The 112,614-nt window shown below is 65.8% G+C and carries 111 protein-coding genes, 1 tRNA gene and 2 riboswitches (1 of these 114 only partly in view); of the genes, 24 read left to right on the top strand and 88 right to left on the bottom strand.

All coding sequences use genetic code 11. From position 1 onward, the window contains the following. Together AB1411_09245 and AB1411_09240 are read right to left on the bottom strand one after the other, a co-directional pair. On the bottom strand, positions 1-69 hold the start of the coding sequence (locus AB1411_09245) for a PQQ-dependent sugar dehydrogenase (protein MEW6543785.1). It extends 1,110 nt beyond the left edge of the window; 69 of the gene's 1,179 nt are visible here — the first part of the coding sequence; it begins with the start codon at positions 67-69; its stop codon lies off the left edge, out of view. After that, positions 66-443, bottom strand: coding sequence for a hypothetical protein (locus AB1411_09240; protein ID MEW6543784.1), 378 nt, complete (start codon positions 441-443; stop codon positions 66-68). Before AB1411_09240 ends, AB1411_09245 begins: the two co-directional genes overlap by 4 nt. A gap of 269 nt (positions 444-712) precedes the next feature. On the opposite strand from AB1411_09240, the gene AB1411_09235 reads away from it, so the two are divergent. Then, positions 713-1,546, top strand: coding sequence for a YkgJ family cysteine cluster protein (locus AB1411_09235; protein ID MEW6543783.1), 834 nt, complete (start codon positions 713-715; stop codon positions 1,544-1,546). Between the two features lie 31 nt (positions 1,547-1,577). Continuing rightward, a complete protein-coding gene (gene thrH, locus AB1411_09230; GenBank protein MEW6543782.1) occupies positions 1,578-2,198 on the top strand; it encodes a bifunctional phosphoserine phosphatase/homoserine phosphotransferase ThrH in 621 nt (206 codons plus the stop codon). A 298-nt stretch (positions 2,199-2,496) separates the two neighbouring features. Here thrH and AB1411_09225 read toward each other — a convergent pair whose 3' ends face one another. The 7 genes from AB1411_09225 to AB1411_09195 all read right to left on the bottom strand — a co-directional run bounded on the left by AB1411_09225 (position 2,497) and on the right by AB1411_09195 (position 9,837). Further along, a complete protein-coding gene (locus AB1411_09225; protein MEW6543781.1) occupies positions 2,497-4,299 on the bottom strand; it encodes an alginate export family protein in 1,803 nt (600 codons plus the stop codon). Positions 4,300-4,505: 206 nt separating this feature from the next. Next, positions 4,506-4,934, bottom strand: coding sequence for a helix-hairpin-helix domain-containing protein (locus AB1411_09220; GenBank protein MEW6543780.1), 429 nt, complete (start codon positions 4,932-4,934; stop codon positions 4,506-4,508). A 111-nt stretch (positions 4,935-5,045) separates the two neighbouring features. Continuing rightward, positions 5,046-6,788, bottom strand: a complete 1,743-nt coding sequence (locus tag AB1411_09215) for an alginate export family protein (protein ID MEW6543779.1) — start codon at positions 6,786-6,788, stop codon at positions 5,046-5,048. A gap of 344 nt (positions 6,789-7,132) precedes the next feature. Continuing rightward, entirely contained in the window at positions 7,133-7,429 is a 297-nt protein-coding gene (locus AB1411_09210) for a hypothetical protein (GenBank protein MEW6543778.1), read from the bottom strand. 18 nt (positions 7,430-7,447) lie between these two features. Continuing rightward, positions 7,448-7,738: a twin-arginine translocase TatA/TatE family subunit gene (tatA, locus tag AB1411_09205; protein ID MEW6543777.1), complete on the bottom strand. Its 291-nt coding sequence runs from the start codon at positions 7,736-7,738 to the stop codon at positions 7,448-7,450. A 142-nt stretch (positions 7,739-7,880) separates the two neighbouring features. Further along, positions 7,881-8,159, bottom strand: a complete 279-nt coding sequence (gene tatA, locus AB1411_09200) for a twin-arginine translocase TatA/TatE family subunit (GenBank protein ID MEW6543776.1) — start codon at positions 8,157-8,159, stop codon at positions 7,881-7,883. A 202-nt stretch (positions 8,160-8,361) separates the two neighbouring features. Continuing rightward, positions 8,362-9,837, bottom strand: coding sequence for a class I SAM-dependent methyltransferase (locus AB1411_09195; protein ID MEW6543775.1), 1,476 nt, complete (start codon positions 9,835-9,837; stop codon positions 8,362-8,364). Positions 9,838-9,984: 147 nt separating this feature from the next. Between AB1411_09195 and AB1411_09190 the strand changes: the two genes are divergently transcribed. The 5 genes from AB1411_09190 (at position 9,985) to AB1411_09170 (ending at position 14,017) form a co-directional block, all read left to right on the top strand. Further along, positions 9,985-10,563, top strand: coding sequence for a hypothetical protein (locus tag AB1411_09190; GenBank protein ID MEW6543774.1), 579 nt, complete (start codon positions 9,985-9,987; stop codon positions 10,561-10,563). Positions 10,564-10,705: 142 nt separating this feature from the next. Next, the gene (locus AB1411_09185; GenBank protein MEW6543773.1) at positions 10,706-11,506 is read left to right on the top strand and encodes a glycosyltransferase family 2 protein; all 801 of its coding nucleotides are present in this window, start codon (positions 10,706-10,708) and stop codon (positions 11,504-11,506) included. A 22-nt stretch (positions 11,507-11,528) separates the two neighbouring features. Further along, positions 11,529-11,900 (top strand): four helix bundle protein, encoded by a 372-nt coding sequence (locus AB1411_09180; protein ID MEW6543772.1) that lies wholly within the window; start codon positions 11,529-11,531, stop codon positions 11,898-11,900. Positions 11,901-11,923: 23 nt separating this feature from the next. Further along, entirely contained in the window at positions 11,924-12,208 is a 285-nt protein-coding gene (locus AB1411_09175) for a lipid-A-disaccharide synthase N-terminal domain-containing protein (GenBank protein MEW6543771.1), read from the top strand. 3 nt (positions 12,209-12,211) lie between these two features. Next, positions 12,212-14,017: a glycosyltransferase family 39 protein gene (locus AB1411_09170; GenBank protein ID MEW6543770.1), complete on the top strand. Its 1,806-nt coding sequence runs from the start codon at positions 12,212-12,214 to the stop codon at positions 14,015-14,017. Between the two features lie 43 nt (positions 14,018-14,060). Here the strand turns inward: AB1411_09170 and AB1411_09165 are convergent, their stop codons facing one another. From AB1411_09165 to AB1411_09040, 26 genes are all read right to left on the bottom strand, one after another. After that, positions 14,061-15,719: an ABC transporter ATP-binding protein gene (locus AB1411_09165; GenBank protein ID MEW6543769.1), complete on the bottom strand. Its 1,659-nt coding sequence runs from the start codon at positions 15,717-15,719 to the stop codon at positions 14,061-14,063. After that, positions 15,716-16,138, bottom strand: a complete 423-nt coding sequence (locus tag AB1411_09160; protein MEW6543768.1) for a universal stress protein — start codon at positions 16,136-16,138, stop codon at positions 15,716-15,718. The genes AB1411_09165 and AB1411_09160 overlap by 4 nt, the downstream gene beginning before the upstream one ends. 19 nt (positions 16,139-16,157) lie before the next feature. After that, entirely contained in the window at positions 16,158-17,354 is a 1,197-nt protein-coding gene (locus AB1411_09155; protein MEW6543767.1) for a cation:proton antiporter, read from the bottom strand. Continuing rightward, complete coding sequence (locus tag AB1411_09150) at positions 17,345-18,154, bottom strand: hypothetical protein (protein ID MEW6543766.1); 810 nt, start codon at positions 18,152-18,154, stop codon at positions 17,345-17,347. Before AB1411_09150 ends, AB1411_09155 begins: the two co-directional genes overlap by 10 nt. Next, a complete protein-coding gene (locus tag AB1411_09145) occupies positions 18,147-18,602 on the bottom strand; it encodes a hypothetical protein (GenBank protein MEW6543765.1) in 456 nt (151 codons plus the stop codon). Before AB1411_09145 ends, AB1411_09150 begins: the two co-directional genes overlap by 8 nt. A gap of 20 nt (positions 18,603-18,622) precedes the next feature. Further along, positions 18,623-20,416 carry a dynamin family protein gene (locus tag AB1411_09140; protein MEW6543764.1) on the bottom strand — a complete coding sequence of 598 codons (1,794 nt, stop codon included), beginning with the start codon at positions 20,414-20,416 and terminating at the stop codon, positions 18,623-18,625. Positions 20,417-20,457: 41 nt separating this feature from the next. Next, a riboswitch (Fluoride riboswitch) is annotated at positions 20,458-20,533 on the bottom strand. 31 nt (positions 20,534-20,564) lie between these two features. Continuing rightward, positions 20,565-20,900 carry a hypothetical protein gene (locus tag AB1411_09135; GenBank protein ID MEW6543763.1) on the bottom strand — a complete coding sequence of 112 codons (336 nt, stop codon included), beginning with the start codon at positions 20,898-20,900 and terminating at the stop codon, positions 20,565-20,567. Between the two features lie 150 nt (positions 20,901-21,050). Further along, positions 21,051-21,125: riboswitch (Fluoride riboswitch) on the bottom strand. Between the two features lie 64 nt (positions 21,126-21,189). Next, complete coding sequence (locus AB1411_09130) at positions 21,190-22,281, bottom strand: phosphatase PAP2 family protein (GenBank protein MEW6543762.1); 1,092 nt, start codon at positions 22,279-22,281, stop codon at positions 21,190-21,192. A gap of 48 nt (positions 22,282-22,329) precedes the next feature. Then, positions 22,330-23,478: a hypothetical protein gene (locus AB1411_09125; protein MEW6543761.1), complete on the bottom strand. Its 1,149-nt coding sequence runs from the start codon at positions 23,476-23,478 to the stop codon at positions 22,330-22,332. A 42-nt stretch (positions 23,479-23,520) separates the two neighbouring features. Further along, on the bottom strand, positions 23,521-25,764 hold the full coding sequence (locus AB1411_09120) for a M1 family aminopeptidase (protein ID MEW6543760.1): 2,244 nt from the start codon (positions 25,762-25,764) through the stop codon (positions 23,521-23,523). Positions 25,765-25,787: 23 nt separating this feature from the next. Continuing rightward, positions 25,788-26,576, bottom strand: a complete 789-nt coding sequence (locus AB1411_09115) for a response regulator (GenBank protein ID MEW6543759.1) — start codon at positions 26,574-26,576, stop codon at positions 25,788-25,790. 33 nt (positions 26,577-26,609) lie between these two features. Next, entirely contained in the window at positions 26,610-27,551 is a 942-nt protein-coding gene (gene ftsY, locus AB1411_09110; GenBank protein ID MEW6543758.1) for a signal recognition particle-docking protein FtsY, read from the bottom strand. Further along, a complete protein-coding gene (gene ybeY / locus AB1411_09105; GenBank protein ID MEW6543757.1) occupies positions 27,548-28,081 on the bottom strand; it encodes an rRNA maturation RNase YbeY in 534 nt (177 codons plus the stop codon). Before ybeY ends, ftsY begins: the two co-directional genes overlap by 4 nt. Continuing rightward, a complete protein-coding gene (locus tag AB1411_09100; GenBank protein ID MEW6543756.1) occupies positions 28,081-29,148 on the bottom strand; it encodes a PhoH family protein in 1,068 nt (355 codons plus the stop codon). The genes ybeY and AB1411_09100 overlap by 1 nt, the downstream gene beginning before the upstream one ends. 79 nt (positions 29,149-29,227) lie before the next feature. Next, entirely contained in the window at positions 29,228-30,157 is a 930-nt protein-coding gene (locus AB1411_09095; protein ID MEW6543755.1) for a putative Ig domain-containing protein, read from the bottom strand. A 101-nt stretch (positions 30,158-30,258) separates the two neighbouring features. Next, on the bottom strand, positions 30,259-34,248 hold the full coding sequence (locus tag AB1411_09090; protein ID MEW6543754.1) for a hypothetical protein: 3,990 nt from the start codon (positions 34,246-34,248) through the stop codon (positions 30,259-30,261). Between the two features lie 25 nt (positions 34,249-34,273). Next, the gene (locus AB1411_09085) at positions 34,274-34,636 is read right to left on the bottom strand and encodes a hypothetical protein (GenBank protein ID MEW6543753.1); all 363 of its coding nucleotides are present in this window, start codon (positions 34,634-34,636) and stop codon (positions 34,274-34,276) included. A gap of 19 nt (positions 34,637-34,655) precedes the next feature. Beyond that, the gene (locus tag AB1411_09080) at positions 34,656-35,252 is read right to left on the bottom strand and encodes a PilX N-terminal domain-containing pilus assembly protein (protein ID MEW6543752.1); all 597 of its coding nucleotides are present in this window, start codon (positions 35,250-35,252) and stop codon (positions 34,656-34,658) included. 2 nt (positions 35,253-35,254) lie between these two features. Continuing rightward, positions 35,255-36,349, bottom strand: coding sequence for a PilW family protein (locus tag AB1411_09075; protein MEW6543751.1), 1,095 nt, complete (start codon positions 36,347-36,349; stop codon positions 35,255-35,257). 69 nt (positions 36,350-36,418) lie between these two features. After that, positions 36,419-36,970 (bottom strand): type IV pilus modification protein PilV, encoded by a 552-nt coding sequence (gene pilV, locus AB1411_09070; protein ID MEW6543750.1) that lies wholly within the window; start codon positions 36,968-36,970, stop codon positions 36,419-36,421. A gap of 9 nt (positions 36,971-36,979) precedes the next feature. Further along, on the bottom strand, positions 36,980-37,477 hold the full coding sequence (locus tag AB1411_09065) for a GspH/FimT family pseudopilin (GenBank protein ID MEW6543749.1): 498 nt from the start codon (positions 37,475-37,477) through the stop codon (positions 36,980-36,982). Positions 37,478-37,691: 214 nt separating this feature from the next. Beyond that, positions 37,692-39,146 (bottom strand): hypothetical protein, encoded by a 1,455-nt coding sequence (locus AB1411_09060; GenBank protein ID MEW6543748.1) that lies wholly within the window; start codon positions 39,144-39,146, stop codon positions 37,692-37,694. Between the two features lie 16 nt (positions 39,147-39,162). Further along, on the bottom strand, positions 39,163-39,903 hold the full coding sequence (locus AB1411_09055; GenBank protein MEW6543747.1) for a hypothetical protein: 741 nt from the start codon (positions 39,901-39,903) through the stop codon (positions 39,163-39,165). A gap of 10 nt (positions 39,904-39,913) precedes the next feature. Then, positions 39,914-40,411: a choice-of-anchor X domain-containing protein gene (locus AB1411_09050; GenBank protein ID MEW6543746.1), complete on the bottom strand. Its 498-nt coding sequence runs from the start codon at positions 40,409-40,411 to the stop codon at positions 39,914-39,916. An 8-nt stretch (positions 40,412-40,419) separates the two neighbouring features. Then, entirely contained in the window at positions 40,420-40,854 is a 435-nt protein-coding gene (locus AB1411_09045) for a GspH/FimT family protein (protein ID MEW6543745.1), read from the bottom strand. Between the two features lie 313 nt (positions 40,855-41,167). Further along, a complete protein-coding gene (locus tag AB1411_09040) occupies positions 41,168-41,965 on the bottom strand; it encodes an A24 family peptidase (protein ID MEW6543744.1) in 798 nt (265 codons plus the stop codon). Between the two features lie 180 nt (positions 41,966-42,145). Here AB1411_09040 and AB1411_09035 point away from each other — a divergent pair, with 180 nt between their 5' ends. Next, entirely contained in the window at positions 42,146-42,430 is a 285-nt protein-coding gene (locus tag AB1411_09035) for a LuxR C-terminal-related transcriptional regulator (GenBank protein MEW6543743.1), read from the top strand. Between the two features lie 18 nt (positions 42,431-42,448). Here AB1411_09035 and rlmB read toward each other — a convergent pair whose 3' ends face one another. From rlmB to alaC, 12 genes are all read right to left on the bottom strand, one after another. Further along, positions 42,449-43,207: a 23S rRNA (guanosine(2251)-2'-O)-methyltransferase RlmB gene (gene rlmB / locus AB1411_09030; protein MEW6543742.1), complete on the bottom strand. Its 759-nt coding sequence runs from the start codon at positions 43,205-43,207 to the stop codon at positions 42,449-42,451. After that, complete coding sequence (gene cysS, locus AB1411_09025; GenBank protein ID MEW6543741.1) at positions 43,182-44,678, bottom strand: cysteine--tRNA ligase; 1,497 nt, start codon at positions 44,676-44,678, stop codon at positions 43,182-43,184. The genes rlmB and cysS overlap by 26 nt, the downstream gene beginning before the upstream one ends. Before the next feature lie 22 nt (positions 44,679-44,700). Beyond that, positions 44,701-45,516: a 5'/3'-nucleotidase SurE gene (gene surE / locus AB1411_09020; GenBank protein ID MEW6543740.1), complete on the bottom strand. Its 816-nt coding sequence runs from the start codon at positions 45,514-45,516 to the stop codon at positions 44,701-44,703. A gap of 163 nt (positions 45,517-45,679) precedes the next feature. Beyond that, positions 45,680-45,756 (bottom strand) — tRNA-Pro (locus tag AB1411_09015). Between the two features lie 21 nt (positions 45,757-45,777). Continuing rightward, entirely contained in the window at positions 45,778-46,128 is a 351-nt protein-coding gene (locus AB1411_09010; protein MEW6543739.1) for a MerR family transcriptional regulator, read from the bottom strand. A 42-nt stretch (positions 46,129-46,170) separates the two neighbouring features. Next, positions 46,171-46,446, bottom strand: coding sequence for an integration host factor subunit alpha (locus tag AB1411_09005; protein ID MEW6543738.1), 276 nt, complete (start codon positions 46,444-46,446; stop codon positions 46,171-46,173). Between the two features lie 165 nt (positions 46,447-46,611). Continuing rightward, a complete protein-coding gene (cimA, locus tag AB1411_09000) occupies positions 46,612-48,180 on the bottom strand; it encodes a citramalate synthase (GenBank protein MEW6543737.1) in 1,569 nt (522 codons plus the stop codon). Positions 48,181-48,202: 22 nt separating this feature from the next. Continuing rightward, positions 48,203-49,426 carry an aspartate kinase gene (locus AB1411_08995; protein MEW6543736.1) on the bottom strand — a complete coding sequence of 408 codons (1,224 nt, stop codon included), beginning with the start codon at positions 49,424-49,426 and terminating at the stop codon, positions 48,203-48,205. 30 nt (positions 49,427-49,456) lie between these two features. After that, on the bottom strand, positions 49,457-50,701 hold the full coding sequence (locus tag AB1411_08990) for a phosphoglycerate mutase (protein ID MEW6543735.1): 1,245 nt from the start codon (positions 50,699-50,701) through the stop codon (positions 49,457-49,459). A 43-nt stretch (positions 50,702-50,744) separates the two neighbouring features. After that, positions 50,745-51,803: a threonine synthase gene (gene thrC, locus AB1411_08985; GenBank protein ID MEW6543734.1), complete on the bottom strand. Its 1,059-nt coding sequence runs from the start codon at positions 51,801-51,803 to the stop codon at positions 50,745-50,747. A gap of 54 nt (positions 51,804-51,857) precedes the next feature. After that, on the bottom strand, positions 51,858-53,183 hold the full coding sequence (locus AB1411_08980) for a homoserine dehydrogenase (protein MEW6543733.1): 1,326 nt from the start codon (positions 53,181-53,183) through the stop codon (positions 51,858-51,860). Continuing rightward, positions 53,180-54,367: an alanine transaminase gene (gene alaC / locus AB1411_08975; protein MEW6543732.1), complete on the bottom strand. Its 1,188-nt coding sequence runs from the start codon at positions 54,365-54,367 to the stop codon at positions 53,180-53,182. The genes AB1411_08980 and alaC overlap by 4 nt, the downstream gene beginning before the upstream one ends. A 283-nt stretch (positions 54,368-54,650) precedes the next feature. On the opposite strand from alaC, the gene AB1411_08970 reads away from it, so the two are divergent. The 7 genes from AB1411_08970 (at position 54,651) to mutS (ending at position 61,617) form a co-directional block, all read left to right on the top strand. Continuing rightward, a complete protein-coding gene (locus AB1411_08970; protein MEW6543731.1) occupies positions 54,651-55,364 on the top strand; it encodes a pyridoxine 5'-phosphate synthase in 714 nt (237 codons plus the stop codon). After that, on the top strand, positions 55,361-55,747 hold the full coding sequence (acpS, locus tag AB1411_08965) for a holo-ACP synthase (GenBank protein ID MEW6543730.1): 387 nt from the start codon (positions 55,361-55,363) through the stop codon (positions 55,745-55,747). Before AB1411_08970 ends, acpS begins: the two co-directional genes overlap by 4 nt. Before the next feature lie 78 nt (positions 55,748-55,825). After that, complete coding sequence (locus AB1411_08960; protein MEW6543729.1) at positions 55,826-57,406, top strand: NAD(P)H-hydrate dehydratase; 1,581 nt, start codon at positions 55,826-55,828, stop codon at positions 57,404-57,406. 9 nt (positions 57,407-57,415) lie between these two features. Continuing rightward, positions 57,416-58,027, top strand: a complete 612-nt coding sequence (tsaE, locus tag AB1411_08955; protein MEW6543728.1) for a tRNA (adenosine(37)-N6)-threonylcarbamoyltransferase complex ATPase subunit type 1 TsaE — start codon at positions 57,416-57,418, stop codon at positions 58,025-58,027. After that, positions 58,024-58,605: an HIT domain-containing protein gene (locus tag AB1411_08950; GenBank protein ID MEW6543727.1), complete on the top strand. Its 582-nt coding sequence runs from the start codon at positions 58,024-58,026 to the stop codon at positions 58,603-58,605. Before tsaE ends, AB1411_08950 begins: the two co-directional genes overlap by 4 nt. Then, complete coding sequence (locus tag AB1411_08945) at positions 58,602-58,946, top strand: LapA family protein (protein MEW6543726.1); 345 nt, start codon at positions 58,602-58,604, stop codon at positions 58,944-58,946. Before AB1411_08950 ends, AB1411_08945 begins: the two co-directional genes overlap by 4 nt. After that, entirely contained in the window at positions 58,939-61,617 is a 2,679-nt protein-coding gene (gene mutS / locus AB1411_08940) for a DNA mismatch repair protein MutS (protein MEW6543725.1), read from the top strand. Before AB1411_08945 ends, mutS begins: the two co-directional genes overlap by 8 nt. 57 nt (positions 61,618-61,674) lie before the next feature. Here mutS and AB1411_08935 read toward each other — a convergent pair whose 3' ends face one another. From AB1411_08935 to AB1411_08865, 15 genes are all read right to left on the bottom strand, one after another. Beyond that, complete coding sequence (locus AB1411_08935) at positions 61,675-62,328, bottom strand: hypothetical protein (protein ID MEW6543724.1); 654 nt, start codon at positions 62,326-62,328, stop codon at positions 61,675-61,677. 61 nt (positions 62,329-62,389) lie between these two features. Continuing rightward, positions 62,390-62,881 (bottom strand): hypothetical protein, encoded by a 492-nt coding sequence (locus AB1411_08930; GenBank protein MEW6543723.1) that lies wholly within the window; start codon positions 62,879-62,881, stop codon positions 62,390-62,392. 301 nt (positions 62,882-63,182) lie between these two features. Beyond that, positions 63,183-64,436, bottom strand: a complete 1,254-nt coding sequence (locus AB1411_08925; GenBank protein MEW6543722.1) for a pitrilysin family protein — start codon at positions 64,434-64,436, stop codon at positions 63,183-63,185. A 9-nt stretch (positions 64,437-64,445) separates the two neighbouring features. Further along, positions 64,446-66,545: a polyribonucleotide nucleotidyltransferase gene (gene pnp, locus AB1411_08920; protein ID MEW6543721.1), complete on the bottom strand. Its 2,100-nt coding sequence runs from the start codon at positions 66,543-66,545 to the stop codon at positions 64,446-64,448. Between the two features lie 249 nt (positions 66,546-66,794). Further along, positions 66,795-67,064 (bottom strand): 30S ribosomal protein S15, encoded by a 270-nt coding sequence (rpsO, locus tag AB1411_08915; GenBank protein MEW6543720.1) that lies wholly within the window; start codon positions 67,062-67,064, stop codon positions 66,795-66,797. Between the two features lie 29 nt (positions 67,065-67,093). Continuing rightward, positions 67,094-68,104, bottom strand: a complete 1,011-nt coding sequence (truB, locus tag AB1411_08910; protein MEW6543719.1) for a tRNA pseudouridine(55) synthase TruB — start codon at positions 68,102-68,104, stop codon at positions 67,094-67,096. 16 nt (positions 68,105-68,120) lie between these two features. Continuing rightward, positions 68,121-68,522, bottom strand: coding sequence for a 30S ribosome-binding factor RbfA (gene rbfA, locus AB1411_08905; protein MEW6543718.1), 402 nt, complete (start codon positions 68,520-68,522; stop codon positions 68,121-68,123). 89 nt (positions 68,523-68,611) lie between these two features. Further along, a complete protein-coding gene (locus tag AB1411_08900; GenBank protein ID MEW6543717.1) occupies positions 68,612-68,893 on the bottom strand; it encodes a DUF503 domain-containing protein in 282 nt (93 codons plus the stop codon). A gap of 40 nt (positions 68,894-68,933) precedes the next feature. Continuing rightward, entirely contained in the window at positions 68,934-71,591 is a 2,658-nt protein-coding gene (gene infB / locus AB1411_08895; protein MEW6543716.1) for a translation initiation factor IF-2, read from the bottom strand. A gap of 12 nt (positions 71,592-71,603) precedes the next feature. Further along, the gene (gene nusA / locus AB1411_08890; GenBank protein ID MEW6543715.1) at positions 71,604-72,815 is read right to left on the bottom strand and encodes a transcription termination factor NusA; all 1,212 of its coding nucleotides are present in this window, start codon (positions 72,813-72,815) and stop codon (positions 71,604-71,606) included. Between the two features lie 97 nt (positions 72,816-72,912). Continuing rightward, entirely contained in the window at positions 72,913-73,425 is a 513-nt protein-coding gene (rimP, locus tag AB1411_08885) for a ribosome maturation factor RimP (GenBank protein ID MEW6543714.1), read from the bottom strand. A gap of 143 nt (positions 73,426-73,568) precedes the next feature. Further along, the gene (dat, locus tag AB1411_08880) at positions 73,569-74,417 is read right to left on the bottom strand and encodes a D-amino-acid transaminase (GenBank protein ID MEW6543713.1); all 849 of its coding nucleotides are present in this window, start codon (positions 74,415-74,417) and stop codon (positions 73,569-73,571) included. Continuing rightward, complete coding sequence (locus tag AB1411_08875) at positions 74,417-74,788, bottom strand: protease inhibitor I42 family protein (protein ID MEW6543712.1); 372 nt, start codon at positions 74,786-74,788, stop codon at positions 74,417-74,419. The genes dat and AB1411_08875 overlap by 1 nt, the downstream gene beginning before the upstream one ends. A gap of 45 nt (positions 74,789-74,833) precedes the next feature. After that, the gene (locus AB1411_08870) at positions 74,834-75,151 is read right to left on the bottom strand and encodes a Rieske 2Fe-2S domain-containing protein (protein MEW6543711.1); all 318 of its coding nucleotides are present in this window, start codon (positions 75,149-75,151) and stop codon (positions 74,834-74,836) included. Between the two features lie 96 nt (positions 75,152-75,247). Next, the gene (locus AB1411_08865; protein ID MEW6543710.1) at positions 75,248-75,715 is read right to left on the bottom strand and encodes a DUF192 domain-containing protein; all 468 of its coding nucleotides are present in this window, start codon (positions 75,713-75,715) and stop codon (positions 75,248-75,250) included. A 230-nt stretch (positions 75,716-75,945) separates the two neighbouring features. On the opposite strand from AB1411_08865, the gene AB1411_08860 reads away from it, so the two are divergent. Then, the gene (locus tag AB1411_08860; GenBank protein MEW6543709.1) at positions 75,946-76,293 is read left to right on the top strand and encodes a 4Fe-4S dicluster domain-containing protein; all 348 of its coding nucleotides are present in this window, start codon (positions 75,946-75,948) and stop codon (positions 76,291-76,293) included. A 220-nt stretch (positions 76,294-76,513) separates the two neighbouring features. After that, on the top strand, positions 76,514-76,846 hold the full coding sequence (locus AB1411_08855) for a hypothetical protein (protein ID MEW6543708.1): 333 nt from the start codon (positions 76,514-76,516) through the stop codon (positions 76,844-76,846). 57 nt (positions 76,847-76,903) lie between these two features. On the opposite strand, the gene AB1411_08850 is transcribed toward AB1411_08855, so the two are convergent. From AB1411_08850 to AB1411_08840, 3 genes are all read right to left on the bottom strand, one after another. Then, positions 76,904-77,386 carry a hypothetical protein gene (locus AB1411_08850; GenBank protein MEW6543707.1) on the bottom strand — a complete coding sequence of 161 codons (483 nt, stop codon included), beginning with the start codon at positions 77,384-77,386 and terminating at the stop codon, positions 76,904-76,906. Between the two features lie 268 nt (positions 77,387-77,654). Continuing rightward, a complete protein-coding gene (locus tag AB1411_08845) occupies positions 77,655-79,229 on the bottom strand; it encodes a fused MFS/spermidine synthase (protein ID MEW6543706.1) in 1,575 nt (524 codons plus the stop codon). Between the two features lie 67 nt (positions 79,230-79,296). After that, complete coding sequence (locus AB1411_08840; protein MEW6543705.1) at positions 79,297-79,707, bottom strand: CBS domain-containing protein; 411 nt, start codon at positions 79,705-79,707, stop codon at positions 79,297-79,299. 244 nt (positions 79,708-79,951) lie between these two features. Between AB1411_08840 and AB1411_08835 the strand changes: the two genes are divergently transcribed. Then, positions 79,952-81,277 (top strand): UDP-glucose/GDP-mannose dehydrogenase family protein, encoded by a 1,326-nt coding sequence (locus AB1411_08835; GenBank protein ID MEW6543704.1) that lies wholly within the window; start codon positions 79,952-79,954, stop codon positions 81,275-81,277. 7 nt (positions 81,278-81,284) lie between these two features. On the opposite strand, the gene AB1411_08830 is transcribed toward AB1411_08835, so the two are convergent. From AB1411_08830 to AB1411_08815, 4 genes are all read right to left on the bottom strand, one after another. Next, a complete protein-coding gene (locus tag AB1411_08830; GenBank protein MEW6543703.1) occupies positions 81,285-82,004 on the bottom strand; it encodes a HEAT repeat domain-containing protein in 720 nt (239 codons plus the stop codon). A 24-nt stretch (positions 82,005-82,028) separates the two neighbouring features. After that, positions 82,029-82,808: a HEAT repeat domain-containing protein gene (locus tag AB1411_08825; protein ID MEW6543702.1), complete on the bottom strand. Its 780-nt coding sequence runs from the start codon at positions 82,806-82,808 to the stop codon at positions 82,029-82,031. Beyond that, positions 82,801-83,907 (bottom strand): HEAT repeat domain-containing protein, encoded by a 1,107-nt coding sequence (locus AB1411_08820; protein MEW6543701.1) that lies wholly within the window; start codon positions 83,905-83,907, stop codon positions 82,801-82,803. Before AB1411_08820 ends, AB1411_08825 begins: the two co-directional genes overlap by 8 nt. Before the next feature lie 121 nt (positions 83,908-84,028). Further along, positions 84,029-85,114 (bottom strand): HEAT repeat domain-containing protein, encoded by a 1,086-nt coding sequence (locus AB1411_08815; protein ID MEW6543700.1) that lies wholly within the window; start codon positions 85,112-85,114, stop codon positions 84,029-84,031. A 358-nt stretch (positions 85,115-85,472) separates the two neighbouring features. Here AB1411_08815 and AB1411_08810 point away from each other — a divergent pair, with 358 nt between their 5' ends. Further along, positions 85,473-86,738, top strand: coding sequence for a hypothetical protein (locus AB1411_08810; GenBank protein MEW6543699.1), 1,266 nt, complete (start codon positions 85,473-85,475; stop codon positions 86,736-86,738). Between the two features lie 22 nt (positions 86,739-86,760). Here AB1411_08810 and AB1411_08805 read toward each other — a convergent pair whose 3' ends face one another. The 3 genes from AB1411_08805 to AB1411_08795 are packed head-to-tail and all read right to left on the bottom strand — an operon-like array spanning position 86,761 to position 89,586. After that, the gene (locus tag AB1411_08805) at positions 86,761-88,128 is read right to left on the bottom strand and encodes a HEAT repeat domain-containing protein (protein MEW6543698.1); all 1,368 of its coding nucleotides are present in this window, start codon (positions 88,126-88,128) and stop codon (positions 86,761-86,763) included. Positions 88,129-88,163: 35 nt separating this feature from the next. Continuing rightward, positions 88,164-88,610, bottom strand: coding sequence for a hypothetical protein (locus AB1411_08800; protein ID MEW6543697.1), 447 nt, complete (start codon positions 88,608-88,610; stop codon positions 88,164-88,166). 10 nt (positions 88,611-88,620) lie between these two features. Next, entirely contained in the window at positions 88,621-89,586 is a 966-nt protein-coding gene (locus tag AB1411_08795; protein ID MEW6543696.1) for an alkaline phosphatase family protein, read from the bottom strand. Between the two features lie 107 nt (positions 89,587-89,693). Here AB1411_08795 and AB1411_08790 point away from each other — a divergent pair, with 107 nt between their 5' ends. Beyond that, complete coding sequence (locus tag AB1411_08790; GenBank protein MEW6543695.1) at positions 89,694-91,031, top strand: hypothetical protein; 1,338 nt, start codon at positions 89,694-89,696, stop codon at positions 91,029-91,031. Between the two features lie 16 nt (positions 91,032-91,047). Here AB1411_08790 and AB1411_08785 read toward each other — a convergent pair whose 3' ends face one another. From AB1411_08785 to AB1411_08770, 4 genes are all read right to left on the bottom strand, one after another. Then, positions 91,048-91,758, bottom strand: a complete 711-nt coding sequence (locus tag AB1411_08785) for a DUF429 domain-containing protein (GenBank protein MEW6543694.1) — start codon at positions 91,756-91,758, stop codon at positions 91,048-91,050. A 43-nt stretch (positions 91,759-91,801) separates the two neighbouring features. Further along, the gene (locus tag AB1411_08780; protein ID MEW6543693.1) at positions 91,802-92,086 is read right to left on the bottom strand and encodes a hypothetical protein; all 285 of its coding nucleotides are present in this window, start codon (positions 92,084-92,086) and stop codon (positions 91,802-91,804) included. Between the two features lie 80 nt (positions 92,087-92,166). Beyond that, positions 92,167-94,851, bottom strand: a complete 2,685-nt coding sequence (polA, locus tag AB1411_08775) for a DNA polymerase I (GenBank protein ID MEW6543692.1) — start codon at positions 94,849-94,851, stop codon at positions 92,167-92,169. A gap of 2 nt (positions 94,852-94,853) precedes the next feature. Beyond that, a complete protein-coding gene (locus AB1411_08770) occupies positions 94,854-95,267 on the bottom strand; it encodes a hypothetical protein (GenBank protein ID MEW6543691.1) in 414 nt (137 codons plus the stop codon). A gap of 90 nt (positions 95,268-95,357) precedes the next feature. Between AB1411_08770 and hutH the strand changes: the two genes are divergently transcribed. Genes hutH through hutU form a run of 3 tightly spaced genes read left to right on the top strand, consistent with a single transcriptional unit; the run spans position 95,358 to position 98,930 of the window. Continuing rightward, a complete protein-coding gene (gene hutH / locus AB1411_08765) occupies positions 95,358-96,881 on the top strand; it encodes a histidine ammonia-lyase (protein MEW6543690.1) in 1,524 nt (507 codons plus the stop codon). Positions 96,882-96,931: 50 nt separating this feature from the next. Continuing rightward, entirely contained in the window at positions 96,932-97,261 is a 330-nt protein-coding gene (locus tag AB1411_08760) for a hypothetical protein (protein MEW6543689.1), read from the top strand. Position 97,262: 1 nt separating this feature from the next. Then, positions 97,263-98,930, top strand: a complete 1,668-nt coding sequence (hutU, locus tag AB1411_08755; GenBank protein MEW6543688.1) for a urocanate hydratase — start codon at positions 97,263-97,265, stop codon at positions 98,928-98,930. A 134-nt stretch (positions 98,931-99,064) separates the two neighbouring features. Here hutU and rhaD read toward each other — a convergent pair whose 3' ends face one another. Beyond that, positions 99,065-101,128 (bottom strand): bifunctional rhamnulose-1-phosphate aldolase/short-chain dehydrogenase, encoded by a 2,064-nt coding sequence (rhaD, locus tag AB1411_08750; GenBank protein ID MEW6543687.1) that lies wholly within the window; start codon positions 101,126-101,128, stop codon positions 99,065-99,067. Positions 101,129-101,310: 182 nt separating this feature from the next. On the opposite strand from rhaD, the gene AB1411_08745 reads away from it, so the two are divergent. Then, complete coding sequence (locus AB1411_08745; protein MEW6543686.1) at positions 101,311-101,730, top strand: hypothetical protein; 420 nt, start codon at positions 101,311-101,313, stop codon at positions 101,728-101,730. A gap of 90 nt (positions 101,731-101,820) precedes the next feature. On the opposite strand, the gene nth is transcribed toward AB1411_08745, so the two are convergent. The 11 genes from nth to AB1411_08690 form a co-directional block, all read right to left on the bottom strand. Continuing rightward, positions 101,821-102,477: an endonuclease III gene (gene nth / locus AB1411_08740; GenBank protein MEW6543685.1), complete on the bottom strand. Its 657-nt coding sequence runs from the start codon at positions 102,475-102,477 to the stop codon at positions 101,821-101,823. 65 nt (positions 102,478-102,542) lie between these two features. Then, positions 102,543-102,737: a 30S ribosomal protein S21 gene (gene rpsU, locus AB1411_08735; protein ID MEW6543684.1), complete on the bottom strand. Its 195-nt coding sequence runs from the start codon at positions 102,735-102,737 to the stop codon at positions 102,543-102,545. Between the two features lie 48 nt (positions 102,738-102,785). Then, entirely contained in the window at positions 102,786-104,348 is a 1,563-nt protein-coding gene (gene ftcD, locus AB1411_08730; protein ID MEW6543683.1) for a glutamate formimidoyltransferase, read from the bottom strand. Positions 104,349-104,418: 70 nt separating this feature from the next. Further along, positions 104,419-105,612 carry an imidazolonepropionase gene (gene hutI, locus AB1411_08725; protein MEW6543682.1) on the bottom strand — a complete coding sequence of 398 codons (1,194 nt, stop codon included), beginning with the start codon at positions 105,610-105,612 and terminating at the stop codon, positions 104,419-104,421. Between the two features lie 274 nt (positions 105,613-105,886). Beyond that, the gene (locus AB1411_08720) at positions 105,887-106,228 is read right to left on the bottom strand and encodes a hypothetical protein (protein ID MEW6543681.1); all 342 of its coding nucleotides are present in this window, start codon (positions 106,226-106,228) and stop codon (positions 105,887-105,889) included. 69 nt (positions 106,229-106,297) lie between these two features. Then, positions 106,298-106,639 carry a hypothetical protein gene (locus AB1411_08715; GenBank protein ID MEW6543680.1) on the bottom strand — a complete coding sequence of 114 codons (342 nt, stop codon included), beginning with the start codon at positions 106,637-106,639 and terminating at the stop codon, positions 106,298-106,300. 477 nt (positions 106,640-107,116) lie between these two features. After that, complete coding sequence (locus tag AB1411_08710) at positions 107,117-107,365, bottom strand: sulfurtransferase TusA family protein (protein MEW6543679.1); 249 nt, start codon at positions 107,363-107,365, stop codon at positions 107,117-107,119. 80 nt (positions 107,366-107,445) lie between these two features. Next, entirely contained in the window at positions 107,446-107,976 is a 531-nt protein-coding gene (locus AB1411_08705) for a DsrE/DsrF/DrsH-like family protein (protein ID MEW6543678.1), read from the bottom strand. A gap of 104 nt (positions 107,977-108,080) precedes the next feature. Beyond that, the gene (locus tag AB1411_08700; GenBank protein ID MEW6543677.1) at positions 108,081-110,096 is read right to left on the bottom strand and encodes a cation:proton antiporter; all 2,016 of its coding nucleotides are present in this window, start codon (positions 110,094-110,096) and stop codon (positions 108,081-108,083) included. Positions 110,097-110,328: 232 nt separating this feature from the next. Next, positions 110,329-111,957, bottom strand: a complete 1,629-nt coding sequence (locus AB1411_08695) for a capsule assembly Wzi family protein (protein ID MEW6543676.1) — start codon at positions 111,955-111,957, stop codon at positions 110,329-110,331. Positions 111,958-112,218: 261 nt separating this feature from the next. Continuing rightward, positions 112,219-112,434, bottom strand: a complete 216-nt coding sequence (locus AB1411_08690) for a hypothetical protein (GenBank protein MEW6543675.1) — start codon at positions 112,432-112,434, stop codon at positions 112,219-112,221. Between the last annotated feature and the right edge of the window lie 180 nt (positions 112,435-112,614).

The raw sequence follows: 112,614 nt of genomic DNA, 5'->3' as shown, positions 1-112,614 counted from the left end.
GAGACCCGCCGCCAGGCCAATGAGGATCGCCTTGCCGAACGGGCCGCCGCGCCGGCTCAGCCCGGTCACGAGCCGGCTTCCCCGTCGCGCGCCTCAATAAACTCGATCAGCGCCCGGTAGGCGAGCTCCCTGATCCTGGCCTTGGAGCCGGCCTGACCGCCCACGTTGGCTTCCAGCCAGACGCGATCCCGGACGAAGGACTGTGCGTCGTTGCAGATCGTCCACATCTCGTGCAGGAACCCTTCGGGCAGACCCACTTGCACCCCTTCCGATTCGATCCGGTCGTCCAGGATCGCGAGCAGGTCGCCGAGAGCCTGATCGGGTCTGTAGGCGGGCGAGTCGAAGCCGAACGGCCGGTTGGCCTGCACTTCCTGGCGGGCCTGCTCAACCAGGTCCTGCATGTAGGCCTTGAGGAGCCCGAGCAGATGGCCCGACACACGCATGGAGGCAATCTTAGCCCATTCGTTGCCTCCTGCCTACTGCCTGCTGTCCGCGCCTGCTGGTTGCTTGACCGTCCGCCGGGTCTCCCCTATGATGGGCCACGGACGGCAGAGCATTGATGGGTGAAGGGTGATCGGTGGCGAGTGACGTCTAAAACAGGCTCGTGGCGCGGGGCGAAGAGGCGGACCCAATCCTCTAGCCTCTGGCCCCTTGCCCCTAGCCTGAGCAACGCCTTTACCGATCACCCGTCACCTATCACCGGCAGACCACCATGACAGAAGGAAAAACGACCGAACGGTACGACGTGTCGCTGAACACGCCGGCCGGGCCCGTCACGGCCTCGATCGACGTCTCCACCGGCTTCGTGCCCGTGACCGACCTGGTCGCCCCGCTGCGCCGCCTGAGCGAACAGGCCATGGAACTGGAGGAGCGCGAGGCCCTGGCCGCCGGTCAGCCGGTGTCCTGCAAGAAGGGGTGCGCGGCCTGCTGCCGCATGTTGGTCCCGGTCTCGGCCCCGGAGGCCTTCGCCCTGCGGGAGACGGTCGCCCGCCTGCCGGAAGCCGGGCGCCAGGCCACGTTGCGGCGGGTGGCCGAGACACGAGCCGGGCTCGAGCGAGCCGGCCTGCTCGCCCACCTGACCGAGATCGCCGAGACCGACCGGCAGTTGAGGGACGAAGAGATGGAATCCACCAACCGGCGGTACTACGCCCTGCGGCTGCCCTGCCCCTTCCTGGAGCAGGAGGTCTGCTCCATTTACGAGGACCGCCCGGCCGCCTGCCGCGAGCTGTTGGTGACGACGCCGCCGGAGCTCTGCCAGGACGTCGTCGCCAATCCCGTCCGGTGGCTGCCGGTCCCGGTGCGGATGAGCACGGTGCTGGGGCTCGTCTGGTCGCACCTGGTCGGCGGACCGGTCCGGTTCATCCCGCTTCCGCTGGCCCTCGACTGGGCGGAGCGGCACGCGGCCGAGAACCGCGCCGCGTGGAAGGCCGGCGATCTGCTGGACCAGGCCTTGGACAAGGTCTGGCGGTACCTCAGCCGGGAAATCGCCAGCCGTCAGAATACGGCGAGAGGCGCGGGGCAAGAGGCAAGGGGCGGGAAAACGTGAGGGGAAACGGTTGACAAACCAAGAGGGGAGAATGAACCGACCGGTGTTGGCCTGTCTCGATCTGGAAGGGGTCCTGGTCCCGGAAATCTGGATCAACGTCGCCGAGAAGACCGGGATCGGCGACCTGCGCCTGACCACCAGGGACATTCCCGACTACGACGCATTGATGAAGCGCCGGCTGGGCATCCTGAACCGGCACCAACTCAAGCTGGCCGACATCCAGGCGGTCATTGCCACGATGGGACCGCTGGAGGGGGCGGCGGAGTTTCTGCACTGGCTGCGGGAGCGCTGCCAGGTCATCATCCTCTCGGACACGTTCTACGAGTTCGCCCTGCCCCTCATGAGGCAGCTCGGCTACCCGACGATCTTCTGCAACCGTCTGGAAGTGGATCGGGAGGGACGGATCGTGAACTACCACCTGCGCCTGCCGGACCAGAAGCGGCAGTCGGTCGCCGCGCTGAAGGGGCTGCGGTTCCGGGTCGTCGCGGCCGGCGACTCCTACAACGACACCTCCATGCTGGCCGAGGCCGACGCGGGGATCTTCTTCCGCCCGCCGAGCGCGATCAGCAAGGAGTTTCCGCAGTTCCCGGTGACGCAGACCTACGAGGAGCTCCGGCAGGAGTTCTGCAAGGCAGGCGGCCTACGGCCGTAAACGAGTGCGGCTTGAGGCAAAAGGCTAGAGGGAGAATGTTACCGCTGCTGGTGACTGCAATACCACCACATGCCCAGCACGAATAGGAGAGCCATAATGGCTAGGATGAGCAAGGTTTCCACGCTGTCAGCCTAGCACAACGGTTGGGAGAAGGCGAGGGGGCGGTCTTCGGAACAGGCTAGGGGCGAGGGCTGGAGGCGCTGAGCAAGAAGCGAGGACTTCGTCTCTCCAGCCCCCATGCCTCTTGCTTCGCGCCCCGCACCTCTACTACTCATCACTCGTCACCCGTCACCTCTTCTTAGAAGTTCATCCAGAGCTGCATGATGCCCCAGTCCTGGTCCGCGTAGGTCCCCAGGTTGTTCTTCACGTACTGCCCCGCGAAGAAGTGCCCGTAGGTGACGGTGAAGGAGACCTTCCCGTCCGCGAACATGCGCGTCCAGGCGAAGTCCGTCTCGTTCCCGACGTGGCTGGTGGTGTTGTCGGACCGGGAGTAGACCAGGGGTCCCTGCGCGCCGCGGTACCAGTTGTCCCGCGCGTTGGCCAGGAAGTGCGCCTGCCCCCAGAACTCGATGTGGTCCCGCTCGCTGGGGCGAGCCTGGATGTTCACCTGCGGCTGGATCGAGTTCCGCCAGGCGTGGTTCAGCATGTAGCCCGCGTGGATGTAGTTCGTCGGGAAGAAGTTCTCGAACGTGTTGGCCGTCTTGCACCGATAGCCGGCCGAGGCGGTGGTGCCGTTCGCGCAGTTGGCGTTCCCGTCGCCGGAGGCGTAGTCGAACCCGACGGCCACGCGCGGCTTCCACTTGTGCTCGTAGAACGTATAGCCCAGCCAGTTCCTGGTCGCCCAGGCGTTGATCGTCAGGTTCCGGTCGTTGCTCCCGCCGATCCCGGAGGCCATCCGGCCGGTTTGCCAGGCCGTCTCGTTGATGAAGTCCCAGTTGCCCTTCCGCATCTCGGTCCGGTTGCCGAACATGTGCCGGGTCTGGGCCGCGTGCTTGGGCGTCCCGATCCCGTTCCCCGCGTTGGCCGAGGCGGGCAGGTCGTTCAGGTACAGGACGTAGTAGGGCTCGAACAGGAAGCCCGGCACGGCCTTGATCTGGTTGTACAGGATGAACCAGTTGGCGTCGCCGCCCCCGTCCGGCGTGCCGTTCCGCGCAGCGGCCCCGCAAGGGGTGCCCGCCGCCGTGGCGCTGCCGGCCGCGCCGCCGGTCGTACAGTTCACGTTCGCCGCCAGGCTCCCGACCGGCGCGCCCTGATAGAGGTCCGTCTCCGAGCTCCGGAACCACCCCAGGTAGGTGTCCATCTTCTTGGTCGAATACTGGAACATGATCCCGTCGTGCGAGTAGCCGGTGTTGGCCCAGTCGAAGTGGCCGAAGAGGGAGTGGTTGCCGAACACGACATACTGCCGGCCCGCCTTCATGCTGAGGCCCTGGATGTCGCCCAGGTTGCGGATGAGCACGTAGCCGGCCCGGACGCCCAGCCGGCAGTTGGACTGGCCCCCGGCAGCGGACACGCCGCAGTTGTGGTTCAACGGGTCCCCGCCGTTCCCCGCGTTGTTCGGGTTGCCGTTGCCGCCCCAGACGGCCGAGTCAATCATCTCGAAGTAGAAGTTCACGTCCGGGGACAGGTCATAGCCGAGGCCCAGCCTCGTCCACTGTTGGACGTAGAAGTCGCTCGCGCCCTTCCCCTGGTTGGCCCGGTTGGCCGTGCCGGTGGTCGTGTTGAAGCTGTTGCAGACCCCGCCGGCCGGGGCTCCGCCGCCGAAGCAGACCCCGTTCCGCCACTCGGGCCGGACCCGGAGGTCCGCGCGGATCCAGAGCTTCTTGACGTCGAAATTCCGGCCGATGACCGGATCGTAGACCTCGTAGGCCTCCTTCTGGGGCATGGACCGGGGGATGTGCGGCAGGTTCGTGATCCGCTCGCCCGGCGGCAGCTCGTACCCGGCCCGGGCCGGCGAGGCGACCAACAGGCCGACGAAGGGCAGGACCGACACGAACGTCAGGGCTAGGCCGCGGAGCAGGTTTCCGATCCGGCCGTTCTCGGCGTCGAACCCTGTGAAGAGCAAGAACAAATCTTCAAGATACGCAAGACACTCCAAGAGCATGGCAATTCCTTCTCGTTCGTCTCCCACCGAGTTGCAGGGTGAATCCTGAAGAACCGGCAGGCGGGATGAAGGCCAAAAGAATCCCCGCCGAGAACGGCTTCCCGTCCTCGGCGGGGATTTTCTCTTCAGGCTTGAGGCAAGCGGCTAGAGGCTAGGGGCTGAGGACTTCTTCCCTCTCGCCCCTCGCCCCGCGCCTCTCGCCCGTTTTATGGCGCCGTGTAGCTCCCGTACTTCGGCACCTTCTCGCAGGTTTCCTTCGGCTCGCCGTTGTTCTGCTTGCAGAGGTAGAAAAGCGCCCCCTGCCCAGACAAGCGGGCTTCCTTGTGCAGCCTCGCCTTGGCATAGGCCGTGGCCATCTCCAGTTGATGGATCGCGTTCTTGTCCGCGCTCGCGCCCTTCGCCTTGGCCAGCGCGTCCTGGTACAGGCCGGCGGCCTTGTCTATCTGCCGCACGTCCGCGCCGCCCAGCTTGGTCAGATCCACCGTATAGCGCTTCCCCACGGCGGGGAAGTCGGTCAACTCCTTCACCGCCTGAGCGGTCAGCGACAGGGCTTCGCTGACCTGCGCGCTCGCCTGGGGCGGCTGGCTCAGCGCCACCGCCGCGGCCGCCACAGCCAGAAACATCATTTTTTTCATGGTTCGTCTCCTTCTTCGTGATGGGTGATGGGTGATGGGTGATCGGTTCCGGCGTCGGAATGCGCGCCTGCCCTCTTGCCCATCACACATCACTTGTCACCGATCACCGATTTAGAAGTTCATCCAGAGCTGCACGAAGCCCCAGCTCTGATCGGAGTGGGTGCCCAGGTTCTTGGCGATGTACGAGCCGGTGAACAGGTGGCCGTACGTGGCCTGGAAGGCGACCTTGCCGTCCGCAAACATGCGCGTCCAGGTGAAGTCCGTCTCGTCGCCGATGTGCGTGGCGTCGTTGTTGTTCGCCGACCAGACGTAGATGCCCTGCGCGCCCCGGTACCAGTTGTCCCGCGCGCTGGCCAGCCGCAGGTGCGAGTACCAGAACTCGAAGTGGTCCCGCTCCGTCGGCCGCATCTGATAGTTGAACTGCGGGCTCCACATGTTCCTCCAGGCGATGATGTCCATGTAGCCCATGTGGATGTGGTTCGTCGGGAAGAAGTTCTCGAACGTGTTCGCGGTCTTACACTGCCGGCCCGCCGTGGGCGAAGTCCCGCCGGCCCCCGCGCAGTTGGCGTTCCCGTCGCCCGAGGCATAGTCGAAGCCGACCGCGATCCGGGGCTTCCACTTGGACTCGTAGAAGGTGTAGCCCAACCAGTTCCTGGTCGCCCAGGCGTTGATGGTCAGGTCCCGCGCTTGCGGGTTGGCGGCCACCGAGCCGGACGACATGCTGCCGGTCTGCCAGGCCGTCTCGTTGATGAAGTCCCAGTTGCCCTTCCGGATTTCCAAGCGGTTCCCGATCATGGACCGGATCTGGTTGGCGTGCTTGGGAGTGCCGACGCCCTGGGCGTTGTTGTTGAACGTGTTCATGTTGTTCATGTACAGGACGTAGTAGGGCTCGATCAGCATGCCCGGCACGGACTTGATCTGGTTGTAGAAGATGAACATGTCCGCGTCGGCCGAGCCGTCCGTCGTGCCGGCCCGCGCAGCGGCGCCGCAAGCGGTCCCCGCCGCCGTGCCGCTACCGACCGCGCCGCCCGTCGTACAGTTCACGTTCGCCGCCAAGCTCCCGACCGGCGCACCCTGGTAGATGTCCGTCTCCGCGTTCCGGAACCACCCCAAGTAGGAGTCGAAGTTCTTGGTGGAATACTGGAACATGATCCCGTCGTGCGAATAGCCGGTGTTCGCCCAGTCGAAGTGGCCGAACAGGGAGTGGTTGCCGAAGATCACGTACTGCCGTCCGGCCTTCATGCTCAGGCCCTGGATGTCGCCCAGGTTCCGGATCAACACGTAGGCGGCCCGGACGCCCAGCCGGCAGTTGGACTGGCCGCCGGTAGCGGACACGCCGCAGTTGTGGTTCAGCGGGTCCCCGCCGTTCCCCGCGTTGTTGGGGTTGCCGTTGGCACCCCACGTCGCGGAGTCAATGATCTCGAAGTAGAAGTTCACGTCCGGCGAGAGGTCGTACCCGATGCCTAGGCGCACCCACTGTTGGACGTAGAAGTCGTTGGCGCCCTTGCCCGAGTTGGCCCGCTGCACCGAAGCGGTGTTACAGGCCCCGCCGGCCGGCGCGCCGCCGCCGAAGCAGACGCCGTTCCGGAACTCCGGCCTCACGCGCAGGTCCGCGCGCAGCCACAGGTTCTTGACGTCGAAGTTCCGGCCGATGACCGGGTCGTAGATCTCGTAGGACTCCTTCTGCGGCATGGACCGCGGGATATGGGGAAGATTGGTAATGCGTTCGCCGGGGGGTAGCTGGTACCCGGCCAGGACCGGCGAGGCGAGAAGCTGGAACCCGGCGACCACGAGGGCCGCGGCCAGCGCGATCGGGTGGAAGACCCACCCTTTCCACTTCCTGATGCTGCTCATAGCGTTCCTCCTGTGAGTTGGGCGTCCGGCCGGGGCCGCTTGCCCGCCGCCGTATGCTCCCTCCGTGCATGTCGAATGCTTCGGGAATGACCCGCTCTCACACTATGAAGCGGCTCTGTCAAGTCCACCCCCACCTTCCCCTTCCCCCTTCGAGGGGGAGGGTCCGGGGGAGGGGGTACATCGGAAGCCTGTTGTGCCGCAGGCTCCCCGAATCGTCAGGCTTGAGGCGATGGGCTCGCGACAAGAGGTCGCTCGACCTTGCCCATTGGCTTGCCTATGGCCTCGTGCCTCTAGCCCATAGCCTATTGCGCGTCCGTCACCCCCTTTCTTTTTCGTCAGTTTACTCATTTTCCAAGCAACGCCCCGATGACAGCAAGTAACACCATGAACTGAATCCCGACCAGCCATCTGAACTGAGTCGAAACCTTCTGGTCCAAGGAGTCAATGCGGCCACTCAGGCGATGGTCCGATGCGTCAATCCGCGCGGCCAATTCTTCACGAGAGCGGTCCACCTTCTGATCCAGGAAGGTCAACCGTTGTTCCAGGCTCTGCAAGCCTTCCCGGATGTCAGCATACCCCCGTGAGTGCTCTTCAACTTTCCCCTCGAGATAGGCGACCCTCTCTTCAAGCGTAGCCGGCATGAGGTTTTTCGGTCCCGCCTAGCTATTTGCCGTCCGCTGCTCGACTCCCTGGTCGGGTTTGGAGACCTTGTCAATTTCCTCTTCCGCTTCCTTGACCGAGGCCTGGAAGTCCTGCTCGACCATCTTGACCTCCTGCTGGATCAAGTTGATCTCCGGCTCCACGGACTTCCGCAGGTCATCCGCCGTTTCTTTGAGCCCCTTGACCGCCTTGCCGACCTGCCGTCCGACCTCCGGGAGCTGCCTCGGCCCGAACAGGAGAAACGCGATAATCAGGATGACCAGAACCTCGCCGGCTCCAAGACCAAACATCTTTTTTCAGGCGAGGGGCTCGAGGCGAGGGGCTAGAGGAGACGCCCACACCGAACCCGCGTCCTCCCGAGCCTCTCTCCCCCCACTCCAACGCCACCTCCCAAATCCTTCTCTCGTACCGCTCGCCTCGGGCCCCGCGCCCCTAGCCTTGCTTCTGCTGCGCGTTCGCCGGCGCCGGCTGGGCCGGCTGCCCGGGCGCCGACTCGGCCAACTGCTGCGGCGGGGCCGGTTGGGCCGCCTGCTCCTGCGGGGCGGGCGCCGCCGTCACGTCCACCGGCTCCGGCTCGTGGACGGCCTTCTTGAACCCCTTGATCGCCTTGCCCAATCCCTCCCCGAGCTGCGGGATCTTGCCCGCGCCGAAGATAATGAGCACGATGATCAAAATCAGCAGGAGCTCCATCCATCCGAACGAGCCGAACATGCCACCCTCTGGTCGTCACGAAGGATTTTTTCGTCCCTACCGCAAGTTACCCGGCTCGCGGAGAAACCTGTCACCCCGTCGGCGGTGTGAGGGTACAAAAAAATCGCGAAACATGTCAAGAAAATTTGAGGACTCCGCCAAAATAGCCGCCGGCGGGCCAACCGCCTGGAGCCTCGGCCCCCTCCCCCTCCACGCCCTTTTCCTATGTGTTCTTCATCTTAACAGGGGCGAAAGAGAAGTGGTAATAGTCCACGGGCTGCTGGGGAAATCGGAGGGCGGCCTTGACCAGGTCCGGCTCGTACCCCAGGCCTTCCAGGCCCGGCATGGCCGCCAGGAGCTCTTCCTCGCTGAGATAGGCAACCGTGTCCGGCACCCCGTCCCGCTTCAACGACTGCAGCAAGCCTTCCAGGAGCTCCCGCTCCTCCCGGGGCGTCTCCTGGGCGAGCGGGAACTCGATCTTCCGCTCGTAGGGGCTCCGGTAGTGCTCGTTCAGCACCCGGATCGTCTTCACGACGAGCCGGTCCCGCTCCCAGGGCTTGAGGGTCCCCGCCGAGGGATAGGTCGCCAGCAGATCCATCAGGGTCAGCACGTTGGTGCCCAGGCTCCGCCCGACGAACTCGTTCTGGGCTTCGATCGTCACGTCGGCCAGCCCCAGGTGCCCGGCCACGGCCTCCACGAGCGCAAAGTTCACCATGAAGCTGTATTGCCCCCCGAAGAGCCCGTAACAGGGCTTCTCCGGATCGTTCAGCACCTTCAGGTCCCGGGTGCCCGCGTCGAAGCTGCTGAACCCCGCGGCATCGGGAGCCAGGAGACGCACGGCCTCCTTGACGGTCCCGAAGGCGCCCAGGTTCACCGGCACCAGGACCTGCTCGTCAATCTTCTTGAGGAATTCCGTGATCGTCTTCCGGTAGGGGACCGACTTCCATTCCGTCTTGTGATATTCCCGCTCCCAGATGATGTCCTCGAGGAAGGGGGGGAACGCGCGCAGCGCCTGGACGTCCTTCTCTTCGAAGGCCCGGATGAAGCCGGACCAGTCGGCGATGGCCGCGTGCTTGGCTTCGCTCAGGTTGGGCCGGAGGTGCTCCTCTTCGATCTCCGTGCCCTTTCGGAGCATCAGCTTGGTGGGCAGCTCGTTCCACAGCTCGTTGCAGAAGATGCGATCCACCGTCCCGCTCCGGACGGAAGCGAGGTTGTCCGCGCCGGCGCAGAGGGTCTCGACGCGCTCCAGATGGGGCGCCAGATCCGGATGGGTCCGGGCCGCTTCCATGATGGCCGGCTGGCTGTCCACCAGGACGTACCGGATCCGGGGATAGACTGTCCCTTCCTTGTCCAGGGTCTTGAGGTGCGTGAGGAAACAGGCGGCCAGGTTGCCGTTCCCGCAGCCCCATTCCATGACCGTGAGGGGTGGCGCGTGACGCGTGACAGGTGAAGGGTGACGGCTCTCCTCACGCGTCACGTGTAACGCATCACGCTTCACGACCCTTTCGAAATAGTCGGCGGCCAGCGCGTGCGCGAGCCGGTAATCGGCCGTGCCGAACGTCTGGTAGTAGTCGCGGACGCGCCCGCCCAGCAGGCCGTAGAAGATCTGGCCGACGTGCGCCTGCCACTCGTCCACCGGCTTGAATTCGCCGATGAGCTGGGGCAGGGCGTCGGGATTTTTTTTGCTGTGCGTCGCCATCGGCCTCCTGCCCGTGGGGGCGCGATTCTAGCAAACCCTCGGAAGTCCCCGCAACCGCCCGTGAGACCGTGACGAGTGACGGGTGGTCGGCGACGGGCGCCGATTGACAGCCCAGGGTCCGCCTGTGTATCTGTAAATAAACTGCGCATGAACCCACGCATTGTCCGGCCCGTCCTCTTTGCTTGTCAGCTCGCCTGCCTGGCCGCCGCCGCGCCGGGGCAGGCCGACGATCCCCCGCTCACCCGGGACGTGCCAATCGAGCAGTTCCAAAGCCAGCCGAGAGACAAGCCCTACGACTACAACGCCCCGCCCGAAGGGCTGTTCCGCACGATCCAGATGGCGAAGGGCTTCGAAGAGGAGATGGGCTTTCATCGGAGCTTCGAGATCGTGCCGGTCAACCCAGGCGACGTCTTCCGGTCGGACGATCCGGCGGTCTACGTCGTGTTCAGCGTCTATCCCCACTACCAGTCGTTCCAGGTCTCCGGTCTCTGCTACCCCGAGGCGGTGCCCGACCTGGACCCGGCCAAGGTGATCGCCCAGGACGCCATGCACCTGACCCTGGAGGACGACACCGGCTACATCAGGCTCCAGGCCCCGTCCGGCGGCTGGAAACCGGGCCGATACAAGGTGGAGATCCACGTGGGATTCCAGGTGAACCAGTTGAGCCTCATGGGCACCATGCGGTTTTCCGTGGCTCAGTCCGCCCCCGTGACGCGTGACAAGTGACGCGTCACTCAGGCTAGGGGCACGGGGCGCGAGGCTAGAGGTTTTCGATCCGTCCCCTCGCCCCGGGCCTCTCGCCACGAGCCTGTTTTACTCGTGACTCGTTTGACCCCTCTCCAGACTCTCCTGTAGAATGCCGCTCATCATGACCGCACCGACCCGCCCGTGGGTGTCCGTCGTCATCCCCATCAAGGACGAGCGGGACAATCTGCCCCCCCTGACCGAAGGGCTTCTCAAGGTGCTCGGCTCGCGCGAAGAGTCCAGCCGCGCGCCGTTCGAAATCCTGTACGTGGACGACGGCAGCACCGACGGCAGCGGACCGCTCCTCGACGCGCTCGCCCGGCAGCACCGGGAGGTCAACGTCCTGCACTTCGACCGCAACTACGGCCAGACCTCGGCCTTCGACGCCGGGTTCCGGCACGCCGCCGGCGGGTTGATCGTCACGATGGACGGCGACCTGCAGTTCGATCCGGCGGACATTCCCAGCCTGCTCCCCCTGGCCGCCCAGTACGACCTGGTCTGCGGCTGGCGGAAGCACCGTCACGACAGTTGGGTGCGGAGGCTCTCGTCCCGTGTGGCGTACCTCGTCCGCGGCCTCGTGACGGGGGACCGGGTGCACGACACGGGCTGCTCCCTGAAGGTCTTCCGGCGGGCCGTGATCGAGCGGCTCCCCCTGTTCGAGGGCATGCATCGTTTCTTTCCCGCCCTGGCGCAGATGCACGGGTTCACGGTCGCCGAGGTGCCCGTGCACCACTTCCCCCGCGCGCACGGCCGCTCCAAGTACGGGATCGGGAACCGGCTCTTCAAGAGCCTCTACGACCTCGTCGCGGTGCGGTGGATGCAGGGCCGAATTTTACGTTATCGCTTCGCTCCAGGCGAGGGGCAAGAGGCAAGGGGCGAGGGACGCCTCAAAGGGGAAGGCACGGGGCGGGAGGTGCGGGGCTAGAGGGACAAGGCCTTCCGGCAAGATGGGTAAGAAGGGGTTCAAAGATTTGGCCGTCTGGCAGAAGGCAAAGGACCTCGCTGTGCTGATTTATCGAGCATCCGATGAAGATTTCAAGGATCTGGACTTCGGCCTTAGAGACCAGATACGGCGCAGCGCGGTAAGCGTAGCCAGTAACATTGCCGAAGGGGACGAACGCAGCACCGACAAAGAATCGATTCGATATTTCTGCATTGCGAAAGGCTCAGTCGCCGAGTTGCGCACGCAGCTCCAAATCACGCATGAATCGGGGCGCCTCAGCAAGGCAATGTATGAGACGCTTGAAAAAGAATATGAGACCCTGGGCAAAAGGATTGGCCGGCTCATCCAAGCGAGGCGAAACTCCTCTCGCCTCTAGCCCCTCGCCTCTCGCCTATTTTTATGACCACCATTGAAGCCATCTGGCTCGGCGTCGGCTTCTTCGGCCAGGGCCTGTTTTTCATGCGCTGGGTCGTCCAGTGGATCGCCTCGGAGCGGAGCGCGGAGAGCCGGGTGCCGCTGGCCTTCTGGTACATGAGCCTGATCGGCGGGCTCATCACCCTGGCCTACGCCATCTACCGGAGGGATCCGGTCTTCATCGCCGGCCAGAGCGTCGGCGCCGTCGTGTATCTCCGCAACCTCATGCTGATCCGCCGCGGCAACGACGGCGTGACGCGTGAAGGGTGACGCGTGACAGGTGCAGGCGCCACGGAGACGGTCTCGTCACCCATCACCCATCACCCATCACCCGTTCTTCTTCTGCTACTGGCCTGCCTCCTGTTCTTCCTCGGCCTCGGCTCGCTCGGCCTGACCGACCGGGACGAAGGGCGGAACGCCGAAGCCGCCCGGGAGATGGTCGAGACCGGGGACTGGATCAGCCCGACCTTCAACTACGAACCCCGCTTCGCGAAACCGGCCTTCGTCTACTGGCTGATGGGGGCCTCCTACAAGCTCCTGGGCGTGAGCGAGTTCACGGCCCGCCTGCCCTCCGCCCTGAGCGGGATCGCGCTCGTCCTGCTCCAGTACGGATTTCTGACCCGGGTGCGCGGCCCGGTCTTCGGGCTCATGGGCGGGCTGATGCTGCTGCTGAACGTGGAGATCCTGGCGATCGGGCACATGGCGCTGACGGACGGCGTGTTGATCCTCTGGACGACTCTGTCGCTGTTCGGCTTCTGGCTGGGCCTGCACGGGGAAGGGGCGCAGCGCCATTTTCTCTGGCTCTTCTACGCGGGGATGGGGCTCGGCACGCTCACGAAGGGGCCGATCGGCCTGGCCGTCCCTCTGCTGGCCGTCGTCCCCTACCTGACGCTCGTGCGCCGGTGGAAGGAATTCGGGCGCCGCGGCTTTCCGCTGGCGGGCACGCTGCTGTTCCTGAGCCTGGCCCTCCCCTGGTACCTCGCCATGCTGGCCATCCACGGCGCCCGCTACACCGCGTCGGCCCAGGCCGACACGGTCAGCCGGTTCCTGGGCGCCATGGAGGGGCACGGGGGCACGGTCTTCTTCTATGTTCCCGTGCTCTTGCTCGGTTTCTTTCCGTGGAGTGGGCTGCTGCCGTTCGCCCTGTACGACGCGTTCAAAAGCTGGCGCGAGGCTAGAGGCGCGAGGCGCGAGGGGGAAAGTAAGATTTCCCCTCGCCCCTCGCCCCTTGCCTCTAGCCCGCCAGCTCCGCAGGAGCTGGAGCTCTTCGCCGCCCTCTGGCTGGCGGCCGGGTTCCTGTTCTTCAGCCTGTCCGCGACGCGGCTGCCCCATTACCTTGGCCCGCTCTTCCCGGCCGCCGCGATCCTGTGCGCCTCCTACTGGAACCGCTGCCTGACCGATCCGGCCACGCGCGGCGTCCGGGCCTCCATTCACCTGATGACCGGCCTGGGCTATCTGCTGGGGTTCGTCCTGGCGGCGGCGCCGGCCCTCTACTCCTCGTTCATCGAGCAGGTCGCCAAGGAATTCCCGATCGCTCCCCAGGTTGATCCGGGGATGGGGCCGCCGGCGGCGGGCTTCATCTTCCTGCTCGGATCGGCCGGCGTGGCCTACTACGGCCTGTCGGAGCAGCGGCGACCCGCCGCTTTCTGGATGGCGGGCGCCACCCTGGCCCTGGTCCTGCTCATGACCCTGCTGGTCACCCTGCCGCGCGTGAACCGGTATTTCATCGCCCCGCCCCAGGAGCTGGCCTATGCGGCGGGGCTGAACCTCGAGTCCGGCGACCGGCTGATCGCCTACGGCGTCACCCGCCCCTCGCTGACCTTCTACGCCAAACGGAGGATCGTCTTCGTTCCCGCCGGCCAGGAGGACCAGTTGCGCCGGCACCTCGCCCAACCGGGCCGGACGATGATCCTGCTCCCCTCCCGCATGAAGCCGAACCTGCCGGCGGAGGCGGCCGGCTTTCCCGTGATCCTGGAACGGTTCGGCTACAGCCTCCTGGCCAACGAGCCGATGGTCAAGGGTCTGCCGGCGACCCCACCCGTGCCCAAGCTCGGGCCCCACGGTCCGCTCGGCCCCTGATCGGCTCGCCCCCGGCGCATGCTCCCGCCAGGAATCATGCGGGCTAGTCGAGCAGGATGCGCCGGTCCACCATGGGGAGCAGGACGGGATCGTTCGAGACGAAGATCACGGACCAGGGCTCTTCCTTCGCGCACAGCCGCCGGAGGATCGTCTCCTGCTTCGCCGGGAGCATGCTGTGCAGGGTGCCGTCGAAGATCAGCACCTGCGGGCGGATGACGATCGCCCGCGCGACGAGCAGACGCAGAATCTGGCTGACCGTGAACGTCCTCCCGTGTCCCGTCACCGGCGTCCGAAGCCCCATCGGGAGCGCGTCCACCTCCTCGTCCAGCTCCGCGAACCGCAGCGCCCACCGGACGTCGTGATAGGAGACCTCCGGGCGTCCGAGCGAGACGTTCTCTTCGAGCGTCCCGTCCAGCAGCGACGGATGCGAGTCCAGCACCAGCCCCCGGCAGGCGTTGAGCGACTCCCTGCTCCACAGGCGGAGGTCCACGTCGTTGTACCGGACGACGCCCGCGGTCGGCACGTACAGGCCGGCCAGCACCTGGGCCAGCGCCGTCTTGCTCGTGCTCGTGCCGGTCAGGATCGCGACTTTCTCTCCGGGCATCACGTCCAGGTTGACCCCCGAAAACAGCGGCGGGCCGCCGGGCTCGCCGAACGCGAGGTCCTTGCCGGCGATCCGGACCCCCTGCTGTTCCAGCTCGTCCTTCGAGGCCGTCCACCGGCCCGTTTCCAGCTTCTTGGGGAGCGACAGGAGGCCGGCCATCTCCTCGAACGAGGCGAACACGTAGTAGAGCGCGTACATCCGGCGCGCGAGGATGTCCATGTTGATCAACAGGTTGCCGACGACCACTTCGGCCGCGGCAAACTGCCCCACGGTCAACTCGCCCGCCGCGACCAGCCAGCCCGCCATCGCCACGAGCCCGCTGTGGCCGAAGGCCTGCCAGATGGCGGCGCCTTTATATTGCCGTCCGGTCAGGATGTCGGACCGGGTTTTTCTCGTCATCACGTAGGCCCGCGCGAGCTCGTCCGTCTTGCCCATCAGCAGCGGGCCGCTGGCGGCGGCCTTCAGGTGGGGCAGATTGTGGGCGATGTTCTGCAGCCAGTTGAACAGGCGATAATGGCAGTGGGACACGTCGAGGGTGATCAGCAATCCGCCGCGCCCGAGCAGGGTCAGCAGCACCGCGAACCCCGTCAGGAGCACCGCGTTGTACAGGACGAAATAGGGGTGATACAGCACCAGCATCGTCATCCCGATGCTGCCGACGACCGTCACGTTGAGCAGATCGGCCAGCAGGGCCAGCAACGCCCTGGGCATCAGCTCCGCCTCCAGAAAATAGTTCGCGTGGTGCGGCAGGAAATGCTCTTCGTCCAGGCGGAACATGGCTTCGGTGAACGAGAGGGAAATCCTGGCGTAGAGCCGCTGGATCAGGATCTCCACCGCGCGGGCCTGGAGCACGCGGAAGGCGGCGATCACGAGCAGCATGGCGAGCATGACCGAGGCCAGCGTGACGATCATGACCGGCTGCACCGCGAAGGAGAACGTGCTGACCAGTTCCTGCACGGTGAGCGGCACGATCAGCGAGAACAGCCCGATCGCGACCGCGTACGCGAAGATGATGGCGAGAATCTTCCATTCGAGCCTCAGGAACAGCCGCAGCCGGCGGGCGGTCATCCTGAGCAGGTCGGCGCGATCGTTCGTCACTTCACGACCATGACGGTGCAGGGCGAGAGCCGCGCCAGATTCTGGGACGTGCTGCCCCAGATCCGGCCGAAGATCTTGGAGTGGCCCATGAAGCCGATGACCAGCAGGTCGAACCCGTGGTCCTTGGCGAAGGTCACGATCGCCTCCACCTCGTGGCCGGGCACGACATGGGGATGGAGCTTCACGCCGTGCGCCTCCGCGATCAGCGCGGCTTCGATGCCGACCCGGCGGAAATAGTCGGCCGACTCCTGCTTCGCCTCCACCACCTCCCCCACCGTGGCCGCATAGTGCGGGAGATGCTCTTCGACCGAAATGGAGTGCAGATCCGCTTCGTAGTGCCTGGCCAAGTCGGCGGCCGCGTGGACCGCCTTCTTCGCCCCCTCCGAGCCGTCGTTCGCAACCAGGATCTTACGGAACATGCGCAGGCCCTCCTTCCCGTCAATCGGCGCCGACCCGCTCCTCGGCGCTCCTGACCGGCGCGCGATCCGTCGCCCGCCTGGCGAGTTGCTCCTCCGCCGGGGCGCCGCCGGGATCGAACCACCGTTCGGCGATCAGCGTCGGGACGATCGCGCTCAGAATCACGACCGCGACCAGGACCGCGTACTGCTCCTGCGTGATCAGGCTGTGGCTGACCCCATAGAGCGCCGAGATCGTGCCGAAGGTCAACCCCGTGGACATGAGCAGGGTCGTATAGCCGGCCTCGCGCCGGCCGAACCGGAACCCGTACGCGAGCGGCCAGACCCCGATGAACTTGGTGGCCATCTTCACGGCCAGCAGCACCCCGATCAGGGCGGCCCCGGCCAAGGCCGCCTTGAGACTCACCAGCGCGCCCGCCTTGAGGAAATAGAACGGGGTGAGGACCGCGAACGCGATCACCCGCATACGTTGAGCCAGGGTCCGGTTCGCCAGGAACAGCGGCGCCAGCACCATGCCGACCAGGTAGGCCGGGAGCACCGCTTCGCTCTGCGCCGCCGTCGCCAGCGCGCCGAGGGCGAAGAGCACCACGAGGATGAACTTCGTCTCCGGCTCGCTGATGCGGGACCCGACCAGGTCGAAAAACCAGGCCGCAACCGCCGGCAGCTTCCACAGGGTCGCGGCCGTGACGAGCGCGAACGCCACCAGCCACCAGTCGTAGCGGGCGAAGATCAGGCCGAGCGCCAGCACCGTTCCCAAATCCGTGATGAAGCAGGCGGCCAGGATCACCCGTCCCAGGTCGGTGTCGTTGTACCCCCGCTCCACCATGACCGCGTAGACGACGGCGACCGAGGTCGTGGAGAGGGCGATGCCGGCGATCTGCGCCGCCGGCAGCGACCAGCCGGCGACCCAGTAGGCATAGGCCATGGCGCCCAGGAACGGGGCGAGAAACGAGGCCGCGCCGATTCCGACCGTTTCCCTCCATTTGCTCCGGAGCACCGCCAGGTCTATCTCGGCGCCGGCCAGAAAGGTCAGGAGCACGCTGCCGACCGCGGCGAGAAAGTCGATCCACGGCGTCGGGTGCAGCCCGATCAGGTTCCCCCCGGCGATCCCGACGCAAATCTCCGCCAGCGCGACCGACATCCCGACCCGGACCGAGATCAGGGTCGCGAGCAGCGCCATTCCGACCCAGAGCGCCGCCACTTGCCAGGTCAATTCCATCTCGGGCTTCTCTCTTCGACTCGTGCCATCTCGATGGATGCGTGCAGAGCATGGATTCTGTTATCCAGAAGCAGAAGATCCAGGCTGGTTCCCCCGCCGACCCGATACTTCGGCGAGCCGGCCATCCGGCAGAGGCGGGTGATCAGCCGGGGATTCCCCTCGGCTCGCCGAGCCAACTCCCGAACGAAGGCCTCGCGATCGGGCAAGGCGAGCCCCGTCGCGTCGAGCGTCTGTTCGATCAGCCGCCTCGACTGGAGCGGCGTCAGCGGCGCGATCTCGACCCGTTCAAAGTGCCAGCCCACCCACCAGAGCCTGCCGGTCGCGCCGGGATCGAGCGATCGCGCTGCCGCAATGATGGGGACCCGTCCCATGTCCACCATACTCTCCAGAAACCGCTCGACCGGACCGTGCACCGGCACGACGTGATCCAGGAACAGCGCATACCGTCCGGTGAGAAGATGCGGAACGACCAGCCGCCTCAGCTTCCCCCTGGTCCAGAGTCGAAGGGCTCCGGGCCTCTTAGCGCGGAAACCGGGAGCTTCCTGCGCAATGGCTTCGGCGATCCCGGCCAGCAGCTCCTTCAAGGCCCCGACCCGCTCGCAATAGACCGGCCTGGGCATCCCCGGTTCGCGCTGGATACGAGCTGTGACCGTTTGCAGGACCGCCGTCTTGCCGATGCCTTCGGGGCCGACCAACAGCGCGGATTTGCCGTGACTCAGCAGCCTGACCAGAAGCGCCACGATCCGGTCCCGCCCGATGAGCCGCTCCGCCCCGGTCGTCTCCGGCCGTGAATCAGCCACGCTTTGGGACCTCGCCAGACGACGACCGCTCCTGATCGCCCGGCAACACGATATCCTGAAGCTCCGAGAGCAGGCAGGCGAGCGTTCCGATCCTGGGATCGAGCACGGGACCGAGGGCCGGATCAACGGACCCGTACCGCCCGAGGCTCTTGCTGTCGCTCTCTTGCAGGGCAACCCAGAGCTGCGGGAGCCCTTTCAGGATGTCCCTGGTCGCATAGCGGACCTCCCTCGGCAGCATCAGGCGATCGCGGACCACGCGGACCAACGCGTAGACGGCTTCCACCCTCGTGTGCAGCGCGCCGGCCATGTCCGGGGTCAGGTCGTTCCGGATTTCGAACGTCAGCCCCTGCTCCTCCGGATGGGCCATCCGCCACTCGACGGCCTTCATCTTCTCTTCGATCATCGTGATCACGACCCCCAGGAACGATCGTTGGCCGTCGGTCAGCATGCGAAGGACCTCTCAATCACTCATAGCGGGTTTCCGTCGGCATCGGCCCGATGTCCCGGCATAAGGGTCGAAAGCAACCGCTCCAAGCTTTGACGGTCTCTCGCCAGCCTTTCCAGGTCCGTTGCCTGCTCCGCCTCCCGATCGGCCTGACGGGTCAACACCGTCCGGATCGCCGTTCGGATCGTCTCGACCGCGGAGTCCAACTGCGTCACGATCCGTTCCTGAAACAGGCGGAACGCGTCCTGAGCGTTCTGCACCAAGGCCCAGCGCAGATCCTCGATGTTGCGCGCGACGAGATAGTCCAGCTCCTCCCGCAACCGCCTGTCGAGCCGCGCGGCCTGAAGCGACTGAGGCAAGAACCCGACCAGCCACGAGGAGGCCTCCTCGCCGAACGAGGTCACCCACCGCTGCGTGGCGATTCGAGCCTCCCTGTGAGCCTCCAAGCGATCCAGCACGACCCCTTCCAGACAGGGCACTTCGAACAGGTCCGCCGCGGTCTGTCGGACGCGATGGAGCAGCCCCTCGATCTCGCGGCAGTGAGCCTCCTCGATGGATCGGACCATGGCCTGCGCCTCAGCCGTCAGTTCCCCTTCCGCCCCCTTGAACACCCGCTCCACCTCCTCGGCCAGCGCGGTCTTGATCAGCCGGTGCAGTCGCTTCGGCCCCAGACCCCGACCGGCCCGTTCGCGTGTCCGCTCGACGTAAGACGTCAGGCCCTCGCGCAGCCGCCTCGCCAGTTCCTCGGCCCGCCTGTCCACCTGCTCCAGTACCCGCCGGCGATCCCCGGCGACCCGGTCGCGGAGGTACGTCCGTTCCAGGGTCATCCTGGTCAGGTGCGCGTCGAACCGCTCCGATCGCCGTTCCAGCTCGCGGCGCGGGAGCTCCGCCGCCTTTTGCCTCAGATCGAAGGCAAACAGGGCCTCCCGGATCAACCGCGCCCCCTTGCGCCTGGTCGCCTCTTCCAACACCGTGCGTTTGCCGGTCAACAGGAACTCTTTCAGATAGGTGCTCAGCTCGCCGATTCCGCTCTGCCGTCGGATGGCCTCGTCACGGGTCGCCTGGCCTTGCAACGCCATTTGAGCGGAGATGAAGAACAGCACCTCCTCTTGCGAGAACCCGGCCTGCTCGTGCAGGACCCTGCGCAGGAATGTCACGAGTTCCTGCCGATCGGCTGGAGAGAGCCGGTCCGCCTTGTTGACCACAAACACGGTCTTGGCCGCCGCCTCTTTGACCGATCTGAGAAACTCGACTTCCACCTCCGTAATGGGCGGATCGGGCGACAGGACGAAGATCGCCGCGTCGCACGCCGGCAGGACGGCTTTTGCCGTCCTCGTGTTCTGGAGCACCGTGGAGCCGATCCCGGGCGTGTCAACGATCTCGACCCCGTCTGCGAGGAGTGAACCTGGATGCTCGACTTCGACCTGCGCGACCCCAAGCCGGTTGCCTGGATTCCCCTGCTCAGTTGCATAGTGCGCCAGGACCTGGGACAGCGTCTCCACGGAGCCGGTCACGCGCTTACACCAGCCGTGAGCCAGCGTGACCCGAACCAGCCGTTCCGATCCGCGCCGCAGGAACGTCGGGAGCGCGGTGAGCGGGAGCACGCCCGTCGGAAGGATCGGCTCTCCGAGCAAGGCGTTGAGCAGGCTGCTCTTGCCCCGCTTGAACTGCCCAAGTACGGCCAGTCTCAAGCGCGCCTCATCCAGACGCACGCGGAGTTCCTCGGCCCTGCCTGCGATTCCGGAGAAGCTCGGGCCCATCGCCTCCAGCACTTGGCTGAGCTTTGCAAGGTGCGCGATCAGGTCCCCTCCGGTCATGGGCCCCCTCCTTCAGAACAAAAAAACTCCTACCGCGCGACACGCTGGTAGGAGTCATCAGCCGGCGGCCCGTTCCCGGCCCCGGCGGTTCAGGTGAACCCCATCACCCGATCAGAGTCGTGGTGCGACCGATTCCAACGCGACGCGGCTAGCCGCCCAGGCTTGACGCCTTGTCGTACTGGTCCTTCAACAGCTTGAGCATGGCTCCCACGCTGTCGCGCATCTCGTTGAACGTCCACTTCGAACCGTCGGGAGTCCCCTCGACTTTGACGACCTCCCGCAGAATGTTGTCCCTGGTCTGAACCAGATCCAGAACCGCCGCGGCCGCCTTGGGGTTGGCTTTCAACTTCCCGATCAGGCTATCCGCTTTGCCGACGATCTGGTCCACCTGCCTGCGGAACTCCTTCGGGTCCTTGGGAAGCGGTTCGACGGAAAACGCATCCGATCCCGCGAACGCGATCCCGGTGCCAACCGGATAGGGCAATCCGCCAAGCGGCACCGCCGAACAGCTCCACATGACCAAGGCAACTAGACCAACCGACTCCGCCCTCCCTTTCATGGGACCCCCTTCGCTGGATGATTGGTCGCGTCTTCCTTCGTCTGCTCCAAAATAAAAAAAACTCCTACCGGCGCCACGCCAGTAGGAGTCATCAGCCGATCGCCCGCACGGGCCTCGGCAGTTGGGGTGAACTCCATCACCCGTCGCTGTCCTGTCGTCGCTTTGTATACACCGGAACCAAGGCCCTGTCAACCACGCGGCCCTGCGGTCCGATTCAGAGGAGCGGAAGCAGGCCCTTCACGCCCTGGATGGAGAGGACGGCCAAAAGAAGGAGGAGAAGGAGCGCCCCCTCGAACGGGAGCGAGCGGGAGACGCTTCTGGCCGTTCCCGATGACGCAGGGTCGGTCCGCATCCGGTCCCGCACGAGCCAACGGGCCAGGCCCGCCAGCACGGCCAGGGCCGTCGCCAGCAGCGAGGCCGTGGTCAGCGCCAGCCCGATGCCGATTGCGATGTTGGCCTCGGGCAGCGAGAGGAACCGTCTTCCGGGCCGACAGGCCTCGTAGAGCCGGCTTCCCATTCCAATAGCGATTGCGAGCAGCCCTCCCGCGACCAGGCCCTGGTTCGTCGCTTCATCCGGCGAGGCCCGCGTGACAGTCCAGACCAGGGCGAAGGCGCCGACCACGTAGGGGGTGGCGGCGAGCAGGGCCTCGTCCAAGGAACGGCGCCAGTCCCGCAACGGGCGCGCGACCACGTAGCCGACGAGGCAGCCGAGCAGGGTCCCGGCGAGGACATCGGAGGGGAAGTGCGAGCCGCGGACCACCCGGCTCACCGCCACCCCGGCGGCCAGCCCGTAGGCCAGCCAGGCCGTAGCGGGCAGGCGCCGGGCTATCACCGAGGCCACCGCGAACGCGGCCGCCGCATGGCCGGAGGGGAACGAGTCGAATCCGCTCTCCCAGGAGGGGCTGATCTGGAATTCGCCCGCGTGGGTCATGCGCGGCCTGGGCCTCCCGATCGAATGCTTCACCCCTTGCACCAGCAAAGCCGCGATGCCGTGGGCGATCAACCCCTGGAGGCCGGCCTGCGCGACCGCAGACCGCTTGAGCAGGAACCCCGCGGCCAGCATGAGCGCGCTGAGCCCCGCCAAGACGGCCCCGCTACCGAGCCACCCGGCCCAGTCTCCTGCCTGTTCCAGCCAGGCCAGGTGGACCGACCTCATGAACCGGATCAGGGGCAGGTCGAGCTGGAGGAGCCCCCAGAACGCGCCGGCCAGGGCGAGGCAGCAGAGGGCGAGCGGCACGAGGCGAATGATGGATGACGGGTGATGGGTGATCGGTGATGGGTGATCGGTAAAGCGTGGGAACGGCATGAGATCGGTTTTCACCCTTCACCTGTCACTCATCACTTGTCACGCCTTTTATGGAATCCAGTCCGCGATGAAGATGTTGAACTCGCCGCGGGTCTTCGCGTGACGGTCGGAGATCCAGACCAGCTTCTTCCCGTCCGGGGAGAACATGGGAAAGCTGTTGAACCCGCCCTCGACCGTCACCTGCTCCAGTCCCGTCCCGTCGTCGTTGATGAGATAGAGGTGGAAGGAGGGCGGGCCGTCCGAGGGACGGTGATGGACGCTCGACGAGAAGATGATCCGGCGTCCGTCCGGATGGAAGAAGGGGGCGAAGTTGGACGCCCCGTTGGCCGTCACCTGCCGCTTCCCCGTGCCGTCCGCTTGCATGACGAAGATTTCCAGGTTGCCGGGCTCCACGAGCCGCTGGGCGAGCAGCGCCTTGTACTGCTCGATCTCCGCCGGCCCGCGCGGATGGGACGCCCGATAGACGATCCGTCTGCCGTCCGGCGAGAAGAAGGCTCCGCCGTCGTAGCCCAGCTCGTCGGTGAGCCGGCGTACGTGGGTGCCGTCCAGGTTCATCGCGTAGAGATCCAGGTCGCCGTCCCGGATCGAGGTGAAGACGATCGTCTTTCCGTCCGGCGAGATGGTGGCCTCCGCGTCGTAGCCGGCCGTGGTCGTCAGCCGCTGCATCTGCTGACCGTCCACCTTGACGGAAAAGATGTCGTAGTCGTCCAGCGCCCAGCGGTACCGGCCCTCGATCTTGGGCTTCGGGGGGCAGGCGGGGCTCACCAGATGGGTGGAGGAGTAGAGCACGCGCCTGTCTCCGGGGAAGAAGTAGCCGCAGGTCGTCGCGCCCAGACCCGTGCTCACCTGCCGGATCGTTCCGCTCTCCAGATCCATCACGTACATCTGGTAGCAGCCCAGGGCCTTTCCGCCGTCGGCCTTCGACGGCGCCCCGGCTTCCTGGCTCCAGTCGTTGGTGGACTGGAAGATGAGCTTGGTTCCGCCGAAGGAAAAATAGGCCTCGGCGTTCTTGTTCCCGAAGGTGAGCTGGCGGACGTTGGCCAGGTGACGCTCCGCCGGCTCCGCGGCCAGCGACCGGTGAAGTGATGGGTGATGGGTGATGGGTGATCGGTGAAGGAGGATGCCAAGATCATCCAGAGCCGGCGAAAGCAATACCGTCAAAAGCCCAACCAATCCGATTGTCAACGTCCGTGCCATAGTCTGTCCGCTCCTCGTCTTTCGTTTTCTACCGATCACCCATCACCGCTCACCCTTCACCGCCTCGAACCGCACCTCCAATTCATCGGCCGCAGGGGGAAAGTCCCCCCGCGCGACGATCGTCCCATCCCGAAAGACCAGGTAGCTCTGCCAGCCATAAAAGAAGAGCAGCCGGGCGACCTTGGCAGCCGCCTGAGGAGTCAACCCGTAGAATAGGGACACGACCCCCTCCGGCCGGTCCGGACGACGGCAGGTGACCAACAGGGCCATCCCGGACCCCTCATAGGTCTTGCCCTCCACGGTGAACCGGTCCGGCGCCAGACGGACCAGGTCGCCGCACCCGCGCACGGCCCAGGCAGCCGCCCGGTTCAACCCAGGCCCGCCCAGGACCAGGGCCGAGCCGGTTTCCGGCGCCGGCGTCTCCCTGGTCACGAGTTGCATGTCCTTTTCGCGCGAGGCGACCTGCTCGCCCAGCTCACGATAGGGCGCCCGCTCCGTCTCCGCCCCTCCCTCCGGAACGATCAGGGCCCGTTGCCGGTCCGTGACAAAGAGGTTCAACATCGGCGGGATCCGTTCCCGCGGGAGGCGCCGGAACAGGTCGAAGTCCGGATCGAGCCGAAGGCCGACCGGCCGGGCCGGCAGGGTCACGCTGAGCATCCGTTCGGGACCGTCCATTTCCAAATCCACGGTCTGACTCAGGCCATCCGCCATCGTCACGGAAACGGGAAGGCGGAGCCGGTAGGGCCGGCCCTGCTGCACGACCCTGGCCGTGACGGCGAACGGGCCGCCGGCTGATCCGGCCGATTCGGCCGGCTGCACCCGTGCCTCGACGAGCGCAAGGGACGGGGCACCAGCCTCCTCCACCCATTGTCGGAAGAACCACCGGAGGTCTTTGCCGCCTGCGGCCGAGAAGATTCGCTCCAGGTCGCGCCACGTCGCGTAGGCGCCTCCGCGTTCCGTCACCAGCCGGCGGAGCCCGCTCCAGAAGGCCTGCTCCCCCACCTCGCGCCGGAGCTGGTGGAAGACCATTGCGGCCTTCTGGTAGCCGATGGCGTTGTCCCTCTGGTCGGTCTTGTGCCGGAAGCGCGCGACCGGATAGTCCTCGTCGGGGCGGACGTAGACGGCATAGCCCAGCAGCATCATCCGACGCTGCTCCCGCGCCTGCTCCTGCTTCCCGGTGAGCTCGTCGTAGTAATAGTTGGCCAGGTAGGTGGTCAGCCCTTCGACCCAGTTCCCCTCCTCCACGTCGTTCAAAACCCAGTTGCCGATCCAGGAATGGACGATCTCGTGGCCCAGGGCAAAAGGCTGGACGTAGTGCCGCTTCACGACGCCGCTACCGAGTAGGGTGAAAGACGGAATCCCGAGCCCGCTGGCGAAGAAATTCTCCACCACCGCGAACTTCGGGAACGGATAGGGGCCGAGCAGCTCAGCATAGGCGTCCAGGTACCGCGCCGAGGCCTCCAGATACTCCTGCGCTAGGTGCGCATCCTCCGGAAACAGATACGTGGCGATCTCGATCCGGCTGCCGGCCCGGTCCCGCCATTCCCGTTCGGCCTTTACGAACCGGTTCGCCACCAGCGTCAGCGCCTCGGTGGGAGCGGTCACGGCCCACTCCGCCGTCACGGTCTGTTTCACGCCGCCCGATGTCTGCCGCCTGGTCTGCCGGCCGTGGGTGACCGCCTCCCACCCCTCGGGCGTGGTAACCTGCAGCTCGTAGGTAGCCAGCGAGCGGGGCGGGGCCGGATACCAGTAGGTCTCTCCGCTCAGATAGACACCCTCGTTGCCGATGTGGCCGGCCGTCTCGCTCGGCGTGACGAACCGCAGATGGCGCGGCTCGCGGGGCGGATCGTTGACCGGCCCCTCGTAGTTCCATTCCAGCACGACCACCTGACCCGCCGTCACATCCCCCAGCTTGACGGCGACCCGTTGGATCGGCTCTTGGGCCGGCCCGCTCCCGCCCTGCGACGGCTGGACCGTGAACGGCACGGGCCGCACGTCCTGGCCGCGCCGCTCGGACAGGCGCGTGACCCGCAGTGACGGATGGAGCGAGAAGACCACCGGCTCGGATAGGCTGCCCACGACCTTGAGGGCGAGTCGGTCGGAGGCGATGAGCCGGTGCTCGGCGGGAATCAACTCGACTGCGAGCCGATGGTGAAGCAGCTCCACCGCCTGTCCGCCGGCGGCGCCCGCCTCGGGACTAGGCGTCGAGATGAACGAGATGAAGAAGAGCAGAAGACTCAGGGACCAGGTCTGCCGCGCCTGCGTGAACCGCCGGTCGAATCCCATGCCCCCGACGCACCCCGGCCCGATCAGCGCCCCGTCAGCGCCAGCCCGACCTGGATCACCAGCTCCAGCCGCTCCAGATCCACCGGCTTACCGATGACATCCACCGATCCGAGCTCCAGGGTTTGTTGCAGCAATTTTTCGTCCTGGCTGGCCGTCAGGGCCACCACTCCGCCCGCATATTGCTTGGCGCGGAGCTGGCGCAGCACTTCCACCCCGTTCATGCCCGGCATGTACATGTCGAGGATGACGATGTGGGGCGTCTCCTGACCGACCTGGGCCAGCGCCTCCACGCCGTTCTGCGCCGTGCGGACCCGGTATCCCCTGAGGGTCAGGAACTTCGTCAGCAGGCTCCGGATCATTTCCTCGTCGTCCACGACGAGCACGAGAGGGGTCTGGGAACCGCCCGAAGGCGCCTGGAGATCCCCGGACCGAGCGGCTGCGGCCGGTTGGGACGATTGCTGCAGGGCCCGCTCCATCGCGTCCACCAACACGGTGAGCGAATGGCCCTTCTTGAGAAAGTCCGTGACCCCGAGCGCACGGGCCTGCTGCTCCAGCGCCTCGGTGCCGCCGCCCGTCAACATCATGACTGCGGCCAGCGGATCCAGGTTCCGGATCTGCTTGAGCACCGCGATCCCGTCCATCTCCGGCATGTGCAGATCCAACAAGGTGATGCCGGGCCGGTGTTCCCGAAACAGCGCGACGGCTTCCCGCCCGTCCATCGCCACCGTGACCTCGTGGCCGTGCCGGGTCAGCACGTTCCGCAGCAGATCGCAGATCATCCGCTCGTCGTCCACGACCAGGATTTTGGCCATAGCCGCTCCTTATGGACTCTTTTCCCCGTTCAGTCAAGCCACGGGCGAAGAAGGATCCCGCGCAAAGAGCGCTTCGACGAATTCCTTGGCGCGGAAGTCCTGGAGATCTTCCACCGCCTCGCCCACCCCGATCAGGCGGATCGGAATCTTGAACTCCTCGGCGATCGCGACGACGATCCCGCCGCGGGCCGTGCCGTCCAGCTTGGTGAGCGCGATCCCGGTCACGCCGACCGCCTCGTGGAACTGCCTGGCCTGGGCGAGCGCGTTCTGCCCGGCGGTCGCATCGAGCACCAGGAGCGCCTCGTGCGGCGCCCCGGGGAGCTCGCGGGCCAGGATCCGTTTCACCTTCTTCAACTCGTCCATCAAATTGATCTTGGTGTGGAGGCGTCCCGCCGTATCGATCAGCACCGCGTCGGCTGCCCTGGCCCTGGCCGCGGCCAACCCGTCATAGACCACTGCGGCTGGATCGGCCCCCTGTTTGTGCCGGACGACCTCCGCCCCGATGCGCCCGGCCCAGATTTCCAACTGCTCGATGGCCGCCGCACGGAAGGTATCGCCGGCCACCAGCAGCGGGGTCCTCCCACCCTGCCGCAATCGCTGCGCCAGCTTCGCCACGGTGGTCGTCTTGCCCACCCCGTTGATCCCGACGGCAAGGATGACGAAGGGCCGAGGCCCCCGGTCCACCAGCCGCTCGATCGGCTCCCCTTCGCACCGACTGAGCCGGTCGAGGATGGCCTCTTGCAGGACCTTCAGCACCCGATCGCCGTCCGCCGGGCCGCGGCCCTTGACCTCCTCCCGCACCTGCTCCATCAGCCGTTGGACTGTCCGGATCCCCAGGTCGGCTTGGATCAATGCCGCTTCCAGTTCTTCCAGAACCGAGGGATCGGGCCCCCGGCCGATCAGACGATCAAGCCTGCTCCGGACCGTGCTCCTGGTCTTGGCCAGTCCCTGCGTCAGTCGCTGGACCCAATTCATCTGTTTCTCGCAAGCGCGCTATCGCGATCGGCCTCGAAGAGCTTCGGCAACGGCGTCAGGGAGCGGAGAATCGCCAACTCCTTCCCGCGCATGCGCCGGGCCTCCCGTTCTCCCCGTTCGTGGTCATATCCGAGAAGATGCAGAATCCCGTGAACCAGGAGCTGAAGCATCTCCCGATCGAGGGGATGGCCGGCCTGCCTGGCTTGGCTGGCCGCCCGGTGGAGCGAAATCACCACGTCGCCTAACAGATCCGGCGCGGGGCGCGGGGCACGAGGCCCCCCCCTCCCTAGTCCTCCCCCTCGAAGGGGGGCGGGGTAGGTGAGGGTCATCGGAAACGCCAGCACGTCGGTGGGATAATCACGCCCGCGGTACAGGCGGTTCAAGCGCCGCATGCGGCGGTCGCCGATGAACAGCAGGCCGAGTTCGGCTCCCGGCGCGCCCGCCTCTTCGAGGATGCGGTGGACGACCTGCTGCAGCGCATGGGATCGGAACCGGACGCAGCGGAGCGCGCTCCACACCCACAGCTTCATCAGTGGGGCTGGCCCCGATGGCCCTCATCTCCTCCGCCGGCCGACCCGGGCCGAGTCGTTCTGGGACGAAGCCTTCTCCCGGGCCATCCGGCTCGGCCGACGGCCTGCTTCTCTCCGTGGCGCCCCTGCTGGTGCCGGTCGTATGCCTTGATGATCTCCTGGACCAGGCGATGGCGGACCACGTCCCGCTCGTCGAAATAGACGAACTGGATCCCCGGAATCTCCCGCAGGATCTCCCGGGCCTCGATCAGCCCCGACACGCGATCGGACGGGAGGTCAACCTGGGTGATGTCCCCGGTGACCACGGCCTTGGAATTGAACCCGAGGCGGGTCAGGAACATCTTCATCTGCTCCGCGGTCGCGTTCTGCGCCTCATCCAGGATCACGAACGAGTCGTTGAGCGTCCGGCCGCGCATGAACGCCAGCGGCGCGATCTCGATTTCGCCCCGCTCGATCAGCCGGTTGGTCCGCTCCACGTCCATCATGTCGTAGAGCGCGTCATAGAGCGGCCGGAGATAGGGGTTGACCTTCGCGTACATGTCCCCCGGCAGGAAGCCCAGCTTTTCGCCCGCTTCCACCGCAGGACGGGCCAGGATGATGCGGCTCACCTCTTTCTTCGTCAGCGCCGCAACCGCCATCGCCATGGCCAGGTAGGTCTTGCCGGTCCCAGCCGGACCGATCCCGATGACGATGTCGAACTTCTGAATCGCCTCGATATACGTCTTCTGGGCGGCGGACTTCGGAACGACGAAGCGTCTCTTGGTGGCGATCGGAACGGTGCTGAGGAGGAGATCCCTGAGGGGAACGTCCGCTCCGTTGCGAGCGGCTTTCAGCGCGACCGCCACGTCCTCCGCCTTGAGCTCATACCCCTCGGCGGTCAACGCGGCAAGCTCGACCAGAAGGCGCTCGGCCCTCCGCACGGCATCCGGCGGCCCGTCGAGCGCGACCTCGTCCCCGCGAGCCGACACCCGCACCCCGAGATCTTCCTCGATCATCTTGAGGTGCAGGTCGCGAGACCCGAACAGGCTTGCGGTGTTCGTCCCCTCTCGAAACTTGATCTTGCGCACGTCGTCGGGGGCAGCTCCCCGGTTGAAATCGTGGGCATTCTAACAGACCGTCGGAGAAGCCAGCAAGGGCGCGGGAGGGTCAGGAACCAGACGTCAGGTCCAGGTCAAACTCCTGAAACGCGTAGCCGCTCCGGCTGTCGCGAACCGCCACGCGGACCCGATGGCGGCCCTTCGTCTCGGCCGGGAGGCGCCATTCCAGCCGGCCGGTCTTGCTATCCATCGTCATGCCCGGAGGGCCAACTTCGAGGACGTAGGTCAGCGGGTCCCCTTCCCGATCAGCGGCGACTATGCGGTACTCGAACCGCCCCTGCTCGACGGCGGCGGGCGGAGTCGAGGTGATCACCGGATCGTTGTTCAGGATTTTCACCGGCGGGGATCGGAACGGCTTGCCCGGGCCGGCCTCGTCGTGAGGCGTGACTTCCACCGCGATCGCGTCCTCCCGCTCGAAGCCGGACGTCTCCAGCGAGGGGCTTTCCCCCTCCTGCATCGGCTGGTCGTTCCTCAACCAACGGAACGTGTACCGCACCGGATCCTGGTCGGCATCCCGGCCTTCCGCCTCGACCTGGATCCGGTCTCCGAGCCTCGGCTCGCCCGGCTGGATGGTCAGGTGCGTCACTTCGGGAGGAGTATTGGGAAAGGGCAGGGCCTCGGTCCGGTACGGGGCCCCTTCCCCGAAGCTGTCCGACGGCACCACCTCTACCGACAAGAGATCCCCGCGCTTGAGCATGGAGGGCATCAGGGCCGGCCGCGTCGCTCCGGCGATCGGGAAGTTGTTGGCCAGCCACTGGAGACGGTAGGTCACCGGCTCTCCATCCGGATCGTCCCCCTCCACGAGCACCTGGACCAACTCCCCGGGAAGGATCGGATTCGGCGAGATGACGGCGGAGCGGACGATCGGCGGACGGTTCCCTTGCGCACGAGGGCCGGACGATGCTGCCGGAGACGGAGCGTTGGCCTGGCCGGGCGGCGAGGATTCCGAAGAGCAGCCGAACGCGACGGCGGCTGCCATGAAGGCGAGAGGCCAGAGGCGGACGGAGAGGCGCGGGGTACGGGGCACGGGGCAAGAGGGATCCGCCCCTAGCCCCGAGCCTCTTGCCCCGAGCCCTGTCGTCAGTTCCGCTGGTCCATCCATGAGACGTACCGGCTCCAGGAAGCCAGGGCCGGGCTTGCGGAAACCTGGGTCACGACCCCGGTGCTCGACTGACCGATCAGCGTCACCCGCCCGGCGCTGCCGGACCCGCTTCCCGAGCCGGCCGCTCCGGACCCCTGGGCGCCGATATGGACGGCCATCTGGGAGGCCAGCCCGACTCCCAGCGACATGGACCGTTTCACGTTGGTGTTGCTGCCCACCTGCTCGGTTCCGATCACCGATTCCTTGTAGGCGCTGCCGGTCTGATAGAACAGCGCGTAGAGCATCCCGTTCCCCGACGCGCTGCAGATGTCGTTGTTGGGAATGAACGTGGGGAAGAAAATGGTGCCGCCCACGATGATCGGGGTGCTGACGTCACGCTCTCCCGCCGTCGGGAGCGTGGTATACCAGCCGTCCATACTACCGATCTTGCCTTGAAGCGTCGTGGTGGTGTCCGTCCCCAGAAGCGTGGTCACGCCCGTGATCCCCGACACCTGGTCGGTCCCGGTCGCACAGACGACACAGACCGTCACGCTCGAGACGTTCAGCAGATTGTTCTTCTGGCAATTGGTCTGGCTGGACTGGGTGCAGCCTCCGGTCACGACCGGGTCCTTGACCCCGAAGAAATATTGGGTGTCCGTATTGGTCTTGTCGTTCGTCCCGTAGAACCGCCCGGTGCCGAAGAAAACCCAGATGTGGTTCGTGTCGTCCGCCGACACGGTCGGCGCCGCGGTGACCGGGCCCACCTTGGTCGTCCCCGTGGGCGGGAAAGTGGCGAGCAGGACCGTGGGAATCCGACTGGTCCCCGAGGCGACCCCCCACGTGGCCGGGTCCACGTTGCCGCTGTTGGTCGTCAGCCGGTACATCTTTCCGGCCCACGTCGGGTTGCTCCCGTTGTTGATGACGTTGCCGGCGTAGACCGTGTCGGCCCGGTAGTCCAGGTCGGCGTCGAGCGAGATCGCGTCTCCCATGAACGAAGTGGCGTCGCCGGTGGAAAACGACGACACCAGGCTCAGGCCCGTTGATGCGCTTATCGGTCCCGTCTTGAGGTCGATCACGAAAACCTTGCTCGTCTGGGCGCTGCTCCCGTCATAGCCGGTCATGCCGGACCCGATGACCGCCAGCCACTTCGCGCTCGTATTGTCGGTCTTCCCGCTGGTCGACGGATTCACGCGCACCACTGCCGGATAGCTGGTGGAGAGGCCGATGTCAGACTGGCTGAAGCTCCAGAGCAGCACAGGGTCCTTCTCCGGGTTCGTGATGTCCAACACGAAGTAGGCCGTGTAGAAGGTCCGCGTCTCGGACCCGCTGCCGAAGTCCGCGGTGACCGTCATCGGGGGTCCGCCGGTGCTCGCGGTGCAGGCACCGCAGCTCCCCCCCATACGCATGCCGCCGATCAGGATCGTCCCCCACCCGTTCGGATGATCGGCATCCACCGCGAAGATGCGGGCATCCGTGACCTTGGGCTTCAGATCGACGTAGTACACATGCGTATAGTCGGTCTGCGTGAGCCACTTGAGGTGCGGCAACGCCTGATGGGGGATGAAGCCCCACAGCTCCTGGCCCAGCAGGGCCCCGCTCGAGTTGTCGTTGGCGTTGCGGGTGAAGAAGCCGTGCTCGGTCACGCTGGTCGTGCTGGCGTCGTCTCCGCGGTGGTAAAAACCGGCGTTGAACGCGTGCAGCATCCCGTCGTTGGCGCCCACGTAGGCGACCATCCGGCGGTTCCGGTACTGCACGTAGTAATCCGTGTAGCTGGTATCGCCGTAGATGATGTCGAAGCGCTCCTTGGGGGCGCCGACGACCGTCGGCGTCGAGTTCATCACGTCGCCCAGCTTCCACACCTTCAGCACGCTCCCCCCGTTGTCGTCGGTGACGGTCAGTTGCCGGTCGCGCAGACCGCTGACCTGCTCGCCCCTGATGAAATTGATGATGTTGTCGGCGGTGAAGGGCGAGGACCCAGCTCTGAGATAGGGGGAGAGGGTAGACGAATTGGTAGTCGTAAAGGCGATCTGCTCGCCGGCGTCCACGATGCCGTCGTTGTCGCTGTCCACCCAGGTCAGGATCTTCCGGTCTGCGGCGTTCGTGAGGGCCAACCGCCTGCCGGCCTCCCAGAGAGACTTGACCTCCTTGAGCCCGACGGTCTCGAAGGGGGTCGTCGTGTCGGCCTTCCCGTCCCCGTCGGTGTCTCGATATCGGTCCACCTTGACGTCGCCGGTTGCCGTGTCGAACCGCGTCCTGACGATGTAATCGTTCGTCAGGATCAGCTTGCCGTCCGCGTTGGTGTCCTCTCTGAGGTTTCCGAACGAGTCCAGGAACAGCCCCTGGACGAATCCGGTCCACTTCACCTCGTTCAGCCCTTCGAACGTGCTGGGGTAGAAGAAAGCCTGGTACAGGGAGCCGTCGCCGGTCGAGGAGGTGGCCAAGACCGAGATCGCCGTGCCCGACGCGCTCCGCTGGAGGATGCTGGTGATGGCCGCCATCAAACGATCCTTGAGCTTGTCGGCGTCATCGGACTCGAAGTAGGTATCGGGCACGCCGTCCGCCCCGGCGGCGCCGGTATTGTTGTTGACCCGGTCATACTCCTCGGTCAGGTCCGGGAGGTTGTTGCCGTTCCGGTCCTCGAATCCCCCGGCCTTGGCCGCCATCTGGAGAATCTCGGAGCCGCTCCCGAAGGCGAAGAACGTATAGATCGTCAGGTTCTGGTTTCCTGACAAGTCCTGACCGGCCCCGAGGACTGGAATGGTGGCCTGACGCAAATCCGTCGTGTGGGCGAAGTAGGCGACGTCGTCCAGGTAGTGGGTCCCGTTCGAGCCGTAGTCGGTCCTGTGGCCGGAGCAGCCGGCGCCGGTACAGTGGGTCCCGTGCACGGCATGGGCGTAGTCCTTGAGCGAGTCCGGAACGTTCAGGTCCTGGGTCGGCTCCCCGTCCGTGAAAATGATCACGAAGCTCTTGCAGCAGGTCACGTACTGGGATGTGCTGGCCCATTCCGGCTGCTGGAAATAGTAGGGGTCCCGGTTCGTCACGTTGTACGAATAGTCGGAATTGGTAAAGGCGGGCTGGATCTGAGCATAGTAGCGGGTCCCCTCGTACAGGGACTCGGCGAGCGGCGTCCAGGTTGACGGAGTGGTGCTCTCGATCGCCGTGATCATGCTCGTGACGTTGCCGCCCACGTCGCTGAGCACCTTGCCGCCGTCCCCCGACGACTTGAACTCCATGAGACCGAAGCGGGCCTTGGTGCCCACCTGCTGGATGATGCCGGAGGCGTTCTCAAAGAGATCCACCCGGATCTGCCAGTTGGTCTCTACGTAGGTCCCTCCGTCGTCGCAACTCGAGCCGCTCGGCTGCGTGCTGTCGTTGTCCACGCAAAAGCTGCCCTTGAGGGAATTGATGCTGCCCATCAGGTGGAAATAGACGTTTCCTGAAGACGGAATATAGGAGGACGGCATACGGCCGCTCGCCTGGGCGACCGTAATCGAACCGGTCTGGTCCTGACAGCAGGCGTCGAAGCTGTTCTGTCCGATCAACTGCCGGCAGTTGCCCTGGGCGTCGCGCCCGCCGACCGAGCAGATCCCGCCCATCATCACCCACTTGACGATGTCGATCCGGCGCATCGTCGCATAATTGAGCAGATTGCCGGACCAGAGGTAGGGGGAGGTGGTGCAGGTGCTCAGCGAAGAGGGATTGGCGGTCGGGTCCGGGATGAACTTGTTACTTCCATAATCATAACACTCGTAGGGGTCGAACAGCCCGTAATAGACCTTGCTCGTGTCGAAAGCCGTCTCATAGGCCCTGGTGTTCATGCTCCCGGAGTTGTCCAAGAGGAGCAGGATGTTCGGGGGGACGGCATTGCTGATGAACGGCGGAGAGGAGGTGTAGTCGGCCAGCGCCTGCGCGCCGGCGTCGGTTGGCCCTGCCAAGCTCCCCGGCAACACCAACAACAAACCGACAAGAGCGAGCATGTGGCGTGTCATGGTACGAGCCCTCCTCTCCCGCACGTCACCTCGGCAGGAGCAGAATGATCTGATCAATACTGTCCCGCTTCACGTGAAACTTCACGTCGGAACCGGGCGTCAGGTCCTTCAATTCTCTCGGCTTTCCCTCGTCGTCTCTGATCACCACCTCGGAGGACAGGGAGTACTCCCGGGCGTTGATTCTGATCGTCGTCTTCCCCACGGCCGTGACCTGTCCGGTCTGAAAGGTCAACGTCGTGGCCGTGCCCGTGGTCTGGGCGAACCCTCCGCTCCCAATCACCAGCGCCGTGCCGGCCACGAGGAAGATCAGGGTGATCCAGAGCAGGCCTCCCAGCCAGCCGTCGCCTCCCCGTCGCTCGTCTCTTGCCCTCAGAGCCCGCCGTTCCATGGTGGCGCCTCCTACGTTCCTAGAGTTTTCGCTGGCACGATTCTCCGGTGGTCATACAGGCATAGACCGCCGTGATCCGGCTCCTGGTGCCGGTCGCAGCATTGGCCGCCGAGCAATCAATGCGATACATGATGTCCACCCCGCCCCCGGCCGCCCCGCCCGCGATGCCCTCATACCCGCCAAACATCTGCAAGGAGCCGCCGGCCCGGGGCGTCGCGTAGAGCCGGTCGATGTCGCCGTTGACCGTGAAGTTGTCCACCTGCATGGTGAGGTTCGGGCTGCTATCGGCCGCGTCGGGATTGTTGTCGCTCGCTCCCTTGATCTCCGCATCCAAGACGGAGAAGTTGCCGGCAGGCACCGGGCCCGCGGGGGTGGCGTTATCCAGAAGCGTGTTGGGCAAATTGCCCGCATCAATCGTCTGCTGGATGATCTTGACGGCGGTCCCCAGACAGGCTTCCGCAGCGCCCGTGCCCGCCTCCCCGGTCCGCCCATGACCGGCCATCCGGCTCCCGATCCCCGTCACGGTGATGGAGGCGATCCCGATCAACGTCATAATCAGCAGGAGCAGGACAACCGTAACCAGCGCGACGCCTTTTTCTCCGCCCCCCCCGTCCATGCTCACAGCCCTACGTTCCTGACCTGGACCGTGCGGGTGAGGAGCCGTCGGCGGAACGGCTGGTACGACGTCAAATTGAAGCCAGAATCTTGGGCGGGATTGTGGTCCTCCGCCACGAAATTCGCCGGCGCGGAGAAGATCACCCGAGGGTCGCTCGTCTCCAGCCGGGCCTGTCTGGCTACGATGCTGACCCGGACCAGCCTGATCGTGTCGGGGTTGGTCACCGTCACGGTTGAGAGGGTGCCGTTCGGAATGAAATCCGTCGCGTCGAAGGTGTTCGACAGATTCTGGTCGTCCACGATCCCGTCCGGCACGGTCCCGTTGCACCCGTCGCAGGCGTAGGCAAACTGCATGTCCTCGATCCCGTCCGCGATCGGGACCATGTTGGCGGCGCTGACGCCCGAGGCCGGATAGGCGGAGGTGGTGGCGTACACGCCTCGGAGGAGGCACGGCGCCGGTCCCCCGCAGACCGTGTTGTCGGCCCGTTCGATCGCGTACCGAATGCACCGCAGCCAGTAGACCTGCGTGCCGGGCGGAAATACGGCCGGCGCGCCGATCGGGGTGGAAAGATTGAGGGTGTCCCCGGAGATCGTGCTCACGACCGCCGAAGCGGCCCCGCCGATCGAGATCGACGCCCCAGCGCCGAAGCCCTCCGGCGACATTGCCGCCACCGCTCCCGACTGGAGCGTGACCGCGGTGACCGGGCTCGACGGTTGGGACGCCAGCGTTGACAGCAGCGTCGGCACGACGAGCGAGATCTGGTCCGGCCCTATATCGGTCCCGCCCGCCACGTTGTCCAACGGCACGATCGCGTTGTTGCAGTTTCCCACCGCTCCGGATACGCCGAAGCCGGCCATCTTCAGATCCCGGGCAACCAGCTCCATGGCGATCATCGCGTTTTCCTGCATCTCCGCGGTCTGGTCGTTGGTCGTGGCGGCCCGCTGGCTCGTGTTCATGACCGTATAGCCGGCCCCCACCAGCACCAGGGCGATCGTCATGCCGAACATGAGCTCGACGAGAGTCGCGCCGGCTTCAAGGCCGTGACGCGTGACGGGTGACGCGTGACGCGCGCTCCCTGAAATCTGCAGCCATGTCATGGCTCGGCGTTTCCCGCCCATCTTCGTTCTCTCGTCACATTTCACACGTCACGTGTCACGAGTCACGCGTTATTCGGGAGCCACCACGGTGCTGAACGAGACGGAATGGCCGATGACGGTGCCGCTCCACCGTACCTGAACCGTCACCCGACTCTGGCTCAGCTCGGTCGGAGTGAGCGCGGTGACCGTCACCAGCCCGCGTGCGCCGGAGAGACGGGAGGCCGTCAATCTGGTCCTCCATTGGTCATAGTCTCCCCTGGCCATCGGCTGCGACGTGGGAGGCTGGGTCGCCGTGTTCGCCGTGTCAATCCCTCCATAGGCCGTCACGTTGACCCGGTTGAATCTGATCCGCTCCAGCATCTCGGAAGCCAAGTTCGTGGCCAGGTTGAGCTCGTTGGCGTCTACGTTGCGCCCGAGCGCCATGTCCTGCATGGCCGCAATACCCAGGAGCCCCACCGACAGCACGAGCAGGGCCAGCATCCCCTCCAGCAGGGTGAACCCGCCCTGGTCAACGCAGAACGCAGAACGCGGAATGCTTTGACGCGCAGACGCGGGGACGCGGAGAAGCCCCCCCTTTCCACTCACTCGCCATGTCGCCTTGTCGCCGCGTCGCCGTGTCATCTGCTCTCGTTACGCGCAGGGCGAGCTGGTGCACCAGCGGATCTTCCCCGCGGCCGTCACCTGGATTTCGTAGGTCGCCCCCTGGTTGTTGCTCAACTGGATTGACTGGGTCGTCGTCCCGCCCCCCGCCCTTAGCCCTAGTGAGGAGAACTGGAACGTGGTCGTTCCCCCTACTCCGGTGACCTTCGCGGGCAAGACCAGGGTCGGCATGGCGCACACCCGACTGTCTGATAGGCACGCCGCCGAGGTGCTGTTGGGGTCGGTGAAGGTGGCCCGCACCCTTCCGCTCGAAACCGCCACCGTGACCGTGATCGTCGTGTTCCGATTCATCGCCGTCATACGGGCCAGATTGAGGCTGCTATGCAGATCGAGCAGCGCTTCTTTCAACTCCGCTCCGGCGCTCCATCTCGTGTAACTCGGAATGGCGAGCGCCATGGCGATCGTGACGATCGCCACCACGGTCATCAACTCGACGAGGGTGACGCCTGTCTGTCCTCGTAAGCCCAAGACCCACCGCCTGACCGGAAGCCCTACCATGACACGTAGCGACCACAATACCCCTCTGTCGGCAGCAAGCGCTATGCCGATGGGCCTGGCTGCCATCTGAACATGTAACGTATTGATTTGTAAAGAAGAGTTTTGAATTTCGGCTGGTTCTTCCGTCTTGGAGACGTTGAAGAACGACAATTTTCGGCTCAGGAGCCCTCTTCGGGCGACCCTTTCAGGACCGCTCCTGCAAAGTTCCTGGAGCGACGTAGACCAGGGGAAACCCTCGGACCAATCCACTGCGCAGGTCGTCATTGAACCACAGCTCAAACGGGCCCGCCGTTTGAGAAGCCCTCATGACTCGCCCTCCGGTTACCAGCGCGCCGAAAAGCCTGGGCTGGCCTTCCATCACGATGTCGCCAGCTGTAAACAAGACGCCGTGGAAGTGAATGCCCGTCAACTGGACCGGCACTCGACGGGCCAGCGAACCGCCCGGCGCGCTTCCCTCCGGCGGCGGACTGAGCGCCGGAACCGGCTTCCCGTTCCCTCTGGCTTTCAGACGCAGATGGGCGTTCACGAAGAAGATCCCCTCTGCGTAGTCGGTTTCGATCGTCAGGGTGGCCAAGTTCCCTGGAACGGGGGGCTGCTGATCAAGCGTGTCAACGAACACGAGGCCGTGGTGATCGCCCACGGCCTCGGATCCGAAGACCTCTTCCGGCGTCAGTCCGAGCCCCGGCTCCACCTTGCCGTCCCGGTACAACAGTCCCTCCCGATCAGGCACGTAGTAGGTCCCGTACAGCAGCGCATACTGTTTCATGAGCGCGTAGTCCCATCGGTCCTCACGCAAGCCCGGCGAGGGCTCTTGATTCGGAAACACGTTGGAAGGAGGCGACCCGGAAATTCCCGATGCGGACGGATCGAACAACGCTTCTCCGCCGACGAACAGGTCCAGCCAGCGATCCTGCCGTTGGATCATGTCCGCATACGAGAGCTCGCTGATGGGCGCCAACTGGGTCTTGATCGGTGTGTCCTCCGGTCTGCCGAGCCGCACGGGCCCCCGCATCTTGAGGTCACCCCAATGGACCAACACCGGCAGTGGCTCCTCCGTCCCCGTTCCGTCCGGAGCGCCCCCGATTTGGGCCGCGGCCCTGAGGGGCGGAATCGTGCGGGCTCCGAGCTGAACGGAGAGGGTCCTGGTCAGTCCCCCCACGCCCGCCGTCGCCTCCACGGTGCAGAGGAGCCCGGGCCGGACCGGCCCGTAGACCTTCAGGCGAAGCAGGCGACCCAGGCTGCGCAAGGAACGGAACCAGCCGACTGCGGGATCGTTCAACAGCCGATCGTGCTCGGGGATGGCCGCGTCCAGCATGAAATCGGGATGATCCTGCGAGCCGGCAAACTGAGATTTCCCCTGGGCATCGAAGAAGGACGCCGTTCCGTCCGCAAGCTCGTACCGTTTGGTGAAAAGGGCACCGAGCACGGCGTCGCCGCCGGCTTGCGGGTCGTGGAACCGCTGGACGATCAGGTCTGAGCCTGCCTCAGCCAGGTGCAGGACGGCCGCATCTTCGTGGGCCGCCCTGCTCCCCTCGATCTCGTGGATCGCGAGGGTCAACGACACGGTCCCCAGCAGCGAGAGGATCACCATCCCCAGCACCGCTCCGATGAGCGCGGCTCCGTCTTGCCTTCCAATCATGGTCTCCTCCCCATGGTCACGACATGGCTCGCAATCCGACCTCGCTCGTGACGACGCGCCGGCGATCCCCGACCGCCAATTCGATCCCGATGCGGGCGACCAGAGCCGGATCCTGGACGGGCCTCCCCACCCGATCCAGATAACGAAGCCGGAACGAGGCCACGTCTCCAATGAGCGGATTCGCCCCGCCATCCACCTGCCGCATGAGGGCCGGCACGCTCCGCCCGTCCCGTCCCAGGTAGTATCGGACTCGGTTGACCACCGAGATCGAGCTGCCGAGCAGAAAGGCGGCGCCCACGGGCTCGGTCAACGTGAGCGTCCCGCGCCGCCCGTCGCGCGCCAGCCGATGCTCTTCGCACAGACTGATCCCGCAGACGACGATCTGCTTCCCCTTGGACCAGCCGGTCCCGTCCTGCACCTTGAGCTCCTGCTGGCCCGGGACGGCCGCTTCGATCAGGTTCGTGGTCAGCCCGGCGAGGTTGGCTAGAAACGTGACCTCCTCAACCTGCGCGCTCAACACCGCGGTTCCCGCCTGTCCGGTTCCGGTCCCGGCCAGGCGCAGCTCGGCTTCCAGGATCCGCAGTCCGATGCGGAGGTCCTGGTGTCGCGCCATGGTCGTCTGCTGCGCAGCCAGACGCCGGTCGAAGTGCTGCAAGGCCTGGAGCATGGCGGACAGGACCACCGCCCCGGCGGTCATGGCGATCATCAGCTCGGTCAAACAGAGGCCGGCGTTGGGTTTCATCCGCCGTGCGCCCATGTTCGTCCCCTCACGTCGCCCCCAGATACCGGGGGTTGGCCCTGACCGTCCCGATCCGGAGCTCGCTCCGCCGTCCCTGCCCGAGCGGATAGGCGGCCCGCGCCTGGATCACCGCCGACCCGGCGCATGCGATCGGGCCGACTCGATCCGGCTGGACCGTCCAGACGATTTGAATCCCGTCCACCTCCGTCTCCCCCGTATAGATCCCGTCCCCCGCCTGCGCGTCGGCGCCGGCCCCGTCATCCCGCATCCGGACCTCCGGAACCCCGTCCGAGTCGAGATCATCGACCAGCAGCAGGTCCCAAGGGACCGACCGCTTGGCTTCCAAGCGCGACTCGGCCAGCGCCAAGGCGCGCAGACTGTTGGCGCCCACCTGCAGCCCGTGATCCGACCAACGGAACATCCCCATCACGCCCAGGATGGCGAAAGGCAGAATGATCATGGCGAGCATGACCTCGATCAAGGTGGACCCGCCCTCGCCGGCGCCGGACGGCGGGGTTCTCGGCACATCGTGACTCATTGAACCGCCACCCTCCCGGTCAGGCTGACCGTCAGTTGCCAGCGGTCCTGTTGTCCGTTGCGGAGCGTGATCGTTGTCGCTGTCGCGGCCCGCCCGCTCGGGTAGAACAGAATCGAAGGCCCGTTGGACAGACGATCCACGAACACGCCTTTGTCGTGGAAGTCGTACTCCCTGAGGATCTCGCCCGGCTGATCCGCACGCTCGACGGCCACGCGCTTGAGCTCCGGCTCGAACCGGACTCGCACCCGCTCGCGACGGAGCAGCGCCAGTTGCCTCGCCGTACGGAGTTCCGTCGCCAACTCGGTCGTCACGGCCTTGCCCTGATACCGCGAGGCCGCCGCCACGAACCCGACGCTCGCCGATCCCGCCAGGAGGACCGCGATGCCGGCCGTCATCACCAACTCCACCAAGCTCGTGCCTCTTTGATTCATGGCGTCCCTCCCTGTTGTGAGCCAGTCGCGCTTGCGCGAGGGCTATTCCAAGACGCGTGCCTGCCCGTGGAGGGATGAGGCGTACAGAATTGACCAGCCCCGTTCGAGAGGGACCCAGGATGGAACTGCGCGACTTGCTGCGATCTTCAACAGAAGACGGAACATGGTGAACGAAAATGAGCGGGACAGGCCGCGATCGGCCAGATACTGGGGCTGGTCCGGTTAGATACAGGAGGAACCGGTCAGCGGGAGGAAGAAGGGGAGCCGGACGAGCTTGACGAGTCGATTCGCCTGGCCCTCGAGCCGGTCCCTGTCACGGGTCGCCGAGCAGCCCGGCATACCAGGCGAAGACCTCCTGGTGAAAAAACAACGCCAGCACCGCGCCCAGCGCCAGGAACGGACCGAACGGAATGTACTGGTCCCGGCGCAGGACCTTCCCGGCGATCAGGGCGAGGCCCAGGATGGAGCCGGCCAGGGCCCCGACGACCAGGGCCAGGAGGGTCGGCTTCCATCCCAGGAACGAGCCGATCATGGCCAGCAGCTTGATGTCGCCGCCCCCCATCCCCTCCTTGCCGAACAAGTAGGGGCTGACCCAAGCCAGCCCCCAGAGGATCCCTCCGCCGAGCGCGACACCGAGGATCGAGTCCCACGGGCCGATCGGCAAGACCGTGAGCGAACCGATGACTCCCAGACCGATGCCCGGAAGCGTAATGACGTCCGGCACGATCCGATGCGAGAGGTCGGTGCAAGTGACCACGAGCAGCCCGGAGAACAGGAGCGCGTAGGCAACCGCGGGCCAGCCGACCCCAAATCGCCAGACCATGGCCCCGTAACCGACTGCGTTGGCCAGCTCGATGACGGGATAGCGCGGTGAAATCCGGGCCCGGCAGGCCCGGCACCGCCCACCCAGCCATAGGTAACTCACGATGGGGAGATTATCGTAGAGCGCGATCGGCGCCCCGCAGGAAGGACAGCGGGAGCTCGGCCACACGACCGATCCGTGCCGGGGCAGCCGGTAGATGCACACGTTCAAGAAGCTGCCGATGACGGCGCCGACCAGGCAGGCCGCCAGATAGGGAAAGATTTCCAACACGGCAGCATTGTATCCCATTTTCTTCAGAAGGTGAGAGCCTCCGCCATCTCGAGCGGCCCTCTGCCCGTCACGCCTTGACTGCCGGCCTCCCTTTGCGGTTTTCGTTTACATCACGCCGACTGCCTGTTATAATTCCTTACAGGTTTTATCCTCCGTAGTACTTTCATCATTCTGGTTCGGAAGGAGGCTTGTGAGCCAATGGCCACCGCGAAGCTACGCACCAGGAAAGGATCGCCACGAAGCGCCCCCCGCGCCGGCCTGCTCGTGAGGCGAAGGCGCCCCGAGACCCTGACGACGCGCGAGCACGAGATTCTTCAGTTGATCTGGACGGGCTTGAAGAACAAGGAGATCGCTCAGCGCCTCAAGATCAGCGTGAAAACCGTCGAAGCGCACCGGGCGAACATGATGAAGAAAGTCCGGGTGTCCAACACGGCGCAATTGCTGAAGGCGGCGATCCAGGGGAACATGATCAAGGTCCGGTAAGTTGCCTGCTCCACACCCTCACCCGCCCCGCTGCCTGACCACCTCGTAGAGGACGACCGCCGCCGCCGCCGAGACGTTCAGCGAAGCGACGCGCCCGCGCATGGGGATGTGCGCGCGATCGTCGCATTGCTCCAGCACGACGGGACGGACCCCCTTTCCCTCTGCCCCGAGCACGAGCGCCGCCGGCTCCCGCAAGTCCAGGGACGTGTACGGTTTCGGCGCAAGCGGATCGAGCGCGTAGACCCAGACGCCTTCCGCCTGAAGCTCCTCGATGAGCCGGCGGATGTTCGTGGCGCGCCCGACCCGCAGGTGCTCCAGCGCGCCGGACGAGACCTTCGCGACGGTGCCGGTCAATCCAGCCGCCCGCCGTTCCGGAATGAAGACCCCGTGCACCCCGGCCGCCTCGGCAGTCCGCAGGATCGCGCCGAGGTTGTGCGGGTCTTCGATCCCGTCCAAGACGACCAGGAACGGAGGCGCGCCGCTGTCCTTGGCAAAGGCGAGGATCTCGTCCCGGTCGGCGTAGGACTTGGAGGCGACCAGTCCGACGACTCCTTGGTGGCGGTGGTCCGGCGCCAGCCGATCCAGCACCGGCTGGGGCTCCACGTGAACCGGCACGCCGGCAGCCTTCGCCAACGCGACCAACTCGGCGAACTGGCGGTCCTGGCGCACCACGAGGAGCCGCAGGAGCGGCCGAGTCCCGGCGCGAAGCGCCTCCCGGACCGCGTGGAGGCCATACAGGACCTCCCGGGTCTCACTGTTTCCAGCGGCTCGTCCCATCCGGCCGATCCTCGATCGTGACCCCCCGAGCGGCCAGTTCCTTCCTGATCGCGTCGGCCCTGGCGAAATCCTTGCGGCGCCGGGCTTCGTTGCGCTCGGCCAGCCGCCGCTCGATTTCCTCATCCGTGATCCCCGGCTCGAGGGTCAGCTCGCCGGTGAGGGTCGCCACGCCTTCGGCTGAAGCTTGTAGGAAATGGGTGACGGGCCGGGCTTTAAACTCCCAATCTTTCACCGATAGTTGAAACAAGCCCAGGACTCCCCCCAGCCGTCGGAACGTCTCGCGCGCCTGGCGGCGTGCGTCATGCGACAATCCGATGCCCATCAGGCGATTGATCTCGGCACGCAGGTGCTGGAGCTGGGCGAGCGCGGCCGGCGTGTTGAAGTCGTCGTCCATCGCTTCCCGGAACGCCGCCTCCGCTGCCGCCAGTTCCCGCTGCAGGTCGCGATCGCCGCCCCCTCGGTCCGGCGACGGTTCTTCCAGCCGCTGGAACAGCCCGTACAGACCGTCCAGCGCGCGCTTAGCCTCAAGCAGGCCGGAGTCTGAGAAATCCAGCGGGCTGCGATAATGGGTGGCCAGCAGAAAGTAGCGGAGCGCTTCCCCCGTGACCTGGTCGCGATACCCCCACTTCTCGAAGACCTCGCGGATCGTGAAGAAGTTGCCCAGGGACTTGGACATCTTCTCCCGGTTGATCTCCACGAACCCGTTGTGGATCCAGCATCGGGCGAACTCCCGGCCGGTCGCTCCGCAGGACTGGGCGATCTCGTTCTCATGGTGCGGAAAGATGAGGTCCATGCCTCCGCCGTGCACGTCGAACGTCTCGCCGAGATGGCGCATCGCCATCGCCGAGCATTCGATGTGCCAACCGGGCCGGCCCGGTCCCCAGGGGCTGTCCCAGGCCGGCTCCCCGGGCTTGGAGGCCTTCCACAGGGCGAAGTCCATCGGGTTGCGCTTCCGCTCGTCGACCTCGACCCGTGCGCCGGCCAGCAGGTCCTCGGCCCTGCGCTTCGAGAGCCGCCCGTAGGCCGGATAGGTTTCGACCTGGTAGTACACGTCCCGGTCGAGCTGGTACGCGTGTCCCTTGGCGATCAGCCGGGCGATGAGCGCGATGATGTCTCCGATGTGCTCGGTGGCGCGCGGTTCGATGTCGGCCGGCTTGACGCCCAGACGCCCCATGTCCTCCGCGTAGGCCCGGAGGTAGCGCGCGACGATCTCCGTCCAGTCCACCCCTTCCCGCGCCGCCCGGTTGATGATCTTGTCGTCCACGTCCGTGAAGTTCTTGACGAACGTGACCGCATAGCCGCGGAACAGAAAATAGTTCCGGATCACGTCGAAGACCAGCGCGCTGCGGGCGTGGCCGATGTGACAGTAGTCGTAGACCGTGACCCCGCAGACGTACATGCGGACGGTGCCGGGCACCAGAGGGTCGAACGGCTCCTTCCTGTCCGTGAGCGTATTGTGAATCTTCAGCATGGCCCCGCGCCGATGCCCGACGTCAGACCGCCGGTTTCCCGCGCCCGGCCGATCGCGCCACGGCCGGCCGCCGCCTGGAATCCGCGAGTGCCGACTCCCAGGCACGGAGCTGGTCCAGCACCGCGTAGTTGGTGATGTCCAGGTGGATGGGCGTGATGGACACGAATCCCCGCCGCAGCGCCTCGTGGTCCGAATCCTTCCGTCGCTCCCAGGAGACGCGGGTGCCGGCGATCCAATAATACTTCCGACCGTGGGGGTCCACCTTCTCGACGATGGGGTCGTCGAACCGGCGGCGGCTCAAGGAGGTCACCTTGACGCCGAGGATGGAAGCCCGAGCGCGATCCGGCACGTTCACGTTCAGGAGGGTCTCGGGCGGCAGGCCGTGGCGGAGGACCATCCGCGCGACCCGCACCGCATAGACAGCCCCCACGGCGAAACGGAACGTCTCCCCGCCCCTCCCGTTCTCCTGCGAAACGGCGACCGACGGAATGCCCAGGATCGTCCCTTCCATGGCCGCGGAGACCGTGCCCGAATAGGTCACGTCGTCCCCCAGGTTGACCCCACGGTTGATGCCCGAGACGACGAGGGCCGGCTGGGCCGTCATAACGTGCTTGACGGCCAGGTTGACGCAATCGCTCGGCGTGCCGTTGACCGAAAAAGTCCGGAGCGCGAGGCGGTGGATCCGAAGCGGCTTGTGCAGCGTGAGCGCGTGCCCCACCGCGGTCCGCTCACGATCCGGCGCGACGACCCAGACTTCCCCCAACCGGCGCATGGCGGCGGCCAGAGCCTGGAGCCCCGGCGAATGGATACCGTCGTCGTTTGTCACCAGGATCTTCACGTGGACACCGGCAAGGGCGAGGAATAAAAAAAGCTGCACGGGGCAGCTTACAAACAGTGAAGCGTAATGGGTGATGCGTGATGGGTTGTCGGTGCCAGGAACTTATTCCTTCAACAACTTATACCGATCACCTGTCACTCGTCACCCATCCCGGTCTTGGGTTTGGTCGGGGCGAGCCGATTTGAACGGCCGACCACTCGCACCCCAAGCGAGTGCGCTACCAGGCTGCGCTACGCCCCGACATGACTCCAAGCCGCCAGCTCATCGATCGTGGGAATCGAGGATCCGCAGGACCGCCTGCAAGTTTCCTCTCATGCGCTGGGCGATCTCCCTGGGATTGAGCCGTCCGCTCCCCACCCGTCCCCGCCTGGCCCAGAACCGCTTGACCCCGGCAATCGTATGGCCTTCCTCATAGAGCATCCGTTTGATCTCGAGGACCGTTTCGACATCCCGCCGGATGTAGAGCCGCTGGCGCCCGCGGCTTTTCTTCGGCTTCAGAAAGCTGAACTCGGATTCCCAGTACCGCAGCACGTAGGCGGGCAGCTTCGTGATCGCACTGACTTCTCCAATCTTGTAGAACAGCTTGCTGCCCAGCTTGGGCTCAGCAGCCATCACCGTCCCTCGTGCCCCGCTTGATGGATGAGGTCTCGCCGGTCACGTATTCACGTACTTTTTGAAGACTTGGCTGGGACGGAAGGTGACGACCCGCCTGGGCGTGATCCCGATCTCCTCGCCCGTCCGGGGATTTCTTCCCTTTCTGGCTCCCTTGCTCCGGACCAGGAAATTGCCGAACCCGGCGATTTTGATGGACTCTCCCTTCTTGAGGACTTCCTTCAGCAGATTCAGCACGAACTCCACGATGTCGGCCGCTTCCTTCTTGGAGACTCCGACCTTTTCATAGATCTCGTTGGCGATATCTGCTTTTCTCATACCTCTCCCCCTCGGCTCTGCTGGTCCCGCTTCCCTCAGGGACATCTCTTCAGCCCCTCCCGGGCCGACAAAAACTTTCGCCATAAATTACGTGAGGTTACGACAGGAGTCAAGAGAATTCCTGACAGAGGGACCGGGAAACGGGGGATGGCGGCGGAGCGCCGGTCAGCGGTCCCGCGACAAGAGCTTGTACTCGATGCTGTCCGCCAGCGCCTGCCAGCTGGCCTCCATGATGTTTTCCGAGACCCCGACCGTTCCCCACTTCTCCTTGTGGTCGCCCGACTCCAGCAGCACGCGCACCTTGGCGGCGGTCCCCTGGCTGGCGGCCAGCACGCGGACCTTGTAGTCCAGCAGCTTGACCTCCGACAGCTCCGGGTAGAACTTCTCGAGGGCCTTGCGCAGCGCATGGTCCAGCGCGTTCACCGGCCCGGCACCGACGGCGGCCGTATGTTCGATCGCGTCCCCGACCTTGACCATCACGGTCGCCTCCGAGATCGCCCCCTCCCCGGCCTTGCGCTTTTCCACGATCACCCGGAAGCCGAGCAGCTCGAAGGAGGGCTTGTGCTTGCCGAGCGCCTTTCGCAGCAGCAGCTCCAGCGACCCCTCCGCCCCCTCGAACTGGTACCCCTGGCTCTCCAGGTCCTTCAGCGTCGTCAGGAGCTCTTGCGCCTTGACGTTGTCCTTCGGCAGCTTGATCCCGTAAGTCTCCGCTTTCGCCACCAGCCCGCTGCGTCCCGAGTAATCCGACACGAGCATCCGCTGCCGGTTTCCGACCTTTTCGGGGATGACGTGCTCGTAGGTCGCCGGATTCTTCTGCACGGCGTGGATGTGGACCCCGCCCTTGTGGGCGAAGGCGGCGTCGCCCACGTAGGGCTGGTGCTTGTTCGGAATCAGATTGGCGATCTCGCTGACGAAGTGGGAGACCTCGCGCAGGTGGGCCAGCCGGCGGTCGCCCAGGATCGTCCGCCTCATCTTGAGCTCCAGGTTCGGCACGATCGAGCAGAGGTTCGCGTTCCCGCACCGTTCCCCGATGCCGTTGATCGTCCCCTGGACCTGGACGACGCCGGTCTCCACCGCCACCAGCGAGTTCGCCACCGCCATCTCGGTGTCGTTGTGCGCGTGGATGCCCAGCGGGACCCCGCACTCCCGTTTGACCGCCTCGCAGATCGCCCGGACCTCCCAGGGCATCGTGCCCCCGTTCGTGTCGCACAGGATCACGCGCTCCGCGCCCGCTTCGACCGCCTGCCTGATCGTGCGCAATGCGTAGTCGGGGTCCGCCTTGTAGCCGTCGAAAAAATGCTCCGCGTCGTAGAAGATCCGGCGCCCCTTCTCCCGCAGGTAGGCGATCGAGTCGCCGATGAGCTCCAGGTTCTTGGACAGCGTGATGCCCAGCGCGTCGGTGACGTGGAGCCCCCAGCTCTTGCCGAACAGCGTGATCGTACGGGTCTCGGCTGCGAGCAGGGCCTGGAGGTTCGGGTCCTTCTGCACCGGGTTGCTGGCCTTGCGGGTGGCGCCGAACGCCACCACCGTGGCGTGCTTGAGCGGCAGCGTCTTGGCGACGCGGAAGAACTCGATGTCTTTGGGGTTCGCCCCGGGCCAGCCCCCCTCGATGTACTGGACGCCCAGCTCGTCCAGCTTCTGGGCGATCAGCACCTTGTCGTCGACCGAAAAACTGACGTCTTCGGCCTGGGCCCCGTCCCGCAGCGTCGTGTCGTAGATTTCCAGCTTCTGCACGGCCTCTCCGCCTCGCCCCGCATCACGCAGGAGCCTGGTCCAGCCCGAACGCGCCGTGCAGCGCGCGCATGGCCAGCTCCAGGTACTTCTCGTCGATCACGCAGGAGATCTTGATCTCGGAGGTGCTGATCATCATGATGTTGATGCCCTCGCGGGAGAGCACTTCGAACATGCGGGCCGCCACCCCCGAGTGCGACCGCATCCCGACCCCCACCAGCGACACCTTCGCGATCGCTTCCGTGACCGCCACCGACTTCGCGTCGATCTCCTTGGCGATCCGCTGGACCAGGTCCACCGCCTTCCGGAGATCCGCCCGCGGGACCGTGAAGGAGATGTCGGTCAGCGAGGCCTGGCTCACGTTCTGGATGATCATGTCCACGACGATGTTGGCCTCGGCCACCGGGCCGAAGATGCGCGCCGCGATGCCCGGCCGGTCCGGCACCCCGATGATCGTGAGTTTGGCCTGATTCCGATCCCCGGTCACGCCGGAGACCAGCACCCGTTCCATGTCGGCATCCTCTTTTGTCACGAGCGTTCCCTGCCCCCCCTTGAAGCTGGATTTGACTTCCACCGGCACCCCGTGCTTGGCCGCAAATTCCACCGACCGGCTCTGCAACACCTTGGCCCCGAGGCTGGCCAGCTCGAGCATCTCCTCGTAGGAGACCTTGTCCAGCCGACGGGCCGTCGGCACGACGTTCGGGTCCGCCGTGTAGACCCCGTCCACGTCCGTGTAGATGACGCAGCGATCCGCCTTCAGCGCCGCCGCCAGCGCGACGGCGGTCAGGTCGGACCCGCCGCGCCCCAGCGTCGTCACGTCCGACCGCTCGTTGATGCCCTGGAACCCGGCGACGATGGGGATGGCGCCTTCGGCCAGCGCCTCCTTGATCCGCTCCGCCGTCACCCGCGTGATCCGGGCCTTCGTATGGGTGCTGTCGGTGAGGATGCCGACCTGGCGCCCCGTGAACGACCGGGCGTCGAGGCCGCGCCCCCGCAGGTCCATCGCCAGCAGCGCGATCGTGACCCGCTCGCCCGTGGAGAGCAGCATGTCCATCTCCCGTTCGTCCGGGTTCGGCGTCACCTCGTGCGCGAGGCGCATGAGCCGGTCCGTCTCGCCGCTCATAGCGGAGACCACCACGACCAAGTCGTGGCCGGCCTTCTTGGCTTCCGCGACCTGGTCGGCCACGCGGTGAATTCGCTCGACGTTCCCGACCGACGTGCCGCCGTATTTCTGGACGATGAGCGCCATGTCTCACAAGAAGCTGTCAGCTTCTTTTTCTCACCCCTTGTTCAAGAGCCGGTTGATCAGCCTGGTGGCGTCACGCGCCCCGGCGCCAGCCGCCTCCGCGTCGGCCTCGTTGAAGCCCCCTCGGCCCTTGGCCGCCCCGCCCGGCCCCTCGCTCAAGACATACAGGGCCGGGGAGGCCGGCTGGTCGGGCTTGCCGACAGACGGTCGGTCGCACACGAGCACGAGCCGGTAGGATCCCAGCTTCGACAGGCCGTCGAGGAGAGTCCCGACGAGCTTCCGATCGAACTCCTCCACGACCTTGACCTTGGCCTTGGGATCCGCTCCCCGCGCCACGTCGGACGGCATCTTCCCGTGCACATACACGAGATCCTTTTTCTCCAATTCGCGCAGCCCCGCCTCGGCGAGGGCGAGGAAGTCCGTTTCGCCCGCTTCCGCGGAGCCGGACGGACTGACCGCGTCGAGCCCGGCGTAGATCCCGATCCCCCGGACCAATTCTCTGCCCGACACGATCGCTCCCGTGAGCTGGTACCGCTCCGTGAGCTTCGGGATCTTGGGCGCCCGGCCCGGCGCCCAGAGCCAGATGCAGTTGGCCGGCTTGAGCCCCGCGTCCCGCCGCTCGAGGTTGACCGGATGGCCTTGCAGGATGACGAGCGAGGACTCCATCACCTTGCGGAGGATGTCGGCTCCGTCGCCGGTCGGCAAGAACGGGCCGATCGCCTGCCCGGCCACTTCCCTCGGATCATGACAGGTCGCCCTGGCCTTGCCTCCGACCCAAACCATCAAGTTCCGGTGCCCTTCGCCGGGATAGAACTGGATCGCTTCGGACCCCAGTTGCTCGTTGATCGCGTCGATCACCTCCCGCGCCTGGTCGTTGGAGACCCCTCCCGCGGCGGCATCGTCCATCACGACCTGGGGGCCGAGCTTCTTGATCTCGTCGAAGGCCTCGGCTTTCCCCTTGGGCGCGCCTGATCGCAACGTCACGAGGCTGCATCGGAAGGCCACGTCGTGCTCCCCCAGTGCGACCCCCTGACTGGCCGCTTCGAACGGAGCCAGCCCGGACTGGTACTTCCGCAGGTCGTATCCCAGAAAAGCCAGGGCGCTCAGCGGACGCCCGGCGGTCACCCCCTCCGTGGCGATCACGGCCAGCCCCAACTCGCCCGTCTTGGCCAGCCCGTCCATGTTCGGCGTGGCCGCCGCTTGAAGCGGCGTTTTGCCGCCCAGATCCTTGTGCGGTCCGTCCACCATCCCTTCGCCGTGCAGGATCACGTACTTCATCCTGTTTGTCCCTCGTCGTTCGTATCTCGTGAAGCGACTCGCTTCACAGCTTCAGCAGACGGATGACCTCGTCTCGGCTGGCCTTGATCGTCAGCGGCTCGCGCGACACGCCGATGGCCGTGTCCGCATCCTTCAGACCGTGGCCGGTCAAGGTGCAGACGATCCGGTCCCCCTCTTGGAAGGCCCCCTTCGCGCCCAACTTGATCGCGCCGGCCACCGAGGCCGCCGAGGCCGGCTCGCAGAAGACCCCCTCCTCGGCCGCCACCAGTTGGTAAGCCTTGAGAATCTCCTCGTCCGTCACCATGTCGATCTGGCCCGAGGACTCCTCCACCGCCTGCAGCGCCCCCTTCCAACTGGCGGGGTTGCCGATGCGGATCGCCGTCGCGACGGTCTGGGGATTCTCTACGATCCGACCGAGCACGATCGGCGCCGCGCCCGCAGCCTGGAATCCCATCATGCGCGGCGCGCGGGTGATCTGGCCTGCGGCCAGGTATTCCCGATACCCGCGCCAGTAGGCCGTGATGTTGCCGGCGTTTCCCACCGGCAGGACATGAAAGGTCGGCGCGCTGCCGAGCCGGTCGCAGACCTCCATCGCCGCCGTCTTCTGCCCCTCGATCCGGAACGGGTTGATCGAGTTGACCAGCTCGATCGGATAGGCCGCCGCGATCTCCTTGACGATCGCGAGGGCCTGGTCGAAGTTTCCCTCGATCTGGATGACCGTGGCCTGGTGCATCATGGCCTGGGACAGTTTGCCCAGCGCGATCTTGCCCGCCGGAATCAGCACGTACACGGCCAGGCCGGCCCGCGCTCCGTAGGCCGCCGCCGAGGCCGAGGTATTCCCGGTCGAGGCGCAGATCACGGCCTTGGCTCCCGCTTCCAGCGCTTTCGAGATCGCCAGCGTCATCCCCCGGTCCTTGAAGGAGCCGGTGGGGTTGGCGCCTTCGTACTTCAGGTAGAGCTCGATCCCCGGACGGATCTTGCGGGCCAGCCGCGCGGCCGGAATGAGCGGCGTGTTCCCCTCGCCCAGCGTCACGACGGGGGTCTTCTCCGTCACCGGCAGGAACTTCCGGTACTCCTCGATCACACCGCGCCATCGGATCATGGACGACGCACCGTCGCGGGGACTCGCCTGGGAAGAGCGGGGCTCATGGATGATCTATTCGTCCGGCCCCTCGACGCGGATCAACGTGGTGGGCTCGGAAATGAACGCCATCGGATCGATCTCGCGGAGCGCGGCCCGGACGGACCGCTCCGCCGCGGTGTGGGTCATGATGACCACCGGCACCGTCTGCCCCTCCTTCCGCCCCTTCTGGAGCACCGAGGAGATGCTGATGCCGTGGCGCCCCAGCACGCCCGCGATCTGCGAGAGGACTCCCGGCTTGTCCAGCACCATGAAACGCAGGTAGTAGCAGGTCGTGACGTCTTCGATCGGCCGGAGGCGCAAGGGACGGCGCTGGTCCCGCTGGAAGGAAGCCGGCGGGACGCGCCCGGAGGCCCCGCGCAGGAGGTTGCGGGCGATGTCGATCACGTCGCTCACCACCGCGCTCCCGGTCGGCATCGAGCCGGCTCCCTGCCCGTAGAGGACGATGTCGTTGACCGCGTCCCCCACGAGCTGGATCGCGTTGTAGACCCCCTCCACCTGCGCCACCGGCGAGGTCAGCGGAATCATCGTCGGATGGACCCGCGCCTCGATCTCGCTGCTCTGCCCGCTCTCCAGGAGCTTGGCGATGCCCAGCAGCTTGATCCGGTAGCCGAACTCCTTGGCATAGGCGATGTCCAGCGGAGTCAGCCGCGTGATCCCCTCCGTGTAGATGTCCTTGACGTTGACGGGCGTCCCGTAGGCCAGGCTCACCATGATCGAGAGCTTGTGGGCCGAGTCGATCCCGGCCACGTCGAACGTCGGATCGGCCTCCGCATAGCCGGCCTTCTGGGCTTCCGCCAGGACCTCCTGGAAGCCGAGCCCTTCATGGGTCATGCGGCTGAGGATGTAGTTCGAGGTGCCGTTGATGATCCCGTAGATGGACAACAGGCGGTTGGCCGCGAGGCCTTCCGTCAACGCCCGGATCACCGGGATTCCGCCGCCGACGCTGGCTTCGAATCCCAGGTCCACCCCGTGGCGGGCCGCCGCGTCGAAGATCTCTTCGCCGTGGACGGCCAACAGGGCCTTGTTCGCGGTCACGACGTGCTTGCCCCGGGCCATGGCGTCCAGGATGAACCGCTTCGCCGCGTCGTAGCCGCCGATCAATTCGATGACGATGTCGAGCGAGGCATCCTCGATCAACTGACGGGCGTCGGCGGTCAGGACCCCGGCCGGGAGCTTCACGCCCCGATCCCTCGTCACGTCCAGATCCGCCACCCGGGCCAGCTCGACGGGCACGCCCACCCGGCGCTGGATCAAGGCGGCATTCTGGAGCAGGATCTTCGCGACCCCGGTCCCGACCGTCCCGAACCCGATCACGCCCACGCGAACCCGGTCTTTCATCGTTCCGCCCCGTCCAGCTTCAAGACCTTCTTGATGCCCCGCACCGCCTGCTTGATCCGCTGCTCGTTCTCGACCAGCGCGAACCGCACGTATTCGTCTCCGCCCTCCCCGAACCCGACGCCGGGCGAGACCGCCACCTTGGCGTCCCGCAACAGCAGCTTGGAAAACTCCAGCGAGCCCATCCCCCGGTAGGGAACGGGGATCCGCGCCCAGACGAACATGGTGGCCCGGGGCTTCTCCACGTGCCAGCCGATCCGGTTCATCCCGTCCACCAGCTCGTTCCGCCGGCGCTCGTAGCGGGCCACCGTTTCCTTCACGCAATCCTGCGGCCCGTTGAGCGCGATGATGCTGGCGATCTGCACCGGCTGAAAGATGCCGTAGTCCAGGTAGCTTTTGATCTTGCCCAGGGCCCCGACCACCTCGCGGTTGCCCACGCAGAACCCGACCCGCCAGCCCGGCATGTTGTAGCTCTTCGACAGGGTGTAGAACTCGACGCCGACGTCCTTGGCTTCCGGCACCTGCAGGAGGCTCGGCGCCCGATAGCCGTCGAACACCAGGTCGGCGTAAGCCAGGTCGTGGATCACGATGACCTGGTGCTCCTTCGCAAAGGCCACCACCTTCTTGAAAAACTCCAGGTCCACCACCGCCGTGGTCGGGTTGTGTGGGAAATTGATGACCAGGATGCGCGGCCTGGGCAGAGTCTGGCGGTAGACCCGGGTTAGGTCCTCGAAAAAATCGCTGTCCTGGCGCAGCTCGATCCCGCGCACCTCCCCGCCCGCGATGATCACGCTGTACATATGGATCGGATAGGTCGGCGTCGGCGTCAGCACCACGTCGCCCGGGCCGATCATCGCGAGCGCCAGGTGCGCGATCCCCTCCTTCGAGCCGATCGTGACGATGGCCTCCGTCTCCGGGTCCAAGTCCACGTCATAGCGTCGTTTGTACCAGCCGGTGATGGCATGGCGCAGCTTCGTGATGCCCTTGGAAGCCGAGTACCGATGGTTCCTCCCGTTTCGGGCCGCCTCGATCAGCTTGTCCACAATGTGGTCCGGGGTCGGCTGGTCGGGATTGCCCATGCCGAAGTCAATGATGTCCTCCCCCCTGTGCCTGGCATCCAGCTTGAGTGCCTGGACCTGGGCAAAGACGTAGGGCGGAAGCCGTTTTATACGGTAAAACCCTTCCACGCTTCCCTCAACCGAATGGCCGTCGAACCCCTGTTGTTGATGCGTCCCTGGACGGAGAGCCCTGAAAAATTGCCACATTTTAATGCACCGGTGCAATTCAGTCAATTTGATTCCGGGGTTAGAGGCGTTCGCCGATCTCACTCCCCGTGCCGCCGCGCCGGTCCGATCCTTGCTCCCCTCACCCGTTTTTGCCATAATACCCAATCTTTTCGCACCTTGCGGGAAAAAGCCGGTAGGGTGGCAGGGCCGGGCGCTGTCTTCTCGAGAACCGAAAGGGGGACTTGTGGCCAGACTCGGGGTCAACGTGGACCATGTGGCAACGCTCAGGCAGGCCAGGGGGGGGAGCGAGCCGGATCCCGTCGCCGCCGCGGTGCTCGTGGAGCTGGCCGGCGCGGACGGGATCGTCGTGCACCTGCGGGAGGACCGCCGCCACGTCCAGGACCGGGACTTGACCCTCCTGAGAGAGATCATCCAGACCAAGCTCGACCTGGAAATGGCTCCCGAGGAGTCCATGACCAAGGTCGCCTTGAACGTCAAGCCGCACCTGGTCACGCTGGTCCCGGAACGGCGCCAGGAATTGACGACCGAGGGGGGGCTCGAGGTGGCCGGCCAGCGGGACCGGCTCAAGGAGGTCATCCAGCGCCTCCACGACGGAGGCATCCCGGTCAGCCTCTTCATCGAGCCGGCCCTGGACCAGGTGAAGGCCGCCCACAAGGTCTCTGCGGACTATGTCGAGTTGCACACGGGCCGTTACGCCAACGCCCGTCGGCTCAAGGAGGAGGAGACGGAGTTCGAAGCCATCGCCCAGGCCGCCAAGCTGGCCTACAAGTTGGGGATGGGGGTGAACGCGGGCCACGGCCTGAACTACCGGAACGTGAAACGCCTCACGCAAATTCCCGAAATCGTGGAATACAACATCGGCCACAGCATCGTCGCCCGGGCCGTGCTCGTCGGGCTGGAGCGGGCGGTCCGGGAAATGAAACAGTTGCTCGCATGACGATCGTCGGCATCGGTCTGGACCTCGTCCGCATCGATCGTATCCGCGCGCTGGGGGTGCGGTGGCAAAATCGGTTTTTCGAGCGGGTCTACACCGAGGCCGAACGAGACTATTGCTTCAGAGGGGCGGCTCCCTACGCTTCCCTGGCCGGCCGCTTCGCCGTCAAGGAAGCGGTGCTCAAGGCCCTGGGAACCGGCTGGGCGAACGGAGTCCGGTGGGTGGACATCCAGGTCCTCAACGACGCCGCCGGCAGGCCCACGGCCCAAGTCGAGGGCCGGGTCCGGGACCTGCTCCGCGAGGCGGGCGTGACGAGCATCCACGTCAGCCTGTCGCACGACGCCGACTACGCCGTCGCCCAAGCGATCCTGAGCAAGGACGGCTAATCGCGAACCGCGAACCGCTTGCGGGCACACGACGACCAGAGTGACAAGCCGCCCGCCATTGGCGGTTCGCCCTCTTCCATGAAACTCGTCACCGCCGCCCAGATGCAGCAGCTCGACCGCCGCACCATCGCGGAGGCCCGCATCCCCGGCCTCACGCTGATGGAGCGGGCCGGAATTGGGGTCGTGAGGGCCATGGAGCGGATCTTCGGACCGCTGAAGGGCAAGAGGGTCACGGTTTGCTGCGGGAAGGGGAACAACGGAGGGGACGGGTTCGTCGTCGCGCGATGGCTGAAGCGAAAGCGCGTCCCGGTGCGGGTCCTCCTCTTTGCCAAGCCCGGAGACCTGGCGGGAGACGCCAGGACCATGTACCGGCGGTTCGCCAAAGCGGCCGGCGCCTCGGCTGTTCACGCCCAGCCGTCTCCCGACCGTGTCAGAGATTTCTTGCGCGAGAGCGATCTGATCGTGGATGCCCTCCTGGGAACCGGCCTGTCGGCGCCGGTGACCGGCCCGTATCGAACCGCCATCGAGGCGATGGGCGACGCACGGGCCCCCGTCGTCGCCGTGGACCTGCCCTCCGGAATCCACGCGGACACGGGAGCGGTGCTCGGCGCGGCAGTGCGGGCCGCGCTCACGGTCACCTTCGGCCAGCCCAAGCTGGGCCTCTACACAGGCCCAGGCCTCGACCACGCTGGGCCGGTCGAGGTCGTGGACATCGGGATTCCCGGCCCGTTCGTGGACGCCGTTGACAGTCGCGTGACGCTGATGACTTCCGGGGAGATCCGGCGCCTGCTCCCGGTTCGCCCCCCCTCGGCCCACAAGGGCACCTTCGGCCATGCTGCGATCATCGCCGGCTCGGTGGGCAAGACCGGGGCGGCCGCGCTCGCCGCCAAGGGCGCGCTCCGCGTCGGGGCCGGCCTCGTGACCGTGGCGACTCCGACGAGCGTGAACGGGACCCTGGAAGCCAAGCTGCTGGAAGTGATGACCGTGCCGATGCCGGAGACCGAGGTGAGAACCCTGGCCAGGTCCGGGCTCGACCGCCTCCTGGCCTTCGCCCATGCGAGGAGTTCGGTGGCCGTCGGCCCCGGCCTCACCACCCACCCGGAGACCGTCGAGCTGGTCCAGACGCTGATCCGCCGGCTGGAGCGGCCCTGTGTGCTGGATGCCGACGCGCTGAACGCGCTGGCCGGTCGAACCGCGCTCCTGGGCGAATGCAAGATCCCGCTGATCCTCACGCCGCACCCGGGGGAGATGGCGAGGCTGGAGGAGCACGTCACCCCCCAGATGGTGAACGAAGACCGGATCGGCCTGGCAACCCGGTTCGCCCGACGGCACGGGGTCGTGTTGTTGCTGAAAGGCGCCAGGACCGTGGTGGCCCATCCGGACGGACGAGCCGCCGTCTGTCCGACCGGCAATCCTGGGATGGCCACGGCCGGGACCGGAGACGTGCTCACCGGCATGATTGCCGGCTTCCTCGCCCAGCGGCTCCCCCCGTGGGAAGCGGCTTGCGTCAGCACCTATGTTCACGGGCTGGCCGGGGACCTAGCGGCTGCCGACCTCGGCCAGGCGGGCATGACCGCGGGAGACCTGCTCGATCGGATTCCCCGCGCCCTGCTGCAACTGACCAATCCCTGGCCCTCGCCCTTGCCGGCCACGAGGTGAGCCAGTCTCGTGTCAGTCAAGGCGAGTAGACCGGGAGAATCGAAAGACCTTCAAGGGAGGCGGGAAGCAGTGCGGGCACGGCCGCGCGGAGGCTCGCCAGCAGCGTCGCCCGAATGGCGTCTCCACGCCCGTTCGGCGGCTGAAACCGACCGTTTGGGTCGGGTCATCGGCCAGGCCGCGCGCGGCGGAGAGGTCCTCGCCCTCTTCGGCGACCTCGGGACCGGGAAGACCGTTCTCGTCCGCGGGCTCGCCGCCGGACTCGGGGCTCCGCCTGTGGCGGTGGCCAGTCCGACCTTCGTCTTGATCCACGAGTACCGCGGTCGGCTCCCGCTCGCCCATGCGGATCTGTATCGGATCGAGGGGCCCGGCGAGTTGACCCACCTCGGTCTCGATGAGTATCTCAACGGGCAGACCGTCCTGGCCATCGAATGGGCTGACAAGGCCGGCGGGGATCTGGCGGGAGACCGGCTCGAAGTCCGTCTCAGCCACCGGAGCAAGACCGAACGGGAGATCGCCATGATCGCCAAGGGGGAGCGGGCTCGGGGCCTGCTGGCCCGAGTGGCGAAGCGGTGGCGGGCCGGCCGGCTTCCAGGCGGAAGGAAGGGGGCCCGCGCGACATGAAAATCCTGTGGGCGCCCTGGCGCATGACCTACGTCAAGTCCGCGAGCCGGCCAGCCGGGTGCATTTTCTGCTCCAAGAGCCGAGGGAGGCGGGATCGCGCCAATCTGGTGCTCCACCGCGGAGAGCACGGATTCGTGATGATGAACCTCTTCCCTTACAACAGCGGCCACCTGATGGTGGCGCCCTATGCGCACGTGGACAGTCTGGAGACTCTGCCGCCCGAGAGCGTGCTGGACCTGATGCGGCTGACCGGCCTCTCCCTGAAAGTGCTGAGAGAGGAAAGCAGGCCGGAGGGGTTCAACGTCGGGCTCAACTTGGGACGGGTGAGCGGCGCGGGGATCGCATCCCACGTACACCTGCACATCGTACCCCGCTGGAACGGGGACACCAATTTCATGACCCTGTTCGCGGAGACCCGGGTCATCCCCGAGCACCTCCAGGCGACTTACCGGAGGCTGCGTGCTCGGTTCCGATCCGTCAGGGGAGCATCCGGCGAGCCGAACGGTGCGCCGTCCACAGCCGGCCCTTCCCGTCGGACCGTGGGGAGAAGGGGCAAGAAGACGAGGTCGCGCCTATGATCCGGCTCATTCTGGTCGCCATTCTGCTCCTGCTCTCGTTGTCCTTCTTCCTCCAGAACCAGGAGCAGGAAGTGACCCTGCGATACTTCTTCGGGCTGCGTGAGGCGTCCACCGAGATCTACAAGCCGATCCTCGGCGCCTTCGTGGTCGGCCTGCTCGTCTCCTCCATCCTGCTGTTTCCGGCCTGGGTGCGGGGGCGCATCGCGCTCCGGCGCAAGACCAAGGCGCTTCAAGAGGCCGAGGCCGACCTAGAACGGCTGCGCGACATCCTCGCGAAACGCCCCTCTCAGACGGGAGCCCATCCGGCTCCGGAACAGGCCGAGGAGCGGCTCGATGAGTGACCACGACCTGCCCCCCCTGATGCGCCAATACCGGGAGATCAAGCGCGCGTATCGGGACGCGATCCTGTTCTTCCGCGTCGGCGACTTCTATGAGATGTTCTACGAGGACGCGCAGGAAGCCTCTCGGCTCCTCTCCATCGCCTTGACCTCCCGCGACAAGGCCAGCCCGGATCCGATCCCCCTCTGCGGGGTCCCCTACCATGCGGCCACCGGGTACATCGCCAAGCTCCTGAAGGCCGGGCGGACGGTTGCGCTCTGCGAGCAGGTCGAAGACCCCAAGCAGGCCAAGGGCCTGGTCCGACGGGAGGTGGTCCGCCTCTACACGCCCGGGACACTCATTGATACGGAACTCCTGCCGGCGACCGAGTCCAACTTCCTGGCCGCGGTGGCCCCGGCCTCCCGTCAGCCGCGCCCGCCGTCCAGCCGGGATGTCCGGGCACCGGCGTTCGGGCTCGCCGCCTTCGACGCCTCCACCGGCGAGTTCTGGGTCGCCGAACTCGACGGAGACCGAGCCGATGGGGCGCTCCGCGACGAACTGGCCAGGCTTGAGCCCAGGGAACTGCTCTATCCGGGCGATCTCCCGCTCCCCATGCAGACCCTCCTCACCGAACAGAAGGGCATCCGATTCTGCGCCAAGGAGCGGTCCTGGTTCGACCTGCAAACGGCCAGGCAGAGCCTGCAGGACCTGTTCGGCGTCGCCTCCCTGGACGGATTCGGATGCCAGGGGCTGAGCCTGGGCCTGGAGGCTGCCGGCGCCGTCATCCGATACGTCAGGGAGACGCAGCCGAGCGGCGGGCTCGGCCACGTGCGCCGGCTGCTCGTCCGTCGTTCCGGGGGAGAGATGCACCTGGACGGCGCGACGATCCGCAACCTCGAGCTGGTCCGCCCGCTGTTCGAGAGCGCCAGCCAGCGGCAGGACACCACCCTGCTGGCCGTCCTCGACCGGACCGTCACGACCATGGGCAGCCGCCTGCTCCGCGAGTGGATTCTCCGCCCGTTGTTGCAGTCGCCGCCGATCCTGGCCCGCCTCGACGCGGTCGAGGAGCTGGTCCGGGAGTTTCCCTCGCGGGTGTCCGTCCGGGCGTCGCTCAAATCGGTCCAGGACATCGCGCGCCTGAGCGGCAGGATCTCGCTGGGCGCCGCCACCCCCCGGGATCTCCTGGCCCTGAAACAGTCGGCCGAGGCGCTGCCCGACATCGGGACCAAGCTGTCGGGCTTCCGGTCCTCTCTGCTCCAGGAGCTGTCCCGGGGCTGGGACAATCTGACCGACGTGCGCGACCTGATCGAGCGCACGATCCTGCCGGAGGCCCCCCATTCCATTAGGGACGGGGGCATCATCAAGGACGGCTATCACGAACCGCTGGACGAGCTCCGGCGGACCTGCAAGGACGGCAAGGGATGGATCCTGGGCCTGGAGGCCAAGGAGCGGGAACGAACGGGCATCGAATCCCTCAAGGTCCGGTTCAACCAGGTTTTCGGCTATTACATCGAGGTGACCAAGGCCAACCTGGGCCGAGTGCCGGCCGACTACATCCGCAAACAGACCCTCGTGAATGCCGAGCGCTTCGTGACGCCCGAGCTGAAGGAGCTGGAGGACCGGGTGACCGGCGCGGACCTCAAGCTGAAAGCCCTCGAGCAGGAGCTCTTCGAGCAGGTCCGGCAGACCCTCGCGCTGGAGGCCCAGCGTCTGCAGGCCATGGGAGCCGCCCTCGCCCAACTGGACGTCCTTACTGCTCTGGCCGAGACGGCCGCGCTCAACCAGTACGTCCGGCCCGAGGTGGACGAAGGAGCCGTCGTCCAGATCAGCGAGGGCCGGCACCCGGTCGTGGAGCGGCTGGACCTCCCGGGCGGGTTCATCGCGAACGACACCTTCCTAGACCTGGAGGGCAACCGGCTCCTGATCATCACCGGCCCGAACATGGCGGGCAAGAGCACCTATCTGCGGCAGGTCGCCCTGATCGTCTTGATGGCGCAGATCGGGTCCTTCGTCCCGGCCAAGTCAGCCCGGATCGGCTTGGTGGACCGGATCTTCACGAGGGTCGGCGCCTCGGACAACCTGGCCGGCGGGCAGAGCACGTTCATGGTGGAGATGACCGAAACGGCCCAGATCCTCAACTGCGCGACCGCGCGCAGCCTGATCCTCCTCGACGAGATCGGACGCGGGACCAGCACCTACGACGGGCTGAGCATCGCCTGGGCGGTGGCCGAGCACATCCAGGACCGGAGCCGCCTTGGCGCCCGCGCGCTCTTCGCCACCCACTACCACGAAATGACGGAGTTGGCCAGGTTGAGGGACGGGATCAAGAACTATACGGTGCTGGTCCGCGAGCGGGACGAAGAGGTGCTGTTCCTGAGGAAGATCGTAGAGGGGGCGGCGGATCGGAGCTACGGCATCCACGTCGCCCGGTTGGCGGGTCTCCCGCAGCCGGTGCTCAGTCGCGCCAGCGAGGTCCTGGCCCAATTGGAGCAGTCAGGAAACAATACTCAAGTTCCCCCTGAACCCATCACCCATCACCCATCACCCATTCCGCCGCTCGATCCTTCCCTGCCGCCTCCCCATCCGATCGTCGAGGAGGTGCGCCAGATGGATCTCTTCTCGATGACGCCTCTGGAGGCCTTGAATCGTCTGGCCGACTTGCAACGGCGGCTCGGCGAGGGGCCAGGAAAATAAAAAGGGCGGCGCGGGAACCCCGCGCCGCCCCTGTGAGCTTCTACGACTCAGGCCGGGTCAGTGACCGCTATTGTATTCGGGGGTCCAGGGAATCAGGCCGCCGGCCTGCACCTTGCCGCCCGGGATCATCACGTCATACTGCATCGGGAGCTTGTCCGCCCCCTTGGGCGCCATGTTGAATGCCTGCTTCTTCTTGGCGCAGTCCGCCGACGTCTCGTCGGCGCAGCCGGCCTTCAAGGCCATGATGCTCCGCGTCTTGCCCGGCTCCCCGGCGATGTCCTGGAGCTTCTTGACCGAGGAGATCACGCGACGGTTCTGCTCGACTTCCTGGGCCACGAACTCGATCAACGTCGCGTTGGAAGCCGGCGGGACCTCCTTCGCCGCGGCCGGTCCGGCGTGCGGACGGGCCATCGCCTTCAGCTGATCCCAGACTTCCTTGTTGGCCGCGTAGAACTTCAGGTTCTTGCCCGGGTGCACCCTCTGCCAGAAGTACCCGCTCTCGGCGTTGCCGCCGAAGACCGCGATGTTGAGCCACACGGCCTCGTCATAGGGGTCCAGGATGATGACCCGACCCTGCAGCGTGGTCGGCTTGCTCATGTCACCCCACTCGAACCGCTCCTGGAACGCTTCGATAGCCAGAGCGGTCGAGGCGATCCCGACGACCAAGGCCACGGCGGCGAGGACCGCCCACCCTTTCCCATGAGTTCTCATCATTACGTCCCTCCCTCACACAGTCGGTGTGAAAAAATCCGATAATGGCCGACGCGCCCGCTCAGTCCTTCTTGAGGACCTTGAACCCGGTGACGGTCCGGCCGTCCAGCGTCACTTCCAGGGCCACCAGATCCTGCGAAGCTTTGATGATCTGGTCCATGAGAGCCTTGTCCTTCACTTGGAGACGGACCGTGGTCTGAGCGTGGTACCAGCCGGAGTAGGGGTTGTTTTTCTCGGTCCCGCCCACGAAGCCCCACGCGCAGCAGGAGAAGAGCGGATCGGGAGGCCGCACGTCCAGATCGGAAGAAGCCCGGCCTGCGGGGTTGCCCGAAGCCGGCTCGCCGGTGTTCCAATACTGGATGCCGAAGAGGATCTCGTGCTCCGGGTTGTCCGCCCACTGGGACCAGACGCGGCCCTTCAAGGTCTTCACGGTCTGCCCCTTGAGGACCGGAGCCCCGCCGCCCGGAGCATCAGCAGCAGCCACGAGCCCCACGGTGACCAAACTGGCGACGAAAAAGACTGACACGATGGCTATGATTACGCCCCTGCTCATCCTTCGCACCTCCTTCATAAGAACCAAGCCCCCTCTATTAGCCGACTCGATCACGAGGACCAAAAAATAAAAATGGTGAAAAAAGCCCGCTCACTCGCAGAACGAAAGCTTCCGCCGCCACCTCCCTTCGTTCGCCCGCAACGGCTGTATCTTTGTGTTCGTCACTCGCAGACTACGGCCGAGCAGGGTGCAATCGTAGCTAATCGCTCCAGGCTTGTCAAGGGAATATGTCGCACTCCGGTCAAGGGCGGAAAGTGGATGGAAAGTCAAATTTTATCAATTAGTTAAACGATTTTACCGGTCAAGAAAAAGTCGCCTGCAGGGCCTGCCTGGACACGGGTCCCAGCGCCGTGACGACCAGACGGTCGAAATCGAACAGTTCGCGGCCCAACCGAAGTACCTGCTCCTCGCATACCTGATCGATCTCGGACAGCATTTCCTGCAACGACGTATGGCGGCCTTGGTAGAGCTCGTCTTTGGCCAGCTTGCTCATCCGGCTGTGCGAGCTCTCCAGGCTCAGCATGAGTCCGCCCTTCATCTGGTTCTTGGTCCGCTCCAGCTCCGCGCGGCTCACGCCCCCTTTGCGCAGCCGCGTCAGCTCGCGGCAGACCAGCTCGACCACGTGCGCCGCTCCGCCGGGTCTCGTGGCCGCGTAGACCGTGAGCATCCCGCTGTCAGAGAACGAGGAGAGGTACGAATAGATCGAATAGGCGAGCCCGCGCTTCTCCCGCACCTCCTGAAACAACCGCGAGCTGACGCTGCCTCCCAGCACGGCGTTCAGGGCATGGGCCGCGTATCGGTCCTTGTGGCCAACCGCAACCCCCCGCACGCCGAGGCACAGATGGGCTTGCTCGAGCTGCTTGCGGCGGACGAACAGCCCCCCGTGCACCTCCGAGGGCCAGCGTTCCGCTCGGGGCCGGCCGGCCCGCCCGCCCCCGCCGAAGGCGGCCTCAAGCAAGTCCGCCAGCTCGCCGAGGTCGAAATTTCCTGCCACGGCGACGACCGTGTCGTGCGGGTGATAATGGGCGCGCACGTACCGGAGGAGGTCTTCCCGACGGAGGGCCTGGATCGTCGCCGCGCGCCCGAGGATGGGCCGTCCGAGCGGATGGTGCCGCATCGCCTGTTCGGCGTGGATTTCCTGGACGAGATCCTCGGGGTCGTCCTGCACCATGCGGATCTCCTCGAGCACGACCCGTTTCTCCTTCTCGATCTCCTGGGCGGCGAAGCGCGAATGGTGGAGCAGGTCCGCGAGCAGGTTCACGGCGGGCTTGAGCTGCTGGTCCAGCACCTTGACGTAGAAGGTCGTGGTCTCGTGGCCGGTAAACGCGTTCATTTCCCCGCCGAGCGCGTCGATCTCCTGCGAGATCTGCGTGCCCGTGCGGGTCCGGGTCCCCTTGAAGAACATGTGCTCGAGGAAGTGCGAGAGCCCTTCCTCGCCTTCACCTTCGTCGCGGGACCCGACGTTCATCCAGACGCCGACCGTCACCGACCGCAGGGCCGGAATCCGCTCGGTCACGACCCGAACGCCGTTTCCGAGGACGAACTTGCGATACACGCGCCCCCTCTACGACTTCTCGGGGACCGAGGGAGCCGCCATCGCCTCCTTGCGGCTCAAGCGAATCTTCCCCTGCTTGTCGATCTCCAGCACCTTGACCATGACCTGATCGCCTTCCGAGACCTCGTCCGCCACGGACTTCACCCGGTGGTGCGCGAGCTGGGAGATGTGCACGAGCCCGTCGGTGCCCGGCAGGATCTCCACGAACGCGCCGAAGTCCATGATCTTCCGGACCGTGCCCAGGTAGATCTTGCCGACCTCGACCTCCGCGGTCAGCCGCTCGATCATCTCGATGGCCTTCTTGGCCGAAGCCTCGTCCACCGCCGCGATCGAGATGTCGCCCGTGTCCTCGACGTTGATCTTGACCCCGCATTCCGCGATGATGCCGCGGATGACCTTCCCGCCCGGCCCGATCACGTCGCGGATCTTGTCTTGTTTGATCTTGAGGGTGAAGATGCGCGGCGCGAAGGGCGAGAGGTTCGGGCGCGGCTCTTTCAGCGCCTCGGCCATCCGTCCCAGGATGTAGAGCCGGCCGGTCCTGGCCTGTTCCAGCGCCTGGCGCATCAGGGTCGGCGTAATCCCGGCAATCTTGATGTCCATCTGGAGCGCCGTGACGCCGTTCTTCGTCCCCGTGACCTTGAAGTCCATGTCGCCGAGGTGGTCCTCCAGGCCCAGGATGTCGGACAGCACGACCACCCGTTCGCCTTCCTTGATCAGGCCCATGGCGATCCCCGCGACGGGCTCTTTGATCGGCACGCCCGCGTCCATGAGCGCGAGCGTGCCGCCGCACACGGTGGCCATGGAGGAGGATCCGTTGGACTCCAGGATGTCGGACACCAGCCGCAACGTGTACGGGAACGCCTCCTTGGTGGGGATCACCGGTTTCAGCGCCCGCTCGGCGAGCGCCCCGTGCCCGACCTCGCGCCGTCCCGGAGAGCGGAGCGGCCGGGCCTCCCCGACGCTGAACGGGGGGAAGTTGTAGTGCAGCATGAAGGTCCGGTAGTACTCGCCCTCCAGCGCGTCAATGCGCTGCTCGTCTTCCGTGGAGCCGAGCGTCACGACCGCCAGGCTCTGCGTCTCGCCCCTGGTGAAGAGGGCGGACCCGTGGGTCCTCGGCAGGATTCCGACCTCGCAGGTGACCGGCCGGATGTCGGCCGGCCCCCGGCCGTCCGCCCGGATCCCGCGATCGAGGATCATCCGGCGCACCTCGTCGTACTCCAGCGAGTGGAAGACGAGCTTGACGTGCCGCTCGCGATTCGGGTCGTCGTTCTTGAGCTTGCCGACCGCCTCCGCCCGGACTTGGTCCAGCCGCTCCTGGCGCGCGCTCTTGTTCGGGATCAGGATCGCCTCCCGGATCGGCCCGGCCGTGGCCTCGCGCACGGCCTCGGTCAGGGCCGGGTCGATCTGCTCGGTCTGGACGGTCCGCTTGGGCTTTCCGGCGAGGTTCCTCAGCTCCCCGATCTTGGCTACGATCTTCTTGATCTCCGCGTGGGCCGCCTCGATCGCGTCGATCATCACCGACTCCGGCAACTCGCTCGCTCCTCCCTCGACCATCATGACCGCGTCGGCCGTGCCGGCCACCACGAGGTGCAGATCGCTCCGCTCCAGGGTCTCGAGGTCGGGGTTGATGACGAACTGCCCGTTCACCCGGCCGATCTTGACCCCGGCGACCGGCCCGTCGAACGGGATGTCCGAGATCGTCACCGCCGCCGAGGCGGCCGTGATGCCCACCACGTCGGAGGAGCCGGTCTGGTCGGCCGAGAGGACCGCCGCAATCACCTGCGTCTCGTAGTAGTAGCCTTCCGGGAACAGCGGCCGCAGCGGCCGGTCGATCAGCCGGCTGGTCAGCACTTCCTTTTCCGACGGACGGCCCTCCCGCTTGAAATACCCGCCGGGAATCTTGCCCGCCGCGTAGGCCTTTTCCTGATAGTCCACCGTCAAGGGCAAAAAATCGGTCCCCGGTTTGATCGTCTGGGAGGCGACCGCCGTCGCCAGCACCACCGTGTCCCCGTACGAGGCCAGCACCGCCCCGCCGGCCTGCTTGGCCATGCGCCCGGTCTCCAACCGCAGGGTCCGGCCCGCCAACTCGATCTCAACGACGTGCGCCATACGCTTGTCTCTCCTCCGTGCTTCCTGCCCCACAGATGCCCACAGAAATAGACTCGTCCAGGGCGAGAGGTGAACGGTGATGAGTGAAGGACACCTAGGGAGGGCTCGGGGGAGTCACTTCCCCACCCATCACCCATCACGCCTCACTCATCACGAAGCTCCTGGCGAGTCTATGTCCGTGTTCACCTGTGGTGCAGCGGTTGTTTCGGCGCCCGCGCCCCATTGCACGAGCGCCCGCCTGAACGGCCGTTACTTTCTGATCCCGAGCCGGTCCAAGACCGCCCGGTACCGCTCTTCGTCCGCATCGCGAAGGTAATCCAGCAACCGCCGGCGGCGGCCGACCAGTTGCAGCAAGCCCCTCCGGGAATGGTGGTCCTTCTTGTGGAGCTTGAAGTGCTCGGTCAGGTAGGCGATGCGATTCGTCAGAATCGCGATCTGCACCTCCGGGGAGCCCGTGTCCTCCCCGTGCCGCCGATGCTGCTGCACCATTTCGGTTTTTGCTTCCTTCGTCAGCGCCATGGGATCGTCCTTCCTCCTTTCCTGTTCCTCTACCGACTGTCCATCAACACTTTTTGAATGGCGATCGTCCAACCCGATCCTTCGGATCCCCCGCCCTGGTGGGCGCCGGAGCGCTCCCGTACCAGACCCAACGCCAGCAACCGGCCGGCTGCATCCTTCAGCCGGACGAGCTGGCCGGCCGTCAGGTCCACCGAGCGGCCGCCTTCCGTCCCCGCCACCGACCTGTGGGGGACCGGCACCCCGTGGAGAACCCGCCGGGCCGTCGCGTCCTCGACCGTGAGGGCCGGAAACCGGTCCAGGGCCTGATCGAGCGTGACCAGATCCTCGGCCAGGCGCCCGAGCAGGAACCGGGACTGGATCTCCTCGACGGTCAGCGCACGCTCGATGTCCAGAGGCCCGACCCTGGTCCGCTCCAACGTCAGCAAATGGCCGCCGACCTGGAGCGCTTCGCCGATGTCGGCGCAGAGCGTCCGGATGTAGGTCCCCTTGGAGCACCGGACCGAGAGCGACACATCGCGCCCTTCGATGCCGAGCACCTCGATCGCGTAGACCGTCACCTCGCGTGGGCCGCGCGCGACGGTTCGGCCCGCGCGAGCCGCCTTGTAGAGCGGGACCCCACCGACCTTCACCGCCGAATACATCGGCGGCAACTGGACGACTCGCCCCTGGAAGCCCAAGACCGCCGAACGGATGGCTTCCTCGGTCAGCCCTTCCGTCGACCGCCGGGCGAGGATCGTGCCGGTCGCGTCCTGGGTGTCCGTCGTCTCGCCCAGCCGGAGGACCGCCCGGTATTCTTTGTCCCACTCCAGCAGGTACTCGGCGATCCGCGTCGCCCGGCCGATCAGGACCGGCAGCACGCCGGTTGCGGCCGGATCAAGGGTGCCGGCGTGTCCGACCTTGTGGTCTCCGAGCAGGCCCCGCAGCTTGGCCACCACGTCGTGGGAGGTCCAGCCGGCCGCCTTCTTGACGACCAGGATGCCGTCCGCTACGCCGGCTCCCGGCGTCGGGCGGGAGCCGACCGACCGCGGGCGCTCAGCCATGGCCGTCCTCCCCGACTCAGGGTTCATCGTGCTGTTCCGTTCCCGGCTCCGAGCGCCCGGCCGGTTCCTGTGCGCCGAGCTCTTCCAGGAGGGTGAGGATCCGGTCTCCCCGGGGACCGCTGAGATCCTTGTGGAAGCTCAACTCGGGGGTGTACCGCAGGCGAAGCCGTCGCCCGAGCTCCGACCGGATGAATCCGCTCGCCTTGGCCAGCCCCGCGAACACTTCCGCCTCCTGCTGCGCGTCGAGCCCGGCCGTGACGTAGACCCGGGCCAGCCGGAGGTCGCTCGTCAGCTCCACGTCCGTCACCGTGACGCGGCCCAGCCGCGGGTCCTTGGTCTTGCGCATGATGATGTCGGCCACTTCCATGCGGATCTGGTCCGCCACGCGGGTGGCCCGCTTGTACGCCGTCTTCGTCATAGACAAATGACAGGCTGAGGCTAAGGTTGAGCGAAGATGAGGTGACGATTTTCCCTTTTCCTCAGCCTTGACCTCGACCTTGACCTGCTTCACAGCAGCTCGATCCGGGATTGCACCAACTCGACCGGCGGCACGGACCGGATCAGATTCACCGCCTGGTCCAACACCTGGTTCACGTAGGCCCGCTCGTTCGCCACGCAGGCGATCCCGAGCACCGCCTTCTGCCACAAGTTCTGGTCGCCGACTTCGGCGACCGAGACGTTGAACTTGTCGCGCAGACGGTCTTTCAGGCTCAGGAGCACCTGCCGCTTCGACTTCAGCGAGTGCCCGTCCGGGATGTACAGCTCGACCGTGCAGAGCCCAATGACCATATCGGAAGCGCGGGGATGGAGAGCGGCAGGGAAGGCCGGCTCAGAGCTTGGCCGCCACCTTGTCAACCACGAAGACCTCGAGCACATCGCCGGTCTTGATGTCGCCGAAGTTCTCGACGCCGATGCCGCACTCGTAGCCCTGCTGCACTTCGCGCACGTCGTCCTTGAACCGGCGGAGCGAGCCGATCCGGCCCTCGTAGACCGTGACGTGGTCCCGGATCACGCGGACGCCGGCGCTGGCCCGGGCGATGGTCCCGTCGGTGACGTAGCAGCCCGCGATCACGCCGACCTTCGGGATGGTGAACACCTGCCGCACTTCGGCGCGCCCCAGCACGCGCTCCTTCAGCGTCGGCTCCAGCAATCCTTCCATGGCGGCCTTGATGTCGGCGATCGCGTCGTAAATGACCGAGTACAGCCGGATGTCCACGCCCTCGCGCTCGGCCAGGGCCGCGGCCTTGGGCTCGGGCCGGATGTTGAACCCGATGATGATGGCCCGGGAAGCCGAAGCCAGCAGGACGTCGGTCTCCGTGATGCCCCCCACGCCGGCGTGGATCACCTGCAGCTTCACGGCGGCGCCGGACAGCTTTTCGACCGCGCTGGACAAGGCCTCGGCCGAACCCTGCACGTCCGACTTGATGACGAGGGCGAGCTCCTTGACCTCGCCTTCCTTGATGCGGCTGTAGAGGTCGTCGAGCGAGACCCGCGTGGCGCCCGCCGCCAGCTCCTCGGCCCGCTGTTTCTGGAGGCGGGACTCGGCGATCTCGCGCGCGACCCGCTCGTCCTTCACGACGATGAACGACTCTCCGGCCGACGGCACGCCCGGCAGGCCGATGACCTCGACCGGCACCGCGGGCCCCGCCTCGGCGATCTTCGCGCCCGTGTCGGTGACCAAGGCCCGCACGCGGCCGCTGAACGTCCCGACGACGAAGGCGTCGCCGACCCGCAGGGTGCCGCCCTGCACCAGCACCGTGGCCACGGGGCCGCGCCCCCGGTCCAGTTTGGCCTCCACGACCGCGCCTTTGGCCAGGCGGTGGGGATCGGCCTTCAGCTCCAGCACCTCGGCTTGGAGCAGGATCATTTCCAGCAGCGAGTCGAGCCCGACTTTCTGCTTGGCGGACACCTCCGCGAAGATCGTCTGTCCCCCCCAGGACTCGGGAATGAGGTTGTGCTCCGACAGCGCGTGCTTGACCCGGTCCGGATTGGCCCCGGGCTTGTCGATCTTGTTGATCGCGACGATGATCGGGACATTCGCGGCCGTCGCGTGGTGGATCGCCTCGACGGTCTGCGGCATCACCCCGTCGTCGGCCGCGACCACGAGCACGACGATGTCCGTAATCTTGGCCCCGCGCGCCCGCATGGCCGTGAAGGCCTCGTGCCCCGGCGTGTCCAGGAACGTGATCGGCTTGCCGTGGACCTGCACCGTGTAGGCGCCGATGTGCTGGGTGATGCCGCCCGCCTCCTGCTCGGTGACCTTGGTCTGCCGGATCGCGTCCAGGAGGGAGGTCTTGCCGTGGTCCACGTGCCCCATGATGGTCACGACCGGCGGCCTCGGTTCCAGCCGCTCCTCCTCGGCCCATTCGGCCGCCTCCGCCAGCAGCTCCTCGCCTTGCTTTTCGGTGGCCGCCTCGGCCTTCAGCCCCATCCCCTCCGCGATCAACTGCGCGGCATCCAGGTTCATCGCCTGGTTGAGGGTGAGCATCTGCCCCATTTCCATGAGCTTCTTGATGATGTCGCCGGGACGCTGCCCGACCAGCTCGGCGAAGTCCTTGACGGTCAGGCCGGGGGCGAGCTTGATCGTCTTTTTGCGGGGCTTGGTGATCTCCGTGACGGCCGAGGGCTGAAGGTGTCGCGCCCGTTCGTCCCGCCGATGGACCGGGATGGCCCGCAGGTCCTGCCAGCGGGCTGCGTCTTCCCGGAAGCGGAGCGCCTCGTCGTCTCGCGCCCGACCCGGCTTCTTGGGCTTCTTGAGCTTGTCCTTGAGTCCGGACGGCTCGCTGACAAGGGCCTCGAGCCCCGGCTTGCGCTTTTCCGCCGGTCCTCCTTCGAGTCCGACGGTCGCAGCAACGGGAACCTGGGCGGCCGCAGGCGGGGGCGCAGCGGGCGGGTGGATGGTCGGGGCCGGCTGAGGACTTGGAGGCTCGATTCTGGGGAGGACATGGACCGGCGCGCTGACGCCGGCGGCCTCCTCGACGGGCGAGACCTGCACCGCCGGCGGCACGGTCAATCCCGAGGGACCCTCGGCAGGTGCCACCGGAGCACTGGGAGGGGGAACGACGGCCTCGGGCAGGGTCGCTGCGACCGCCTCACCGGCCAGCTCCTCCTCGGCTCTCTTACGCTTGATCAGGATCCGTTTCTTGTCAGGCTTCGGGGGCTCTTCCGCAACGAGGGGGGCCGTTTTTGCCGCACCCGCCTTGGCTGGTTGCCGCGCGACCTCCGCGACGGCCGACCTGGCCTCCTTCGCCTGGGCCGTTCCTCTGTGGAGTCCGGTCTTGCCCGATTCCGGGTGATCCTCGCTCCGCTTGGCGGCGGCATGTCCGTCGCCCTTGGCCTTGGGTGAGAACCGATCGAGCGCCTTCTGGACCGCGGTCTCGTCCAGGGCGCTGCTGTGCGAGACCACGGCGATGCCCATGCGCTTGAGTTCGGGGATCAGGTCCCGGTTTTCCATCCCGAGCTTCTTAGCCAGTTCGTAGACTCGCATCGTCGATGTCCGTTAGGCCTGAGCCCCCTCCGGCGTCGTCGCTGGCGACCCGTCCTGGACGGACGAGGCCTCCGCCGCTTCAGCGGCAAGGGCCGCCGCCCGTTGGGCCCTGGCCTCCTCTTCTTCACGTTGGGCCTGCGCCTCCTCGGCCAGCGCCGCCTTGATCTCCTTGTCGCGCTCGGCCTTCTCCTTCTCGTACTCGGTGGCGCTGATGATGTCGATCTTCCAGCCGGTCAGCTTGGCGGCGAGGCGGACGTTCTGTCCGTTCTTCCCGATCGCCAGGGAGAGCTGCGAGTCCGCCACCACCACCAGCGCCGACTTTTTTTCCTCGTCGACGCCGACCTTCTCGATCGTCGCCGGGTTCAGCGCCTCGGCGATGAAGACCCGGGGGTCCGAAGTCCAGGCGATGATGTCGATCTTTTCCCCGCGCAACTCCCGCACCACCGCCTGCACGCGCGACCCTTTGATCCCCACGCAGGCCCCGACCGGATCGACCGCCTTGTCGCGCGAGGCCACCGCGATTTTCGTCCGGTCGCCCGGCTCCCGCACGATGCCCTTGATCTCCACGATCTTCTCCGTCACTTCGGGAACCTCCAGCTCGAAGAGCTTGGCAACGAACTGGGGATGGGCGCGGGACAGAATCACCTGGACGTCCTTGGGCGTGCGACGAACCTCCACGAGATAGGCCTTGATCCGGTCTCCCCGCCGGTAGGACTCCCGCGGGATCTGCTCCTGCATCGGCAGGATCGCTTCCGTCTTGCCCAAGTCCACGAGGTAGTTCCGCCGCTCCTGCCCCAGGATGATGCCGGTGACCAACTCCCCCTGGCGGGTGGAATATTCGCGCTGGACCGCTTCCCACTCGGCCTCCCGGACCTTCTGGCAGATCACCTGCTTGGCCGTCTGGGCCGCGATCCGTCCCAGCTCGTCCATCTCGATCATGGACCCGATCTCGTCCCCGACTTCGGCCTCGCTGTCGACGCGCCGCGCTTCGGCCAGCGAAATCTCGGCCTTGGGATTCGTCACGGTCTCGACGATCGTCTTGAGTGAGACCACGGAGATCTCGCCGGTCTTCGGATCGATCTGGACCTGGATGTTTTCACCCTGGCCGAACCGCTTCTTGGCCGCAGTCTGGAGCGCGGCTTCCACCGCGCCGATCACCTTGGCCTTGTCGATGCCCTTTTCGCGTCCGATCTGGTCGATCACCGCGATCAATTCTCGGTTCATAATTGACGTTCCCCGCCCCCCGGCTTCCGGCCCGGTCGCGAAAGCCACTGGAGACCATACGAACTCGATCCAGTGCCCGTCCGTCCCGTGAAGCCGACTACCACTCTGCTTCCAGCCGCGCTTCTCCGATCATGTCCCACGGAACGAGCGTGGTCTGCTCCGGATCCTGGGCCAAGCCGGCCATCGTGACGCCCCCGTCTCCCACTGCCAGCAGGCTGGCCACCACCCGCCACTGCCCGTTCCAAGGCTGGCGCAGCTTCAGATTCACGAGCTTCCCGACTGCACGCTGATAGTCCTCGCGCCTCTTGAGAGGCCGATCCAGGCCCGGCGAGGACACCTCGAGCGTATAGGCGTGCGGGATCGGGTCTTCCACGTCGAGCGCCCGCCCCAGCGACTGGTGCACCTGCTCGCAATCCTGGAGGGTGACGCCCCCCGGCTTGTCGATGAAGACCCGGACCACCGTCCGGCCCCCCTGCCCCGCACACTCCACGTCGACGAGGTCGAGGGCCAACGCGCGCGCGATGGGCGCAACGATCGTCCGGACCCGCTCGGCGACCCGCGCCGCCTCGCCGAACACCCCGGTCCGCAGCGGCTCCCCCATCCGAAGCACCAACCTCAAACAAAAAAGTGGGCCTGCGCCCACTTCCAATCGCGATACGTTACCATTTTCATCAGGTCAACGCAAGGGGGAGCGGGAGCGGAACGGCCCCGCGCCACGCGATTCGCCGGGGCCCGGAGAGCCGTGGAACGGCGCTAGGCAGCCGGGCCGGTCAACTGCCGGAAGCGGTCCAACAAGAGGCCGGACACCTCGCCGGGTCGGCCAGTCCCGACCGGTTTGCCATCGAGCCCGACCACCGGCAGCACTTCGACCGTGGTGCCGGTCAGCATGATCTCCTGGGCGGCCCGCAGCTCGTCCAGCCGCACCGAACGTTCCTGAACCGTGAGACCTTCTTTGCGGGCCAGGGAGAGCGTCACCGCCCTCGTCACTCCGGACAGGATGCGCGAACCTTCTGGCGGGGTCAGCAAGATGCCGCCATGCACCGCCAGCACGTTGCTGACCGCTCCTTCGGTCACCTCGCCTTCCCGCACCAAAATCGCCTCGAAGGCGCCGGCCTCCCTGGCACGCTGCCGGGCCATCACGTTCGGCAGCAGGTTCACGCTCTTGATGTCGCATCGCCCCCAGCGGACATCTTCCAGCGTGATGGCCTCCACCCCGTTCGCATGGAAGGAGAGAGGCAGAGGCTGCAACTCCCGCACGGTCATGACCGCGGTGGGACGTGGGGAGGCGGGGAACAGATGGTCCCTCGGCGCAACGCCCCGTGTGAGCTGGATATAGATTTTGCTCTCTCCGAACCCGGCCAACTTGATGCCCTCGGCGACGAAGTCCGCCCATTGCTGGGCCCGATACGGGAGGGGGAGTCCGATGGCCTGGGCGCTCCGCTCGAGCCGGGCCAGGTGCGCCTCGAGCTGGAACGGCGCGCCTCGGTACGTGCGGACGACTTCATAGACCCCGTCGCCGAATTGATAGCCGCGGTCTTCGACCGGCACGGTCGCCTGCTCCAGCGGCATGAACCGGCCGTTGACGAACCCCACTTCGCCCATCAGCCGGCTCCCGTGCCTCCGGCGGGAAGCGCTCCGTCCGTCGCTCGCACGAGGAAGACGCGGCGGTCCTCGGCGGTGAACTTCCAGCCCATGCGCTTTTCGAAGACCAGGCGGTGGGTCCCGGACGCCAAGGAGCGAAACTCGAAGGTTCGCCGCCCGGAATCCACGGCGTTGTTGCTGGTCGTGCGCAGAAACTCGTCGCTCACCAGCACGAGCGCCTGCGGATCGTAGGACGGAACCCACTGTTCCCCCCTCGTCCGATCCTCCCACAGGTGGATCTGGAAGCTGCCCCCCACCATCGCCGTGATGGGTCGGGCATCGCGATCGGGATCGGCCCCCGGTCCTTCAGTCCTCAACTGGATTCCGACCATGTCTCGGCCCCCTCTCCACTCCACTCCGAACAGGCAGGCCTCGGATCAGCCCTTGCGCCGCCCTCCGACGAACACGTCCTGCCCCCGCACGCACACCTCGTAACTCCCCACGCAGTATCCGCCTCCGTCAGTTGCCCGTCCGTTCCGAACGTCGAACGCCAAGTCGTGCCAGGGACAGGACACGACGCAGCCCTTCAGCCGACCCTCGCCCAGCGGCCCCCCCTCGTGCGGACACTCGTTGTAAATCGCGTACAACGTGCCCTCGACGTTGAAGAGGGCGATCGGCCTCTCCTTCACCATGACGACCTTGGAGTGGCCCGGCGGAATCTCCTCCACCCGCGCGACCTGCTGAAACCCGTCCATGTTCCTCTCCGGCACTCAGCCATCAACTCTCAGCCGTCAGCCTAAACCCTTTTGACTCCAGACCGAGAGCTGATCGCTGATGGCTCTTCTTGCTCTTCACATCCGAAGCGCGAACTTCAATTCCATACCCGTGGTCACCTGCTCCCGCTTGACAAAGCCGGCAGCCGTCTGGATCACGTACCGGACGTTCTCCGGGGGCGGCCCGTAGAACGGACAGGGATCCTGCTGGCAGGGCTGGGCCCCTTCCACCAGAAAGACTACACGCTTGTTCTCGTCCGCCCAGATCATGTCGACCGGAATCCGGAACCCCTTGGTCCGGACGCGATGGCGGTCGGAGGTCTCGAAGATATACAGCATGCCGGAATCCTGCGGCAACGAGTCCCTGAACGCCAGCCCGAACAGAAGCTTTTCCGGCGTGTCGGCCACCTCGGCTTCGATCGTCTTGCCTGTGGGAAACGTCACGATGATGGTGTCCGTCTCCTTGGGATTGGAGAGGAACAGGCTGGCCGTCATCAACGCAAGCGCCAGGACGATGAGCGCGAACACCCGGCTGCGTTTCGACACGCCTTTTTCGGGGAGCGAAGACTCGGTCACGGCCAGTCCGGTGCCATCGCGTTCCCACCTAGGCCCAATGGCCCATATAGATCAAACAGATAGGCCTTCTGCTCGCCTTTTTGCCAGTTGACTTGCCGAGGAATCGCGATCTAGAATGAGCCCCTACCTTGCGGCACGCACTATGGTCAGTGTCGCCCTTTGTTGTCAATACCGAATACCGAGTCAAGGAGGCGTGAGTCATGGCTCTTTTAATCACTGACGAATGCATCTCCTGCGGGGCCTGCCTGCCGGAGTGCCCGAACGAAGCCATCTTCGAGACCAGGAGCGACGCCGAAGGCAAGGGCTACCACGTTGGGGAAGGTCAGGGCGTTGGAGACAGCATTTACGTCATCACCCATGAGCGGTGCACGGAGTGCGTCGGGCACTTCGACGAACCGCAGTGCGCCGCCGTCTGTCCCGTCGACAATTGCTGCGTGCCGGACCCCGGCTACCCGGAGACGACCGAGGTCCTGCTCGAGAAGGCCCGCAAGCTGAACCCGGACAAGCACATAGACGACGCCAAGGTGTGGAGCGGGGTCCGGAACTAACTTCTTCCCTTCGCGACGACAAGCTGTAGGCTCACGCGAAAAGCCCCCTTCCCGGGTGGATCCGGGAAGGGGGCTTTTCATTTTTCAAATCCGGACCCCGTGGTATAATTTCAAACAGGCAGCTCCACGGGGACAGGGGAACATCCTGTCCCGTGATGCATGCGGGCGGAGCATCGCCGATGCAGCCGCCCTCGGGATCACCAACGTAGGAGGGATGATCATGGCCTCCAGATGGGTGTTGCTGCTCTGTCTGATCGGGAGCCTGAGTACCGCCGGACTGGCTTCAGGTACGACCACCGACCTCTCCCGCGCCATTGACGGGTTCGTGGCGAAGCAATTTCCACGAGCCAGCAGCCACGTCTGGGTGGTCAACGGGGCGCAGTGGCAGGCGGAGAACGAAGTCGTGGTGGACCTGAATACCGTCGTCACGGAACGGCCCGGTCAAGTTCCGACGGAAGGCCGGTTCCTGCTATTGATCGTGAAAGGGAAGGTGGCGGCCAGCCAGCGCCTGCCTCTGAACGCGCAAACGGACTGCCAGGGCGAGCCTGCGTAAAAAAATCCCCCCGGTCACCCGCGCGGCCGGGGGGATCCTCTCGAAAAACAGGACGGCCTACTTCAAGATCAGCAACTGCCCGCCGGCATGGGCCTCATGCAGGTGGCACTTGTAGCGGAGCACATTCCCCACGACCGTATAGGTGAGGTCGCTGGTGGGAATGCCGATGTACTTGGTCTCGCCTGGCTTCAGCACGATCTTCACGTTCAGGGACGACGGCGGCGCGTAGCTGTCGCCGGCGGTCAGGTAGAACCCGTGCTCGCTCGAGGTATCGTTCGTCACCTTCAGCACCACCGGGTTGCTCCCCCGATCCCTGACGCTAAGGATCGCGACCGGCGGATACCAGACCTTCTTCCCGCCCACGTTCTCCAACGCGTGGAAGTCCATGTCAATGGGCAGCTCCTTGAAGGGCTGGCCGATGACCGATCCGGTTTCCAAATCCCCAATCTCGACGCCACCTGCATGGTGGGCGAATGAGGCTGTCGCCCCGGCCGCGATGAAGAGAAGGCCGATAAAGACCGTCAACACCATCTTACCCATGACCTACCTCCCTTGAATGAAAAGAGCTGTGATTTAGGTTAGTGCGGAGCAACGATCCGTCTGATGACTGCTCACCGTGAGCGCGCAAACACACGCGCAATGCCTAAGCCGCCGCCCCTTATAGCACAGGCGCTAGAGGGAAGCAAGGCCGTTCTTTTCGGATCGGACAGGCCGAAACGCTCTCAAAAATGTTTAAATATTTCTTATAGTTATAAACCGCGAGGTCCCGGCTCCCGAAGAAGGACAGGATGCCGCCTGCCTCTCTTGTTCACTGACCAACGACTGGTGCCAGGCCATCGGTCTGACCTCTCCCGATCAACAGATCAAAGGGCGCGTAGTCGTCGGTCAGGACAACTCCGGGCTGCCACTCCTCGTCTCGCCTGCTGAGAAGAAGGTCCGGCACTTCCTTCGGCATGCGGTGCTGCTCGATGAGCTGGGCGACCCTGGCGGCGAAGGAAGGTTGCCGCAGAGCTTCTACGGGGGCCCCGGCGAAAAAGATGAGATTGTGCGCTCCCCTGGCTCCTCTTATCGGATAGGTCTCAATGACGGGAAACACCGTTCGAAGCGTCGCCACGATCGCCTGCGCCCGCTGCCGGTCCGGCCCGTCGCCGGACGAGGCCAGATTCACGACCGCCACGCCGTTGGGATTCAAGTGGGCGCGAACCTCGGCAAAGAACTCCCGCGTGGTCAAGTGAAAGGGGACCAGGTGCCGCGCAAAGACGTCCACCCAGATGATATCGTAGCGCTCCTGCGAAGTCCGCAGGAACACCCTTGCATCCCTCACGTACACGTGGTGTCGCTCCGTCGGTCGGTAGTCGAAAAACCGCTCCGCGGCCCGCGCCACGGAAGGGTCCACCTCCACGAGGTCGAGAGCGAGCTCGGGCCAGTGGCGGGCAAGCCACTTGGCGATGGAGCCGCCGCCGTGCCCGAGGAGCAGCGCCCGTTTGGGTTCTGGGGTGAGCGCCAAGGCCGCAACCATCATGTGGCTGTAGGGCAGGAACAGCTCCACCGGCTCGACGCGCCACATGATCGCGTGGAACGTTCGGTCCAGGATCAGGTACCGGTGCAGATCGGTGTCCCTGACGCGAATTTGCTGGTAGGGACTGTCCTCTTGATAGACCGGCGCGGGGAGAACCAGGTCCGGATGCCAAGCCAGCCAGCCGAGACCGATGGCGCCGGTCAAAAGCACCAGGCTCCCGGCCGCCCTGACCGCGGTCCGAGCCTGTCCCGTCGCCGCCTGCCGCCACCAGATGAGCCCGAGCAGCACCTGCACCGCGCCCAGCACCGCCACCAGGGTCATGCTGCCCAACCAACTGAGAAGAAAAAACGCGGTCCCCCAGGTTCCGATCAGGCTTCCGACCGTGGACACGGCGATCATCCGTCCGGTATGCCGTCCGAGGTGCCCCATGTCTGCGATCGAGAGGCGGAGCAAGGCGGGCAACACTCCGCTGAGCCCGAAGGCCGGCGGGGCCAGCAGGATGCTGGCGGCCAGACAGGGGCCCAACCGCGGATCCTCGATCCATTCGGACACCGCGAACATCACCGGCAAGCCCTTCCAGGCCAGAAGAAACGTCCAGAAGCCCGAGGCCAGGAGCAGCCAGGACAGGACTTTTCCGACCGGATGGCGGTCCGCCAGCCAGCCTCCCATCGCGTAGCCGCTGCTCATCGCGGCCAGGATCACGCCGATCAGTGCCCCCCAGACGAACAGGGAATTGCCGAACACGGGCGCCAGCAGCCGGCTCCCGAGAATCTCCAGGGCCATCACGACGGCTCCGGTGATAAAGGCCGTCGCGAAGAGCCACCAGCGGGCCCAGGCGCAGGTCTCTGACGACGGCGAAATCATGGCTGCACAGACCGGGGAGCGACGTGATCGGTCATGAGATCGCTGATAGAGGGACTGGCGGAGAGACTCAGAGCGTGCCCCAATTCTTGAAATAGCGGAGGAGGTCGCGAACCGAAATGATGCCGACGATCTGCCCGTCCTGAGTGATCGCCAGGTGCCTGATCCCCTTGTCGGCCATCAGGTCGCTGGCGTCATGGGCGGAGCTGGTGATCTCGATGCCGATGACGGGGCTGCTCATGATCGTCCGCACCGGGGTCTGAGCCGGGTCCAGCCCCCCCGCCATGGCCTTGCTCACGAGATCGGTCTCGCTCACGACTCCGACGTACGAGCCGGCGGCGGACACCAGCAGGGCCCCCACTCGCGCGTCGCGCATGAGACGGGCCGCCTCCGCCAACGTCGCGTCTGGACCGATCGCCCGGATGTTGCGGCTCATCATGACGGCCAGAGGCCGCAACATCGCACCGCCCTGGAGCGCCATCGGCTTCTCCCTCCGAGTGCCCGAGCACCAAGGCCCTGGCGAAGACGACGAAATTGTAAGGGAGCCGGCCGGAGGTGTCAATGACGCGCTGACCCGATCAGCGTGCGGGAGTGCGGCGCCAAACCTGCTCTGCGCGGGCGGCACCGGGCCTTCCCGAAAGTATGGTATACTCGCTCCCCTGGCTAAACTACGGTGATCGGCCCGCTGGCACGGAGGCCGAGGATTTGGAGGCGAGGGCGGAGACATGCACATCAGCGTGATCGGAACGGGCTACGTCGGTTTGGTCACTGGCGCCTGCTTCGCCGAGTTCGGCCTCAACGTGATCTGCATGGACTCCGACGCCAAGCGGATCGCCAGGCTCGAGAAGGGGGACGTCCCCTTTTACGAGCCGGGGCTCACGGAGCTCGTGAGCAAGGGGTTGAAGGAGAATCGGCTGGGCTTCACGACGGATCTCGCCAAAGCCGTGGACCAGGCTCTGGTGATCTTCATTGCGGTCGGAACTCCCCCGAAGGCCGACGGATCCGCTGACCTGTCCTACGTCGAGCAGGTGGGACGCGGGATCGCGCGCCACATGCGCAGCTACAAGGTGATCGCCACCAAATCCACGGTTCCCGTGGGCACCGGCGAAAAGCTCCGGGAGGTGATCCGATCCAGCCAGGTCGAACCCTGTCGGTTCGACATCGTCTCCAACCCCGAGTTCCTCCGGGAAGGCTCGGCGATCGAGGATTTCCTGAGGCCAAACCGGGTGGTCATCGGGGCGGACGGTCCTGAAGCGGTCGCGATCATGAGGGACCTCTACCGTCCCCTCTACCTGATCGAGACCCCGTTCGTCGTGACCGACATCGCCACCGCGGAGATGATCAAGTACGCTTCCAACGCCTTCCTCGCGACCAAGATCTCGTTCATCAACGAGATCGCGAACCTCTGCGAAAAGGTCGGCGCGGACGTGCAGGTCGTCGCCAAGGCCATGGGACTGGACCATCGCATCGGCTCCAAATTCCTGCACGCCGGTCCCGGGTTCGGCGGCTCGTGCTTCCCGAAGGACCTGGCAGCCCTGACTCAGATCGGGGACCGGGCCGGAGAGCCGATGCTGGTCGCCCGCGCGGCCGCGCAGGTCAACGAGCTTCAACGGCAGCGCATGGTGGAAAAAATCCGCGTGGCGGTGGGCGGGCTCAAGGGCAAGACGGTCGGCCTGTTGGGGCTCTCGTTCAAGCCGAACACGAACGACCTGCGGGAAGCTCCGGCCCTGGCGATCGCCGGGCAACTGATGCAGGAAGGTGCCGTTGTGCGCGCCTTCGACCCGGCCGCCATGGAGGAAGCGACGAGGCTGTTCCCCGGCCTGATCCCCTGCACGGACGCCTACGACGCCGCGAAGGGGGCGGACGCACTGGTCCTCGTCACCGAATGGAACGAATTCCGCAACCTGGACTTGAATCGGCTGAAGGGAACGTTGCGCCGGCCCATCTTCATCGACCTGCGCAACGTGTACGAGCCGGAGCGGATGGCGAGCCTGGGGTTCCGCTATCTCTCGGTCGGCCGGCCGCCCCGCGGCCCGGAACAACCGGCTTGACGCACCTTCAGTTCTGCGACGCGATCTGCTTGACCCCTTCGTCCTTCGGCTTGGGCTTGTAGCCCATCCGGTCCAGGACCTTCATGATCCGGCCCTTGAGCCGGTCGTCCGCTTCTCCGAGGGCCACCGCCAGGGGCTCGACCGCCGGCTTGCCGATCTTCCTGATGATCTCGGTGACGGACTGGCGGACCTCGTCCTCCTCGGACACCAGCAGCGGGATCAGGGCCGGGACGGAGACGGCCCCCAGCTTGATGAGCGAGTCGTAAGCCCGCTGCCGCACGTCCCCCACCTCGTCGCTGGTCAGGGCCTCCACCAGCGGGCCGACGGCCCTGACATCCTTGAGATCCCCGAGCGCCTCCGCCGCATACTTGCGGTTGAGCCAGTGGGAATCCTTGAGGTCCAGGAGCATCGCATCGGCCTTCGCCGCGTTCGGGTCCTTGGACCGGATCCGGAAGCTCTTGGCGACCCGCTTGCCGCCTTCTTCCACCACCCGGATCGTCGCGCCGTCCCCGGGTTTGAGCTTCTTGAGGTCCTCGAGCGCCTCCTCGGCGACGTCCAGCACGACCGTCTTCCCGTCATAGGCCAACAACTCCACCTCGAGTTGCTTGGCCTCGGGGTTCACCGAGACGACCCTCTCGGTGACGAGGTTGAACCCGTCCTTCTTGCCCCCGCCCTTCGGCGTGATCTGCAGCAGCTTACCCGGTTCCTTCGGAGCTTCGCTCGCCATACCAAATCCCCTTTTCCCTTTTCGTCAACCGGCCGCCTGCGGCTTCCAGCCCAGGCTGGCCAGCGCCCCTTCCACGGTCTCCTGGACCATTTCGTTTTCGTCCTCCAGCAGCGGCACCAGGGACTCGACCGCCCGCGGATCGCCCAGTCTGGCCAGCGATTCGGCCGCGTTGCGCCGGACCAGCCAGTCTTCGTCTTTCAGCGCCTCGATGAGCGGCCCCATCGCCCTCGGATCCCCGATCCGGCCCAGGGCCTCGGCCGCATGGCGGCGGACCATCCAATTGTTCCCGAGCAGTCCGCCGATCAGGGCTTCGACGGCGCGCGCATCGCCGATCTTCTTGAGCACCCGGGCCACGTCCTCCCGCAGGGTGCCGTCGGTCAGGGCCTCGATCAGCCCCGGCACGGCCCGGGGGTCGCCGATCCGTTCCAGGGCCCAGACCGCCGCGTTCCGGACCGCCCCGTCCTTGTCCTTCAAGGCGCGAACCAGGGGCTCGACCCCGCGGGGATCCTTGAGCCGTCCCAGCGCGGAGGCGGCCTGTTCCCGCACCGCCCACTCGTCGTCCTGCAGGGCTTCGACGAGCCGTTCGACCGCCACCGGACCGATCCGCACGATCGCGCTGGTAGCCGCCTCGCGAATCAGCACGTCCTCGTCCGCCAACAGGCCGATCAGGCCGGGCAGGGCCTCGACGCCCATCTGCCCCAGGCTGGCCACGGCGTGGTCGCGCAGCGCCTCGTTCTCGTCCCTGAGCGCCCCGAGCAACTGCTCGACCCGCTCGTTCAACCGGTCCTGTTCGGCTTCACCCATCCGCACCCGCTCCTTCCCGCATGGCCGCCTGCTCCGCTTGCATGGTCAAGGCCTCCAGCTTGTCTACGATCATCCCGGCGTTGTAGGCGACCAGCCCGTCCCGATCCGTCTTGAGTTGCGCGAACAGGTCTGCATGGGGCCGCAGCACCTCCACGTCCTTCACCTTCGCCAGCGCCTCCATGGCGTACACGCGCAAGGGCCGGATCGGAATCGCCTCGATGTACAGGTCCACCGGGCGCGGATCGCCGATCAGCCCCAGCGACTTCAACGCCAGTTCCTTGACGCCGGTGTCCTTGTCCCTCCGGAGCCGTTCCATCAGCGGCTCGACGGCCCGCGCGTCGCCGATCTTACCGAGCAGGTCCGCCGCAGCCTCCCGCACGACCCAGTCCTCGTCTCCTAAGAATTCGATCAGGATTTCGACGCTCGGCCGCCCGATCCCCAGCAGGTCAATGACCGCGGCCATCCTGGCTTCCTCCCGCTCAGCCGACCCCTCGACGTTCCGCAGCGTCTCGAACGTCCGGTCGATCCGGTCCCGGACGGCCGCGAGCTTCTTGAGCGTGCGGACCGCCGCCTCGCGCAGCGCCGGGTCCGCCATCGCGTCCACCAGCGCGTCCCCCGCGCGGGGATCCAGGAGCTGCTCCAGGATCGCCGCGGCAGTCTGTCGGGCGGCCGCATCCGGATGTTTCAGCAGGTCGGTCAGGGGGCCGATGGCGTTGGGAATCAGGCCCAGGAGCCGGCTCACCGACTCACGCCGCCCCTCCTCCCGGAACTCGTGCAGATCCTGCACGAGCGCGGCGGCCGCCGCCCGATCCAGGACACCCGCCATCTGCTCCAGGGCCAGCGCGCCGGCCCTGCGGACCGCTTCGTCCGGATCCGTGAGCAGCCGCACCAGCGGCACGCCGGCGGCCGGGTCCCTGATCCGCGCGAGCATGCCGGCCGCCTCGACCTTCAGCTCCGGGCTGCCCGTCTCCAGCGCATGGACCAGCCCCGCCACCGCCTTCGGCCCGCCCTTCAGACAGGCGGCCGTGGCGCGCATGCGCCGCCAGTCCTCCTCGTGGACCAGCTCCGCAATCAGAGTCTCCAGCGACTCCTTCGACATGACTCCAACTCAATGCTGAATGCAGAGTGCTGAACGATGAATTAATGATGAATTGTGGAAGAAACCTCTCTCCCGTTCAGCGTTCTTCGCTCTGTATTCAGCACTCATCGCTCAGCGTTCATCACCGGATTCGATTGGGTCTCCAGCCCAGTTGAGTCAGCGCCTCCTTCACGTGGTAGAGGATATTGTCGTCCTGCTCGTTCCTCAAGACGCCCAGGAGAGGAGGGATCGCCGACGACCCGATGGCCACAAGGGCGGCTGCCGCCTCGGCGCGCACCGCGGTATTCCTGAGCGCCTCGACCAGCGTAGGAACCGTGCTCTCGTCACGGATCCGCCCCAGGGCCTTCACCGCCGCCTCCATCGCGAACATCTCGGCGTCCCACCGGTCCCCGCACCCGTCAATGGCCTGGCTGTCCTGGGGCCGGCTCGCTCCCGTGACCACCGCCACCAGCACGGGAACCGCGCGCCGGTCGCCGATCTTGCCCAGCGCCTCGACGGCCAGCGGGCGAAGGCGGGTGTCGGTCAGGACGGTGATCAGGAACTCCGTGGCTCTCGAGTCCCCGATCTCTCCCAGGGACCGGACCGCATCCTCGCGGATGGCCGAATCGTGATCGTTGAACAGCAGCCAGAGCAACGGCTCGACCGCCTCAGGCGATTTGATCTTCCCCAGGGCCTCGACCGCGTGCAGCCGAACCAGCCACTCCCCGTGCCGAAGCACCGCCAGCAGCGAGGGTGCCGCCGCGGGCCCGATCGCCACCAGCGCGTCGGCGGCCTCGACCCGGACGGCTTTGACCTTGTCCTGCAGGAGGGACAGGAGCGGGGAGACGGCGCGGGCGTCGCCCACCCGGCCCAACGCCTTGGCCGCCTGCATGCGCACGATCCAGTCGCCGCTGCGCAGCGCTTCGACCAGCGGCTCGACCACGCGCGCATCGGCGACCCGCGAGAGAACCGCGGCAGCCGACTCCTGGACCGTCAGGTCCGGATTGGCCAGGCAGGCGCCCAGCCGCTCGACGGCCGCTTCCCCGATCGCGGTCAAGGCCGCGATGGCCGCCTCGCGCACCGCCCGGTCCGCGTCCCCGAGCACCGCGATCAAGGGACCCACCGCCCTCGCGTCGCGGAACGAGCCCAACGCGGCGGCCGCCTCCTCGCGAACGGCCCAGTCCTCATCCTTCAGGGCCGCGATCTGCTCCGACACGCTGTCCGCCATGGCGCCTCACTCACGCCGTCGTTGTCCCAGCAGTCGACCGTTCCGACGTTCGAGCGAGGGACGCGGCGGCGGGACGGGGTGGACGGGAGGAGGGGTAACCGGGTGCTCACATCGGTTCCGGGCCGCTTGGGACGTGGCGATTCTTGATTGAACACCTTAGCACAGGCCTTTTTTGACGGTCAACAGGAATCCCGGTCGGCCGGCCGGCTCTCGCCGCTTGTGCCACACCGTCCCATCTCCGTTGACAGAGCCGACCGGGGCTCATTAGTATGATCGTCATTCGGGCCCATTGCCTAGACCCAATCCCTTACCCGAACGGATTTCGAACCGATACCGCCATTTCAGAAGGAGGCCTCCGATGAGCATACAAACGGCCATACCCGGACGGTTCCGAACAGGACTGGCTCTCGCCTTGGCCCTGACCCTGCCCGTTGGCTGGAGCCTCGCGTCTCCTCCCACGATCCTTGCTTACGAGGTCTGGGTCACGGACCAGTCGGACACGGCCAAGGAGAGCGGTGGGTTCCTGCACATCTATGACGGCGCGCAGCTGGCCGCCAACCCCTCAGCCGCCAAACCGAAGGAAACGATCGATCTGGGCGGCCAGATCAACCAGTTCTGCCAGGACGCCACGAAGAAGGCGGTCCGCCGGCCGCACATGCTCTTCTTCACCCGGGACCAGTCCCACGCCATCCTGTCGTTCCTGAGCGGACACGTCCTGATCATGGACTCCGACAGGAAGAAGCTGGACGCCTGCCTCTCGATGGGCAAGAACGTCCACGCGGCCTGGCCGACGCCGGACCAGAAAATGGCGATCGCGGCCAACATCGCCGAGAAGAAGTTCATCCGGATCTGGACCGACTACGCGGGACACAAGTTCGCTTTTGATCCCGCGAAGGACGTGCTGAACCTGGGCGTGATGGAGAGCGGCGAGCGGCCGGACACGGCGCCGATCTGCCCGATCACCGAGGCGTCGAGCACGTACGCGTTCGTCACGCTGCGGGGCGGCGGGCTCCTCGTGGTGGACGTGACGGCGACCCCGATGAAGGTCGTGGCGACGCTGACCAACAACGAGGTTCATCCGGCCGGCTGCGGCGGCATCCAGGTGGGCAACACGATGTACCTCAACTCGGGCGGCGGCTGGCCTGTGGCCCCCCTGTCCTACGACGTCTACGCCCTCGATCTTGCCAACCTTCCCAAGTCGGTGTCGGTCAAGTTGATCACTTCCCGGGACTCGAGGTTCGCCGACTCCCACGGGATGGCGGCCGTCGGACGTTACCTCTGGAGCGCGGACCGGGCTGGCAACAACGTGGAGATCATCGACACGTTGACCAACCTGAGCGTCGGGTCCGTCGAGCTGGCCGGATCCATCAGCGACGATCCGGCGCCGGACCTGATGGACGTTTCCCCGGACGGCGCCTACGTCTTCGTCGGCACGAGGGGGCCGAACCCGCTCACGGGCAACGACAAGACCGTCAACAACGCCAAGGGCTCGACTCCGGGCGTGGGCGTGATCAAGGTGACGGACGGCGGGCGGGGCGGCCAGTTCGTCGGCGTCGCGCGGATCTCCAACATGAAGGACGGGAAGGAGACGGCGGACACCCACGGGATCGCGGTGAGGAAATAGCCGGGCCGGCGGGGAACCCGGCCTACTTCGTCGGGCGGGCCAAATCGCCGGATGGGCCGAACCGGCCCGTGTCTCCGAGCGGCTTGTCCACCCGGAGATTGTCGGCCTTGGAAGCCTCCACCGACTCCTCCTCCTCTGGAGGCGGCTCCCAGCCCAGCTTGCGCAGCGTTTCGAGGGTCAGCTTCTTGAGGGCCTCGGCGGCGGTGAGCCGGCTGGTGGCGAACGAGAGGGCCCGCTCGTTGCCCTCGATCTCCGACGCCTTGGGATCGTGGAGGAAGGCCACGAGCGGCTCGATGGCCGCGTCCCCGATCAGCACGAGCGACGCGGCGGCTTTTTCGCGCAGAATTCCGTCCTTGAGCAGCATGACCAAGTCGGGGATCACGCGCGGGTCCCGGAAGTGCCCGAGGGCCGTGGCCGCGGCTTCCTTGACGAAAGCCTCCTCGCTCACGATGCAGCCGGGGGTCGGCGTCCCCTCCTGCCGGATCCCCTTGCCCTTCAGGGCGTCGAGCACCGCCGGCAGGGCGCTGGCGTCGCCGATCATGCCGAGCGACATGATCGCGTGCCGCTTGACGGCCCCGTCCTTCATCGCCTCGATCAGCGGCTCGATCGCCCGCTTGTCCCCGATCATGCCCAGCGCGATCGTCGCATCCTCGCGCACCGCCCGGTCCGCGTCCTTCAAGGCCCCGATCAGCGCGTCCACGACCTTCTGATCCGTCACCCAGGTCCGGCCGATCTGGTAGTCGGTCGTCATGCCGCCGAGCGCCCGCGCCGCGTGGCACCGGACGACGAAGTCCGGATCCTTGAGGCTCTGGATGAGCGGGTCCACCGACGGCGTGCCGATCGCCACCAGGGCGGTACCGGCCGTCTCCCGCACCGTTTTGGACGAATCCTTGAACAGCTTGATCAGGGCGGGCACCGCCTTCGCGTCCGCGATCCGGCCCAGCGCCTCGGCCGCCGCGCTCTTGACGGCCCCGTCCCGGTCCCGGCAGGCCACGATCAGCCCGTCCACGGCCCGGGCCTCCTTGATGAGGCCGCAGGCCTTGGCGGCATGCTCGCGCACCCGCCACCGCTCGTCCTTGAGACAGGCGATGAGCCGGTCCGCGGCGGGCCGGCCCAGGTGCGCCATCGCGTCCACCGCCTCGTTCCGCACTTCCATGATCGGATCGTTGAAGAGCGCGATCAACGCCTCGATCGCCTTCGGCCCGCCGATCTTCGCGACTCCCCAGGCGGCGTGGGCCCGCACGGACCAGAACTCGTCCTCGCAGGCCCGCAGCAGGGACTCCAGCGTGCTCGGATCGGCCAGCGCGGCCAGGGCCTTGGCGGCCTCCTCCCGCGTCGCGTCGTCCACGTCGTCCAGCGCTTCCAGCAGGTCTTCCACTTGATCAGCCATGGTGCGTCTCTCTTCTCCAAACCGGGCGCCGGCCCTCAATATTCCGGGTTCCCGCCGTAGGGCTGGGTGCGGCTGCACCGGACCGTCAGGACGTTCGTTCCCCGACCCGACACGCACTGGTCCAACCCCTTGGCATAGTCCAGGGTCCCTTCCAGCGTCACCGCGAACGGGAAGTCGAAGGTGAAGGTCCCGAACCGATAGGTTCCGGGCTTGAGCCTCAGATCGCGCGGAGCCGTGGTCCGGAACGCGTCGGTGCTGTCGGGGTCCAGCGTCATGATCATCGGCGTCACGCCCGGCACCTGCCACCAGGTGGGAGGGTTCAGCGCGGTCGCGTCAATCGTAATCGTGTACTCCTTGGAATAGGGAGCCGGCGGGGCCGCCCAGGCCGAGAGGGCGAGAGCCGCAGCGAGGGATGACCCGGCCGCCAGGGTCCAGAGTCCACGTTCCAGAGTCGAGTGTCCGTAAGGTCCTCGCCCGCTCATGCCGTCCCGTCTATCGCTTCGGCTCCGCCTGGGGCTCCCGAGGGAGCCGGGGCGTCCGGAAGATCTCTTCGACCGCGTGACTCTCCCACTCCGTATGGGTCTCGAGCCCGAGCGTCCGCATGACCGTCGCGCCCGTGTCCAGGATCGAGACCGGCTGCTTGATCGCGTAGCCTGCCTTGATCCCCGCCCCCCAGGCGATCCAGGGGACCGCTGGCGGACCGTGGCCGTTGAGCTTGGCCCCTTCCTCGTTGTTCACGCCGGTTACGAACACGGTCGTCCGCCCCAGGATGCCCAGGTCCCGGTAGATCCCCAGGATGTCCTTCATGGCCGTGTCCACGGTCCTCAAGGCTTCCCGATAGTCCCGAGAGCCGCGCCCGTGCGCCGTCGCCGCGCGCCCCGGCTCCGGCAGGTGCACGACGAGGAAGTGCGGCAGCGACAGGATCGCATGGCCGTAGCCGTGTCCGCTCGTGGCCTTGCGGAAATACTCGCGGATGTACCCGACCACGGTGGCCGGATTGCACTCGGGCTTGAGCGGCCCGCACATCTGATAGTCCGTGTAGGGCTCCGGCCTGGCCAACTGATACAGGGACTCATCCATGAAGAAGATCGCGCTGTCCTTGCCCCCGCTCAGGTCCAGGTAATCGAAGACGGTCGGCGGGCGAGGATAGCCGCGGATGAAGTCAAAGGCATTCCAGGTGATCCCGTGCTTCTCGACCGGCATGCCGGTCAGGAGGGAAGCCATCGTCGGGAGCCGCAGGGGCGGGTTGACGGAGGCGGCTGACCAGGTGACCGAGCCTTCCTTGACCAGCCGGGCGAGCGTCGGCATCGGGCCGGCCTTGGGCGATTCCTGCCCGACGCCTTCCAACACGAACAGGATCACGTGCTCGGCGGCAACCCCTTCCGCCAAGTCGGCTCCCCGGCTTGGAGCCGGAGAGACCGGTCCCACGACGAGGAGCCAGGCGAGAAGAACCGGCATCAGACCATGGTATTTCAGCATTAACGACCTGCAAGCTCCAGCAAGGCAAAGTACCTTAACACGCTGATTTCTGACCGGTCAACCAGACAAAGTATGAAGCCGGAACGATGAAGCATGAATGGGGAGCAGATCCCTCGTTGCACTCGGAACGGGAATTCGGGTATGAACAGCCCATGCCGATCGGGAACAATTTCCAGCACGCAGACTATTCGCGGGCGGATCCGGGCGAGCGGGCGAGCTATCGGGAAGTCGAGGCAGCCGCGCCGCCCGACTCGCCGGCCTGGCAGGATGAGATGGCCAGGCTCGGCGCCCAATTGGCCGCGGCGGGCGTGCGCGCGGTCCTGTTCGTCCACGGAGTCGCTCCCGGGACGGACCCGTTCGGCGCGCAACGGCTGGACGAGGTGGGCGGGTTACGGCGGGGCTATTCCCGCGGCATTGCCGGCCTGGACGCCCTGCTGGCCCTGATGCGGCAGGAGACGAACGGCCTGCCGCAGTTGCCCGGCTCCTTGAACCCGCCGTTCAAGGACGACGACCAGACCAGGAAGCTGCTCGACGAGCAGATCGGCGACGCTTGCAGCTTCACCACGGCCTATGTGGACCGGTTCAAGGAGGCGGTCAATCGGAACGTCTCGCGGCAGATCGCCTGTCTGCGCCTCCTTTGGTCCTCGGAACATCACCATCTGGGGCGGTCCCAGGCGGCCTGGCGCCTGCTGCTGCGTCTGCGCGGAGTCTGCGAGGAACTCAAGCTCGGCCCGGACGATCGGCTCCTCGTGCAGGCTCACGGCCAGGCCGGGCTGGTCCTCGCGCTGGCGTCGAACCTCCTGGCCCAGGAGGCATCGTCCGGACGGAAGCGGTTCTTCCAGATTCTGACCGGCTTCTCTGAGCGGAGCGGAGCCGGCCCGGAGACGATCGCACAATTGACCGGGCTCGCCGAACAGCTCGCCGACGGCCGCCTGTTAAGCGGGGCGACTCTCGACGTGGTAACCTTCGGCACCCCCATCCGCTACGGGTGGGACACCTCCGGCGTAGGGAGACTCCTCCACGTCGTCAACCACCGGGTCATGCGGACGGACGGAAAGCGGTGGCTCGCCAAGACGGAGCTGCCGCAGATCACGATGGAGATGCCGATCGCCTGGGGCGGCGACTATGTGCAGCAACTGGCCGTGGCCGCCAGCGACGCAGCCACCCCCAAGGAACCGGGGGCGCAGGCCGCCAACAAGGATCTGTGGGAGCTGCTGGAGCCCTACGACGGGTTCGAACGGTGGCTGGAATGTGCGCGCCGGAGCGTCCGCTGCGCGAACGACGGCCTCTGCCTGCTGGCGGATTACAAGGACGCCGGCTCCCCCAACGTCCGCGAGCATCTCTACGGCCACGCGGCCTACACGCGTCTCGCCAACCTGCTCTTCAACACGACTCAGATCGTCCGGACCCTGTACGCCTCCTGACCGAGTCAGTCGTGGATCAATACCAGATTTCCTGTCTGAGCCCCTTGCGATCCAGTGGCGGATCGGCTGGAACCCGTGTTGCGGTGCCGTTAGCGATCCGCAGGGCCGTCAAAGTCAGAACGGTCGCATCCAGCAGATCGTCCGGCATCACCTGAGTCCGGGGAAACCGGCTGAGCTCCTGCCGGGCAATCCCGCCAATCCCGTGAAAGAGCTTCCCTTGGGCCAGAGCCAGGACATGAAGCCGTTCGCGCCGACCTTGCGGAGTCTTCTTGTTGAAGCGCAGTGGCCGTCCGGCCAGGGCCGCAAAGGCCAGCTCCGGGTGGCTCTCATAGACCAGCCGCTGGAGCGAGGGGGTCATGAGCCGGTCCACCTCGCGAATCTTGGGCAGGATGCCGAAGGCCTGGACGCTCAGCCCTTTCCAGCGGACCTGTGCATAGCTGGTGGCGAAGAGCAGAGACCGGCTCGGCGGGCTGAAGATGCTGCTCGCCCGCGGACCGAGCAGCCGTCTCGCCTCCCGATCGCACCGCCGCCCGCCCGGCTCAGGACGATCCGAGAGACCGATCGGCATGTCAACGGCAATGACGGAGGGGCGAGGCGAGAGGATCAGCACTTCCTCGAAGGTGGGGCAGAGCCTGACTTGCCAGGCGGGAGGCCGACCTTTCCGCCTGTTCAATAAGACGACGATCCACCCGCCCCGACAGCCATCCGCCCCGGCGACCCAGGTCATGCAACAAGTCGCCTACAGATTTAAGGAGCCACGGGCCCCATGCTCAGTATTTCGTTTTTCCCCTTCGCTCCAGCTCCAGCAGCACCCGGAGACCGTAATAGAAGCATTCTTTCCGGTATCGCTCCTCCCATGCCCGGAGCGTCCCGAGGGCTCCCTTCCCCCGACCTCGTTGCAGAGCACGGGCGACGTCCCCGTGCAGCCGGCGGCGCGACTCGGTGGCCCGCTCGATCCACATGGGCGGAATGTTGGCCCCGCGCCGTCGGATGAGCCGATACCCCTTCAATACGCTCCCGTCGGCCTGCTCGAACAATTTGGCCTGTCTTGGCATAGCACCGCCTCCGTAAGGACGTGCGTTGCACGAACGACCAGTGCTGGCTTGTAAATGACGGGACCCTTTCCATCATCCCGTTACGGATGGGCTTCCCGCCAGTTGCGACCAACCCCCAGATCCACCTTCAGCGGCACGGTGAGGCCCAGGCGCGGGCCGGCACTTTCCATCTCGGCCTTGACCAGCTCCTTGGCGTTTTCCACATCCCGCTCCGGGGTCTCGAAGATCAGCTCGTCGTGGACCTGGAGGATCATCCTGGTGCTCGGCAATTCGGCCTGCAGCGTCCGGCTCACGCCGATCATGGCCACCTTGATCAAATCCGCGGCCGACCCCTGGATCGGGCTGTTCACCGCCATCCGCTCGCCGAAGCCGCGCTGGGCGGGATCGGAGCTTTGCAGCTCGGGGATCGGCCTCCGTCTTCCCAGGATCGTCGTCGTGTAGCCCTTTTCTTTGGCTTCCGCGATCGTCCGATCCATCAGCGCCTTCACGCCCGCGTACCGTTCGAAGTAGGTGTCAATGTACTTCTTGGCTTCCTGCTGGGACACGCCGATGTTTTGCGAGAGCCCGAACGCGCTGATCCCGTACACGATCCCGAACACCACGCTCTTGGCCGTGCGCCGCATCTCCCTCGTGATCTGTTCCGGCGGCAGCTTGAAGATTTCGACCGCCGTGGCCATGTGGATGTCCTCACCCCGCTCGAAAACCTGGATGAGCTTCTCATCCCGCGAGAGGTAGGCCAGGATGCGCGGCTCGATCTGGCTGTAGTCGGCGCAAAGCAGCGTGTGGCCCGGCGACGCGACGAAGGCCTCCCTGATCCGGAGGCCATATTCCCCCTTCACCGGGATGTTCTGGAGATTGGGATCGGATGAAGAAAGCCGGCCGGTGGCCGTCACGGTCTGGTTGAGCGACGTGTGCAGCCGGCCGGTCTCGGGATTCACCAGCTCTGGCAGGGCGTCCACGTAGGTGGACTTGAGCTTGCTCAGGCTCCGGTAGTTGAGGATCTGGGCCGGCAACTCGTGCTGCATGGCCAGTTGGGTTAGGGTCTCCTCGTCCGTAGAATAGCCGGTCTTGGTCTTCCGGATGGGCTTGAGGCCCAGCTTGTCGAACAGGACGGCCGCCAGTTGCTTGGGCGAGTTGATGTTGAACTCCCCCCCGGCCAGCCTGGCGATCCCCTCCATCATCCGGTCCAGCTCCCGTTCCAATTCCTTGCTCAAGGCCTGGAGCGCCGCCACGTCCAGGCCGAAGCCGTTTCGCTCGATCTCGGCCAGGACCGGCACGAGCGGCATCTCGACCTCCTCGAACAGCCGTAGGCTCCCCTGCTCCTCCAGCCGCTGCTTGAGCACCGGCACCAATTGCAACACGGCCGCCGCTTCTTCCGCCGCCTTCTGGATGGCCGCAGCTTCGACCGGAGGATCGGCTGGCTCTTCCCCGCTCCCGCTAAAGAGATCCTGCGGCTCGTCAGCCTCGGATTCAGCCTTGGGCCCGGCCGGCTGCACGGAAACCGACCCGCCGGTGAGATGGCGTCCCAACACTTCCAGCGCGACCGAGTCCAGCTCATGGGTCCGGCGGTTGGGATTCAAGAGATAGGTGGCGACCATCGTGTCGAACCAGGGCGGAGCCAGGTCAACCCCCGCCCGCTCGAGCGCCAGGAGCGCGGGCTTCAGATCATGGACGGCCTTGAGATTGGTCTCGTTCCGGAAGAGCCGGCTGAGCGAGGGCCAGACCCGTTCGGCGAAGGCGGTCCGGCCGTTGGGCAGGCCGACGGCCAGGCCCTTCACCCTGGCCGAGACTCCCTGGCCGTCCAAGACCACCTGGATCGCGACTGGGCCTTCCTTCGGCATATCAGCCGCGAAGCGCCGGGCCGAAGCATCGTCCGAGATGATCGTCACCTCGCCCTGTGGCGTCTCGGCCTGCCCGGCCGGCTGAATAGACTTGAGGAGGGTCGTGAACTCCAGCTCCCGCAGCAAGGCAACCAGGGCCTCGGTGGAGGGCGAGCCGGCCCGGAACCGGTCCGGCTGAAAGTCCACCGGGCAGTCCACCCGGATCGTGGCCAGTTGCCGGCTGAGACGGGCGTTCTCCGCCTGCTCGGTGAGGAATGTCCTGATCCTCGGCGGCGTGACCTCCTGGACCCGCCGGAGCAGATCCTCGATCGTCCCGAACTCCGCGATCAGCTTGATCGCCGTCTTCTCCCCGATCCCCTTGACCCCCGGGATGTTGTCGGTCGCGTCGCCCATGAGCCCCATGACCTCGACGACGCGGGCCGGCTCCACTCCGAACCGCTCCCGACAGTCTGCCTCCCCGAACCACCTGTCCTTCACCGGGTCGTAGATCCGCACCGAGGGGGTTAGGAGCTGGAACATGTCCTTGTCGCCGGTGACGATCACGACGAGGAATCCCGCCGCCTCCGCCTTGCGGGCCAGGGTGCCGATCAGGTCGTCCGCCTCGTATCCCGACTGGCGGATGGCCGGCACACCGAAGGCCTCGACCATCCGATGGACGTACGGGATCTGGGCCTGCATGCCTTGCGGCATCTCCGGCCGGTGGGCCTTGTACTCCTTGAAGGCCTCGTGGCGAAGGGTCGGCCCCTTCTCGTCGAAGACCACTGCGAGCAGGTCCGGCTTGTGCTCGCGCAGAACCTTCATCAGCATCGTGGTGAAGCCGTAGACCGCGTTGGTCTGGAGCCCCTTGGAGTTGGAGAGGGCCGGGAGGGCGAAGAAGGCGCGGTAAACGTAGGCGGAGCCGTCAATGAGGTAGAGGGTTGACATGACTACGGGTCGGGTTTCACGATCAGCGGGGGCCGGCCGAACTTCTCCCGCAGCTTGTTGATCGTGCCGAGGACCGACGGCTGGCCGATCAGCTTCCGCTCCAGATAGCGCTTGCCGGGAAAGTCCACGAGCGAGACCCCGATCAGCATGGTCAGGATGCCCTGTCCGGGCAGGAACAGCATCGCGAACCCGGCCAACAGGAAAACGATCCCCGCCGCGTTCTTGATCGCGAGTCCGGTCAGGCGCAGCGCCGGATGATGGTCCCTCATCCAGATGCGGGGGTGGCGCTCGTCGAAATAGTGAGGCGGGAGCCTCACGAGGATGAAGGGGATCGCGACCAGGCTGCCCACGAAGCCGACCACCGAAAGGACGAAGAGCCAGAGCAGCACGTCCCTGCTGAGGAGCGCCTCCATCATCGGGATCGCATCCTAGCAAAGGCCGTCGGGAAAAGGCAAAAGACAAACGGCCGGAACCGGGCTATAATCCGGCCTGTGAAGCCGCTCGACGTGACCGGTGAAGACTTGAGCCTGCCGGCCTTCTACGAAGTGGTCTTCAAGGGGCGACCCGCCCGGTTGTCGCCTCGGGCCAGGCGTCGCATGGCGGCCTCCCACGCCGTGATCCGGCGCGCGAGCGCCGGCGACGAGCCGGTCTACGGGGTGAACACCGGCTTCGGCAAGCTGGCCGACCAGCGCATCCCCGCCGCCGACATCCGGCAACTGCAACTGAACCTGGTGCGCAGCCACGCAGCCGGGGTCGGCGAGCCGCTGACCAGGGAGGAGACCAGGGGCGTCCTCCTCCTGCGCGCCAACGTGCTCGCGCGCGGCCACAGCGGGGTGCGCCCGCTCGTCGTCGAGTCGCTCCTGACGCTGCTGAACAGGGACATCCTGCCGGTGATCCCCTGCCGGGGATCGGTGGGGGCGAGCGGCGACCTGGCTCCGCTGGCCCACCTGGCCCTGGTCCTGATCGGGGAAGGCACCGCGACCGTCGGTGCCCGCTCCCTGCCAGGCCGGGCCGCACTGGCCCGGGCCGGGTTGAAGCCGCTCCAATTGGAAGCCAAGGAGGGGCTGTCGCTCGTCAACGGGACCCAGGCCATGCTGGCCCTGGGTCTGCTGGCCCTCCGCCGAAGCGAACGGCTCCTGGACACGGCCGACGTGGCCGGCGCCCTGTCGCTGGAAGCGCTCATGGGGACCCCCGTCGCCTTCGATCAGCGGATCCACCGGCTGCGCCCCTATCTGGGGCAGGCGGCCGTGGCGGCCAACCTCCGGGCCCTCGTCCGGGACAGCGAGATCCGCGCCTCGCACCTCTCCTGCCCGCGCGTGCAGGACGCCTACAGCCTCCGCTGCATGCCGCAGGTGCACGGAGCCGTGCGCGACGCGCTCGACCACGTCCGCGCGACCCTGAGCACCGAGATCAACAGCGTGACCGACAACCCCCTTGTGTTCGCCGATCGGAACGAAGTCCTGTCCGGCGGCAACTTTCACGGTCAGCCCCTGGGGCTCGTCCTCGACTACCTGGCCATCGCGATGACCGAGTTGGCCAGCATTGCGGAGCGCCGCATCGAGCGGCTGATCAATCCGGAATACGGGGACCTGCCGCCCTTCCTGAGCCCCCATCCGGGCCTCAATTCCGGCTTCATGATCGCCCAGGTCACCGCCGCCGCCCTGGCTTCCGAGAACAAGGTCCTCTCGCATCCCGCCTCGGTGGACTCGATCCCGACCTCGGGCAACCGTGAGGACCACGTCAGCATGGGCATGGGATCTGCGCTCAAGCTGAAACAGATTCTCACGAACACCGAGCACATCCTCGCGATCGAGCTCCTCTGCGCCGCGCAGGGGGTGGAGTTCCACAGGCCTCTGCGTCCCGGCGCGGGGAGCGTCGGAGCCATGAAGCTGATCCGTCGGCTGGTGCCGCGCCTGGAAGGGGACCGGCCCCTGGCTCCGGACATCGAGAAAATTCGCACGCTCGTCGCCGACGGGGCCTTTTCCACTCTCTTGTCCACGGCCCGATCATCACAAGGGAGTCAGTCATGAACCGACGTTCTCTTGCACAACGGTCTCTCGCTCTCCTAGGGCTGGTCGCCATGACAGCCCTGCCATTGCTCGACGCCGGGTCGGCCAAGGCAGCCGATCCGGCTCCGTCCTCACCGAGGGCCGACGAAGAGCTTCAGGTGGAGGTCACCAAGAAAGGCCTCGGAAAGGAGGTCTCGATCCACAAGGGCAGCAAGGAGTGGTACATGATGGTCGAGGTCACGCCGGAAAACACCGTGATCGTGAGGCAGGAGAAGGACAGCGAGACCTTCCTGCTGGACGAGAGTGAGACCCACGACCGGGCCATGACCGCCGGCGAGGTGGACGCGGCGATCGACGCCTTCATCAACGGCGTGAAGGCCCAGGTGAGGAAACGGAAGTGACATGGGCGCACGGTCCGTCAAAGCCCCGAGGGGCGCGACCCTGACCTGCAGAGGCTGGAGCCAGGAGGCCGCGCTGCGGATGCTCATGAACAACCTCGACGAAGAAGTGGCAGAGAATCCGCGCGAGCTGATCGTCTACGGGGGCGCGGGCAAGGCGGCGCGCGACTGGCGCGCCTACGACGCCATCGTGCAGGAGTTGACCGACCTGAAGAACGACCAGACCCTGCTCGTCCAGTCGGGCAAGCCGGTCGGCGTGCTCCGGACCCACGAATTCGCGCCCCGCGTCCTCATCGCCAACGCCAACCTGGTCGGCCACTGGGCCACCTGGGACGAGTTCCGCCGGCTGGAGGCGCTGGGCCTGATCATGTACGGGCAGATGACCGCCGGCTCCTGGATGTACATCGGCACCCAGGGGATCGTGCAGGGGACCTTCGAGACCTTCGCGGCCTGCGCGGCCCGGCACTTCGGCGGCGACCTGGCCGGCCGGTTCGTGCTGACCGGCGGGATGGGCGGAATGGGGGGCGCCCAGCCGTTGGCCGGCGCCATGAACGGGGCCGCGATCCTCTGCGTCGAGGTGAATCCGGCCCGGATCGAGCGGCGGATCAAGACCGGCTACTGCGACCGGATGACCGTCTCGCTGGACCAGGCGCTCGGCTGGATCACGGCCGCCAAGGCGCGGCGCGAAGCTCTCTCCGTGGGGCTCGTCGGCAACTGCGCCACGGTTCTGCCCGAACTGGTGAGACGCGGTGAGGTCCCGGACGTGGTGACGGACCAGACCTCCGCCCATGACCCGCTGAACGGCTACATCCCAGCCGGCCTGTCCGTGGAGGAGGCGGCAGACCTGCGCAAGCGGAACCCGTCGGACTACGTGAACCGGGCCCTGGACTCGATCGCCGTCCACGTGCGCGCGATGCTCGCCTTCCAGAAGGCCGGCTCGGTCGTGTTCGACTACGGCAACAACATCCGGACCATGGCCCACCAGCGGGGCGTGCAGGACGCCTACGCCTTTCCCGGGTTCGTGCCGGCCTACATCCGGCCGCTCTTCTGCGAAGGGCGCGGCCCCTTCCGGTGGGTGGCCCTGTCCGGCGATCCGGCGGACATCGCCGCAACCGACCAGGCGGCCGGCGAGCTCTTCCCGGACAACCGTTCCCTTCAGCGCTGGCTCAGGCTGGCCCGCGAGCGGGTCCGGTTCCAGGGGCTGCCAGCCCGCATCTGTTGGCTGGGCTACGGGGAGCGGGCCGCAATGGGCCTCCGGATGAACGAGCTGGTGCGGGAGGGCAGGCTGAAGGCCCCGATCGTCATCGGACGGGACCACCTGGACGCAGGCTCGGTCGCCTCCCCCTACCGGGAGACCGAGGGCATGAAGGACGGGAGCGACGCGATCGCCGACTGGCCGATCCTCAACGCCCTGCTCAACACCGCCTCCGGCGCCAGTTGGGTCTCCTTCCACCACGGAGGCGGCGTCGGGATTGGCTACTCCCTGCACGCGGGACAGGCGGTCGTGGCCGACGGGACCCCTGAGGCGGCCAGGAAGCTGGAGCTGGTGCTGACCAACGACCCGGGGCTCGGCATCCTGCGCCATGCCGACGCCGGCTATCCGGAAGCCCTCGCCGCCGCGCGGCGCCACGACCTGCGCCTCCCGCTCCCGCCCCCCACCCAGCCTCGCTAAGCAATATCCGGCACCCAGGAAGCCGATCGGGAAATCGTTGTGAGAACAGAGTAAAGAACCCCTCAGCAAGCTGGGGGGTATCCAAGGGCGGGGCTTTATGAAAACGGAAAAGTGCGCGACGTTTCAGCGCGCGTCTAGCGTGGAAAGGCCTCTTTGACACCGCCGTCCACGGGCAACATTGCCCCAGTCGTCTTCGCCGAGCGTTGGGAGGCAAAAAACAATACTGCTTCTGCGACATCTGCAGCGGTAACCTTGGTCTTGAGGAGATTCCGGCTGGCGTAATACTCCTCGATCTTCTCTACTGGGACTCCGTACACCTTGGCCCGCTGCTCTCGGACCCGTTCTGACCAGAGGCCAGAGCCCTCAAACACACCGTCCGGATTCACCATGTTGACGCGGATGCCGCTCTCCGCTCCCTCGATCGCCAGGATCTTGCTCAGTTGAGCCTGTGCTGCTTTTGAGGCCGAATAGGCGCCAAATTCCTTTCCCGGCGCGACCACGTTCTTGCTCGCCACCACCACGATGTTCCCCGCAAGCCCCTGCCGTTTGAAGATCTTAACAGCTTCTTGGCAAATCAGAAGGTGCCCCGTGGCATTCACTTCGAAAACACGGGTCCAGTCTCGCAGCGACATTCGTTCGACCGGCGCCGAGCAGGCGATGCCGGCATTCGAGACAATGACGTCGAGGCCACCAAAACACCTGACCGCTTTCTGAAATCCCTCGGTCACGCTGGATCTGTCGGCAACATCCATGACAAGGGGCACAGCGTGCTCCTCCCCGACCTGACGATTGCACTCATCACACAGCCGGGAGATCTTCTCTTGATCGAGATCGGCAAGGATCACTGCGGCCCCTTCGGCAACGAACCGTTGGCTGATCGCCCGACCGATTGCTCCGGCGGCGCCGGTCACGAGGACGATTCTTCGCGAGAACTCCTTCTCCGGGGGGAGCAAGGTCAGCTTGAAATTCTCCATTGGCCAATATTCGAAGTCGCAGAGATCCTGCGAAGAAAGAGACGTATATGTATCCAGAACCGACGAGGCCCGAATGACCCGCATCGTATGGACATAGAGGTCGTGCGCAATCCGACAGGCGCGTCTGTCCTTCCCGGATGTAAACAGCCCGAGGCCAGAAACCAGTATGACGCGTGGATGGGGGTCCATCATCGTGACGCTCGGGCTCTTGTACCGCTCGAAGTATCGGATATAGTCCTGACGATACCGTTCCACGCCTTTGCGGATAGCCTGCGCGACGACTTCCGGAGCCTTGGACCGAGGCAGATCCAAAAATAGAGGCCTGGCCTTGGTGTGAAGGATATGGTCCGGCGTGAAGGGACCAACCTGGCTGAGCTGCCGAGCGCGAGGCCCGTTCACGAACCGCAACACCGCTGGGCTATCATCAAACATCAGCAGCATACGCGCGCGCTGACCGATTGCTCCCCGGAGAACCGGTGCCACAATGGCGGCCAACTCCTGACGCTCACGGGCCGAGGAGCAGTTTCCCAACGATACAACCCTGCGCTTTTCACTCCGGCCGCCGGCCTGTTGAATGAACCGCTCGGCTCGACTCACCACCCTGATCGTCGCCAGATAGGCCTCCTTGGGAGAGTTGCCCCAGGTCACAAGCCCGTGCTTATCAAGGATGATGGCGCTGAGACGTGGATCTTTCCGGTACGCCGTGCCGACCAGCTTGGCCAAAGCAAAGCCGGGGCGGACGTACGGAATCAACACCGCATCAGTCCCGTACACGCGCTTGATTATTTTCTCGCTATCCGACGTATCAACCAGCGCGCAGATCGAGTCCGCGTGAGTATGGTACACGTGCGGAGCCGGCACAAAGGCGTGCAGCAGCGTTTCGATGGAGGGTTTCGGCGCTGTCGGTTCCAATATACACTTGGCTTGATAGGCGACCATGGCTTCGTCCGTCATGGTCTCCCGGTCGAACAGGAGTAGCAACTCATCCAAGCGCAGAGGCGTAAACTGCTTGGCAGTGATCGTCCGCATATCAGAGCCGCTGCCCTTGATCCACAAGACCCTAGTCTCGCGACCGGCATGGTCCTGCATGGTAAGCTTGGCCGAAGAATTCCCTCCACCCCACAGGACCAACTCCGGCTCAGCGCCGATCGTCCTCGTCGCATACACGAGGGCGTCCAGCCCTTCCAGACCCCTAGCCTCCCGATCAGACCAGTGACTTCGCATCAACGTCCCCTCATATCATGCGGTGTGAGTGGCAACAGAATTGTGTCAACGGATTGTAGTGACTGACGAACACCATGTCAAAAGGTTGTTGTCCTGTAAGAGCGCATACCTTGTTTGGCTTCCGATGAAGACGTATAATCCAGCCACAACTTACCCGGTCAGACCCAGTCACTGGAGCCGCCGTGAGCCGAACGCCCCGGTTCGTCATCTTCGCCCACAACGCCACCTACGACAAGCTGCACCAGGTGGCGACCCTGGGGCTGACCGCCGCCGCCATGGGGAAGGACGTCCGCGTCGTACTGCTCTTCTGGACGATCAAGAAGCTGGCGGAGGGACGGATTGACGAGATGGACTTCCCCCCGGAATACGGTCAGCAGGGGAAGGAGGTCGCCCGGCTGCTCCAGGAGAAGAAAGTCCCGCTGATCTCGGAGATGTTCCGCGAGGCCAGGCAGGTGGGGCACTTCCAGTTGATCGCCTGCAGCGCCGGCCTGGAGTACATGGGGGTGGATCCGGCCGTTGTCGCGCAGAACGTGGACGAGGTCATGGGACTCCCGGCCATCCTCTCGCTGACCGCCGGCGCGGAAACTACTTTATTCATCTAAGACTCGTGAGATGTGAGACGTAAAACGTGAGACGCATCAGACAGAAGCAGTCGCTTTGCCTCGGTTCCTCTCGCGTCTAACCTTTCACGTCTAACGCGACTTTACAACCCCCGCCCGGTCGCAATAGGTCGTCAGCTTGCACCGGCTGCAGTAGGGCGACACGGGCTGGCAGAGGTTCTGGCCGAACGGGACGAGCAGGTCGTTGAACGTGATCCAGTAGCGGCGCGGGAGCTTGCGGCGCAGCGCCTCCTCGGTCTGCTCGGGCGTCTTGGTCTTCACGTAGCCCCACCGGTTGCTGATCCGGTGCACGTGTGTGTCCACGCAGATGCCGGGCTTCCCGTACCCCACCGTCACCACCAGGTTGGCGGTCTTGCGCCCCACCCCCTTGAGCGTCAAGAGTTCGGCGATAGAATCGGGGACGCGGCCTCCATAGCGCTCCAGCAGGCGCCGACTGATCTCGCGAATCTGCCGGGCCTTGGTCCTGTAGAAGCCGACTGGGTAGATGGCGGTCTCGATCCGACGGACCGGCAGGGTCAGCATGCGGGACGGGTCGGTGGCCAACGCGAATAGCCGGCGGCTGGCCTCCGCGGTCGTCTGGTCCTTGGTCCTGAGGCTCAGGACGCAGGAGATCAGGATGCGGAAGGGGTCCTGCGACTCCTTGGCCACCACGCCGACCACCGGCTCCTGCCACCGGCGCACCTCGCGCCGGAGGATGCGGATGGCCGCATGGATCTCCGTCTCGCGCATGGAGAGACCGTTGGAGATGAAAAACGACGGGGAACCGAGGGAACAGGAGGGAAGAAAACCGGCGCTCAGTCCATCCTGTGCTTGGCCAGCCACTTCTGGCGACGACGCATCGCCTCCCGCTGCTTGGCCTTTCGCCTGACGCTGGGCTTCTCGTAGTACCGGCGGCGCTTGAGCTCGCGGAAGAGTCCCTCCCCGGCCAGCTTCTTCTTCGCGACCTTCAGCGCCTTCTCGACGTTATTGTTGAAGACCTTGATTTCCATCGCTCTCCAGCTTTGACTTAATTCGCCTCAGAACAGGACCACAACCGGTCAACCAGCCGTGGAAGGATAGCATAGCCTTTTCAGTTCCACAAGCCTCTGCTGAAGGGCGGCTACCTTCCCCTGAACATCTGATATAAGCTGCTGATTTGATTGAGCTTTCAAGTTGACAGCCACATTCTCCAGCCCCCCCTCTACTGCGGCCATGGCCAGGAGCAGGCCGACCCTAAGGTCCGGGGTGACGGACTGCTTGGTCTTGCCCATGACCGAGCGGAGCAGGGAGGCGACCTCGCCGGCCAGGGTCGCCGTCTCGAGGGGAACCAGCGTGGCCGCCGCGAGGCTCGCAGCAATGTGCTCGGATCTGGCCTTGTCCTCCTTGGGCAGGCGGTAGGCTCGGACCACCGCCTCATAGGCGTCAGCATCGGCCCGGACGAGTCTGTGAAGCTCCGCGCGGAGCTGAGCCAACCGGCGCTCCATCTGCTCCAAGCTCGCCGGTTCGTCGGCTGACGGCTTGGGCTGTCCTTGTCCGGCTGTGGGCTTGGGCGGTCCGACTTTGCATCCCATCACGCCCAGCGATGCGGCGAGGGCCCCGGCCAGCGCCGCCGCGCTCCCGCCTCCCGGCGTGGGCGTACCGGCCGACAGGGCATCGAGAAAGGGCGAAAGGGCTGACGACCAGTCCCCTGCTGTACCGGCAAGAGCGCCGGCTTCCTTCGCCAGCACCGACTCCAGGCGGGCCTCCAGCACCTGCATCGGATCGAATCCCTCCAGCTTGAGGAGGTGCTCGGCTGCCTGCACAAGGGCCCGCTGAGGCACCAGCCCGACCACCTGGCTCTCCACCACCCTGATCCCCCGTTGCTCCGCCTCGCGGCGCACGGCTTCATAGGCCACATGGATCGGGGTCTCCTCGAAATTGGTCAGGTTCATGGACACCTGGACGAGGCCGCGGCTCCGCAACTCCACGCCGATGGCTTTCACGGCGGGCAGCCCCCCGCTGGAGAACCGTACTTTCTTGGCGATGGTCTTGGCCGCCTCGAGGTCGTCCGTCTGGAGGTTGACGTTGTAGGCGATGAGCGGCGGCCTGGCCCCGACGACCGTGGCTCCCGCCGTGGGATGGAGAGCCGCCGGCCCGAAATCCGGCTGCCAGGCCTGAGCTGTCATTCGCCCGGCGAGGCCTTCCAAGCCTCCTTTCCTGATCACCTCCAGCCTGGCGCGATCCTGGTTGGCCGCGGCCCGCTCGTACAGGAAGACCGGGATCCGTAGCTCGCTCCCGATCCTGGCCCCGACCCGCTTGGCCAGGGCGACGCATTCGCCCATCGTGACGCCCCGGATCGGCACGAACGGCACGACGTCCGTCGCTCCCACGCGGGGATGTTCGCCCTCGTGCCGCCTCAGATCAATCAACTCCGTCGCAGCCTGCGTCACCCGAAAGGCCGCCTCCCCGACCGCGTCCGGTTCCCCGACGAACGTCAGCACGGACCGGTGGTGATCGGCGTCCATCTCCTGATCGAGCAGGAACACCCCCGGCACCGATCGGACTGCCGCGACGAGCCGGTTGACGGTTTCGGCCCGACGGCCCTCGCTGAAGTTCGGCACGCACTCGATGAGCCGCTGCATCGCTCACGCGCAGGCTCGTGGCAAGGGGCGAGGGGCTAGAGGCCTTTTCCTGACTTCTGCCCCCTAGCCTCTAGCCTCGCGCCTCTCGCCCTCCCCTTGAAAAGACCACGCGCCCCCTCTTGATCACCGTGACGCAATGATTCATCCCGACGTAGTACGGGATCTCCCGGTAATCCGTTGCATCCATGATGATGAGATCGGCCTGCTTGCCGACCTCCAGCGATCCGACCAGGCTGCCCCGTCCAAGCGCGTAGGCCCCGTTCACGGTGGCGGCCGTGAGCGCCTCCGCCGGGCTCATCTTCAGCCGCGAGCAGGCCAGTGAGAGGATGAGCTGCATGCTCACAGTCGGCGAGCTGCCCGGATTGAAATTCGTCGCGAGCGCGACCGGGACTCCGGCGTCGATCAACCAGCGGGCCGGCGGATCTGGATGCGAGTCGAGGTGCAGGGTCGTGCCCGGCAGCAGGGTCGCGACCGTCGGGGTCCCCCGCAGGCGCCGGATATCAGCCTCGGACAGGTGATCCAGATGATCCGCGGACAGGGCGCCGAGCCCCGCGGCCAGCAGGGCCGATCCGGATCGGACCAACTGTTCCGCATGGACCTTCAGCTTCAGCCCGGCTCGGGCCGCCGCACGCAGCACCATCCCGGTCTCGCGGAGCGAGAAATAGCCCCGGTCGCAAAAGACGTCGCAGCACTCGGCCAGCCCGGACCGGGCGACCAGGGGGATCAGTTCGCGCGTCCAGACCCGGAGAAAGCGGGCACGCTTCCGCCGAAAACGGCGGGGCACATCGTGGGCCAGGAGCGTCGGCACCATCTCCAGCGGGCTTCGTCCGGCGGCCTCCCGGATTGCCCGGAGCATCTTCAATTCCCCGTCGAGCTCCAGGCCGTAGCCGCTCTTGACCTCGATTGTGGTCGTTCCGTGCTCCAGGAACAGCCGCGCCACTTGGCCGAGCCGGCAGACCAACGATCGCTCGCTCGCGGACCGGATCAGCCTGGCGCTGGCCTGGATGCCGCCGCCGGCCCTGGCGAGCCCGGCGTAGGTCGAGCCGCCGATCCTCGCCTCATACTCATCCAGGCGGGGGGCTGCAAAGAGCGCGTGCGTGTGGGAATCCACGAAGCCCGGCAGGACGACGCGGCAGCCGGCGTCCACCGGTTTCGCACCGCGAGCCGCCGGCAACCGGCAGATCCGCTCGTCGGGGCCCACTGCAGTCACGAGTCCGTCCCGGAGCAACACGGCCCCGTGGCGGATCAGACCCAGCTCCTCCATCTCCGCCCCTCGGCGAGGCCGGGCGGGCCCGCGCAGAGTCACGAGCTGCCCGCAGTTCCGGATCAACAAGGCCTCATTCTTTCCTGAAGGCACGGGACCGGCTCACACGTGACCGATGCCTACATGGGATGACTGCTCTCGTGCCGGACATCGGGGAGGACACGGTATCGGCATCGGTCGGACGAAGTCAAGGCGGTGGCAGGGGCACACGGGCCCCTGCCGGGGACTGAGGGAAGGAGCGGGTACTGGACTGGCGGTCCGGTGCTCGACGGAATCAGCGTCTGGACTGAATCAACGCACAGGCCGCGCACCCCTCGGCCGTACAATGCCAATCCGCTCCGTGGTTCCTGGCCGGAGGCACGGCATTGTCCGCCGGATGGTACCGGTGGTACCAGGTCAACTCAAGCTGGACCGCTTCCTCGGGAGAATTCGAATAGGCGAACCAAAAGTACCGGTAGCCGGACTGGCTCCCGTACTGTCTCAGCGCGTTCGCTACGTCCGTCGTGCTGGCTCCGACGAAGTCGGCCGACCGTCCGTTCCGCGACAGAATGAACGCCCCCGCCGACCGCTCCCGAACGAACAGGTGGAGATACCGGAGGTTGAAAGGTCCCGACATGATGCTCCCCCTTTTCACGCCCATCGTGGCGAACCAGACCTCCTGCTGGATTCTCGCGACACCGCGCCCTTAATGGGTCTCGGTCATGCGCACGATTTCGATCTTCGAGAGGGCGGCGAGGAGCATGACGGGATTGGGAATCACCATGTCGTCTGGCACGTAGAGCAGCACACGGCGGGCCTGGGCCCGCGCCATGGCCTGACGGATGGTTCGGACATCGCGGAGGAGGAGTTCTTTCCGCTCGCAGACGACGACGGCGATCCGCTCCAGAAAGGAGTCAATCAGGAACCCGGCGGGCCGCTCCTGATCCCAATTCAGGATCGGCTCGACTCTGGCTCCATCAAATTGCGCCGCCGCTTGCTCGGCAACCTGCAGGGCCTTTTCTTCCAGGACGAGGCTGTGTGCCGACATCTGCCACCTCCTTGGTTTGGTCGTCCGCACCAATCCGCAAGGCTGCGCCTCCGCGCCCAAGAACAGGCCGATTGGGAAAGATTCCGATCGCCGTGGAAGTTTGACCGGAGAGAAGCGAGACTGTGGCTGTCTCTTTGACGGGAAGGGCCTGGGAAGGAATCGGTGAAGAATCAGGGGAGAGTCCTCCCGGATATTCATCACCCCGGTGGCCGCCTGAACCAGGCGGAGATTCGCTTACTGGATGCCCGTGACCTCAACTTTCTGTTAGGATTGTGTGAATTGGCTCCTCCTGATAGCAAAGTATTGTGGTTGTGTCAAGAAGTATCTACAACATATCGTAGCCAAAGGGCAGATGCCTCTCGGATCGGCGCCTCAGGCACAAAAAAACCGGAAGTGCTTGTCGCACCTCCGGTTTTTCTCATTCCCCGTTTCTGTCCCGGCCCCTATGGCCAGGCCTCAGCGCCTCGACCAAGAAGGTCAGCGCTTCGCTTTCCTCACAAAGGCCTTGTAGATCCTCCGTGAATCAGCCATCTCCTCTTCCAATCCGACCATCTCGTGACCGGTGGTCTGACACCAGGCCGGCATGTCCTTCTTGATCCCTTCGTCGTCGGACAGCACTTCGAGCACCTGCCCTGGCGACAGCTCCTTGATCTTCTTGGAGGTCATGATGATCGGCATCGGGCAGAAGTACCCGAGCGTGTCCAGCTTCACGTCTGATTGGATCATCCCCAGCACCTCAGCAAACAGCACACAGCGAATAGCTAGCAGCCGGCAGATCAGAGCTACTAGCTATTTGCAACTCGCTCCTAAATGAACAAATTTACGCTTCCTTGTTTTGCCTCGGCCAGGTAGGTCGTGACGCCGGCCAACTGATCGACTCCCTCGATCAGCGTGTCCTTGGTGATCCCCATCAAGCCCATCGTGGTCGTGCAAGCGATGAACCGCACTCCCAGCTCCTGCGCCGTCGCCATCAGTTCCGGAATGCCCGGCATACGATGCTGGCGCATGACCTGCTTCATCATGACGGTCCCCAGCCCCCAGAAATGGAAGCGGGACAGCGGCAACCTGTCGGCTCCTCCCCTGTTCAACAGACCGAAGAGCCTGCGGAGCCAATCCTTGGCCGCGCTCACCGCTCCGGGCCGGCGAATGGCATTCAAGCCCCAGAACGTGAAGAACATGGTCACCGGCATCCCCATGGCCGCCGCACCGGTCGCAATGATGAAGGCGGCCATGACCCGGTCCATGTCCCCGCTGAGGACGACGATCGTGACGCGGTCGGGCTTGTTCTCCCGCAACTCAGCCAGTGCGGCTGCCGGTTCGAGTTGGGTCGTACTCATCGTTCACCTCGCGCTCCTCGCACAAGTGTGCGTCCGATGGCTTGCGGCCTTCGAGGAAATTCACTATAAAACGCGCTTCTTTTTGATGTCAAGGCAACCACTGCTCAACGGTCCGCCTCCATCTTGTTGTCCGTGAGCAGGCCGATGGCGCGTCGGATCTGCTCCCTGGTACCCAGGAGGACCACCACGTCACCGGCCTCCAGCCGAACCTTCTCGGACGGATTGGATTCCGTGACTCCGCCCCTGGTCAGGGCGATGACCGAGGCGCCGGTCCTCGGCCGGATCGAGACCTGCGCGAGGGTCTTGCCGGCGGCAGGCGACTCCGGCTCGATCCGCCAGGTCTCGACCTCCGCCTCGGCCAGGGTTCCCCCGCGGAGGTGATGGGCCAACTCCGGCAGGGCCGTGCGCCTGAGGACGGCGTACCCTTCCCGCCTGACCTGCTCGGCTTTCTTCGTGATCAGGTCGGGAGGCATCCGGTAGTTCCGCAGGACGAGGGCGAAAATCTCGATCGAGGTCTCGAACTCCTCCGGCACGACCTCGTCCGCGCCCAACTGGTGCAATTCCTCCAGCTCGCGCAGGTAGCGGGTCCGCACCACGACGTGGACGGCCGGATTGAGCCCCTTGGCGATTTGGACCGTGCGCCTGGCGGAAAAGGGGTCGGAGATGGCCAGGACCAGCACGCGGGCCTCCTCGATCCGGAGCTGGCGGAGGACGCCGGGATTCGTGGCGTCTCCGTAGTAGATCGGGACTCCGTTGCGGGACTCGCGCCGGACGGTCTCCCCGTCCAGGTCCAGCACGACGTAGGGAATCTCCGTCTCCTGCAGCACGCGGGCCAGGTTGCGCCCGTTCAGACCGTAACCGACCACGATGACGTGGTCCTTGATCCGGAGATGCCGCGTGTCCAGATGGGTCAGATGGGACGTGGTGCGGCCGGGGAACCAGCGGCGCAGCCGCTGGAACGCTTCTGCGCGCCGGGCGACCTTTGGCGCGAGTTGGATCAGGAACGGCGTGACCACCATCGTCAGCACCGAGACGGCCAGGAACACCTGGTACGGCTCGGCCTGGAGGAGACCTGCCGCCTGCCCCTCCTGTGCCAGGATGAAGCTGAATTCCCCGACCTGCGCCAAGGCGATGCCCGCCAGGATCGCCGAGCGGGGCGGAAGCCCCATGGCGAGGATCGGTCCGGCCGCAGTCAGGAACTTGCCGATGAGCACCGCTCCGACCAGCGAAGCCAGGAGCACCGGATGCGCCCACACGACCCGCACGTCCATCAGCATGCCGACGGACACGAAGAAGAGGCTGTTGAAGCTGTCCCGAAACGGCAGGATCTCGGCAAGCGCCTGGTGGCTGTATTCGGATTCGGAAATGACCAGACCGGCAATGAAGGCCCCCAAGGCCAGCGAGAGCCCGGCCCGTGATGTCAGCCAGGCGATGCCCAGGCACAACACGATGATCGTCAGCAGGAAGAGTTCGCGGCTCCGGCTCCCCGCGATCTGCTCCAGCAGACCGGGCACGAAGAACCAGGCAGCCCCGACGATGAGCCCCACCAGCATCGCCGACTTCGCGAGCGCGAGCAGAATCCCCGCCACGTCCCCGTCGCCCGGTCCGGCCAGCAGGGGGGTCACCATCATCATCGGGACCACGGCCAGGTCCTGGAAGATCAGGATGCTGACCGTCGTGCGCCCGTGGAGCGAATCGCTCTCGCCCCGCTCCGCCAGGGCCTTGAGCACGATTGCCGTGCTGCTGAGCGACAGGAGACAACCCCAGAAGATGGTCTCGCGGGCCGGCAAGCCAGCGAACCAGCCCCCGAGAAGCGCCAGCACGACCACGCTGGCGACCTGGAGCGGCCCTCCGACCAGGAGCAGCCTGCGCACTGCGGTCAGGTGGGCCAGCGAAAATTCGATCCCGATCGTGAACAGGAGGAGCGCCACGCCGATCTCGGCCAGCACCTTGACCTGCTGGACATCGGGCACCAGGTTCAACCCGTACGGCCCGATCAACGCCCCAGCGGCCAAAAACCCGGCGATCGCCGGCACCTTGATCTTCTGAAACACGAAGACCACGGTGATTGACACCACGAAGATTAGTAACAGATCGACCAGAACCGCGTGGTCCGTCACGATTCCCTCAAGGCAGACAGGATGATACCGGCAGCACCGGACTCGCCCCGGAGGATACAGCAGGGGCGCGACGCGGGCAAGCAATGGGATGGGGGGAATCAGGAAAATGGGTGAAGCCGGGCAGGGTCGGTCTAAGTCAGGAATGTGAGAAGGCTTGATCGGAAAGGCGAGGAGCGAGGGAGAGATTCGGGATTCAGACTTGAGCGGAAGAGGGCGCGCGCTACCGCCTCCTTCAGAACTCTACAGCCAGATTTGTCCAAAGGAGATGATTGGTGGACGTGAGGCCCGAGGTGAAGGTCTCCGTGAACGGGTTGATGCTCGTGATCTGACCAGGGTTCTTGATGCGCTGATACGTGTAGCCGACCGTCAGTTGGAGCCGTTTCGAGACCCACCAAGTCAGGTCCGCGGCCGCCTCCTGCTTCTTCTCTGGGGTTGGGAGGGCCTTGCCGCGCTCCGACTGCTCGAGGTGCAGCCCTATCCGAAGATCGTCCGTCATGGCACGGGTCACTTGCACGAAGAGGTCCGTGGCATCAGGCCCCATCCAGTGCCCCAAAGGAAACCCTCGATACCGCATCCCGCTGGTATAGATTGCGTTCCCGTACCATACGTTCGAGAGACCGCTCTTTTCACGAGCCAGGTCGGTCGTGGCATACTCGATCCGCAGATCCGTCGAATCGCCCGAAAAGAGCTGCGGGATATAGATCCCGCCGAGCACGGCGGCCCGGTTCGGCAGGGGAAACTGAGACCACTTGTCCTCCGATCCGATCTCCCCGTAGAACTGAAGGCCGCTGGGAAATGGAACAAGATAGTTGACAGACGGGACTTTCACCCGAAAGTCCAGCATCGCCTGTTCGTTGACATCGGTCCCCCCCAGGGCGTTGGGACTGGAGGTATAGGCCTTGACGACGGCGGAGGGGAACGACTGGGTACGCCCTCGCCCGTCGAACTGGGTCAAGCGGGAGAACCCCAGCTCCAGCCAGCTGGTGGGCAGGTAGCTGAGCCGCAATCCGAACACCTTGGCTCGCGGGAAATCACGGTCTCGTTCCAACTGCGTCAGGAACGTGTTCAGCTTCCACTGTCCCAGGTCCTTGAAGACCCACGGGAGGCGGAAGGGCTCCTCGCTGCCCAGTTTGACCATGTCCATCGGGAAGGCGTGATCGGTGAGGAGCAGCGAGCCCCGATATCCCGGTCCCCACCACTGAGTTCCTCGCCCCACTTCGAGCGAAATATTGGCGACGGTCAACTTGACGTTCAGCTCCCGCATGTAGGCGTTCTGGGTGTTGTTGGTAGCTCCGATGCCGAGGACGTGGGGATTACTGATATATTTGGGCTGCGCCACGATCGAAAGCGCGTCGCCAAGCTCGATCCACCCGCGGAGATCCGTCTGGATCTGCTCGCCGTTCGCGTAATACTCCCCGCCCCGGTTCTCCCTGAACCGGACCGTCTGGTGCCCGACGAAAAAGGCATCACCTTCAACCTGGAGCCGCCCCCCGAAACGGACCCTCCCGGCTTTCGACCCCGAAGGGGCCGGCATTGCGCCGAGACTGGCCAACTCAGGCCGAAATTCCTGCATCAGTCGTTCCAGCAAAGGACCAACGACCGCTTCCTGGCTTTCCGGCAACTGATGCTCCCCGCTGACCCGGTCGACGGCCCGCGCCACGTATCGAGCCGCCTGCTTGCGGCTGTAGGGTTTCTGGACCACCATGGCCTCGTCAATCACTCCCATGGCCACCAAACGCTCAATCACCTCATAGGCCCAATGGTGCGTCGGCAGGTTGACCGAAGCGTGCGACTCGCTGGAGGTCAATACCCAAAGAGCCGACAGGGCCAACATTGCCAATACCTTAATCAGCCAGGACAAGATCATCGCTCCTCAGGTCTGAAGCATCTCACTCTACACGCCCGCACAGGTACCCAGTCGTACGTCATCGAGCCTCGGTTGGGAAATTGTGTAGAGCCTATGAGGTCTGAGTCAGGAATGGGCAGGAATCCTGCGGGGAATCAGCGAGGCGGGATCAACGGGGCGGCGAGGATCATCGGTCTGCAAAGGGCACGCAATTGCAATGCTCCACAAGCTCCGGTCATCGAGGAAAGGCCTCCCGAGCGCCTCCGTCGACGGGGATCATGGCGCCCCCGTGGTCTTGGCGGAACGATCGGACGCCAGGAACAGCACAGCTTCGGCCACGTCGCGGCCTGAGACCTTGACCGTGAGAAGGGTTCGCTCGATCATATGTTGTTGGAATTGGCTCCTCAGTATGCCATAGACCTTGGCGCGAGCTCGCTTGATTTCTTCCGACCAGATACCAGACCCCTCGACTATGCCATCCGGGTTCACCATGTTGTAGTGCTCCCCCTGAATCAAGCCACCTGGGGTGATTGTTGGGCGCGATACTGACCCCCTCCCCAAAACTAGACCGTAGTGAGCTGGAAATTTCGCTCTTCCTGCAGCCCGGTTTCGGCCGCGCGTTGAGTGAATTCCCTGGGCGTTAAATCCCCGAGCGCGCTGTGTGGCCGGTGC

The organism is Nitrospirota bacterium (assembly GCA_040757595.1).
Lineage (GTDB): Bacteria > Nitrospirota > Nitrospiria > Nitrospirales > Nitrospiraceae > JBFLWP01.
This window is presented reverse-complemented; position numbering and strand designations above follow the sequence as displayed.

What these genes read in the sequence shown, in the direction of transcription:
- AB1411_09240 (MEW6543784.1), bottom strand. Translation starts at nt 443, where the DNA reads ATGCGTGTGTCGGGCCATCTGCTCGGGCTCCTCAAGGCCTACATGCAG.
- AB1411_09235 (MEW6543783.1), top strand. Translation starts at nt 713, where the DNA reads ATGACAGAAGGAAAAACGACCGAACGGTACGACGTGTCGCTGAACACG.
- thrH (MEW6543782.1), top strand. Translation starts at nt 1,578, where the DNA reads ATGAACCGACCGGTGTTGGCCTGTCTCGATCTGGAAGGGGTCCTGGTC.
- AB1411_09225 (MEW6543781.1), bottom strand. Translation starts at nt 4,299, where the DNA reads ATGCTCTTGGAGTGTCTTGCGTATCTTGAAGATTTGTTCTTGCTCTTC.
- AB1411_09220 (MEW6543780.1), bottom strand. Translation starts at nt 4,934, where the DNA reads ATGAAAAAAATGATGTTTCTGGCTGTGGCGGCCGCGGCGGTGGCGCTG.
- AB1411_09215 (MEW6543779.1), bottom strand. Translation starts at nt 6,788, where the DNA reads ATGAGCAGCATCAGGAAGTGGAAAGGGTGGGTCTTCCACCCGATCGCG.
- AB1411_09210 (MEW6543778.1), bottom strand. Translation starts at nt 7,429, where the DNA reads ATGCCGGCTACGCTTGAAGAGAGGGTCGCCTATCTCGAGGGGAAAGTT.
- tatA (MEW6543777.1), bottom strand. Translation starts at nt 7,738, where the DNA reads ATGTTTGGTCTTGGAGCCGGCGAGGTTCTGGTCATCCTGATTATCGCG.
- tatA (MEW6543776.1), bottom strand. Translation starts at nt 8,159, where the DNA reads ATGTTCGGCTCGTTCGGATGGATGGAGCTCCTGCTGATTTTGATCATC.
- AB1411_09195 (MEW6543775.1), bottom strand. Translation starts at nt 9,837, where the DNA reads ATGGCGACGCACAGCAAAAAAAATCCCGACGCCCTGCCCCAGCTCATC.
- AB1411_09190 (MEW6543774.1), top strand. Translation starts at nt 9,985, where the DNA reads ATGAACCCACGCATTGTCCGGCCCGTCCTCTTTGCTTGTCAGCTCGCC.
- AB1411_09185 (MEW6543773.1), top strand. Translation starts at nt 10,706, where the DNA reads ATGACCGCACCGACCCGCCCGTGGGTGTCCGTCGTCATCCCCATCAAG.
- AB1411_09180 (MEW6543772.1), top strand. Translation starts at nt 11,529, where the DNA reads ATGGGTAAGAAGGGGTTCAAAGATTTGGCCGTCTGGCAGAAGGCAAAG.
- AB1411_09175 (MEW6543771.1), top strand. Translation starts at nt 11,924, where the DNA reads ATGACCACCATTGAAGCCATCTGGCTCGGCGTCGGCTTCTTCGGCCAG.
- AB1411_09160 (MEW6543768.1), bottom strand. Translation starts at nt 16,138, where the DNA reads ATGTTCCGTAAGATCCTGGTTGCGAACGACGGCTCGGAGGGGGCGAAG.
- AB1411_09155 (MEW6543767.1), bottom strand. Translation starts at nt 17,354, where the DNA reads ATGGAATTGACCTGGCAAGTGGCGGCGCTCTGGGTCGGAATGGCGCTG.
- AB1411_09145 (MEW6543765.1), bottom strand. Translation starts at nt 18,602, where the DNA reads ATGCTGACCGACGGCCAACGATCGTTCCTGGGGGTCGTGATCACGATG.
- AB1411_09140 (MEW6543764.1), bottom strand. Translation starts at nt 20,416, where the DNA reads ATGACCGGAGGGGACCTGATCGCGCACCTTGCAAAGCTCAGCCAAGTG.
- AB1411_09130 (MEW6543762.1), bottom strand. Translation starts at nt 22,281, where the DNA reads ATGCCGTTCCCACGCTTTACCGATCACCCATCACCGATCACCCATCAC.
- AB1411_09125 (MEW6543761.1), bottom strand. Translation starts at nt 23,478, where the DNA reads ATGGCACGGACGTTGACAATCGGATTGGTTGGGCTTTTGACGGTATTG.
- AB1411_09120 (MEW6543760.1), bottom strand. Translation starts at nt 25,764, where the DNA reads ATGGGATTCGACCGGCGGTTCACGCAGGCGCGGCAGACCTGGTCCCTG.
- AB1411_09115 (MEW6543759.1), bottom strand. Translation starts at nt 26,576, where the DNA reads ATGGCCAAAATCCTGGTCGTGGACGACGAGCGGATGATCTGCGATCTG.
- ftsY (MEW6543758.1), bottom strand. Translation starts at nt 27,551, where the DNA reads ATGAATTGGGTCCAGCGACTGACGCAGGGACTGGCCAAGACCAGGAGC.
- ybeY (MEW6543757.1), bottom strand. Translation starts at nt 28,081, where the DNA reads ATGAAGCTGTGGGTGTGGAGCGCGCTCCGCTGCGTCCGGTTCCGATCC.
- AB1411_09095 (MEW6543755.1), bottom strand. Translation starts at nt 30,157, where the DNA reads ATGGCAGCCGCCGTCGCGTTCGGCTGCTCTTCGGAATCCTCGCCGCCC.
- AB1411_09090 (MEW6543754.1), bottom strand. Translation starts at nt 34,248, where the DNA reads ATGACACGCCACATGCTCGCTCTTGTCGGTTTGTTGTTGGTGTTGCCG.
- AB1411_09085 (MEW6543753.1), bottom strand. Translation starts at nt 34,636, where the DNA reads ATGGAACGGCGGGCTCTGAGGGCAAGAGACGAGCGACGGGGAGGCGAC.
- AB1411_09080 (MEW6543752.1), bottom strand. Translation starts at nt 35,252, where the DNA reads ATGGACGGGGGGGGCGGAGAAAAAGGCGTCGCGCTGGTTACGGTTGTC.
- AB1411_09075 (MEW6543751.1), bottom strand. Translation starts at nt 36,349, where the DNA reads ATGACATGGCTGCAGATTTCAGGGAGCGCGCGTCACGCGTCACCCGTC.
- pilV (MEW6543750.1), bottom strand. Translation starts at nt 36,970, where the DNA reads ATGACACGGCGACGCGGCGACAAGGCGACATGGCGAGTGAGTGGAAAG.
- AB1411_09060 (MEW6543748.1), bottom strand. Translation starts at nt 39,146, where the DNA reads ATGATTGGAAGGCAAGACGGAGCCGCGCTCATCGGAGCGGTGCTGGGG.
- AB1411_09055 (MEW6543747.1), bottom strand. Translation starts at nt 39,903, where the DNA reads ATGGGCGCACGGCGGATGAAACCCAACGCCGGCCTCTGTTTGACCGAG.
- AB1411_09045 (MEW6543745.1), bottom strand. Translation starts at nt 40,854, where the DNA reads ATGAATCAAAGAGGCACGAGCTTGGTGGAGTTGGTGATGACGGCCGGC.
- AB1411_09040 (MEW6543744.1), bottom strand. Translation starts at nt 41,965, where the DNA reads ATGGGATACAATGCTGCCGTGTTGGAAATCTTTCCCTATCTGGCGGCC.
- AB1411_09035 (MEW6543743.1), top strand. Translation starts at nt 42,146, where the DNA reads ATGGCCACCGCGAAGCTACGCACCAGGAAAGGATCGCCACGAAGCGCC.
- rlmB (MEW6543742.1), bottom strand. Translation starts at nt 43,207, where the DNA reads ATGGGACGAGCCGCTGGAAACAGTGAGACCCGGGAGGTCCTGTATGGC.
- cysS (MEW6543741.1), bottom strand. Translation starts at nt 44,678, where the DNA reads ATGCTGAAGATTCACAATACGCTCACGGACAGGAAGGAGCCGTTCGAC.
- AB1411_09010 (MEW6543739.1), bottom strand. Translation starts at nt 46,128, where the DNA reads ATGGCTGCTGAGCCCAAGCTGGGCAGCAAGCTGTTCTACAAGATTGGA.
- AB1411_09005 (MEW6543738.1), bottom strand. Translation starts at nt 46,446, where the DNA reads ATGAGAAAAGCAGATATCGCCAACGAGATCTATGAAAAGGTCGGAGTC.
- AB1411_08995 (MEW6543736.1), bottom strand. Translation starts at nt 49,426, where the DNA reads ATGGCGCTCATCGTCCAGAAATACGGCGGCACGTCGGTCGGGAACGTC.
- AB1411_08990 (MEW6543735.1), bottom strand. Translation starts at nt 50,701, where the DNA reads ATGAAGTACGTGATCCTGCACGGCGAAGGGATGGTGGACGGACCGCAC.
- thrC (MEW6543734.1), bottom strand. Translation starts at nt 51,803, where the DNA reads ATGATCCGATGGCGCGGTGTGATCGAGGAGTACCGGAAGTTCCTGCCG.
- AB1411_08980 (MEW6543733.1), bottom strand. Translation starts at nt 53,183, where the DNA reads ATGAAAGACCGGGTTCGCGTGGGCGTGATCGGGTTCGGGACGGTCGGG.
- acpS (MEW6543730.1), top strand. Translation starts at nt 55,361, where the DNA reads ATGACGATCGTCGGCATCGGTCTGGACCTCGTCCGCATCGATCGTATC.
- AB1411_08960 (MEW6543729.1), top strand. Translation starts at nt 55,826, where the DNA reads ATGAAACTCGTCACCGCCGCCCAGATGCAGCAGCTCGACCGCCGCACC.
- AB1411_08950 (MEW6543727.1), top strand. Translation starts at nt 58,024, where the DNA reads ATGAAAATCCTGTGGGCGCCCTGGCGCATGACCTACGTCAAGTCCGCG.
- AB1411_08945 (MEW6543726.1), top strand. Translation starts at nt 58,602, where the DNA reads ATGATCCGGCTCATTCTGGTCGCCATTCTGCTCCTGCTCTCGTTGTCC.
- mutS (MEW6543725.1), top strand. Translation starts at nt 58,939, where the DNA reads ATGAGTGACCACGACCTGCCCCCCCTGATGCGCCAATACCGGGAGATC.
- AB1411_08935 (MEW6543724.1), bottom strand. Translation starts at nt 62,328, where the DNA reads ATGAGAACTCATGGGAAAGGGTGGGCGGTCCTCGCCGCCGTGGCCTTG.
- AB1411_08930 (MEW6543723.1), bottom strand. Translation starts at nt 62,881, where the DNA reads ATGAGCAGGGGCGTAATCATAGCCATCGTGTCAGTCTTTTTCGTCGCC.
- pnp (MEW6543721.1), bottom strand. Translation starts at nt 66,545, where the DNA reads ATGGCGCACGTCGTTGAGATCGAGTTGGCGGGCCGGACCCTGCGGTTG.
- rpsO (MEW6543720.1), bottom strand. Translation starts at nt 67,064, where the DNA reads ATGGCGCTGACGAAGGAAGCAAAAACCGAAATGGTGCAGCAGCATCGG.
- truB (MEW6543719.1), bottom strand. Translation starts at nt 68,104, where the DNA reads ATGGCTGAGCGCCCGCGGTCGGTCGGCTCCCGCCCGACGCCGGGAGCC.
- rbfA (MEW6543718.1), bottom strand. Translation starts at nt 68,522, where the DNA reads ATGACGAAGACGGCGTACAAGCGGGCCACCCGCGTGGCGGACCAGATC.
- AB1411_08900 (MEW6543717.1), bottom strand. Translation starts at nt 68,893, where the DNA reads ATGGTCATTGGGCTCTGCACGGTCGAGCTGTACATCCCGGACGGGCAC.
- infB (MEW6543716.1), bottom strand. Translation starts at nt 71,591, where the DNA reads ATGCGAGTCTACGAACTGGCTAAGAAGCTCGGGATGGAAAACCGGGAC.
- nusA (MEW6543715.1), bottom strand. Translation starts at nt 72,815, where the DNA reads ATGAACCGAGAATTGATCGCGGTGATCGACCAGATCGGACGCGAAAAG.
- dat (MEW6543713.1), bottom strand. Translation starts at nt 74,417, where the DNA reads ATGGGCGAAGTGGGGTTCGTCAACGGCCGGTTCATGCCGCTGGAGCAG.
- AB1411_08875 (MEW6543712.1), bottom strand. Translation starts at nt 74,788, where the DNA reads ATGGTCGGAATCCAGTTGAGGACTGAAGGACCGGGGGCCGATCCCGAT.
- AB1411_08870 (MEW6543711.1), bottom strand. Translation starts at nt 75,151, where the DNA reads ATGGACGGGTTTCAGCAGGTCGCGCGGGTGGAGGAGATTCCGCCGGGC.
- AB1411_08860 (MEW6543709.1), top strand. Translation starts at nt 75,946, where the DNA reads ATGGCTCTTTTAATCACTGACGAATGCATCTCCTGCGGGGCCTGCCTG.
- AB1411_08855 (MEW6543708.1), top strand. Translation starts at nt 76,514, where the DNA reads ATGGCCTCCAGATGGGTGTTGCTGCTCTGTCTGATCGGGAGCCTGAGT.
- AB1411_08850 (MEW6543707.1), bottom strand. Translation starts at nt 77,386, where the DNA reads ATGGGTAAGATGGTGTTGACGGTCTTTATCGGCCTTCTCTTCATCGCG.
- AB1411_08845 (MEW6543706.1), bottom strand. Translation starts at nt 79,229, where the DNA reads ATGATTTCGCCGTCGTCAGAGACCTGCGCCTGGGCCCGCTGGTGGCTC.
- AB1411_08840 (MEW6543705.1), bottom strand. Translation starts at nt 79,707, where the DNA reads ATGGCGCTCCAGGGCGGTGCGATGTTGCGGCCTCTGGCCGTCATGATG.
- AB1411_08835 (MEW6543704.1), top strand. Translation starts at nt 79,952, where the DNA reads ATGCACATCAGCGTGATCGGAACGGGCTACGTCGGTTTGGTCACTGGC.
- AB1411_08830 (MEW6543703.1), bottom strand. Translation starts at nt 82,004, where the DNA reads ATGGCGAGCGAAGCTCCGAAGGAACCGGGTAAGCTGCTGCAGATCACG.
- AB1411_08825 (MEW6543702.1), bottom strand. Translation starts at nt 82,808, where the DNA reads ATGGGTGAAGCCGAACAGGACCGGTTGAACGAGCGGGTCGAGCAGTTG.
- AB1411_08820 (MEW6543701.1), bottom strand. Translation starts at nt 83,907, where the DNA reads ATGTCGAAGGAGTCGCTGGAGACTCTGATTGCGGAGCTGGTCCACGAG.
- AB1411_08815 (MEW6543700.1), bottom strand. Translation starts at nt 85,114, where the DNA reads ATGGCGGACAGCGTGTCGGAGCAGATCGCGGCCCTGAAGGATGAGGAC.
- AB1411_08810 (MEW6543699.1), top strand. Translation starts at nt 85,473, where the DNA reads ATGAGCATACAAACGGCCATACCCGGACGGTTCCGAACAGGACTGGCT.
- AB1411_08805 (MEW6543698.1), bottom strand. Translation starts at nt 88,128, where the DNA reads ATGGCTGATCAAGTGGAAGACCTGCTGGAAGCGCTGGACGACGTGGAC.
- AB1411_08800 (MEW6543697.1), bottom strand. Translation starts at nt 88,610, where the DNA reads ATGAGCGGGCGAGGACCTTACGGACACTCGACTCTGGAACGTGGACTC.
- AB1411_08795 (MEW6543696.1), bottom strand. Translation starts at nt 89,586, where the DNA reads ATGCCGGTTCTTCTCGCCTGGCTCCTCGTCGTGGGACCGGTCTCTCCG.
- AB1411_08790 (MEW6543695.1), top strand. Translation starts at nt 89,694, where the DNA reads ATGAAGCATGAATGGGGAGCAGATCCCTCGTTGCACTCGGAACGGGAA.
- AB1411_08785 (MEW6543694.1), bottom strand. Translation starts at nt 91,758, where the DNA reads ATGACCTGGGTCGCCGGGGCGGATGGCTGTCGGGGCGGGTGGATCGTC.
- AB1411_08780 (MEW6543693.1), bottom strand. Translation starts at nt 92,086, where the DNA reads ATGCCAAGACAGGCCAAATTGTTCGAGCAGGCCGACGGGAGCGTATTG.
- polA (MEW6543692.1), bottom strand. Translation starts at nt 94,851, where the DNA reads ATGTCAACCCTCTACCTCATTGACGGCTCCGCCTACGTTTACCGCGCC.
- AB1411_08770 (MEW6543691.1), bottom strand. Translation starts at nt 95,267, where the DNA reads ATGATGGAGGCGCTCCTCAGCAGGGACGTGCTGCTCTGGCTCTTCGTC.
- AB1411_08760 (MEW6543689.1), top strand. Translation starts at nt 96,932, where the DNA reads ATGACAGCCCTGCCATTGCTCGACGCCGGGTCGGCCAAGGCAGCCGAT.
- hutU (MEW6543688.1), top strand. Translation starts at nt 97,263, where the DNA reads ATGGGCGCACGGTCCGTCAAAGCCCCGAGGGGCGCGACCCTGACCTGC.
- rhaD (MEW6543687.1), bottom strand. Translation starts at nt 101,128, where the DNA reads ATGCGAAGTCACTGGTCTGATCGGGAGGCTAGGGGTCTGGAAGGGCTG.
- nth (MEW6543685.1), bottom strand. Translation starts at nt 102,477, where the DNA reads ATGCGCGAGACGGAGATCCATGCGGCCATCCGCATCCTCCGGCGCGAG.
- rpsU (MEW6543684.1), bottom strand. Translation starts at nt 102,737, where the DNA reads ATGGAAATCAAGGTCTTCAACAATAACGTCGAGAAGGCGCTGAAGGTC.
- ftcD (MEW6543683.1), bottom strand. Translation starts at nt 104,348, where the DNA reads ATGCAGCGGCTCATCGAGTGCGTGCCGAACTTCAGCGAGGGCCGTCGG.
- hutI (MEW6543682.1), bottom strand. Translation starts at nt 105,612, where the DNA reads ATGGAGGAGCTGGGTCTGATCCGCCACGGGGCCGTGTTGCTCCGGGAC.
- AB1411_08720 (MEW6543681.1), bottom strand. Translation starts at nt 106,228, where the DNA reads ATGTCGGGACCTTTCAACCTCCGGTATCTCCACCTGTTCGTTCGGGAG.
- AB1411_08715 (MEW6543680.1), bottom strand. Translation starts at nt 106,639, where the DNA reads ATGTCGGCACACAGCCTCGTCCTGGAAGAAAAGGCCCTGCAGGTTGCC.
- AB1411_08710 (MEW6543679.1), bottom strand. Translation starts at nt 107,365, where the DNA reads ATGATCCAATCAGACGTGAAGCTGGACACGCTCGGGTACTTCTGCCCG.
- AB1411_08705 (MEW6543678.1), bottom strand. Translation starts at nt 107,976, where the DNA reads ATGAGTACGACCCAACTCGAACCGGCAGCCGCACTGGCTGAGTTGCGG.
- AB1411_08690 (MEW6543675.1), bottom strand. Translation starts at nt 112,434, where the DNA reads ATGGTGAACCCGGATGGCATAGTCGAGGGGTCTGGTATCTGGTCGGAA.